The organism is Methylorubrum populi, assembly GCF_002355515.1.
Taxonomy (GTDB): domain Bacteria; phylum Pseudomonadota; class Alphaproteobacteria; order Rhizobiales; family Beijerinckiaceae; genus Methylobacterium; species Methylobacterium populi_A.
The window spans coordinates 230,687-346,029 of record NZ_AP014809.1 but is presented as its reverse complement, the minus strand read 5'-3'; the positions used below and the strand labels follow the sequence as shown (position 1 = coordinate 346,029).

91 protein-coding genes, 9 pseudogenes and 1 riboswitch (1 of these 101 cut by a window edge) are annotated in these 115,343 nt (G+C 67.8%); of the genes and pseudogenes, 39 read left to right on the top strand and 61 right to left on the bottom strand.

Features of this window, described 5'->3' with window-relative positions; all coding sequences use genetic code 11:
- Positions 1-515 precede the first annotated feature (515 nt).
- Both MPPM_RS01550 and MPPM_RS01545 read right to left on the bottom strand, forming a co-directional pair.
- Positions 516-1,739, bottom strand: a complete 1,224-nt coding sequence (locus MPPM_RS01550) for an acyl-CoA dehydrogenase family protein (RefSeq protein ID WP_096483265.1) — start codon at positions 1,737-1,739, stop codon at positions 516-518.
- 238 nt (positions 1,740-1,977) lie between these two features.
- Complete coding sequence (locus MPPM_RS01545) at positions 1,978-4,425, bottom strand: hypothetical protein (RefSeq protein ID WP_096483263.1); 2,448 nt, start codon at positions 4,423-4,425, stop codon at positions 1,978-1,980.
- 146 nt (positions 4,426-4,571) lie between these two features.
- On the opposite strand from MPPM_RS01545, the gene MPPM_RS01540 reads away from it, so the two are divergent.
- Genes MPPM_RS01540 through MPPM_RS01515 form a run of 6 tightly spaced genes read left to right on the top strand, consistent with a single transcriptional unit; the run spans position 4,572 to position 10,809 of the window.
- Complete coding sequence (locus tag MPPM_RS01540; protein WP_096483260.1) at positions 4,572-5,603, top strand: ABC transporter substrate-binding protein; 1,032 nt, start codon at positions 4,572-4,574, stop codon at positions 5,601-5,603.
- Position 5,604: 1 nt separating this feature from the next.
- Complete coding sequence (soxC, locus tag MPPM_RS01535; RefSeq protein WP_173807862.1) at positions 5,605-6,825, top strand: sulfite dehydrogenase; 1,221 nt, start codon at positions 5,605-5,607, stop codon at positions 6,823-6,825.
- On the top strand, positions 6,815-7,387 hold the full coding sequence (locus tag MPPM_RS01530; RefSeq protein WP_096483258.1) for a c-type cytochrome: 573 nt from the start codon (positions 6,815-6,817) through the stop codon (positions 7,385-7,387). The genes soxC (MPPM_RS01535) and MPPM_RS01530 overlap by 11 nt, the downstream gene beginning before the upstream one ends.
- Complete coding sequence (locus MPPM_RS01525) at positions 7,384-8,352, top strand: ABC transporter substrate-binding protein (RefSeq protein WP_096483256.1); 969 nt, start codon at positions 7,384-7,386, stop codon at positions 8,350-8,352. Before MPPM_RS01530 ends, MPPM_RS01525 begins: the two co-directional genes overlap by 4 nt.
- Before the next feature lie 4 nt (positions 8,353-8,356).
- Positions 8,357-9,403, top strand: a complete 1,047-nt coding sequence (locus tag MPPM_RS01520; RefSeq protein ID WP_096483254.1) for an LLM class flavin-dependent oxidoreductase — start codon at positions 8,357-8,359, stop codon at positions 9,401-9,403.
- Entirely contained in the window at positions 9,400-10,809 is a 1,410-nt protein-coding gene (locus tag MPPM_RS01515; RefSeq protein ID WP_096483252.1) for a nucleobase:cation symporter-2 family protein, read from the top strand. The genes MPPM_RS01520 and MPPM_RS01515 overlap by 4 nt, the downstream gene beginning before the upstream one ends.
- Here the strand turns inward: MPPM_RS01515 and MPPM_RS01510 are convergent.
- From MPPM_RS01510 to MPPM_RS01495, 4 genes are all read right to left on the bottom strand, one after another.
- Positions 10,725-11,381, bottom strand: coding sequence for a 2-hydroxychromene-2-carboxylate isomerase (locus MPPM_RS01510; protein WP_096487667.1), 657 nt, complete (start codon positions 11,379-11,381; stop codon positions 10,725-10,727). The genes MPPM_RS01515 and MPPM_RS01510 overlap by 85 nt on opposite strands.
- A 68-nt stretch (positions 11,382-11,449) precedes the next feature.
- Positions 11,450-12,301 carry an ABC transporter ATP-binding protein gene (locus tag MPPM_RS01505; RefSeq protein WP_096483250.1) on the bottom strand — a complete coding sequence of 284 codons (852 nt, stop codon included), beginning with the start codon at positions 12,299-12,301 and terminating at the stop codon, positions 11,450-11,452.
- The gene (locus MPPM_RS01500) at positions 12,298-13,167 is read right to left on the bottom strand and encodes an ABC transporter permease (RefSeq protein ID WP_096483248.1); all 870 of its coding nucleotides are present in this window, start codon (positions 13,165-13,167) and stop codon (positions 12,298-12,300) included. The genes MPPM_RS01505 and MPPM_RS01500 overlap by 4 nt, the downstream gene beginning before the upstream one ends.
- Positions 13,164-14,549, bottom strand: a complete 1,386-nt coding sequence (locus MPPM_RS01495; RefSeq protein ID WP_096487666.1) for an ABC transporter substrate-binding protein — start codon at positions 14,547-14,549, stop codon at positions 13,164-13,166. Before MPPM_RS01495 ends, MPPM_RS01500 begins: the two co-directional genes overlap by 4 nt.
- 367 nt (positions 14,550-14,916) lie before the next feature.
- On the opposite strand from MPPM_RS01495, the gene MPPM_RS01490 reads away from it, so the two are divergent.
- Entirely contained in the window at positions 14,917-15,681 is a 765-nt protein-coding gene (locus tag MPPM_RS01490; RefSeq protein ID WP_096483246.1) for a Crp/Fnr family transcriptional regulator, read from the top strand.
- Positions 15,682-15,802: 121 nt separating this feature from the next.
- Here the strand turns inward: MPPM_RS01490 and MPPM_RS01485 are convergent.
- From MPPM_RS01485 to MPPM_RS01470, 4 genes and pseudogenes are all read right to left on the bottom strand, one after another.
- Positions 15,803-16,030, bottom strand: a pseudogene (locus MPPM_RS01485) (HEAT repeat domain-containing protein); the annotation flags it as partial.
- 873 nt (positions 16,031-16,903) lie between these two features.
- Positions 16,904-17,968, bottom strand: a complete 1,065-nt coding sequence (locus tag MPPM_RS01480) for an adenylate/guanylate cyclase domain-containing protein (protein ID WP_096487665.1) — start codon at positions 17,966-17,968, stop codon at positions 16,904-16,906.
- 52 nt (positions 17,969-18,020) lie between these two features.
- Positions 18,021-18,542 (bottom strand): cytochrome P460 family protein, encoded by a 522-nt coding sequence (locus MPPM_RS01475; RefSeq protein WP_096483244.1) that lies wholly within the window; start codon positions 18,540-18,542, stop codon positions 18,021-18,023.
- Positions 18,526-19,551: an alpha/beta fold hydrolase gene (locus MPPM_RS01470; RefSeq protein ID WP_096483242.1), complete on the bottom strand. Its 1,026-nt coding sequence runs from the start codon at positions 19,549-19,551 to the stop codon at positions 18,526-18,528. The genes MPPM_RS01475 and MPPM_RS01470 overlap by 17 nt, the downstream gene beginning before the upstream one ends.
- Before the next feature lie 376 nt (positions 19,552-19,927).
- Between MPPM_RS01470 and MPPM_RS01465 the strand changes: the two are divergent.
- Positions 19,928-21,529 (top strand): annotated as a pseudogene (locus MPPM_RS01465) (ABC-F family ATP-binding cassette domain-containing protein).
- Positions 21,530-21,558: 29 nt separating this feature from the next.
- On the opposite strand, the gene MPPM_RS01460 reads toward MPPM_RS01465, so the two are convergent.
- The 7 genes and pseudogenes from MPPM_RS01460 to MPPM_RS01430 form a co-directional block, all read right to left on the bottom strand.
- Positions 21,559-22,860, bottom strand: coding sequence for a HAMP domain-containing sensor histidine kinase (locus MPPM_RS01460; protein WP_096483239.1), 1,302 nt, complete (start codon positions 22,858-22,860; stop codon positions 21,559-21,561).
- Positions 22,857-23,600, bottom strand: a complete 744-nt coding sequence (locus tag MPPM_RS01455; protein WP_096483237.1) for a response regulator — start codon at positions 23,598-23,600, stop codon at positions 22,857-22,859. The genes MPPM_RS01460 and MPPM_RS01455 overlap by 4 nt, the downstream gene beginning before the upstream one ends.
- A 330-nt stretch (positions 23,601-23,930) precedes the next feature.
- Positions 23,931-24,560 (bottom strand): annotated as a pseudogene (locus tag MPPM_RS01450) (tyrosine-type recombinase/integrase).
- Positions 24,561-24,774: 214 nt separating this feature from the next.
- Positions 24,775-25,329 carry a cytochrome b gene (locus MPPM_RS01445; RefSeq protein WP_096483235.1) on the bottom strand — a complete coding sequence of 185 codons (555 nt, stop codon included), beginning with the start codon at positions 25,327-25,329 and terminating at the stop codon, positions 24,775-24,777.
- A complete protein-coding gene (locus tag MPPM_RS01440; RefSeq protein ID WP_096483233.1) occupies positions 25,326-26,438 on the bottom strand; it encodes a catalase family peroxidase in 1,113 nt (370 codons plus the stop codon). The genes MPPM_RS01445 and MPPM_RS01440 overlap by 4 nt, the downstream gene beginning before the upstream one ends.
- Before the next feature lie 7 nt (positions 26,439-26,445).
- Complete coding sequence (locus tag MPPM_RS01435; protein ID WP_096487664.1) at positions 26,446-27,213, bottom strand: anti-sigma factor family protein; 768 nt, start codon at positions 27,211-27,213, stop codon at positions 26,446-26,448.
- A gap of 2 nt (positions 27,214-27,215) precedes the next feature.
- Positions 27,216-27,746 carry an RNA polymerase sigma factor gene (locus MPPM_RS01430; protein ID WP_096483231.1) on the bottom strand — a complete coding sequence of 177 codons (531 nt, stop codon included), beginning with the start codon at positions 27,744-27,746 and terminating at the stop codon, positions 27,216-27,218.
- 264 nt (positions 27,747-28,010) lie between these two features.
- Between MPPM_RS01430 and MPPM_RS01425 the strand changes: the two genes are divergently transcribed.
- The gene (locus MPPM_RS01425; protein WP_096487663.1) at positions 28,011-28,295 is read left to right on the top strand and encodes a hypothetical protein; all 285 of its coding nucleotides are present in this window, start codon (positions 28,011-28,013) and stop codon (positions 28,293-28,295) included.
- A 143-nt stretch (positions 28,296-28,438) separates the two neighbouring features.
- A pseudogene (locus MPPM_RS01420) lies at positions 28,439-28,974 on the top strand (IS630 family transposase); the annotation flags it as partial.
- Positions 28,975-29,033: 59 nt separating this feature from the next.
- Here MPPM_RS01420 and MPPM_RS01415 read toward each other — a convergent pair.
- The 3 genes and pseudogenes from MPPM_RS01415 to MPPM_RS01405 form a co-directional block, all read right to left on the bottom strand.
- Positions 29,034-29,840: pseudogene (locus MPPM_RS01415) on the bottom strand (IS3 family transposase); the annotation flags it as partial.
- Positions 29,831-30,181: a transposase gene (locus MPPM_RS01410; RefSeq protein ID WP_096487662.1), complete on the bottom strand. Its 351-nt coding sequence runs from the start codon at positions 30,179-30,181 to the stop codon at positions 29,831-29,833. The pseudogene MPPM_RS01415 and the gene MPPM_RS01410, both read right to left, overlap by 10 nt.
- A gap of 169 nt (positions 30,182-30,350) precedes the next feature.
- Positions 30,351-31,739, bottom strand: coding sequence for an aminotransferase-like domain-containing protein (locus tag MPPM_RS01405; RefSeq protein ID WP_096483226.1), 1,389 nt, complete (start codon positions 31,737-31,739; stop codon positions 30,351-30,353).
- Between the two features lie 197 nt (positions 31,740-31,936).
- Here MPPM_RS01405 and MPPM_RS01400 point away from each other — a divergent pair, with 197 nt between their 5' ends.
- Positions 31,937-32,341, top strand: coding sequence for a DUF983 domain-containing protein (locus tag MPPM_RS01400; protein WP_056499003.1), 405 nt, complete (start codon positions 31,937-31,939; stop codon positions 32,339-32,341).
- Between the two features lie 230 nt (positions 32,342-32,571).
- On the opposite strand, the pseudogene ispF reads toward MPPM_RS01400, so the two are convergent.
- The 7 genes and pseudogenes from ispF to MPPM_RS01365 all read right to left on the bottom strand — a co-directional run.
- Positions 32,572-33,108 (bottom strand): annotated as a pseudogene (ispF, locus tag MPPM_RS01395) (2-C-methyl-D-erythritol 2,4-cyclodiphosphate synthase); the annotation flags it as partial.
- Positions 33,109-33,299: 191 nt separating this feature from the next.
- Positions 33,300-34,067: pseudogene (locus MPPM_RS01390) on the bottom strand (pseudouridine synthase); the annotation flags it as partial.
- A gap of 10 nt (positions 34,068-34,077) precedes the next feature.
- The gene (locus tag MPPM_RS01385; RefSeq protein ID WP_096483220.1) at positions 34,078-35,340 is read right to left on the bottom strand and encodes a Glu/Leu/Phe/Val family dehydrogenase; all 1,263 of its coding nucleotides are present in this window, start codon (positions 35,338-35,340) and stop codon (positions 34,078-34,080) included.
- A gap of 126 nt (positions 35,341-35,466) precedes the next feature.
- Complete coding sequence (locus MPPM_RS01380) at positions 35,467-36,624, bottom strand: phosphoserine transaminase (protein ID WP_096487661.1); 1,158 nt, start codon at positions 36,622-36,624, stop codon at positions 35,467-35,469.
- 83 nt (positions 36,625-36,707) lie between these two features.
- Entirely contained in the window at positions 36,708-37,967 is a 1,260-nt protein-coding gene (hpnE, locus tag MPPM_RS01375) for a hydroxysqualene dehydroxylase HpnE (protein ID WP_096483218.1), read from the bottom strand.
- Between the two features lie 7 nt (positions 37,968-37,974).
- On the bottom strand, positions 37,975-39,411 hold the full coding sequence (locus MPPM_RS01370; protein WP_096487660.1) for a homospermidine synthase: 1,437 nt from the start codon (positions 39,409-39,411) through the stop codon (positions 37,975-37,977).
- A 98-nt stretch (positions 39,412-39,509) separates the two neighbouring features.
- The gene (locus MPPM_RS01365) at positions 39,510-39,959 is read right to left on the bottom strand and encodes a GreA/GreB family elongation factor (protein WP_096483216.1); all 450 of its coding nucleotides are present in this window, start codon (positions 39,957-39,959) and stop codon (positions 39,510-39,512) included.
- Positions 39,960-40,850: 891 nt separating this feature from the next.
- Here MPPM_RS01365 and rnk point away from each other — a divergent pair.
- Positions 40,851-41,264: a nucleoside diphosphate kinase regulator gene (rnk, locus tag MPPM_RS01360; protein WP_096483214.1), complete on the top strand. Its 414-nt coding sequence runs from the start codon at positions 40,851-40,853 to the stop codon at positions 41,262-41,264.
- 901 nt (positions 41,265-42,165) lie between these two features.
- On the opposite strand, the pseudogene fdnG reads toward rnk, so the two are convergent.
- Both fdnG and MPPM_RS01345 read right to left on the bottom strand, forming a co-directional pair.
- Positions 42,166-44,943 (bottom strand): annotated as a pseudogene (gene fdnG / locus MPPM_RS01355) (formate dehydrogenase-N subunit alpha); the annotation flags it as partial.
- A 120-nt stretch (positions 44,944-45,063) separates the two neighbouring features.
- A complete protein-coding gene (locus tag MPPM_RS01345; protein ID WP_096483209.1) occupies positions 45,064-45,405 on the bottom strand; it encodes a hypothetical protein in 342 nt (113 codons plus the stop codon).
- Positions 45,406-45,862: 457 nt separating this feature from the next.
- Between MPPM_RS01345 and MPPM_RS28765 the strand changes: the two are divergent.
- Positions 45,863-46,069, top strand: a pseudogene (locus MPPM_RS28765) (DUF6691 family protein); the annotation flags it as partial.
- A 240-nt stretch (positions 46,070-46,309) separates the two neighbouring features.
- On the top strand, positions 46,310-46,912 hold the full coding sequence (locus MPPM_RS27715; protein ID WP_157914069.1) for a hypothetical protein: 603 nt from the start codon (positions 46,310-46,312) through the stop codon (positions 46,910-46,912).
- 271 nt (positions 46,913-47,183) lie between these two features.
- Here the strand turns inward: MPPM_RS27715 and MPPM_RS01330 are convergent, their stop codons facing one another.
- Positions 47,184-47,888: a DedA family protein gene (locus MPPM_RS01330; protein WP_096483204.1), complete on the bottom strand. Its 705-nt coding sequence runs from the start codon at positions 47,886-47,888 to the stop codon at positions 47,184-47,186.
- A 5-nt stretch (positions 47,889-47,893) separates the two neighbouring features.
- A complete protein-coding gene (locus MPPM_RS01325) occupies positions 47,894-48,538 on the bottom strand; it encodes a class I SAM-dependent methyltransferase (RefSeq protein WP_096483202.1) in 645 nt (214 codons plus the stop codon).
- Between the two features lie 226 nt (positions 48,539-48,764).
- Between MPPM_RS01325 and MPPM_RS01320 the strand changes: the two genes are divergently transcribed.
- Both MPPM_RS01320 and MPPM_RS01315 read left to right on the top strand, forming a co-directional pair.
- Positions 48,765-49,442, top strand: a complete 678-nt coding sequence (locus tag MPPM_RS01320) for a response regulator transcription factor (RefSeq protein WP_096483200.1) — start codon at positions 48,765-48,767, stop codon at positions 49,440-49,442.
- Complete coding sequence (locus tag MPPM_RS01315) at positions 49,439-50,812, top strand: sensor histidine kinase (RefSeq protein WP_244573444.1); 1,374 nt, start codon at positions 49,439-49,441, stop codon at positions 50,810-50,812. The genes MPPM_RS01320 and MPPM_RS01315 overlap by 4 nt, the downstream gene beginning before the upstream one ends.
- A 155-nt stretch (positions 50,813-50,967) precedes the next feature.
- Here the strand turns inward: MPPM_RS01315 and MPPM_RS01310 are convergent, their stop codons facing one another.
- Both MPPM_RS01310 and MPPM_RS01305 read right to left on the bottom strand, forming a co-directional pair.
- Positions 50,968-52,164 (bottom strand): acetate/propionate family kinase, encoded by a 1,197-nt coding sequence (locus MPPM_RS01310; RefSeq protein WP_096483197.1) that lies wholly within the window; start codon positions 52,162-52,164, stop codon positions 50,968-50,970.
- Positions 52,165-52,200: 36 nt separating this feature from the next.
- Complete coding sequence (locus MPPM_RS01305; RefSeq protein WP_096483194.1) at positions 52,201-52,977, bottom strand: IclR family transcriptional regulator; 777 nt, start codon at positions 52,975-52,977, stop codon at positions 52,201-52,203.
- A 221-nt stretch (positions 52,978-53,198) separates the two neighbouring features.
- On the opposite strand from MPPM_RS01305, the gene xsc reads away from it, so the two are divergent.
- Positions 53,199-54,974, top strand: coding sequence for a sulfoacetaldehyde acetyltransferase (gene xsc / locus MPPM_RS01300; protein WP_096483191.1), 1,776 nt, complete (start codon positions 53,199-53,201; stop codon positions 54,972-54,974).
- A gap of 64 nt (positions 54,975-55,038) precedes the next feature.
- Here the strand turns inward: xsc and MPPM_RS01295 are convergent, their stop codons facing one another.
- The 10 genes from MPPM_RS01295 to MPPM_RS01250 all read right to left on the bottom strand — a co-directional run bounded on the left by MPPM_RS01295 (position 55,039) and on the right by MPPM_RS01250 (position 65,361).
- Positions 55,039-55,575 carry a c-type cytochrome gene (locus tag MPPM_RS01295; protein ID WP_096483189.1) on the bottom strand — a complete coding sequence of 179 codons (537 nt, stop codon included), beginning with the start codon at positions 55,573-55,575 and terminating at the stop codon, positions 55,039-55,041.
- Complete coding sequence (gene soxC, locus MPPM_RS01290) at positions 55,562-56,851, bottom strand: sulfite dehydrogenase (RefSeq protein ID WP_096483186.1); 1,290 nt, start codon at positions 56,849-56,851, stop codon at positions 55,562-55,564. The genes MPPM_RS01295 and soxC (MPPM_RS01290) overlap by 14 nt, the downstream gene beginning before the upstream one ends.
- A 99-nt stretch (positions 56,852-56,950) precedes the next feature.
- Positions 56,951-57,250, bottom strand: a complete 300-nt coding sequence (sorB, locus tag MPPM_RS01285; RefSeq protein ID WP_244573443.1) for a SorB family sulfite dehydrogenase c-type cytochrome subunit — start codon at positions 57,248-57,250, stop codon at positions 56,951-56,953.
- A 59-nt stretch (positions 57,251-57,309) separates the two neighbouring features.
- The gene (gene sorA / locus MPPM_RS01280) at positions 57,310-58,515 is read right to left on the bottom strand and encodes a SorA family sulfite dehydrogenase catalytic subunit (RefSeq protein ID WP_096483184.1); all 1,206 of its coding nucleotides are present in this window, start codon (positions 58,513-58,515) and stop codon (positions 57,310-57,312) included.
- A 59-nt stretch (positions 58,516-58,574) separates the two neighbouring features.
- Positions 58,575-59,645 carry a YeiH family protein gene (locus tag MPPM_RS01275; protein WP_162296282.1) on the bottom strand — a complete coding sequence of 357 codons (1,071 nt, stop codon included), beginning with the start codon at positions 59,643-59,645 and terminating at the stop codon, positions 58,575-58,577.
- Positions 59,646-59,740: 95 nt separating this feature from the next.
- Entirely contained in the window at positions 59,741-61,129 is a 1,389-nt protein-coding gene (locus MPPM_RS01270) for an MFS transporter (protein WP_096483180.1), read from the bottom strand.
- A complete protein-coding gene (locus tag MPPM_RS01265) occupies positions 61,126-62,808 on the bottom strand; it encodes a GMC family oxidoreductase (protein WP_096483178.1) in 1,683 nt (560 codons plus the stop codon). Before MPPM_RS01265 ends, MPPM_RS01270 begins: the two co-directional genes overlap by 4 nt.
- Positions 62,809-63,031: 223 nt before the next feature.
- Positions 63,032-63,978 (bottom strand): IS630 family transposase gene (locus MPPM_RS01260; protein WP_096483176.1). Its coding sequence is split into 2 segments (ribosomal slippage): positions 63,032-63,642 and positions 63,642-63,978, totalling 948 coding nucleotides; the frame shifts between segments, so codons are not numbered across the junction.
- A 174-nt stretch (positions 63,979-64,152) separates the two neighbouring features.
- A complete protein-coding gene (locus MPPM_RS01255) occupies positions 64,153-64,368 on the bottom strand; it encodes a hypothetical protein (RefSeq protein ID WP_173807861.1) in 216 nt (71 codons plus the stop codon).
- A gap of 129 nt (positions 64,369-64,497) precedes the next feature.
- Positions 64,498-65,361 (bottom strand): LysR substrate-binding domain-containing protein, encoded by an 864-nt coding sequence (locus tag MPPM_RS01250; RefSeq protein ID WP_096483174.1) that lies wholly within the window; start codon positions 65,359-65,361, stop codon positions 64,498-64,500.
- A 236-nt stretch (positions 65,362-65,597) separates the two neighbouring features.
- On the opposite strand from MPPM_RS01250, the gene MPPM_RS01245 reads away from it, so the two are divergent.
- Genes MPPM_RS01245 through sucD form a run of 4 tightly spaced genes read left to right on the top strand, consistent with a single transcriptional unit; the run spans position 65,598 to position 70,550 of the window.
- Positions 65,598-66,905: an MFS transporter gene (locus MPPM_RS01245; protein ID WP_096483172.1), complete on the top strand. Its 1,308-nt coding sequence runs from the start codon at positions 65,598-65,600 to the stop codon at positions 66,903-66,905.
- Between the two features lie 59 nt (positions 66,906-66,964).
- A complete protein-coding gene (gene sauS / locus MPPM_RS01240; RefSeq protein WP_096483170.1) occupies positions 66,965-68,467 on the top strand; it encodes an acylating sulfoacetaldehyde dehydrogenase in 1,503 nt (500 codons plus the stop codon).
- A complete protein-coding gene (locus MPPM_RS01235; protein WP_096483167.1) occupies positions 68,464-69,642 on the top strand; it encodes a succinate--CoA ligase subunit beta in 1,179 nt (392 codons plus the stop codon). The genes sauS and MPPM_RS01235 overlap by 4 nt, the downstream gene beginning before the upstream one ends.
- Positions 69,639-70,550, top strand: coding sequence for a succinate--CoA ligase subunit alpha (gene sucD / locus MPPM_RS01230; RefSeq protein WP_173807860.1), 912 nt, complete (start codon positions 69,639-69,641; stop codon positions 70,548-70,550). Before MPPM_RS01235 ends, sucD begins: the two co-directional genes overlap by 4 nt.
- A 105-nt stretch (positions 70,551-70,655) precedes the next feature.
- Here the strand turns inward: sucD and MPPM_RS01225 are convergent, their stop codons facing one another.
- Positions 70,656-70,955, bottom strand: coding sequence for a hypothetical protein (locus tag MPPM_RS01225; RefSeq protein ID WP_244573442.1), 300 nt, complete (start codon positions 70,953-70,955; stop codon positions 70,656-70,658).
- Positions 70,956-71,270: 315 nt separating this feature from the next.
- On the opposite strand from MPPM_RS01225, the gene MPPM_RS01220 reads away from it, so the two are divergent.
- Entirely contained in the window at positions 71,271-71,813 is a 543-nt protein-coding gene (locus MPPM_RS01220; RefSeq protein ID WP_096483165.1) for a gamma carbonic anhydrase family protein, read from the top strand.
- Positions 71,814-72,020: 207 nt separating this feature from the next.
- Here the strand turns inward: MPPM_RS01220 and MPPM_RS01215 are convergent, their stop codons facing one another.
- Both MPPM_RS01215 and MPPM_RS01210 read right to left on the bottom strand, forming a co-directional pair.
- Positions 72,021-74,246, bottom strand: a complete 2,226-nt coding sequence (locus MPPM_RS01215) for a xanthine dehydrogenase family protein molybdopterin-binding subunit (RefSeq protein ID WP_096483162.1) — start codon at positions 74,244-74,246, stop codon at positions 72,021-72,023.
- Between the two features lie 14 nt (positions 74,247-74,260).
- Complete coding sequence (locus tag MPPM_RS01210) at positions 74,261-74,731, bottom strand: (2Fe-2S)-binding protein (RefSeq protein WP_096483159.1); 471 nt, start codon at positions 74,729-74,731, stop codon at positions 74,261-74,263.
- 134 nt (positions 74,732-74,865) lie between these two features.
- Between MPPM_RS01210 and MPPM_RS01205 the strand changes: the two genes are divergently transcribed.
- Positions 74,866-75,462 (top strand): hypothetical protein, encoded by a 597-nt coding sequence (locus MPPM_RS01205; RefSeq protein WP_096483157.1) that lies wholly within the window; start codon positions 74,866-74,868, stop codon positions 75,460-75,462.
- Between the two features lie 153 nt (positions 75,463-75,615).
- Positions 75,616-75,810, top strand: a riboswitch (cobalamin riboswitch).
- A gap of 124 nt (positions 75,811-75,934) precedes the next feature.
- Positions 75,935-78,151, top strand: coding sequence for a TonB-dependent receptor (locus MPPM_RS01200; RefSeq protein WP_096483155.1), 2,217 nt, complete (start codon positions 75,935-75,937; stop codon positions 78,149-78,151).
- Positions 78,152-78,248: 97 nt separating this feature from the next.
- Here the strand turns inward: MPPM_RS01200 and MPPM_RS01195 are convergent, their stop codons facing one another.
- Positions 78,249-79,049: a recombinase family protein gene (locus tag MPPM_RS01195; RefSeq protein ID WP_096483153.1), complete on the bottom strand. Its 801-nt coding sequence runs from the start codon at positions 79,047-79,049 to the stop codon at positions 78,249-78,251.
- Between the two features lie 116 nt (positions 79,050-79,165).
- Between MPPM_RS01195 and MPPM_RS01190 the strand changes: the two genes are divergently transcribed.
- Positions 79,166-80,230: a substrate-binding domain-containing protein gene (locus MPPM_RS01190; RefSeq protein ID WP_096483150.1), complete on the top strand. Its 1,065-nt coding sequence runs from the start codon at positions 79,166-79,168 to the stop codon at positions 80,228-80,230.
- 129 nt (positions 80,231-80,359) lie between these two features.
- Here MPPM_RS01190 and MPPM_RS01185 read toward each other — a convergent pair whose 3' ends face one another.
- The 3 genes from MPPM_RS01185 to MPPM_RS01175 form a co-directional block, all read right to left on the bottom strand.
- Positions 80,360-83,893 (bottom strand): PAS domain S-box protein, encoded by a 3,534-nt coding sequence (locus tag MPPM_RS01185; RefSeq protein ID WP_432419867.1) that lies wholly within the window; start codon positions 83,891-83,893, stop codon positions 80,360-80,362.
- Between the two features lie 343 nt (positions 83,894-84,236).
- The gene (locus tag MPPM_RS01180) at positions 84,237-85,130 is read right to left on the bottom strand and encodes a class I SAM-dependent methyltransferase (protein WP_096483144.1); all 894 of its coding nucleotides are present in this window, start codon (positions 85,128-85,130) and stop codon (positions 84,237-84,239) included.
- Positions 85,131-85,330: 200 nt separating this feature from the next.
- Positions 85,331-86,764 (bottom strand): aminotransferase-like domain-containing protein, encoded by a 1,434-nt coding sequence (locus MPPM_RS01175; protein WP_096483142.1) that lies wholly within the window; start codon positions 86,762-86,764, stop codon positions 85,331-85,333.
- A gap of 360 nt (positions 86,765-87,124) precedes the next feature.
- Here MPPM_RS01175 and MPPM_RS01170 point away from each other — a divergent pair, with 360 nt between their 5' ends.
- The 11 genes from MPPM_RS01170 to MPPM_RS01120 all read left to right on the top strand — a co-directional run bounded on the left by MPPM_RS01170 (position 87,125) and on the right by MPPM_RS01120 (position 98,065).
- On the top strand, positions 87,125-87,607 hold the full coding sequence (locus MPPM_RS01170) for an MSMEG_0572/Sll0783 family nitrogen starvation response protein (RefSeq protein WP_012452016.1): 483 nt from the start codon (positions 87,125-87,127) through the stop codon (positions 87,605-87,607).
- Positions 87,608-87,669: 62 nt separating this feature from the next.
- The gene (locus MPPM_RS01165) at positions 87,670-88,743 is read left to right on the top strand and encodes a Nit6803 family nitrilase (protein ID WP_096483140.1); all 1,074 of its coding nucleotides are present in this window, start codon (positions 87,670-87,672) and stop codon (positions 88,741-88,743) included.
- Positions 88,679-89,800 carry an MSMEG_0568 family radical SAM protein gene (locus MPPM_RS01160; RefSeq protein WP_432419866.1) on the top strand — a complete coding sequence of 374 codons (1,122 nt, stop codon included), beginning with the start codon at positions 88,679-88,681 and terminating at the stop codon, positions 89,798-89,800. Before MPPM_RS01165 ends, MPPM_RS01160 begins: the two co-directional genes overlap by 65 nt.
- The gene (locus tag MPPM_RS01155; RefSeq protein WP_096483137.1) at positions 89,797-90,342 is read left to right on the top strand and encodes an MSMEG_0567/Sll0786 family nitrogen starvation N-acetyltransferase; all 546 of its coding nucleotides are present in this window, start codon (positions 89,797-89,799) and stop codon (positions 90,340-90,342) included. The genes MPPM_RS01160 and MPPM_RS01155 overlap by 4 nt, the downstream gene beginning before the upstream one ends.
- Positions 90,342-91,340 (top strand): sll0787 family AIR synthase-like protein, encoded by a 999-nt coding sequence (locus MPPM_RS01150; RefSeq protein ID WP_096483135.1) that lies wholly within the window; start codon positions 90,342-90,344, stop codon positions 91,338-91,340. Before MPPM_RS01155 ends, MPPM_RS01150 begins: the two co-directional genes overlap by 1 nt.
- Entirely contained in the window at positions 91,337-92,512 is a 1,176-nt protein-coding gene (locus tag MPPM_RS01145; RefSeq protein ID WP_096483133.1) for an MSMEG_0565 family glycosyltransferase, read from the top strand. The genes MPPM_RS01150 and MPPM_RS01145 overlap by 4 nt, the downstream gene beginning before the upstream one ends.
- Positions 92,505-92,786 carry an MSMEG_0570 family nitrogen starvation response protein gene (locus tag MPPM_RS01140; RefSeq protein ID WP_096483130.1) on the top strand — a complete coding sequence of 94 codons (282 nt, stop codon included), beginning with the start codon at positions 92,505-92,507 and terminating at the stop codon, positions 92,784-92,786. The genes MPPM_RS01145 and MPPM_RS01140 overlap by 8 nt, the downstream gene beginning before the upstream one ends.
- A 68-nt stretch (positions 92,787-92,854) precedes the next feature.
- Positions 92,855-94,123, top strand: a complete 1,269-nt coding sequence (locus MPPM_RS01135; RefSeq protein ID WP_096483128.1) for an MSMEG_0569 family flavin-dependent oxidoreductase — start codon at positions 92,855-92,857, stop codon at positions 94,121-94,123.
- A gap of 366 nt (positions 94,124-94,489) precedes the next feature.
- Entirely contained in the window at positions 94,490-95,428 is a 939-nt protein-coding gene (locus MPPM_RS01130) for a pirin family protein (protein ID WP_096483126.1), read from the top strand.
- Positions 95,429-95,544: 116 nt separating this feature from the next.
- Complete coding sequence (locus tag MPPM_RS01125; protein ID WP_096483123.1) at positions 95,545-97,311, top strand: monovalent cation:proton antiporter-2 (CPA2) family protein; 1,767 nt, start codon at positions 95,545-95,547, stop codon at positions 97,309-97,311.
- Positions 97,312-97,345: 34 nt separating this feature from the next.
- Positions 97,346-98,065, top strand: coding sequence for a cytochrome c biogenesis CcdA family protein (locus tag MPPM_RS01120; RefSeq protein ID WP_096483120.1), 720 nt, complete (start codon positions 97,346-97,348; stop codon positions 98,063-98,065).
- Positions 98,066-98,108: 43 nt separating this feature from the next.
- Here the strand turns inward: MPPM_RS01120 and MPPM_RS01115 are convergent, their stop codons facing one another.
- The 6 genes from MPPM_RS01115 to MPPM_RS01095 form a co-directional block, all read right to left on the bottom strand.
- Positions 98,109-98,378: a hypothetical protein gene (locus tag MPPM_RS01115; protein ID WP_096483117.1), complete on the bottom strand. Its 270-nt coding sequence runs from the start codon at positions 98,376-98,378 to the stop codon at positions 98,109-98,111.
- Positions 98,362-99,036: a hypothetical protein gene (locus MPPM_RS01110; RefSeq protein WP_096483115.1), complete on the bottom strand. Its 675-nt coding sequence runs from the start codon at positions 99,034-99,036 to the stop codon at positions 98,362-98,364. The genes MPPM_RS01115 and MPPM_RS01110 overlap by 17 nt, the downstream gene beginning before the upstream one ends.
- Before the next feature lie 9 nt (positions 99,037-99,045).
- Positions 99,046-100,446, bottom strand: a complete 1,401-nt coding sequence (locus tag MPPM_RS01105; protein ID WP_173807967.1) for an APC family permease — start codon at positions 100,444-100,446, stop codon at positions 99,046-99,048.
- 53 nt (positions 100,447-100,499) lie between these two features.
- Positions 100,500-100,670, bottom strand: coding sequence for a hypothetical protein (locus MPPM_RS28445; RefSeq protein ID WP_012452169.1), 171 nt, complete (start codon positions 100,668-100,670; stop codon positions 100,500-100,502).
- Between the two features lie 83 nt (positions 100,671-100,753).
- Positions 100,754-101,149 (bottom strand): hypothetical protein, encoded by a 396-nt coding sequence (locus MPPM_RS01100; protein WP_096483110.1) that lies wholly within the window; start codon positions 101,147-101,149, stop codon positions 100,754-100,756.
- Between the two features lies 1 nt (position 101,150).
- Entirely contained in the window at positions 101,151-101,444 is a 294-nt protein-coding gene (locus MPPM_RS01095) for a hypothetical protein (protein WP_096483107.1), read from the bottom strand.
- 234 nt (positions 101,445-101,678) lie between these two features.
- On the opposite strand from MPPM_RS01095, the gene MPPM_RS01090 reads away from it, so the two are divergent.
- Positions 101,679-102,293, top strand: coding sequence for a DNA-3-methyladenine glycosylase family protein (locus MPPM_RS01090; RefSeq protein WP_096483104.1), 615 nt, complete (start codon positions 101,679-101,681; stop codon positions 102,291-102,293).
- 5 nt (positions 102,294-102,298) lie between these two features.
- Here the strand turns inward: MPPM_RS01090 and MPPM_RS01085 are convergent, their stop codons facing one another.
- Positions 102,299-102,556, bottom strand: coding sequence for a hypothetical protein (locus MPPM_RS01085; RefSeq protein ID WP_096483102.1), 258 nt, complete (start codon positions 102,554-102,556; stop codon positions 102,299-102,301).
- A gap of 317 nt (positions 102,557-102,873) precedes the next feature.
- Here MPPM_RS01085 and MPPM_RS01080 point away from each other — a divergent pair, with 317 nt between their 5' ends.
- Entirely contained in the window at positions 102,874-103,092 is a 219-nt protein-coding gene (locus MPPM_RS01080) for a hypothetical protein (protein WP_096483100.1), read from the top strand.
- 76 nt (positions 103,093-103,168) lie between these two features.
- Here MPPM_RS01080 and MPPM_RS01075 read toward each other — a convergent pair whose 3' ends face one another.
- The gene (locus tag MPPM_RS01075; RefSeq protein ID WP_096483098.1) at positions 103,169-104,866 is read right to left on the bottom strand and encodes a methyl-accepting chemotaxis protein; all 1,698 of its coding nucleotides are present in this window, start codon (positions 104,864-104,866) and stop codon (positions 103,169-103,171) included.
- Positions 104,867-105,244: 378 nt separating this feature from the next.
- Here MPPM_RS01075 and MPPM_RS01070 point away from each other — a divergent pair, with 378 nt between their 5' ends.
- A complete protein-coding gene (locus MPPM_RS01070) occupies positions 105,245-106,867 on the top strand; it encodes an ABC-F family ATP-binding cassette domain-containing protein (protein WP_096483096.1) in 1,623 nt (540 codons plus the stop codon).
- 6 nt (positions 106,868-106,873) lie between these two features.
- Here the strand turns inward: MPPM_RS01070 and MPPM_RS01065 are convergent, their stop codons facing one another.
- The 3 genes from MPPM_RS01065 to MPPM_RS01055 form a co-directional block, all read right to left on the bottom strand.
- On the bottom strand, positions 106,874-107,230 hold the full coding sequence (locus tag MPPM_RS01065) for an MmcQ/YjbR family DNA-binding protein (RefSeq protein WP_096483094.1): 357 nt from the start codon (positions 107,228-107,230) through the stop codon (positions 106,874-106,876).
- Positions 107,231-107,239: 9 nt separating this feature from the next.
- A complete protein-coding gene (locus MPPM_RS01060; RefSeq protein ID WP_096483091.1) occupies positions 107,240-107,479 on the bottom strand; it encodes a hypothetical protein in 240 nt (79 codons plus the stop codon).
- Positions 107,480-107,783: 304 nt separating this feature from the next.
- Positions 107,784-115,343: the 3' portion of an ExeM/NucH family extracellular endonuclease gene (locus MPPM_RS01055; RefSeq protein ID WP_096487653.1), read on the bottom strand. 816 nt of this gene lie beyond the right edge of the window; the window shows 7,560 of its 8,376 coding nt (coding positions 817-8,376); its start codon lies off the right edge, out of view; it ends in the stop codon at positions 107,784-107,786.

Below are 115,343 nucleotides of genomic sequence, written 5' to 3'. Positions count from 1 at the left end.
GTCGAGATGATCCCGCGTTGATTTTCGTGCGCTGGAGTCCCTGGCCGTCGGGCTGCATCGCGCCAGCAGCGGACCCTCGCCATCATGACGTGAAATGTCCGCTTCAAGTGACAGAGGAGGCTTGTGCCTCGTTGACATAGATTAGGCGTCACCCGCATCGCACAGCGGGACCAAGTCAAGGGTTCCATGTAGGTGGTCGAGCGGTCGCCGCGCGGCCGATCCGCTCGGCCGCCGCGAGGTTAGGAAAGCAACGCCGGCGGCTCAAACTGACCGATGTAGCGGATCGCGGTGCGGCTCAGGGCGTCGGGGTCGTCGCCGCGGATGCTGACTCCATCCGCCAGGAACAGCAGATTGAAGCCCGCCGCCCCCGCCGTTCGGGCGAGTGCCGGTGATGCGCGGCGTTGAGGCCGGCATCGACCTGCGACGAGGGGCGGAGCCAGGCGGCGACGTGACGGCTGCCCGGACAAAGGAAGGCACCTAGACCCATCCGGTCGCGGCGGGACTTGGCAGGCACCTCAGGCCGTTCCGACGCGGTACTCGCGGGGCGGCCTGGTGCCGTTGATCGCGAAGTCGCCGACGCTGCGCTCGCGGTAGATCCGCGGATTGTGCGAGGTCAGCGTGCGGGCGTTGCGCCAGTGGCGGTCGAGCCCGTGCTCGGCCTTCGTAGCGGAGGCGCCGAGCGCGTCGAACAGCACGGTCGTCGCCTCCAGGACGAGGTTCGTCACCACGGTCACGGCTTGGTTGACCTCGACGTCGGCGAGGGCGCAGGCCGGCTCGGCCGCCGCCCGCCCTTGCCCTTGTGCAGCTTCGGCGGCGCGCTGGACGCCCTCGGCCGCCTTCAGCACGATGGCGCCCGCGGCATAGGCGTTGCCGCGCACCCGGCCAACCACCGCCTGGACCTGCGGGTCGTCGGCAGGGCGCCCGGCATTGCCGTGGCTGTAGACCCGGGCGCGGGCCGCGACGAGCCCAGCCGCGTCCTCCGCTGCCGCCCGGCCGATCCCCGCCAGCGTGGCCAGATGCACGAGCTGGAAGAAGGCCATGGCGTAAGGGAAGCGCACGGTTTCCGGCTTGATCAGCTCCGGCGCGAGCACGACGCCGTCGAAGCGCGCGGTGCCGCTCGCGGTGAGCGCCTGTCCGAAGCCGTCCCAATCGTCCTCGATCGTGACGCCGGGCGCGCGGGTCGGCACCGCGGCGACCACTGGCGCGCCCGCCTCGTCCTGGGCCGAGAGGTGGATCCAGTCGGCGAACAGTGCGCCCGTCGTGTAGAACTTTTGGCCATCCACCACCCGCTCGTCGCCGCGTCGGCGCAGCACCGTGTCGAACTGCCCGACCTTGGCCGGTCCGGTCTCGGACACGCCGCTGCCGACCGTCTCGCCCGCGGCGAGCCGGGCGGTCCAGCGGGCGCGCCACTCGGGCGAGGCAGCGGTTAGCACATCCTCGGTGAAGCCGAAATGGGCGCGCAGGGCGTTGGTGACGTTGGAATCTGCCGCCGACAGCTCGATCAATAGGTTGAAGAGTTCCGGCAGGCTCGCGCCGTGTCCTCCCGCCTGAAGCGGCAGGCGCAGCGCGGTGAATCGCGCTTCCCTCAGCCAGCCGAGTTCGGCATGGGGCAGTCCGCGCTCGGCGTCCCGCCCGACGGCGGTGGCGCGGATCTCGGCGAAGACCGGCCTGAAGCCTGCCGCGAGATCCTCGTAGCGTCCGCTCGGACCGCCACCCCAGCCCGCATCGATCTGCGACATCGTCCGGTCATCCTCCGCTGCCCGCCGCCGAACCGGACCGCGAGTGCGGCCTCGGGCTGCGGCCTGTCCATGGAATCGACAATTCTTGGCCTGAGCTCAACAAGAACGGCTCGATTACTTGCGTTGGGCCGCACTTTTGGAAATCACGGCTCTCCGGTAATTGATCCGGAGGAGTGGATTTCCTGCGCCTCGACATGGGAGGGAACACCGTTCTCCCGGTCTCAGGCACGCGTCGTCCTCACCGAAGCTCCGACGGCCGATCATCAGCCATTGACGGCCATCTGGTCGCACTTTTCCGCGCTCCTTGCCTGTCCGCGAAGGTGATGAACTGCGCCGAGGACCAGACGCGGCTGCCGTCGCGCTGGCGGCCCGAGAAGTAGACCGGCCGGAAGCCGAACGCGGCGTTGTCCGCCTCGACGACGATATGGCCGGCCAGATCCCGCGGCAGCGGCTGCTCCGTCAGGCGCTCCAGTGCCAGGAACAGCCCGGCCCCGCCGAGATCGCGCCGCAGCGCGCCGGCCTCGATCAAGTCGCGGCCGGTGATCTCCCAGGAGAAGTCCGGGGCATGGACGAAGGACGCGGGCCGGCGAGGGTCGCCGACCTTCACGAAGCCGCCGATCGTCCCCTCGACGAGAATGCGGCAGGCGCCAAGGTCGCCGATATCGATCTCGATGGTGTCGCTGTCGCCGTAGGTCTCGGAGCGGAAGGCGATCTCGGTCGGGCCTGCGCGCCACGCAGTCTCCTCGGGATGCTCGAAGCCCTGGGGCGTGACCCGCCGGATCGTGCCGTTGAGAATGCGGATGCGGCCCTCCCAGGCGGCCCAGCGGTAGCGGTCGCGGATGCGCGCGCCGCCGAAGCGCAGGCGCACCAAGCGCTCCGAGAAACCGAGTTCGGCGTGGAGGTCGCGCCGCCAGATCTCGCCGCTGTGGTCGTGGGCGGTCAATGCCTCCCATCCGGCCTCGCCGAGGAAGCGGTAGTCGAGCTGTGCCGGCCCCTCGTGGACGAAGGCGTCGCCCTGGCGATGCGGGCCGCAGCGCACGAGCAGCGCGCTGCGCTCACCCGTGGTCGCGAAGGTGTGGCGCGCTCGGAGCGCCCGGCCGACCGCGCGGCGGTCGAGCGTGTCGGCGAGGATGCCGGTCAGGCCGCCGCGCACCCCGAAAACCTGCACACCCGGCGCGCCGCCCCCGGGCCGTCCGCGATGTTCGTCGCCGTTGGCGCAGACGCCGAGCTGGTAGCCGCGGGCGATCACGTCCCGGTAGAGCCAGTCGAACTGGCCCCAGGCCGAGGCGATCTCGACCAGCCGCTCCAGCTCGGGATGGTGCCAGTCCGGAATGTAGCGGCGTCCGCCGACATGCGGGATGACGAGGTGATGTTCGGGATCGTGCGCGTAGGCCGCCCAGAGATCCTCGACCGGCCAGCGTCCGACCTCGACCCCCGTGCCGCCCATGCTCTCGTTCCAGAGGAAGGTGCGGTTGTGCTCTCCCCGCTCGTTGAAGGGAAAGCCGGGGGGATCGTCGCCGAGGAACAGCACCTGATGGTCGCCGCCCGCGGTCGAGCTGCCGCACCATTCCTGCACCGAATAGGCGACGAAGCGCCCCGGCGCGTCGAAGCCGGCAGTCACCGCCACGCCCTCGCGCCAGCCCTCGTCGGTGATCTGGAAGTCGTTGGCAGTGTAGCCGTAGACGTCGACGCCGGCCACGTCGCGGGCATAGGCCGCGTTGTAGGTTGGGCTGTTGGTGCCGACCGTGTCGTGGGCATGGACGTGGAGGTCGCCGTAGAGCGCGCGCGGAACCGGCGCGTCGGGAAGGCCCGTGACGAAGGCCTCGCCCGGTGCGACGTCGCGGGCGCCGGGACGCGCGACGGCGATGTGCAGTTCGCCCGAAGCCGGCGGCAGATCCTCGACCCGCAGCACCGCCCAGCCCGTATCCGGCACGGCGTGGTCGCGCCGGTACGCCTCACCGCCGTCCTGTGATGCCGCGATCTCGACGGACCCGCCGAGGTCGCGGGCGACGTTGCCCCAGCGGTCGAGCAGCGCCAGCGTCAGGGGCGGCGCGACGCCCTCGGCCACGAAGCGGGGAGCGCCGAGCTGAATCCGCGCCGGCGGTCCCGCGACGATCGCGATGACCGGATCGCCCGGCACCGCAACGTAGCGGGAGGTGCCGAGCGGATCGACGTAGCAGCGGAAGCGGAAGCCGTCCTCGACGAAGGTCTGGACGCGGGTGCCGGGCCCCCCGGCGCGCCGGTCGCCCAGCCGGATGACGATGCGGTCGCCGGCGTTGAGATAGCCGTCGACCACGTCAACGATCACCGCCTTCTGGAACGGGCGCTCGTGGCCCTTCTGGTCGAAGCGCACGCTCAGCGACTGCACGGTGGCGGGCGACTGCCCCGGCACTAGCGGGCCGGCCTCGTACTCCGCGCTGACGTAGTTGGCCGCGCCCGGCTCCGCGGTCTGGAACAGGGCCCAGTCGGAGTAGAACTTAAAGGTCGCCTTGAAGGTGGCCCCGTCGGCGATGCCGCAGGCGCCGACCTCGTAGGTCAGCACGATCTCGTGCCAGCTGCCCGCCACCAGCCGGTCGTGGCTGCAATGGATGCTGCCGAGGAAGGGACGCGCCTTGATCGCCTGGTAGAGCCCGGCCGGCGCGACGTGCTCGCCCAGCCGCGCCCGGCCCTCGGTCTTGTCCTGCATCGCCGATCATTCCTTCGCAACGTACCGTCTTGCCACGGGTCTATAGCCTCCATTTTATGTCATGTCTTGCGCGCTCGATTGAATTGTCCATAATGCAGATAGATCTGAATGGATCTTATCTTTCTGCTCTAAATAAAAGAACGATCATGTTATCTCGATCCATCTGGTGGGCGATTCTTCTCTTCGTGACTCTTGGGACCTGCGCGGCGAAGGCGCAGACGCAGCCGCTGCCCGTGCGGATCGGGGCGATTCCGGTGCTCGGCGCGGCACCTTTGTTCGTGGCGGAGCGGGAAGGCTGGCTTGGCGCCGGCGGCCTGAAGCCCGCGGTGACGCTGTTCGATTCCGGGCCGAATGCCGTGCAAGCGGCGGCGAGCGGGACGCTCGATGTCTACGTCGCCGGGATCACGCCGGTGGCGATCGGCCGGACCCGGAGTGTCGATCTGCGGGTGGTGGCGGCCACCGCGGTCGGCGAGAACGTGCTCGTGGCCGGCACCAAGCTCGCCGGCCCGCTCACCGACGGCACGGCGCCGGCGGCGGCCTTCCGGCGCTTCCGCGAGGAGAACGGACGGCCCGCCAAGATCGCGACCCAGCCGCTCGGCTCGATCCCCTACACCAACCTGTCCTACTGGCTGCGCGAGGTGCACAAGGTCGATCCGGCCGACGTGCAGATCGTGACGCTCGGCATCGACGCGGCCCAGCAGGCGATCCTGGCCGGGGCGGTCGAGGCCGCGACGGTGCGCGAGCCGGGCCTCAGCATCATCCGCGAGCGCAACCCGCAGATCCGCCTAGTCGCGGGCGGCAACGACCTCTTCCCGGGCCAGCCCGGAACGGTGGTGGCGGTGCGCGGCGCCTTCCTTGAGCAGAACCCGGAGGCCGTGCGCACGCTCGTCTCGGCGATCGTACGGGCCGTCGATCTACTCAAGCGCGAGCCGGAACGGGCGCTCCCGGCGGTCGAGGCGGCGCTCGGCAAAGGCATCGTCAGCGCCGCCACCTTGCGCAACGCGCTCACCTCGCCCGCGACCCAGTACGTCGCCGATCCGCGCAGCATCGTGGCGGCGACGGGCGCGATGCTGTCCTTCCAGACCACCCTCGGCATCAGCGAGAAGACCCCGCCCACGGACGGACTGTTCGACCCCCGCTTCTTCGAGGCGGCCCAGGCCGAGGCGAGCGCGAAGTAGCATGGGCAAGCGGATGGAGAACCGGCGCGGCTTCCTGCGCATGGCCGGCTCGCTTGCCGGAGCGGGCGTCGCCACCGGGGCGCTCGCGGAGGCGAGCCCCCTCGACGTGCCGCCTTGGACCCGCGAGCAGGGCGCCACCGCCCCCGGCTACGGCCGGCCCGCCCCGAATGAGACGCTCGCGCGCTATCCGCGGCTGCCGCCGCGCTTCCCCGGGGCCTCGTCCACGGTGACGCCGCTCCAGGGTCTGCACGGCATCCTGACTCCGAACGGCCTGCATTTCGAGCGCCACCACGCCGGCATTCCGGCGATCGACCCGGATCGGCACCGCCTCGCCGTGCACGGCCTCGTCGAGCGCCCGCTGACCCTGACGATGGACGACATCGTCCGTTTCCCCACGGTCTCGCGGCTGCATGTCCTCGAATGCTCGGGCAACACGCCCTGGCTCGGGGCCAAGCCCGACTGGACGGTGCAGGACAGCCACGGCCTGATCTCCTGCGCCGAGTGGACCGGCGTCGAGCTCTCAACCTTGCTGGCCGAGGTCGGCCTGAAGCCGGGGGCGGCCTGGATCCTGGCGGAGGGAGCGGATGCCTGCGCCATGACCCGCTCGGTTCCCCTGGACGCGCTCGACGGGGCGATCCTCGCCTACGCCCAGAACGGCGAGCGGCTGCGCCCGGAGCAGGGCTATCCCTTGCGGCTGTTCCTGCCGGGCCTGGAGGGCAACCTCAGCATCAAGTGGCTGCGCCGCATCAAGGTCGGCGACCGCCCGTTCCAGACCCGCGAGGAGACCTCAAAATACACCGACCTGATGCCGGATGGCAGCGCGCGCCAGTTCACCTTCGTGATGGAGGCCAAATCCGTCATCACTGCGCCGTCGGGCGGCCAGCGGCTTCAGGAGCCCGGCTTCCACGAGATCCGCGGGCTCGCCTGGACCGGGCGCGGACGGATCTCCGGCGTCGAGGTCTCGACCGATGGCGGCGTCTCCTGGCGGGAGGCGCGTCTGGAAGGACCGGTGCTGCCGCGCTGCTTCACCCGCTTCCGTCTGCCCTGGCGCTGGGAGGGCGGGCCGGCGCGGCTCCTGAGCCGGGCGCGGGACGAGACCGGCTACGTGCAGCCATCGCGCGAGGCTCTCGTCGCGGTGCGCGGCACCCGCTCCTTCTATCACAACAACGCGGTGTTCGGCTGGAGCATCGGGCCGGACGGAGCAGTGACCTATGCGGCGTGAGGCGCTCCTTCCGCTCGTCCTGAGCCTCGCTCTCACCGGGGCCGCTGCGGCCGAGCCGCTCGGCATCGGCCGCTCGGCCACTCCGGAAACCATCGCGGCCTGGGACATCGACGTGCGTCCCGATGGCCGGGGTTTGCCGCCCGGCCACGGCAGCGTGCGCGATGGCGCGAGCCTCTACGCGGCGCGCTGCGCCGCCTGCCACGGCGCCCGCGGCGAGGGGGCGGCCGCGGAGGCTCTGGCCGGCGGCCAGGGCAGCCTCGCGAGCGCCAAGCCCCTGCGCACGGTCGGCAGCTTCTGGCCCTACGCCACGACCCTGTTCGACTACGTGCGCCGGGCCATGCCGTTCGACGCGCCGCAATCGCTCACCGCGAACGAGACCTACGCGGTCAGCGCCTACGTGCTGCATCTCAACGGCCTGCTGCCGGAGGAGGCGAGCCTCGACGCCGCGTCCCTGCCACGGGTCGCCATGCCGAACCGCGACGGCTTCACCGCCGACCCGCGGCCCGACGTCCCGCCCCCGAACCCAGCACCCCGCCCCGCCGAGCGCACGGAAGCCCGATGACCCTGACTCGACGCCACGTCACCGGCGCGCTGGCCGCCGGCCTCGCGACCGGCCTCGCCTTGGGCCGATCCGGCCCGGCCCGCGCCGGCCGGACGGTGAAGTTCAGCTACCAGCGCTCCTCGACCCTCCTCACCGTCTTGAAGGCGCGGGGCACTCTGGAGGAACGGCTCGGCCGGCAAGGTTTCGGCGTGAGCTGGCACCTCTTCACCAAGGTTCTCGAACCGATGAACACCGGCGCGGTCGACGTCCACGCGGACGTGGCCGACGCGGTGCCGGTCTTCACTCAGTCGGCGGGCGCAGCCTTGACCTTTTACGCCATGGAGGGCGCCTCGCCGCGGGCCGAGGCGATCATCGTCCCCGACGAGTCGCCGATCCGCACGCTCGCCGATCTCAAGGGCCGCACGGTCGGCGTCTCGAAGGGATCGGGCTGCCACTTCATCCTCGCGGGCGCGCTGAGGCGCGAGGGACTGCGATTCGCCGACATCCGCCCGGCCTATCTGGAGGCGCCCGACGGGCTCGCCGCGTTCGAGCGGGGCGGGATCGAGGCGTGGGCGATCTGGAACCCGTTCCTCGCCATTGTCCAGGCCAAGCGCCCGGTGCGGGTGCTCGCCGACGCCACCGGCCTGTCGAGCTACAATCGCTACTACACGGTCAACGACAGCTTCGCCGCGGAGCAGCCGGAGGTGGTGGCGACCGTCTTCGCCGCGCTGGTCGAGGCGGGGCAATGGGTCAAGGCCAACCCGTCGGCGGCTGTGTCCCTCCTGGCGCCGATCTGGGGCGACCTGCCGCCGGAGGTCGTCGCCACGGTCAACGAGCGGCGCTCCTACGCCGTGCGGGCGGTCGACCGGGCAGCGCTCTCCGAGCAGCAGCCTATCGCCGACACCTTTCTGGAAGCCGGGCTGATCCCGCGCCGGCTCGACGCCACCGCCGTGCGGCTCTGGCAACCGCCGGCCGGACGGGGGTGAGCCGATGAGCCATCCGCTCCGCTTCGGCGTCTGGGCCCCAGTCCACGGCTCCCGCGCCGCCCGCCACGATCCGGACGAGCCGCACGACGCCTCCTGGGCCCGCAACCGCGCCCTCGTGCTCGCGGCTGAACGCCTCGGCTACGATTCTGTCCTCGTCGCCCAGCACACGGTGAACCCCTACGACGAGACCCGCGACCAGCTGGAGGCCTGGACGGCCTCGGCCGCCCTCGCGGCGCTGACGCAGCGGATCGAACTCATCGCGGCGATCAAGCCGGGGCTCTACCACCCGGTCGTGCTCGCCAAGATGGCGCTGCAGATCGAGCACGTGAGCCAGGGACGCTTCAGTCTCAACCTCGTCAACGCCTGGAACCGCGCCGAATTCGAGCGGGCCGGCCTGCCGTTTCCGGCCCATGACGAGCGCTACGCCTACGGCCGCGAATGGATCGACCTCGTCGACCGGCTGCTGCGGGGCGAGCGGGTCTGTTTCGAGGGCCGGCATTTCCGCGTCGAGGATTATCAGCTCAAACCGGCCGGCACCTACCGGGCGCGGCCGACCATCTATGTCGGCGGCGAGTCCGAGCCGGCCCGCGCGCTGGTCGCCGATCACGGCGACGTCTGGTTCATCAACGGACAGCCGATCGCAGCGGTCGCCGACCTCATCGCCGACGTGGCCCACCGCCCGGCGGCGGTGGGCCGGCTGCGTTACGGCCTTTCGGCCTTCGTGATCGCCCGTGAGACCGACGGGGAGGCGGAGGCCGAGTTCGCGCGCCTGCTGAGCCTGAGCCGCCGCGACGAGGCACTTCGGAACGAGACCCGAGCGCGCACGGATGTCGCGAGCGTGATGTTCGCCAAGACCGACGCGGCGGCCTCGCACCATGTCGGCACCAACGGCGGCACGGCGGCCGGGCTCGTCGGCAGCTACGATACCGTAGCGGATCGCATCCGCGCCTTCCACGCAGCCGGGATCGAGCTTTTCATGCTGCAGTTCCAGCCATTTGAGGCGGAGATGGCCCGCTTCGCCGAGCAGGTGTTTCCGCGGGTGCGGGGATGAGGCCGGTCGAGCCGATTCCCGGCGGCGCGGTCGGTGACAGCGTCGATGCGGTGCCGCCCGCGCCGCGCCTGTTCGTGCTGGGGCTCCAGCACGTGCTCGTCATGTACGCCAACGCCATCGCGGTCCCGCTCATCGTCGGCGGGGCGCTGCAGTTGCCCAAGGATCAGATCGCGCTCCTCATCAACGCCGACCTGTTCGCCTGCGGCATCGCCACGCTGATCCAGACCGTGGGCATCGGCCCGTTCGGGATCCGGCTCCCCGTCATCATGGGTGTGACCGCGGTGGCGATCCAGCCGCTTCTCGCCATCGCGGCGATGCCCGGGGTCGGGCTCACCGGCATCTACGGCGCGGTGATCGTCGGCGGCCTCTACGGGCTTCTCGTCACGCCCTTCATCGGTCGGGTGATGCGGTTCTTCCCGCCGGTCGTGACCGGCACGATCCTCCTGATGATCGGCATCGCGCTCACCCGCGTCGCCGTCGGCTGGGCGGGCGGGGGCGCGGGTAGCGCCGGTTTCGGCGCTCCCGGAACGGTCGCGGTGGCGGCCGGCGTCCTCTCCGCGACGCTCCTGATCGCCCGGTTCGGTCCGGGCTTCGTCGGGCGCATCGCCGTGCTTCTCGGGATCGCGCTCGGCTACGGCGTCACCCTGGCGCTCGGCTGGACGAGCTTCGAAGGCCTCGGCGCCGAGCCGTGGCTGCGGGTGGTGCTGCCGCTGCAGTTCGGGGCGCCCACTTTCCACCTCGTGCCCTGCCTGATCCTGTGCCTCGTGATGACCATCGTCTTCATCGAGGCGACCGGCATGTTCCTGGCGCTCGGCGTCATGACCGGGCGAAAGGTCGGGACGGAGGACATCCGGCGGGGCCTGCGCGCCGACGCGCTCGGTACGCTGATCGGCGGCCTGCTCAACACCTTCCCCTACCTGTCCTACTCGCAGAATGTCGGCCTCGTCGGGCTCACCGGCGTGCACAGCCGCTGGGTCTGCGCGGCGGCCGGCGCGATCATGCTGTTGCTCGGCCTCGTGCCGAAGGTCGCCTATCTCGCGGCCTCGATCCTGCAGCCGGTGCTCGGCGGGGCGGCCCTGGTGATGTTCGGCATGGTGGCGGCGACCGGCATCCGCATCCTGGCCCAGGTCGATTACGCCCGGGCGGGCAGCCGCGACGCACTCATCATCGCCGCCTCGCTGGGGATCGGCTTGATCCCGATCGTGCAGCCGCTCTTCTTCCGGGCCGTGCCGGACGCGCTCTCGCCGATCGTCAAGGACCCGATCCTGCTCACTGCGATCGCGGCCATTCTTCTCAACGCCCTGCTCGGGCAGACCCGAGCTCAGCCCAAGGCGGAGAGGTCCGGCGACGGGATCGGTGCCTCCGAGCCCGAGATCGCCGCCTCCATCAGGTCGAGCCGGTCCTGACCCCAGAACGGCTCGTCGCGATAGAAATAGAACGGCGCTCCGAACACCTGCCGCCCGATCGCCTCACGGGTCAGCGCTGCCTCCGTCGCGCGGTGAGCGGGCTCGTCGGCCCGGGCAAGCAGCCGCTCGCCGTCTAGCCCGGCGTCCTCAGCGAGGCCGACGATCGTGCCGGGATCGGCGATGTCGAGTTCGTCCGCCCAGACGGCGCTGAGGCCCGCATGGACGAAGTCGGCGACCGCGCGGCCCTCGTCGAGGGCGGCGAGCAGGACGCGGTGGGCGAGCGAGGGATCGGCCGGATAGAACTTCGGGTGCAACACCAGCGGGATGCCGCGGATGCGGCGCCAGCGCTGCATCTCGACGAGACGGTAGGCCTGCCGCTGCAGGGGTCGCTCCTTGACGGGCTTGCCGCCGCCGGCCGCGAAGACGGCCATTAGATCGACCGGCTTGTAGACGATCTCCGCGCCGGTGCGCTCCGTGAGCGCGCGGAAGGCGCGGCTCCCGACATAGGACCACAGCGAGAGGAAGCTGAAGTAGTACTCGACGGTCGGCGTCGAGGAAGCCTGGATGGTCACGGGCGGCACCAACGGTGTGCGACCGGCTTGAGGCCGGCCGATCCTTCATTGCGTGGGATTGGAGCGGTTCATACCCCGATCGGGCTCAGCCGCGCGAGCGGCACCCCGCCGGGCGCGCCCTGGAGGAGTGTGAGACAGCGCTGCTTGATCGCCGTGAAGTGCGGATCGGTGATCAGGCCGCGATCCCGGGGCCGGCCGAAATCGAGGGGGATGTCGTCGAGGATGCGCCCCGGGCGCGGCGTCATGACGATGAGCCTGTCGGCGAGGAACAGGGCCTCGTCGATGTCGTGCGTGACGAACAGGATCGTGGTGCGATGCCGTGTCCAGATGTCGAGGAGCAACTCCTGCATCGTCAACCGCGTCTGCGCGTCGAGTGCGCCGAAGGGCTCGTCCATCAGCAGGACGCGGGGGCAGTTGATGAGGGCACGGGCGATCTCCACCCGCTGCTGCATGCCCCCGGACAACTCGGCGGGGTAGCGCGCGGCGAAGTCAGACAGGCCGACCTGCGCCAGCAGTGCCCGGGCGCGCGCCCGGCGCTCGCGCCCGCCAACGCCCCTCATCTTCAAGCCGAAGGCGACGTTGTCGAGGACGCTGAGCCAGGGGAAGAGGGTGTGCTGCTGGAAGACGATGCCGCGATCCGGGTGCGGCCCCGCGATCGGCCGCCCGTCGAGGCTGACGCTGCCGCGCGACAGGGCGAGGTGGCCTGCCACCGCGCCGAGCAGGGTCGATTTCCCGCAGCCCGAGGGTCCGAGAATGCAGACGAACTGGCGGCCTGGAATGTCGAGGGCGATGTCCTCCACGACATCGAAGGCGGCATCGCCCCGCCCGAGCCGGATCGCGCCGTCCCGGATCGCTACTTGGCCGTCGGCATGAGGATCATTGCCGGCCTGGAGATCCGCCGGTGCCGTTCCCGCGCTCATCGCTGGCTCCCCGCGCCGACCCACGGCGTCGCCCGGGCGCCGAGCCAGCGCACGACGAGACTCGATCCCATCCCCAGGACGCCGATCAACAGCATGCCGACGACGATGTCGTCGTAGTTCTGCAGCGTGTAGGACTCCCAGGTGAAGTAGCCGATCCCATACTGGCCGGAGATCATCTCGGCGGTCACGAGGCAGAACCACGCGGTGCCCATGCCGATCGCCGCGCCCGTCACGATGCTGGGCGTGGCGCCGGGCAGGATCACCTCGCGCAGGATCGCGGCATCGCCCGCGCCGAGGCTGCGGGCGGCGGCCACGAGGCGCGGATGCACCGATTCCACCCCGTGCACGGTGTTGAGGAGGATCGGGAACAGCGCGCCCGTGAAGGTAATGAAGGCCATCGAGACCTCGGAGGAGGGGAACATCAGGATCGCGAGTGGGATCCAGGCCACTGCCGGGATCGGGCGCAGCACTTCGAGCGGCGGCAGCAGCAGGTCGCGGGCGATGCGAGAGCGGCCGATGGCGAGGCCGAGGGCGACGCCCACCCCCAGCGCGGCGAGGAAGCCCGAGAGCACACGCGCGAGGCTGGCGCCGAGATGGGTCGGGAGTGCAGGCGCGTGGAGCAGCGCCCAGGCCGCCTGCGCCGCCGCTGCCGGAGTCGGCACGTTGCGGAAAGTGACGAGGCCGAGGTCGAGCTGGCTGCTCGCCGCGAGGTGCCACGCGAGCAGGCTCAAGCCCAGGGCGGCCCCACGCAACGCTAGGCGACCGAACGGGCGTTTTCGCGGCAGCGCGCCCAGGACCGTCGCCCGGACCGCCCGTCCGCGCTGGGCGCGGATCGGGGGCGCTGTCTCGATCGCCGACGCGCTCACCGGGCGGCCTCTCGCGCCGGGAGGCGCGCGGCGCCGCTTCGGACAGCGGCGAAGTCGAGCACCTCGCCGCCCTGCGCCGCGGCGTGGGCCTGCGCGTCGCCCTTGAGCAGGAAGGCGCTGAGGCCGCCCTTCGCGTCGCGTACGAACCAGGCCTGGTTGGCGAGCAGCTTGATCCCGCTGTCCCGGTCCTGAGCGTAGAAGGCGCGTGCCTCGCGGCCCTGGCCTTCGAGCGCGCGGAGCGCGGCGAGCGCCGCCTCGGGCGAGGCGTAATGGCGAACATGGTCCTCGCCGCGGATCCAGAGCTGCGCCACGCGGGAGGGATCGGTGATCGGCTGGCCGGAGGCGGCGTCGTTGGCCGTGAGCGGCAGCGGCGCGTAGTCCTTCAGGCGCGCCTCGTAGTCGAGGCCGGCTTGCGTCGTGGCCGCACGGATGAAGCGGTCATCGACGAAGCGGTCGAGGTCGATGTCGGAATCGGCCTTCTTCAGGAGCTTCAGCGTCTCGAACGAGGTCTTCACCGCCTGCCGGTATTCGGGCTTCCAGGTGAGATCCCGGGTTTGAAGGCCCAGCGGACCGTGGAACAGGTAGGCGACCTCCGCCTCGATCCCCGTCACGCGCTCGATCAGTTCGGAGTACTTTTCCGGCTCGGCAGCGATCAACCGGTCCGCTTCGATCGCCGCGCGCAGATAGGCGGTGACGATCTCTGGATACTTCTCGGCGTAGTCGCCGTCGGCCAGAGCGCCGTGGAAGGTCGGGGCGTTGGCCTGGGCGCCGTCGTAGATCTTGCGGGCAAAGCCCCGCCAGGGGAACAGCTCGGCGAAGGGCACGAAGTCGGCATGCGCCTCGATCTTGTTGGCGAGAAGCGCGGCACCCGCCACCTCCGGCGCCTGGGTGATAATGGTGACGTCGCGGCCCGGCTCCCAGCCCTGCGCTTTCACCGCCCGCAGGAGCAGCCCGTGCGAGGTCGAGGCGAACGGCACCGAGATTGTCTTGCCCTTGAGTTCGGCCAGCGACTGCACCGGCGACTCCTTCGGCACGACGATGCCGTTGCCGCTGCCGCGCACGCTGCCAGAGAGCACCGAGATGAACAGCGAGCGGCGCCCGGCCTTGGCGAAGGCGTAGCCGTTCAGCGAACCGGGGAAGTCGGCCATCGCCCCGAGATCGAGCTTGCCGGCCACCATCTCGTTGGTCAGCGGCGCGCCGCTGGTGAAGTTGCGCCACTGGATGTCGTAGGTCGCGTCACGGTACTTGCCGTCCCGCGGCAGGTACTTTTCGAGGAGCTTCAGCTCGCGGATCAGCAGCCCGCCGGTAGCGCAGTTGATCGTGGTGTCCTGCGTGCCGACGGCGACTCGGATGGTCTCGGCCTGGGCCGGGCCGGGCGTCATCGCGCCCAGCGTCGTCGCCGTCAGGAGGAGGGTGGCGAAGCGGCGGATGAGCGGGGAAGGGTGAGGCACCGGACGGCTCCGTGGGGCAGGTGTTTCGACCGCTTACGAGGGCGGCGATCTCACGGATGTGCCGCTCGACGGACACGACGACGAGCAATTAATTTCATCGGAAAGATGAGTTTTGCGCATTCGAACGGCTGTTCTTGATATATCAAAAATATCTTCTCAAACTACACGCGGAGAGAGAAGGATCTGTTCCGCTGACATTCTGATTTGGAATTGCTCTCAAACGGCCAGCACCGATAATCGAAAGCGGAGGACGGATCAGGCTCATGGCCTCGTGCGCGGCCGTTTCCCCGAGGTCCCCATGTCATCGGTATCGCTCGCCTTTCCTGAACCCCGCCGCCCGGCGCCCCTGATCGCCAGCGCGCTCTTCCTCTGCGAGACGGTGGAGGGACTCGACGACGGCGCCGGCTTCCTCGACGGCCTCACCTCGGCCGAAGTCGCCCGAGTGCGCGCGGCCGGGCGCAGCGTCAGCCTCGCTCCCGGCGAGAGCGTATTCACGCAAGGGGCACCGCACGAAGGCATCTTTCTGATCGAAGAGGGACGCGTGCGCGTCTACTACTCGGGGCCTTCGGGTCGACAGGTGACGCTGGCCTACTGGACGCCGGGTCACTTCATCGGCGGCCCGAGCATCTATGGCGGCGGCTGCCACCAATGGTCGGGCGTGGCGATCGAGCCGGTGCGGGTCACCGTTCTGTCGAGCGCGACGCTCCGCGGGTTGATCCGCCAGATGCCGGGCTTCGCGCTCTGCCTCATCGCCGCGCTGGAAGCGAAGGGCCGCTGCTACACCGCGATGGCGCAGATGCTCGGCACACGCTCGGTCATCGAGCGGCTGGCGCAACTGCTGCTCAATCTCGGCGACCTCTACGGCACGCCCGAGAACGGCACGGTCATCATCCGCCGCCGCATCACCCACGACGAACTCGCCGCCCTGGTTGGCTCGACCCGCCAGTGGGTGACGATGATGCTCAAGCGCTTCCAACGCGATGGTATCGTCTCCATCGACCGGGCGCATATCCGCCTGATGCAGCCCGCTCGGCTGCAGGAGATCGTTCTGACGGAGGGGTGAGGCGGCGAAGAACCAGGCCAGCGTCCCGAGAGGTGGCACCCGGCTTTCGGGAAAAGGTCGATGCCGAGACGAGAGGGGAGCGCATCATCCTGGATCCGATATCCAGAATGATGCGGTAGACTGCCAGCTTCGCCAATGCCCAGCGCGCCGTCTTGCGCACGTTCGGATCGGGGTCGTTCACGAGCCCCTCCAGCCCCACCCGCGCCGCTGGGTGGGCGATTTCACCAAGCGCCGCGGCAGCCTCTTTGCGCAGGCCTGCCATCTCCTCGGAGAGGGCAATGACCATGATCGGCACCGCGCGGCGAACTTTCAGGCGGCCGAGGCTGCGCAGGGCCTTCTGCCGGACCTCGGTGAGCCTGATTTCGCGCGGGATCGCCCCCATGTCCGTCCTCCTCGCCAAGGCCGGGACTCTGCAGAGGCCGGCCCGACATCCGGCGTTAGACAGTCGGGCGGGAGGCGAATGAAGAAAATAATTGCCTCGCAGGCAGGGGGTTCGTCTTCGGGAGGCCTCGCGATGTCGAGCTGTGAACGAATCTCGTCCTCATTCGCCGATATCGAAGAAGATTAGGCTCGATGTGGCCGCATGTCTGTATTTTGGATTTATTGATCTCTGGGCTGATGTGCGCTTCGTTGCGCCTGATGGCCAAGTGGGCGCGGTTCTCATCCAGCGAGCGGTGTTTGCAGAGTTGCAGGCTGTAGCTCTGGTGTGGAAAAGTTTGCCGTCACACGGTTCGCCGCGTCCGAATGGACGTCGATTTTGAAGGACTCCGGCTCCGACACCAACAAGTGCCAGTCGGACCAATCGGGCATGTGCTCGCTGGCGGGCACCAAGAGACGTGCGCGGAACCGGAACGACCACGTTCCGTCGGCACGGTCAGACCATTATCCGAGTAGGTCGAAGCGCGGATCAACCGGCTGAATAATCATTGCAGGCGAGAGGGGTGGTAACTCTTCCACGACTCACTGGTCCCGAGCAGCGATCCTGAGCGGTCATCTCAACATCGGCTTACCACCCCATTCGAACCATCGGCTGAAGCGTCTCGAATGGCCGCTTGGGGTCACTTCCAGACCTTCGCCCCAAGCTAGGAAGCGGACTCTGCGCATAGGCTGTGCGAACGGTCGGACCATCATGATGGCGCCATAATCGAAGACCGCGCCCACCGACTGGAGGAGTTATCGTAGGGATTTTTCCGGTCGACCGTTGCGAAATGAGGGGCTTGGGTCAGCCCGTTTCGGCACCGTGCCTCGCGGAGGCCTGCGACGTGGAACTCAGCCCGAAGCCATTGTGAACGGCTGCGATGCGAAGTGGCTCATGGCGTCCACGGACAGTACGCGAGCCCAGATCCTCGACGATGATGCCGCTTGGCAGCGTACCGAGCCGATCAAGCAGGTCGCCCGAGATGAGGATCGAGACGCCGAGTTCCTTCGCGACAGATTCAAGACGGCCCGTGGTGTTCAGCGTGTCACCAAAATAGGCAATCTTGTGTCGTTCAAGTCCGATTTCAGCGGTCACGACCGAGCCGCAGTGAAGTACGGCGCGGAAGCCCGGAACTTGGCCGAACTCTGCCACCCAGCGCTCGGCGTCGTCGGCGATCACCTGTGCGAAATCGAAAACGCACCGCAGACACGCTGCATCTCGCGTTCCTCGTTTCATCGTCCAGCTCACGAGGGCCATGTCACCGACATAATCGTCGATGGAGCCGCGCGCGCGGTGTACCGGCAAGGCGAGCGCGCTGAAGATCGCGCCAAGATACCGCTGAGCCGCCAAGTCGCCGTGCTGCTCAGCGAAGCGAGTCGAGCCTGCAACGTCGAGGAAGAGAAAGATGCGCTCCTCGCTGATCGGTCGATGGTAGCGCCCGATCAGCAGGTTCGCGAAGACGCGGGGCCCGATCAGATCCCGGACGCGGAAGACGAAGGCCGACAAGGCGGAGATTCCGAGGGCGTAAGCGAGCCCAGCATCGGACATCAACATCGCGACGCGCGGGTTCGGCATGTAGCCGAACGCGTGGTGCAGAACCGTACCAGCACCGGCATTCCCGGCCGCGATCATCGCGATGTAGGTGGCGAGCGTCGCCGCCACGAAAATGGGAGTCGCAGCTCGTCGGATCAAGTCGCGCCAAGCCTGGAACAGCAGGCCACGCTCGTACAGGAGGACGGGCGCGCCGATAAAGGCGCCACGAATGCCGGAGACCAGCAGCTCGACATGGAAGATGAGACCGTAGAGCAGGTCCGCCAGCATTCCTATGACGGGTGCCACGATCCAGAAGCCGGCTCGGAACGGAGGCATGGGGCCATGGTATACCAAGCCGCCGGACTGGACACGTCCGGCGGTCGGGGCGTCAGCGGGCATAGCGCGTGAAGACGTAGTCGCGGTCCTTCACGCGGGCCTCGTGACAGGCGAAGCAGGTCTGGTGCTGAGCCTCGTCGACCGGCTTGCCGTCGACGAAGCGTCCGAATCCCCACCCGCCCGTCTTCGCATAGCGTTTGACGTCCTTCACCATCACCTGCACGGTGGTGGCCCGGCCCGGCACGGTGGCCGGCTCGAACTCGGGCAAGGGCACGTGTTGCCAAGCGAGCTTCACCAGGACCGTCCCATCGGAAAACGGCAGGGTACCGCTGGTGTAGGCCTTCACCGCGACGTCGTTGCCGACGACAGCGCGCAACTCGTTGAGCGGCTCCCCCTCCAGAGCAGGGGCGATGAGCTGCCAGGCCCGGTAACCGTCCGGGACGGTGACTCCGAAGATCGGCGAGGCCGGCTTGCCGGCTTCCTGAGCGGTCGCCGTGAGCGCGAGTCCCAGGGCGAGGGCGGCGACTGGGATCAACAGACGCCGGCGCGGGCGGAGATCAGAAACCATCGACATCAATCACCGCCTGAGCGAAGGCCTGCGGTGCCTCTTGCGGGAGATTGTGCCCGATGCCACCGCTGATCAGGCGGTGCTCGTACCGGCCCGTGAACTTCTTGGCATAGGTCGCGGGCTCGGGGTGCGGCGCCCCGTTCGCGTCGCCCTCCATGGTGATCGTCGGGACGGCAATGGTCGGGAAGGCCGCCAGTTTGCGCTCGGTCTCGTCGAAGCGGGCCTCACCCTCCGCAAGCTTCAGACGCCAGCGATAGTTGTGGATCGAGACCGCGACGTGGTCGGGGTTCTCGAAAGCCTGGGCCGAACGGGCGAAGGTGTCGTCGCTGAACTGCCATTTGGGTGAGGCAAGCTGCCAGATCAGCCGGGCGAAGTCCTTCGTGTAGCGCGCGTAACCCTCGCGGCCCCGCTCGGTTGCGAAGTAGAACTGGTACCACCATTGCAGCTCGGCTCTGGGCGGCAACGGCATCGCGTTCGCGGCTTGGCTGCCGATCAGGTAGCCACTGACAGAGACCAAACCCCTGCAGCGATCGGGCCAGAGCGCAGCCAAGATGCAGGCGGTGCGCGCGCCCCAGTCGTAGCCCGCGACGAGCGCCGTCTCGATTTTCAGCGCGTTCAGGAACTCTAGTGCGTCGTTGGCGAGGGCGGCCTGCTGGCCGTTGCGCGGCGTGGTGTCCGAGAGGAAGCGCGTCGCACCATAGCCGCGGAGGTAAGGGATCAGGACGCGATAGCCCGCGGCGGCGAGGACCGGAGCGACGTCGACGTAGCTATGGATGTCGTAGGGCCAGCCGTGGAGAAGCAGGACCGGTTGCCCGGTCGGGGGCCCGGCCTCGACGTAGGCGACGGTCAGGTCGCTGGTGACGATCTGCTTCAAAGGCCCGAAGGACGCCTGCGAGGCCGCCGGACCGGCCGGCTGCGCGGCCACCGCTTCCGCCGCCATGGCCGGTCCCGTCACCAGGAGAGCGCCAGCGGTCTTCATCCAGTGCCGACGCGTCAAGTGACTCTGCTCGGGCATGTCATGATTCTCCTTGATGACGTTCACGCTGTGATGGTGCGGATGTCGCGATGGATGAGGACGCGGCGTGTCTCCTCTGTGTGCCTCGGGGCGGCCCAATGTGAGGATCTGTATGCCGGGCCGAGGCTCGATACAGAGGCTTACAAAGTGCTGGGTCGCGAGATGAGCGTATGCTCATGCGATGTTCCGCGGGCCTCGTCCCGGACTGTGGCGGATCCCGCCCTGTCGTCCCCGGCCGGCTCGGCGCCCGCGCGAAATGATGGACGCCCGGCCCCTGTCGAGGTTATCGAAGGGCCGCCGGATGGAGCCGCGACGCCGATGAGACTGTCCCTGACCGCAATGCCGAACCGCCTTGCCGCCAGGGATCTCTCAACGCATGCCAGCGCATCTCTCCCTTCTGAACATCACGTGGACCGCGCCTGACGGGCGCACCGTCCTCTCCGACATCAGCGCCGGCTTCACGCAGGAGCGAACCGGCATCGTCGGCCGGAACGGCGCCGGGAAGAGCACATTCCTGAACCTCGTGGCCGGTCGCCTGAGGCCGACAAGCGGCAGCATCATCGTCGAGGGTACGGTGGCGTTGTTGCGCCAGTTCGCGAGCATCCCGCCTACCGAGACGGTTGCCGATCTCTTCGGTGCGACCGCCAAGCTGGCACTGCTGCGTCGCGCCGAGATCGGTGCTGCCACGGCCGACGAGCTCGCCGAGGCCGACTGGACTCTGGAGGAGCGCCTCACGGAGGCCCTGGACCGGATGGGTGTACCGGTGAGCCCCGCGACACGTCTGTGTTGCCTCTCCGGCGGGCAGCGCGCTCGCGCGGCACTCGCGGCGGCGATGTTTGCAGGACCGGATTTCCTGCTGCTTGACGAACCGACCAATGACCTAGATCGCGAAGGGCGGTCCGCCGTGTGCGCAGCTCTGCGGAACTGGCGCGGGGGGGCAATCGTGGTCAGCCACGACCGATCCTTGCTCGACGCCATGGACGCCATCGTGGAGCTCGGACCCTCTGGGGTGAGCCGCTATCCGGGGAACTTCGACGCGTATCTGGAGGCCAAGGCGGTTCGGATCGCTGCGGCTGAGCATGACCTCGCTGTGGCCGAGAAGCGAACGGCGGACCTTGCACGAAGGACCCGGGACACCGTCGAACGCCAGCAGCAGCGCGATGCGGCCGGACATCGCCGGGGTGCCCGCGGCGACCTTCCCCGGATCCTCGTCGGCGCCCGCCGAGACAATGCGGAGAAGACGGCCGGCGGCAGTGCACGCGCGGCGGAGCGACTGCGTTCCGAGGCTCACCAGAAGCTCGAGGACGCCCGCAGCCGGATCGAGGCCGTGTAGGCAGTCTCAGTCACGATCCCGTCCTGCGGCCTCCACGCTGCGAAGTCCGTCGTGTCGATCGAGCGGGCGACCGTCGGCCATCGGCCGGGTCAGCCCATTCTGGAGGATGTGTCGCTTTCCGTGACCGGACCGGAGCGCATCGCGATCTCCGGGCGCAACGGGGCGGGGAAGTCGACGCTCCTTGACCTCATCGAGGGCCGCCTCAGCCCCTGGTCGGGGCGGGTGTCGGTCGGCGTGCGCACGGCACGCCTCGACCAGGGTCTCACCGCCCTCGACCATAACCAGACCGTGGTGGAGAACTTCGCCCGCCTCAATCCGGAGGAAGGTGCGAACGGATGCCGGGCGGCCCTGGCGCGCTTCCAGTTCAGGTCTGCCGCCGCGGATCGGCCTGTCTCGGCGTTGAGCGGCGGTCAGCAAGTTCGAGCCGCCCTGGCCTGCGTGCTCGGGAATGCGGTCCCGCCGCAACTCCTGCTTCTCGACGAGCCGACCAATCACCTCGACCTCGAAGCCGTCGAGGCGGTCGAGGCCGGGCTCGCTTCCTATGACGGCGCTCTTCTGGTCGTCAGTCACGACGAGGCTTTTCTCCGCGCGCTGGGCATTACGCGGTGGCTCGCCCTCGACGATCTCGCCGACAAGTCCGGTTGATCGGTCGTGCGAGCCGCGCCGGACCCGCGTCACGAGAGCGTGACGGCCGCCTCCAGGCCGCCGCCCGGGCGGTTGCTGAGCCTGAGCCGTCCGCCGATCGCGGCGGCAAGCTGATCGGCGATGGCGAGGCCGAGTCCGGTGCCGCCGGTCTCACGGCTGCGCGATCCCTCCAGCCGGACGAAGGGAAGCAGCACGGCATCGAGCTTGTCCGCGGGGATGCCGGGTCCACGATCCAGTACCGCGATGGTGATCCTTCCCTGGACGACCTGCAGATCGAGCTCTGCCCGGTTGGCATATCGGATCGCGTTGTCGATCAGGTTCGTCAGGATCCGGCGCAGGGCTTGCGGGCGCGTCACGATCGTCACCTCCGGCAGGACGGAGACAGCGACATCGCACCCTGTGTCCTGGTAGTCGAAGGCGATGCTCTCGAGAAAGGCGCGCAGATCGAGGCGGGTGGGTGGCTCGACGTTTCCGTGCACGCTGCGGGCGTAGGCGATCCCCTCGCGGACGAGCGTCTCGATCGCCTCGAGATCGCCGAGGATCCGGTCCTGTTCGAGGCCCTCGACGCCTGTCTCCACGCGCAACCGCATCCGGGTGATCGGTGTCTGGAGATCGTGGGAGATCGCCGCGAGGATGCGGACGCGTTCGTCGAGGTGGCGGGACACCCGTTCCTGCATCGCGTTGAGGGCTCGCGCGGCGCGCGCGACCTCATCGGGCCCTGCCTCCGCGAAAGGCGTGGCCGGTCGCCCCGGCTCCAGCGCGTCGGCGGCCTGCGCGAAGCGCGTCAGCGGCCGGACGGCGAGCCGCACGGCGAACCAGACGCAGGCGACGAGCACGAGCAGCTGCAGGGCCAGCGCGACGGGCAGCCACGATGCCACGGGCCGCAGGGTCGGCTGGACCGCGATGGTGAGGGCCGAGCCGTCACTCAGGGCGACGTGCCCCTGCAGTCGCACCGGCGACCCGGACACCGCATCGAACCGAACGGGGAAGCGCGGCTCCAACGCGGCGCGTATCTCGTCCGCGATCATTGTCAGACGGGACGAGAGCGCCGCAGTCCCCGGCGAACCGGAGCCGAGCGCGAAGCGATAGGTCGGCCTTTCGAGGAGCGGGAGCCATTCGGACCGCTCGGCGGCCGGCAGGCGATCGAGCAGCGCGACCGCGACGACGACGTCGCGCTGGAGCGTCGTCAGCATGACGGCGCGCGCCGTCTGGTCCCGCTCGGCTCTCGTGACCGCAAACGAGAGCAGCTGAGCGCTCAGGAGACCTGCGAGCAGGATCAGGAACAGGCGGCCCCGCAGGCTGCCCGGCCAAACCAGAAGGGGTGCCATCATCCCTCGCGCGCCTGCGCGATGGTAATGGGCATGGCAAAGACATAGCCTTCGCTACGCACCGTCTTGATGTAGGCGGGCTCGCGGGCATCGTCCTTCAGCCGCTGCCGCAGGCGGCTGACGAGCAGGTCGACGGATCGGTCGAACAGTTCGGCATCACGGCCCTGTGTCAGGTTGAGCAACTGGTCGCGCGACAGGACCCGCTGCGGGTGATCGAGCAGCACACGCAGAAGCCGGTACTCCGCGCCGCTGAGGGGGACGACCGTTCCTGTCGCATCGATCAGGTGACGGGCGGTGGTGTCGAGCTGCCACGCCCCGAAGGCGAGAAGCCGGCCTGCCTCGGTCACCTGGAGGTTGGGAGGCAGCATCCGGGTACGGCGGAGCACGGCCTTGATCCGCGCGAGGAGTTCCCGGGCCGCGAACGGCTTCACCAGGTAGTCGTCCGCACCCATCTCCAGGCCAACGATCCGGTCCGTCTCGTCGCTGCGGGCCGTCAGCATCAGGACCGGGGTGGCCTTGTGCCTGCCCGAGCGCAGCTCTCGGCACAGGACGAGACCGTCATCGCCCGGCATCATGATGTCGAGCACGACGAGGTCGACCCGGTCGGCGTCGAGGAACGCGCGCATCTGCCGCCCGTCCGCGGCCAGCGTCACGCGGAGGCCGTTTTTCCTGAGGTAGTTCGACAGCAAGTCGCGGATTTCTCGGTCGTCGTCGACGATCAGGACATGGTCGATGTGATCCACGGTCAGCCCCCAGCGTGCTTCATCGGATAGCGCGATGGGTGCCCGCGGGCGAGCCAGTCTTCGTAACACAGTGTAGCGGCACGGCGCTGCGTGCCTGGTCCGACGTGACCGTCGTGCTGGGCTTGCGTGGGCAGGGCAGAGTTCCACAGGGATCTGCTCCCTACAGACGTGAGCAAGCGGACAGTCCACTTCCGTCCGACATCAGTCGCCTGGGTAACCCATCAGACTGTCCTGAAGCGAACCTTCTCAGCGCGTGCTTTGGGTCATTCGGCAACCTGGGGGCGACCATCCTACTGGTACACCGCGGCCCTTTCGACCGCGATGTCCGGTTCAGATCTCGGTCTGCTCTGAGAGGATCAGTGCGTCGTCAACCTCAATGCCGAGGTAGCGAACCGTGCTCTCCAGCTTGGTATGGCCAATGAGCAACTGGCAGGCTCGGATATTGCCGGTGCGTTTGTAGACTAGCGCGACCTTCGTGCGGCGCAGGCTGTGCGTGCCGAACGCCGAAGGGTCCAGGCCGATCAGGGCAACTCAGCGGTCTACCAGCCGACTGTAGTGCCGCGTCGTTAGATGCTCTCCATGTCGACTCCGGCTGGGAAACAACCAGTCGCCGGCTTTCAACCTGCGCGTCGTCAGCCAAGCCGCGAGAGCCTCGCGCGTCGGCTCGGTGATCTCGAACGGAACCGGCCTGCCGGACTTGCGCTGGCAGACGGTCGCTCGAAGACGTACGGCGTCGCCCAAGTAGATGTCGCTCACGCGCAGGCCGACGAGATCACACCCGCGCAGCTTGCTGTCGACGGCAAGGTTGAACAGGGCAAGGTCTCGCGTCCAGTTAGCGAGCTGTAGGCGCGTGCGTAGGGCCCAGATGTGCTTCGGCTTCAGCGGCGGTTTTGGGCCGACGATACGGCCGCGGTTCCAGGGAACACGTGTGCTGGTGGGAACAGTGACGACCTCGGGCATGACAGGCTCCTGGGTTGAGGAGCCCGCCATGAGAAACCCAATGCTGCCGCTGAGCCCAATGTCGAATGACGGCTCTCCGCGGCACAAGCCGATGTTGGCGCCGGCGGGCTTGGATCGCTGCTTACGACCCGATCCGGACCTACGGTGGGTGCACCTCGGATGTCAGCTTGTTGCAGGACAGCCGAAGTAAGCGAGACCTGTTAGAGGTCGCTGCTCATAAATTCCCAGCCGAGCGCCGCGAACGCCAAGGCGCCATGCTGCTCAAGACGCCATCCTGGCGGATCAGTCCATGCAGTAGGGCTGCCCCGAGATGCGCCAGGATCAGGCCAAACAGCCCGTAGGCCAGGATAGAGTGGAGTTCGCGCAGCCACGCGTAGAACATTGGGCTCTGCGGCAGGATCGGCGGCACCACCATAGGCCCGACCACCGCGACGGGGAGGCGCCCCGCCGACAGCATCGCCCATCCGACGAGCGGCATGGCCAGCATCAGCCCGTAGAGGGCGACATGCGAGACCTGCGCGGCCCGCCGCTGCCACGGGGGCAGATCCGCGGGCAGCGGCGGTGGGGGGCGACGCCAGCGGTTGACGAGGCGCAGGACGGCCAGAATCAGGATCAGGATGCCGAGCGGGCGATGCAGCGCGACCAGCGTGCCGTAATCGGCGAGCGAGGCTACCATTGCGACGCCGATGAACAGCATGGCTAGGATCAGTACCGCCATGCTCCAGTGCAGCAGGCGGGCCGGTCCATTGAAGCGGGTGGATTGCATCACGGGGCGTTTCCTGGGTCGGCCGTCGCGGCCACGGCGCTGGGGCTCGTCGCCTCGCCCGCCCGGCGGGTGAAGGAGCGGGCATAGGCGGCCGAGCGGGCGCTCAGCAGCGGATCGTCGGACGGGGCGATGCCGTCCGGCAGGACGAGCGGATCGAAGTTGACGTCCCGGCAATTGCCGGCCTCCTCAGGCGTCGCGCCGGTGAGGGTCAGGGTGCCCACGTCCACGTTCTCGCGGTCGGCGGGCCAGGGCAGGGTCGGGTCGGTGGTGGCATCGTCCGCCCGACTGATCGTGACGACGAGGTGCCAGCGCAGGGGCTCCCGCTGAAGCTGCGCGATGAGGTCGTCGAACAGGTAGTTCTTGTCCGTCCGCGCGGCTTGCGCGGCGGTCTCCTGCACCCCCGGCCGCTCGGGCACGAGGGCCCAGCGCACCGGAGTGGCATGGCCGTCGGCGGCCACGAACCGGAAGGCGTTCAGGCTGCGGAAGGTGCTGTCGGCAAAGCCCGCGGTGATCGTGCGGGCCTTGATCAGGGTGGCTGCCTTCGCGCTTTCCGGATGGGCGGCGAAGAACGCCTTCATGCGCTCCGGGTCGGGCTTGCCGGTGGCCGGGTCGGGCTTCCCCGCAAGCAACTGCTCGTAGAACGCCTCGGGCGTGCGCACGGGAAAGACCGGAAGGGCGTTCATGCCCGTGCGCCATTCCTCCCTGTCCGGCAGCCGGAACCGCAGAGCGAGGCTGCGCACGGTCGTCGCGGCGTCGGCCGCGTAGGGTTGCCCACCCGCGAGCGCGAACCGTCCCTCGACCGGCGTCACGCGGCCCGCCGCGAACACCCCCGCCTTCGAGAGGGCGATACCGGCCCCGTTGCCGGCAAATTCACCGACCACACACACGCCCTTGGCATGGTTGCGCCGGAAGCCCGGATGCGGGCCGTTCACCTGCTCGAAGCGATCGACGATGCGGGCCGGGGTCAGCGCGGCCGGCGACAGCCAGCCGCCCGCAACGGCGAAGGCCCCGGTCGTGCCGGCGAGCAGCGCCCCGATGGCGCAGACGCGCAGCATCAGGGCACGCGGGCTCATTCCGGGTGGAGCTCCGGTCAGTCGGTGCAGCAGGGTCATGGAAGCCTCAGGTGTTCGTCGCGGTCGTGCGGCGGATTTCGTTGGCGAGCGGATGCAGGATGGCGGGATCGCTCGCGCCGACGAGGCTGTAGCCGAGCCCGTCCTGGGCCCAGGCGTAGCCGGTGGCCGCCCCCGTCCGATGCTCGCGCATCGGCGCGTCGCCCGGCTGGGCCATGGGCCGCATCAGCATGACGAGCCGCGTGCCGCGCGGGTCGTCGTACATCAGCAGGCCCGCCGGGCCGTGCTGCGTTGCGACGAGGCGCCCGCCCATCAGCCGGTAGCCGGAGGCGCTCAGGTCCGGCACGCCGACGCGGCGGTCGAGCCGGGTGGAGAACCAGCGGGCGAGTTCGTCACCGTCGCTCGCCGCGAGTTCGACCGGGCGGAGGCGGTCAGGGGCATAGACGGCGTAGTTCGCGCTCGCCTCCTGGGCCAGGGCATCGACGCCGGTCATGGGCGCCGACAGCGTGCCGCGCAGGCCCCAACCACCGAGGCCGCCAAGTGCCAGCAGCACGGCCGCGGCGGCCGCCTGCCAAGCCGGCAGACGCGGGCGCCGCCGCGCCGCGACGAGATGGGCGAGATTGAGTTGGGCCGGGACCGGCTCGGCGGTCACCGGCGCGAAGACGTCGCGCAAGGCGTCGCCGAGCCCGCGCATGCGCTCGACGCGACGGCCGAGATCGGGATGGCTGGCGAGGTACACCTCGACCTCGGCCCGGCGCGCCGCCTCCAGGCGGTCATCGATGAAGGCCTGGATGTCGTCCTCGGTGATTGGGCGCACGGTCACTTCACCCTCCTGAGCAGTGGGCGCGCGGCGGGGGCGGATGCGCGCTCCCCGTCCATGAATTGGATCATCCGGTCGCGGGCGCGGGCCAGGCGCGACATCACCGTCCCGATCGGGATGGCGAGCACCTGGGCCGCCTCGGCGTAGGAGAGCCCCTCCACACTCACGAGCAGCAGCACGCCGCGCTGCTCCTCGGGCAGCGCATCGAGCGCAGCCGTCAGGTCGCGCTGGAGCAGTCCCTCGTGCTGGTTCGGGGCAACCGCGAGGACCGCCTCCGGGGCGTCCTCGACGGGTAGGGACGTGCCGCGGCGGGCGCGCTGGCGCATCTGGCTCACGGCGAGATTGTGGAGGATGGCGTAGAGCCACGTGCGCACGTCGCCGTCCGCTCGGCGCTGAGGCCAGCGGCCGATGGCGCGCTCCAGGCAGTCCTGCACGAGATCGTCGGCATCGGTCGGATTGCGCAGAAGCGCGCGGGCATAGCGGCGAAGGGCCGGGATGAGCGGCTCGATGAGGCGGACCATATCGCTCACGGCCAGTCTCCTGACATGCGCGGACTTTCCTAGGCCGAGCCACCCGCAAAGGGCGCCCGGCAGCGGCATGGGAGCAGAGACGCCGTTTCTTGAGGTTTATTCCAAGGTCTCCGGGTTTTTTCTTCGTCGCACCGCATGCCCGGCGCGGAACGATGAGGCCGTAATTTTTTCGAGATGCGCCGGGAATTATCTGCGGAAAGCGGCGTCTGTCAGGTCGTCCCCGGGCCGAGCCCAGTGTTCGGTCAGCAATTCAAGGAGCCTGACATGCACAGCATCAAGCATAAAGCTCTCGCCCTTTTCGTCGCCGTCGGCGCTCTCGCCGTGGCCAGCGGCGGCGCCAGCGCGAAGACTATCGCGCCGGAGCGGGCTTGTTCGGTCCTCTGCACGTCCGCGCTCGCCTCCGCCTGGACGGCCGGCGCAGCGCCGCGCAACGACTTTTTCGAGACCGACACGGACTCGGCCAACGCCAACAACCCCGCCCTGCCGCCTTACGCCCGCGGCCGAGGACAAGAGACGGGCGGTCCCGCCCGGGAGCTGATCCCGAATTGAGAGAAGCACGATCGCCTGCGCCGACCCGTCAAGCTCGCTGTTCACCCCAGCAGTGGAACGACTGCTGGGGCGCGCTAGAGCCGGTCCCGCGCCGCTTGAGACGGGTTTGCGGGTAGCGCGTTGGTGGGTGAAGGAGTTTACTCATGCCTTCACCCCTGTCTGTAGACCTGCGCGAGCGTGTCGTGGCTGCCGTGGCGGCGGGGGCTTCCTGCCATCGCGCCGCAGCCCGCTTTTGGGTCAGCGTGTCGAGTGCCAGCCGCTGGTCGGAGCGCTTCCGCCACGAGGGCCAACTCGCCTCCAAGCCGATGGGCGGCGATCACACCTCGAAGCGAATAGAGGCGCATGCCGGGCTGATCCTGAGGATCTCCAAGCAGGAGCCGCGTCTTTTCCTGCGCGAGTTACGCGATCGGCTGGCTGAGCAGGGCATCCAGACCAGCACGAGCGGGCTGTCGCGCTTCTTTGCCCGCCACGGGATCAGCTGGAAAAAGGGGCAATGTACGCAGCTGAGCAGGAGCGCGCGGACCTAAGAGCTGCTCGCGAGGCGTGGTTCGAGGCACAGCCCGAGCTCGATCCGGATCGGCTGGTGTTCCTGGATGAGACGGCAGCTGCCACCAACATGGCGCGCCCCTATGGCTGGGCTCCGTGCGGTGAGCGCTGCCGGCTCGCAGCCCCGTTGGGCTGTCAAACAGCGTTGAACATCGACCCTGGATTGGAGTGGGCCCCTGACGGTGGGCACGATCAGGCGGCGGTTTTGACCGTCTGCCGGGTGTGCTGCTCCTCGAACTGCACGGGGCTCAGATAACCGAGCGCGGAGTGCAGGCGGCGGGTGTTATAGACCTCTTCGATGAAGTGCGGCAGCTCAGCCGCCACCTCGGCGAAGGTCTCGAACGCCATCGGGTATACCCCCTCGACCTTGAGCGTCTTCATGAAGCTCTCGGCCTTGGCGTTGTCGTAGGGATTGCCGCGCCGGCCCATCGAGCCGACGAGACCATGCTCGGCCAGCACCTTTCGATACGCCTCGGCAGCGTATTGACTGCCGCGGTCCGTGTGGTGGGTCAGTCCTGGCGCCGGCCGACGCCGCTCGATCGCCGCGCGCAGAGCAGCGATGGTCAGGCGGGCGTCGATCGACCGGCCGAGCGCGTAGCCGACCACCCGCCGCGACCAGGCATCCAGGATGATCGCGACGTAGACGAAGCCGCCCGTCACCGCGACGTAGGTCAGATCCGCGACCCAGAGCTGGTCGGGCCCGTCCGGCACGATGTCTCGGGCCAGGTTCGGGAAGATCGGGCTGTCGTGATCGCTGTCGGTGGTCGTGACGTAGCGGCGCCGGATGCGCGGTTGCAGGTCGTGCTCCCGCATGAGGCGGCGGACCTTCTTATAGTTCACCCGCCAGCCCTGCTGGCGCAGGGCCGCCTGGACGCGGCGCCAGCCGTAGGCTTCGAACGCGTCGCAGACCGCGGCCATGGCCTCGACGAGGGCGGTGTCGTCGGCAGCCCGCGTTGGGGCATCGTAGTAGGTAGAGCGCGCCAGACCCATCAGCCGGCATCCCGCGGCGACAGAGAGGCTGCCGGGCCGGTGATCACGGACATAGGCCCGCTTCGCGGCGGCGGTCCGTTGCGCAGAGCCCCCTTTAAAAACTCAAGCTCAAGCGCCTGCCGCCCGACGAGCCGTTCGAGCGCGGCGATGCGAGCCTCATAGGCCTGGATCGTGTCGGCGGCGGCCGCGTCGTCGTCGAACGCGCCCGTCTCGTACTTCTGCACCCAGACGCGCACGAGGTTACGCGAGAGATCGTGGCGCTTGGCCAAGCCGTGCAGGGTCTCGCCCGACAGGTACTCCTGCGCGACCTGACGCTTGAACGCGACGCTGTGGGAACGGTGTCGGGCCATGGTCTTCATCCTTCGAAGACCCAGCCAGCCGGTCAATCAGCCTTGTCCAATCCGTCCACCTCCAGCGGCCCACTCCATCAAGGGGTCAAAGTTGCACGCCGGAACACAATGGCGCCGAGGTCCAGCCGGATGCTCCCGGCTGCTGGATGCGTTCGCCACGTCAGGCACCTCAGACGACCGTGGTGATCGCGCCGGGCGGATGTGCCAGGAGTGTCGCGAGGAGGCTCAGCCCGTACCGCAAGGTCTCGGCGTCCGACGCCGCCCCCAGGGAGATACGGATCGCCTCGGGTGCTGGTCCGACGGAGAAGGCATCACTCACGACGACCGACAGCCCGAGCTGACGCGCATGCGCACCGAACTCTCCGCGACGCCATAGCTCCGGAAGCCGGAGCCAGAGATGATGCCCGTAGGGATGTGCCCGGACGGCGAGACCTTGCAGCGTCTCCCGGACAACCGCCTGCCGGAGGCCGTTCTCCTGCCGGATGGCGGCCACGATCGCATCGAGCTCGCCGTCCGCAATCCATTGCGAAGCGAGCGCGGCGGTGAGCGGCGAGGCCATCATGTTGATGGCCCGCAGTTCCGCAGCGAGCCGGACAGCCTCGTTGGTGCCCGGAACCGCGACGTAGGCGATGCGCAGGCCCGGGCTGACGCACTTGGACAGCGTCGCGACGTGCCAGGTGATATCCCCGGCGAGGGACGCGATGGGAGCAGGAGCATCCGGCGGCAACGCGCCGTACGCGTCGTCCTCAATGATCGCGACGCCGTGCGAGCGCGCGACCTCGGCGATCTGCTCACGACGGGCCATCGGCAGCGTCACGGTTGTCGGATTGTCGAGCGTCGGCACCACATACAGGGCTCTCGGTCGATCGGCTTTGCAGCTTTCGAGGAACGCTTCCGGGTCGAGTCCGTCCTCGTCGCAGGCCACCGGAACGAGGCGAATGCCACGGCGCTCGGCGGCCATGCGCAGACCGGGATAGGTCAGGGCAGGCACGCAGAGTGCATCTCCCGGCTTGAAAATGACGGCAAGCACGGCGGCGAGGACGACCTGGGCACCTCCTCCCACGAGGACGCGGTGCACCGGAAGAGGCCCGAGCCGTCGGCCGAGCCACTGCGCCGCCGCGGCCCGGTCAGCCATGTTCCCGGCGCTATCCTGGTACTGCATCCGGTCGAGAAAGCCCGGCGAACCGGCAAGGCGAGACAGGCCCGTCTCCATACGCTCCGCCAGACGCGCCACGATTGGCTGGGGCGGCATGTTCATGCTGAAGTCGACGCTCCCGGACGGGTCCGGCCTGCGTATTTCCGTGGGGTTGGGCGCGTGTCCACGAACGAAGCTGCCCCTGCCGGTCGTGGCATTGATCAAGCCCGTCCGGCGTGCCTCGTTGAAGGCGCGTGTGACTGTGGTGAGGTCGACATTGAGTTGCTTGGCCAGAGCACGCTGCGGCGGCAGTCGTGCGCCCGGCGGAAGGCGGCCGGAGCGGATGTCCTCGGCCAGCGCTTTGACGATGGCGCGGTATTTCGGCCCCGTGTCGCCAGAGATTGTCGGGCTCCATGTCTCCATCGTTGACCCCTGTGCTCGCAACGATGTATGCATACATGGTTCCTAAGGACCGTACGAGATCTGGTGTCGTAGATCAAACCTCGCATGACTAAATGAGCTGTGCCCGCATTGTATGGCTTTTTGTGCCATACATTTAGATCGTGCAAGGCGCAACTTTTGTGCCGCTCGATATTGCGGGTGGATCAGGAAAGTGGACGATGCAAAGGACGACCGATCAATCGATGCTGTCCGTCGGGCTGCGTTGCCGCTGTCCACGCTGCGGCGAAGGGCGCTTGTTCGATGGTTTTATCACCCTGAAGCCGCGCTGCGAGGCGTGCGGCCTTGACTACAGCTTCGCTGATCCAGCGGATGGGCCGGCCTTCTTCATCATGATGACGATGGCCTTCCCCGTCACAGCCTTCGGCATTTGGCTGGAATTGGCTTACGATCCGCCGCTCTGGATCCATGCGGTCGTGACACTCCCGCTGCTCCTGCTGGCCTGCGTGCCCGTCATCCGGCCGCTCAAGGGGCTCTTCGTCGCCAGCCAGTACATCAACAAGGCCGGAGAAGGCCGCCTCGCGGCTCCGGCAGCACCCAACGCGGGTCCGACGACCAGAAACTGATCTTATCGCTTCTCCGCGCGGGCCCGAATAGGCTCGCGCCAGCGGCGTGACTGTTTGCACCCCGTGCTGTTCTCAGGCCCTTGGTCCGGCACCCGTGCCACCCCATACCGGGATCGACGATCCGAACGACCGGCCGCTCACGCTCTTCGACTTTCGGATCCGACCTTTCCACGGCTCAATGCTGCCGCCGTGCCGTAGCATCCAATGTGGCCGGTCTTGAACAGGTCGATTCAGTCTTCAGTCCGCCCTGCAGTCACGCCAATTCCGGAAGGACCCGGTTCGGGTAGCCGCACCGTGGCAGCGGCCTGGGCGGCGAAGCCCTCAGCCCGCCCGACGAAGCCGAGCTTCTCCGTGGTCGTCGCCTTGATCGACACCGAGGCGATTGGCACGCCGGCCACCTCGGCGATGCGGGCGCGGATCGCTTCGCGGTGCTGGCCGATGCGCGGCGCCTCCGCCAGCACGGTCACGTCGAGATGGTCGATCTTGCCACCGCGCGCCCGCACCAATTCGCAGGCATGGGCTAGGAACTGGTCGGAGGCCGCCCCGCGCCACTTCTCGTCGGAGGGCGGGAAATGCGTGCCGATATCGCCGTCAGCGATGGCGCCGAGCAGCGCATCGGTGAGCGCGTGGAGGGCCACGTCGCCGTCGGAATGGGCGAGCACGCCGCGATCAGCCGGGATCTTCACGCCGCCGAGCCAGACATGGTCGCCCTCCGTGAAGGCGTGAACGTCGAAGCCGGTGCCGAGGCGAGTCACGAATTGTGTCAAATCAAATGCCTTCCAAGCGCGACACCGCCTTCTGTCGGCATTCGCAGATGATCTCGCCCGGTGTCGGAACGGATTGAAGAAGTTGCAACGGATCGCTGGAGCAAGCGCTCTGCCGAGAAGGTTTCCCTTCCATTCTCGGCGCGACCGGCGGTAGGCGACCGGCGAATGCTGTCGGTCCTCCCACCGGCCGCCAAGCAGGCTCTTTCGGCGTTGGTCAGGTGGCGGAACGCGCCCTTCCTCACATCACCGAGACGGAGGCCGCCGACCGCGACGCGCACGAGCCGAAGCACCTCGGCCCCGTTGAGCGCCATCATGCGTCGGATCTGACGGTTCCGGCCTGCGCTCAGGACGACTTCGAGCCAGGCGTTGCGCTCCCCGACACGCAGTGGTGCCACCGATTTAGCGGCAAGCCGCTCCCCATCATGCGCCGCGCCTTCTCGCAACCCGGTCAGCAAGGCCTCGTCCGGCCTGCGGTCGATCTGCACATGGTAGACCTTGTCGACGTTGGAGGCTGGATCGAGAAGACGATGCGCCCACCGCGTATCGTTGGTCATGAGCAGCAAGCCCTCACTCGCGCAGTCCAGTCGTCCGACCGGCGCGAGGAACGGCAAGTCGTGTCCCGCGAGACAGTCGTAGACCGTCTTGCGGCCTTGAGGGTCGCCATAGGTCGTGAGCAAGCCGCGCGGCTTGTTCAGCAGCAGGTAGACCTTTGCCGCGGAGACAAGCCGGCGGCCATCGACGCAGATCGTGGCGCGCTGGGGATCCACGCGCACGCCCGCATTGCGGACCACACGGCCGTCGACGCGGACCCGCCCGCTCTCGATCAGGACCTCCGCCAAGCGTCGTGAGCAAAAGCCGAATTTCGAGAGAACGCGCGGCAGACTGACGGGAGGGGGGCTCGAGTGAGCTGCGAACCTCCCCCGCGCGCGGTTCTGCGAGCCGGGAGTGGAAAGGGACATATCGAGCGCTTCAGCTTGTGAAGAATTGCTGCGTCCCGTGCGCCTCAATCGCGCTCGCGAGCCGGGCCAGCGCGTGAACGTAGGCTGCGCTTCGGAGAGTCAGGTTGCGCTCCTGCGCCAAGCGCCAGATGGCGTCGCCCTCACGCTCCATCGTCGTCCGCAAGCGCGCATGCACGTCGTCGATCGGCCAGTAGTAGCCCTGCCGGTTCTGGACCCACTCGAAGTACGAGGCCGTGACTCCGCCCGCATTCGCCAGGATGTCCGGCAGGACCACGATGCCGCGACGGCCGAGGATCGCATCAGCCTCCGGCGTCATGGGGCCGTTCGCCAGCTCGAGGACGACGCCGGCCTTGACCCGGGAGGCGTTGCCCTCGTGGATCATGTCCTCCAGGGCGGCCGGAACGAGCAGGTCGCAATCCACGGCGATGAGGTCGTCGCTCGCCAGAGCCGAGACGCCCGCGGAGCCGGCGATTGCCGTCACGCTGCCGCCCCGCTTCGCCGTGACGGCAGCGCGCGGATCGATGCCGTCCGAGCGATAGACCGCTCCGTGCGAGTCTGAGATCGCCACGATCTTGTGCCCATCCTCGGCAAAAAGGCGGGCGATGTGCTGTCCGGCGTTGCCGAAGCCTTGCACCGCGACACGCGCCCGAGACGGCAGGCCCAGACGCTCCTTGAGATGCCGGACCAGGTAGTAGCCGCCGCGTGCGGTGGCGTCCTCACGCCCGAGCGAGCCGCCGAGCGCCATCGGCTTGCCGGTGATCACGGCAGGGGCCGGCTGGCCGATGATCGAGGCGTATTCGTCGGCCATCCACCCCATGACCATGGAGTTCGTGTAGACGTCCGGCGCAGGGATGTCGCGGTCGGGCCCGATGACCTTGGCGAAGGCCTGGATGTAGGCTCGGGAAAGCCGCTCCAGCTCGGTTTTCGACAGGGTTCGAGGGTCGACGCGGACCGCACCCTTTCCACCGCCATAGGGCAGATCCATCACGGCGCATTTGAACGTCATCCAGAAGGCGAGCGTCTCCACTTCCTCCGCTGTCGCGTCTGGATGAAAGCGGATGCCCCCCTTCGTCGGACCGCGCGTGTCGTCGTAGCGGCAGCGCCAAGCCATGAACGATTTCCGTGACCCGTCATCCATGCGGATCATCAGTCGGACTTTGGTTGTCTCACGAGGGTACTTGAGCTTCTCCAACACATCCGCATCGAGATCGAGATGCCGCGCGGCATCGTCCAGGCGTACCAACGCCTGATCGAAGATCTTCGCATCCTGCATTTTCGGGATCCCCTTTTACTTTAGCTTCGCAAGCCTTTCAGGCCGCAAAATGTGCTCGATCAGTCTCGGGCGTTGACCCGATGCGCATTCTCTGGCCGGCCCAGCATCTCTTCGCCGGAAGGCGCTCTAGAGCTGTCGCTGTTCCTGGGCGAAGGCCCAGTCGAGCCAGGGGGTGAGCGCCGCGAGGTCGGAAGCCTCGACGATGGCCCCGCACCAGATCCGCAGGCCGGCCGGTGCATCGCGGTAGGCGCCGAAGTCGAAGGCGACGCCCTCTTTCTCCAGGCGGCTGACGATGCCGGCGGCGACGGTCTTGACCACGTCGTCGCCCTTGGCGAGCACGTCCGGGTCGGTGATCACGAGGCAGACGCCCGTGTTCGAGTAGGTCGCCGGATCCACCGCGAGGTGGCCGATCCAAGGGGTGCGCGCCACCCAGTCATGGATCACCCGGGCATTGGCGTCCGCCCGCGCATGGAGCGCGTCGAGGCCGCCGATGCTCTGCGCCCATTTCAGGGTGTCGAGGTAGTCCTCGACCGCCAGCATCGAGGGCGTGTTGATGGTGTCGCCCTTGAAGATGCCCTCGATCAGCTTGCCGCCCTTGGTCAGGCGGAACACCTTCGGGATCGGCCAGGCCGGCGTGTGGCTCTCCAGGCGCGCGACGGCGCGCGGCGAGAGGATCAGCATGCCGTGCGCGGCCTCGCCGCCCATCACCTTCTGCCAGGAATAGGTGACGACATCGAGCTTGTCCCAGGGCAGCGGCATCGCGAAGGCGGCCGAGGTCGCATCGCAGATGGTGACGCCCGCGCGGTCGTCGGCGATCCAGTCGCTGTGCGGGACCTTCACGCCGGCGGTGGTGCCGTTCCAGGTGAAGACGATGTCGTTGTTCTTCGTGTCGATCGCGTCGAGCTTGGGCAGGATGCCGTGCTCGCCGACATGCACGATCGGATCGATCTTGAGTTCCTTGAGCGCGTCGGTGACCCACTCGGCGCCGAAGGAATCCCAGGCCATGACCTCGACGGTCTTGGGGCCGAGCATCGACCACATCGCCATCTCGACGGCGCCGGTATCGGAGCCGGGAACGATGCCGATGCGGTAGTCGGCGGGAATGCGCAGGACCTTGCGGGTGAGTTCGATGGCCTGGGCGAGCTTGGCCTTGCCGGCGACCGAGCGGTGCGAGCGGCCGAGCGCCGCGCCGGAGAGGGCATCGAGGCTCCAGCCGGGACGCTTGGTCGTGGGGCCGGACGAAAAGTAAGGCACGCGCGGGCGCGCGGCGGGGCGATCCGGCATGGCATCCGGCCGGCCGATCCCGGCGAGAACGTTGCCGGCATTGCCGGAGGCTTGGCCCGAAGAGAGGTCACAGCACGAATGCATTAGTTTGCCTCGATTGCGAGACGCGATGCCTCGTTACCTGACCGGATCGCGCCCTCCATGCAGGCTGGCAGGCCTGTGTCGGTCCAGTCACCGGCGATGAAGAGGTTCCGCAACCTCGTTCGACTCTGCGCGCGGCTGCGGGCCCCCGCGGGCGTGGCCGCGAATGTTGCCCGCTTCTCGCGGATGATCCGCCAGGATGGAGGAGTGGCCGCGAAGTCGCTGCGATAGGGACGCGAGACGGCGCCGATTTCGGTCCAGACACGTTGAGCCAGATCGCAGGAGGCTGTGCCAACCAAATCGGTACCGCTGATCGTCACCGAGATGCGATCGGAATAGGTGAAGATCCAATCCGACAATCCGTTCACGACACCCATCATGCGTGGCATTTCGGCCGGACCGCGCGCACGGAAGTGCACATTGACGATTCCTCGATCTTCCGGCGGGACCCTCAATTCGGGCATGACACTGGACGCGGCCTTCGGAGTGACCGCAAGGATCACCCGATCACCTGATTTCAGCCGCGTCGTCTCTTGCTCGAATACAAGACCAGCGACGTCGTTATCGTCGAAGATGAAGCGACGGAGGCGATTGTTGTAGCGGAATACCGCACCTCGCTCCTTCAAGTACTTCAGCGCCGGATCGATGAAGGCCGTCGAAAGCCCCTTGGTGGTGATGAGAGGTTTGCATGCGCGTCCGCCCGCGCCGACAGTTTCCCGCAGCACATTCGCTGCGATGACGGCGTCCGCATCCCGCGGATCGATGTTGAGCGCGGCCAGAAGGACAGGGCGCCATAACCGCTCGTAGAGCAGCCCCTCGCAGGCGAGGACATCCGATACCTTCGTGCCAGGTTCCGCCGAAAGGAGATGGAGGATCGATGCGTAGTCGGCGACGTGGCTTCCCGGAACGCGTCGGCGCGAATCCAGCACCCACCACGGAACACGGCTGCGGTTGAGACGCAGCGTCCACCGTAGTCCGGCTGCGAGATCGACGAACGGAAATTCGGCCTTTTCTTGTTCGACGACGGCATTGCTGCTGCCGATCCGGCTCAGGAAGGCAACCGTCGCGCGGTTACCGGAAAGGCCGAGATGATTGCCGTTGTCGATCGTCATCCCGAGCTGCGGATCGTGATAGGATCTGCAGCGGCCACCGGCATGGCCGGCAGCCTCGTGGATGATCACCGGATATCCGGCATCGACGAGATCGACGGCCGCGCAGAGCCCGGACAGGCCGGCGCCCACGATGTGAACGGCGTTCGACAATGCGTCGCTACCGAACGAGCACGTTGCGGAACTGCCAGGGGTCGCTCGGGTCGATGTCCTCCGGGAACAGGCCGGGACGGTCGGTGAGCGGGGTCCAATCAGTGTACACGCCTACGACCGGGCCGAGATACGGCGTCTGCACTTCCAGGCAGCGGCGGAAGTCGATCTCGTCGGCCTCGACGATGCCGGCCTCCGGGTTCTCCAAGGCCCAGACCATGCCGGCGAGCACGGCGCTCGTCACCTGAAGGCCGGTCGCGTTCTGGTAGGGGGCGATCCGCCGGGTCTCCTCGATGGAGAGCTGCGAGCCGTACCAGTAGGCGTTCTTCTTGTGGCCGTAGAGGAGGACGCCGAGTTCGTCGATGCCGTCGACGATCTCGTTCTCGTCGAGGATGTGCTGGTGCTCCTGCACCTTGCCGGCATTGCCCCACATCTCGTGCAGCGACAGCACGGCGTCGTTGGCGGGGTGGTAGGCGTAGTGGCAGGTCGGGCGATAGACCGCTTCGCCGTTCTCGCGCACCGTGTAGTAGTCCGCGATCGAGATCGCCTCGTTGTGGGTCACGAGGAAGCCGAACTGCGCCTGCGCGGTCGGGGTCCAGGAGCGCACGCGGGTGTCGGCGCCGGGCTGAAGCAGGAAGATCGCGCAGCGCGAGCCCTTGGTCTGCTCCTGGGCATTGGCGGGCTTCCAGGTCTCGTGCGTGCCCCAGCCGAGCTCGGCCGGCTGGTTGCCCTCGGAGACGAAGCCCTCGACCGACCAGGTGTTGACGAACACGCCCTGGGGCTTGGGGTTCTTGGCGCGCTGGGTGTCGCGCTCGGCGATGTGGATGCCCTTGACGCCGAGTTCGCGCATCAGCGCGGCCCATTCCTCGCGGGTCTTCGGCTCAGGGGTCGAGGAGCCGGTGTCCTTGGCGACGTTGAGCAGCGCCTGCTTGACGAACCACGAGACCATGCCAGGGTTTGCACCGCAGCAGGAGACGGCGGTCGTGCCGCCGGGCGCGGCGCGGCGGGCGGCGAGGATGTTCTCGCGCAGCGCGTAGTTGGTGCGGTCGGCCTGGCTCAGGTCCTTGTCGAAGTAGAAGCCGGTCCAGGGCTCGGCGACCGTGTCGATGTAGAGCGCACCGAGTTCGCGGCAGAGTTCGAGAATGTCGCGCGAGGAGGTGTCGACGGAGAGATTCACGCAGAAGCCCTGGCCGCCGCCCTCGGTGAGGAGCGGGGTGAGGACATCGCGGTAGTTCTCCTTCGTCAGCGCGACCTTCTCGAAGCGCAGGCCGTGCTTGTCGGCCAGATCCTTATGGGTGTCGACGGGGTCGATGACCGTGAAGCGGCTCTTGTCGTACTCGAAATGCCGCTCGATCAGGGGCAGGGTGCCCCGGCCGATCGAGCCGAAACCGATCATCACGATCGGGCCGGTGATGCGACCGTGGACGGGCCAACGGTTCTCAGTCATCATTCAAGGTCCTGTGGGGGTGAGGTTTTTGCAAAGCTGCGGCCGCGATTGTGCGGCCGGCGTTAGAGCTAATCGGCGGCCGGCACGGGCTGGGAAGATCAGCGGAGAAAACGATCGAATGGCCTGGGCGGCAAGGCGTCATCCGTGCACCGTGTCGGTCCGACATCTGCGATTTCGACGAAGTGCTCGCGTCCCGTGGCATTGTCGCGAAACGGCATGCGGTCCCCTCTCCTGAGACCGAGCATCGCAACTCCGAGCGGACTCGCCGCAGAGATTTCCTCTTCCGAGGCGATCACGCGGCTTGGATACACAAGACGACGCGCATGGACCGTCGGCTCATCGTCGAGCCGATAGCTCACTCGACAAGTGACGGTAATGACATCTCCGAGCGGCGGGGAAGCGCCAAAAGATACCGCAAGTTCGAGTTTTGAAAGAAGAAAGTCAGCATCAGGATCGCCGCGCTGATACGCAGCAAGACCAAATGCGACGAGACGATCGAAGTCGTAGGTTGGAAGCGTAATCGGAGCAAGTTTCCGAACAGCGCCCATTCTGACACCTCACAGCATGACCGCTCCGCACGGCCAAGCCGCGCAGAGTGGCTGACGGCGCAGCCCGTTCGGGACCTGCGCGTCGGAAAGGACGAAGTGCTGGAGATCTATCCCTGGAGCGGGCCGCGCCTTGTCAGGCCGGCCAAGCGCCAGGGCTTAAGAGCCTGCTTGCAGGCTGCCCGCACGCCCTAGAAGGCGAATGCTTTGGAGACGGTTCGGCATAATCTAACGGAGCATAGGCTAAGCCATGCGGCTGTCAAGTAGGCCAAGAGAGATGTTTCTGCGGTGCCGGATCACCCCAATTGTCTTGTGCCAGCGAATTGACAAGATCATCAACTTCGCTGATGCTTCGAAAATCATGTGCAACCCTATCACCCTCAACCGTGTCCTGCTTCGGGCAGGTAGCCTGATCGCAGGCGAGTAGCCCCGGGCCGGCGGCGCATCGGCGCGCGCAGAGCTCGGGGATTGCGCGAGGGTTTCGCCGAGCCACTGTCGGCGGCTGCGGCAAGAGCGCGTGGCGACCACCACACCAAATTTTTCGTTCGACATGTGAAGCGAACGCGTCCTTCGCGTCGACAAACATGCGCTGGCTGCCGGATAGGCAGCTCTGATGCAGTAGCGGAGCGGGATCTATGGATGCCCCTGAGCGCGATCCGGAGCTTCGTCCTACGGGCGACGCAGGTGAGACGGCGACGAAACGAGAACAGTCCACCCCCTTGCACGACGTAGCACCGCGTTCACGCACCGTGCTTCCGTTTTCGCGCAGAAATTACCCGTATTCGCCGAGCTCAGCAAAAAGCGAAAATGATCTCCTGCTTCCTCCAGAAGTCGAGGACGATCCAGGCCCGAGTGCAGCGTAGTACGACAACGACCTAAATAGGATCAAAGAAGTTGACAAAATTTTCCCTCGCTGCGGCGAAGCCGCGCATCAAGATGACGGCCGACGACCACGAACGTTTGTCGCGACTGGCGGCAAGCGCCATGGATCGCGCGCCGGAAGTCGTTTCATATCTTTCGGACGAACTTGACCGGGTTCAGATCGTCCGGGGCGGGGCCGCTCAAGGCGATTTCGCACGCATGGGCAGCCGGGTGGACTTCCGCGACAATTCGACGGGCAGGATGCAATCCGTGACGCTAGTCTACCCTGGAGAGGCTGACATCGAGCAGGGCAAGGTTTCCATCCTGACCCCGATTGGCGCAGCCCTGATCGGCTTGAGCAAGGGTCAGTCCATCGATTGGGCCACTCGGACGGGCGAGACCCGACGCCTGACCGTGCTCGCGGTCCGCGAGGCCGCCTTCGCCTGAAACGGCGTGTGGATCGGCTTTATCGACGAACGATCCTGCGTGTCCTGTTCCAGCCCGACGCGGTAGCCCTCGGTGGCGAGTGCGTCCGCGTCCGCGATCGGCATGCGAACGCATAGCCCCGCGTGATGGGCTCGGCGGTACGTCTAGACGCGACAGGACTGCGTGAAGTTCTGGCCATCCGCTTCGACCGAGCGGCGGCGCCTGGATCTCCAGGCATTTCACTGACCGGGACACCGATGCTCAGCTTCGAGCAGTGTTCGACTCGGCTACACTTGGGCCCGCTTCGATGGAGCGAGCGGACCTTGCACTCATGTGCGTGCGAAGGTCCCCTAATGGCGCATCCCAGACATTCTGTCAGGTGTCAGTCGAAGTCTGCTTTAGGAATACCGCCGACGTAATCGTATTCGGCACGAAGCCGAGTGTACGTTTTGACGCTGTGCTCAGGTAGGCAAGTCTCATCAGCACGTTTCAAGCCATCATTTTCGCACCATCGGATTGCGGCTGACGCTTCAGTTCCGGTTGAGCCGCTCAGAGGCGAGCCATTTCCGGTTTGACGAGTGCCACGATAAGTTGCTACGAAAGTTCGGGCAAGTGCGAGCAAAAGCCATTTATCTGCAATGGGCTAAGGCGCCCGGCGGCGAATCCCCCCTCTCCGCCAAGCACCCCCTCAAGTGCCTGATCTTCCAGAAGTCGTTGCACGATAAGGCTTTCTATATCCGCCTGTTGTACACACAGGTGGTACACAGTGCCTCTCCCGATGCCCCGATCCTTCAAGCATCAGTCCGGCGTCTACTACCTCCGCAGGCGCGTGCCGGCCGACCTGGTGAAGCTCGTCGGCAAGACCGAGGAGAAGGTCTCGCTCGGGGCCAAGGACCCAGCATTGGCCTGCTGCCGGTTTCACGGACACCCGGTTTAGGTGTGATGGTTGGAGGATCGCGTTGATCCGCGCGTGCTTGGTCCAGCCGTGGAAGTGCTCGGTGAGCCGGTAGCTCGTCGCCGCGTAGGGGAACTCCTCCGAGGTGCCGAGATCGGCCAGATCGTCCTTGAAGATGCGGGCGGCGGGCGCCCCCTTGACCTTCGGGAAGACGACGTTGGCGACCGGTGACTCGAACGGCTCGTAATGCGTCGGGAACGGCCCGTCGCGCATGAGCCCGCGGGTCCACAGGCGGGCGACGCCCTCCTGGTTCAGGATGAACGGGCCCATGCCCTTGTCGGGGGCGACGGTGGCGCCGTAGTCCGGCACGTCGAAGCCGACCCACTGCTTGCCGTTCCACTCGATGAGCTTCTTCTTCTCCGACCACGGCTTTCCGTCCGGATCGCACGAGGCGCGGTTGTAGAGGACGCGCCGGTTGGCCGGCCACGCGAAGGCCCAGTTCGGGGCGATGCCGCGGTTGCCGGGATCGGTGTTGTCCCGGCGGGCCATCATGTTGCCCTTCTCGGTGTAGCAGCCGGAATAGATCCAGCAGCCGCACGCGGTCGAGCCGTCGTCCTTGAGCTGCGCGAAGCCGTCGACCTGCCGGCCGGCCGGAATCGTCGCGCCGGTCGCGTCTTGGATCGGGGCCAGCGTGTAGCCGTTCAGCTCACGCGCCAGTTCGACCGCCGTCGGCGACTCGTCGATGGCGTAGTTCCAGGTCAGGTTGACGATCGGATCGGGGAAGGCGCCCCCGCCCTTCTGGTACATCGCCTTCATGCGCAGGAAGAGGCCGGACATGATCTCGATGTCCGAGCGGCACTCGCCCGGCGGCTCCTGCGCCTGCCAGTGCCATTGCAGCCAGCGCGACGAGTTCGAGAGCGAGCCCTCCTCCTCGGCGAACAACGTCGTCGGCAGCTCGAAGACCTCGGTCTGAATCTTCGAGGGATCGACGTCGTTGTACTCGCCGTGGTTCTCCCAGAAGCGCGCCGTCTCGGTCTGAAGCGGATCCATGACCACGAGGAACTTCATCTTGGCGAAGGCCTCGGTCATCTTGGCCCTGTTGGGGAACGACAGCAGGGGGTTGAAGCCCTGGATAACGTAGCCCGTCATCTTGCCCTGCTTGGCCAGCTCGAAGCCGCGCAGAACGTCGTAGGTCGGCACGTCGAGCTTGGGCAGGTAATCGTAGGCCCAGTCGTTCTCCTTGGTGGCGTGATCGCCCCACATCGACTTCTGGAACGATACGAAGAACTTGTTGTAGTTCTGCCAGTAGCTCATCTGCCCGGGGCGAAGCGGCTTGAACTGCCGCTTGGCGATGTAGCTCGCGTAGTCCGGCTCCTTCTCGATGGGGATGTTGAGATAGCCGGGGATGAGGTTGCTCATCAGTCCGATATCGGTCAGCCCCTGGATGTTGGAATGGCCGCGCAGGGCGTTCATGCCGCCGCCCAGCATTCCGATATTGCCCAGCAGCGTCTGCACGATGCACATCGAGCGGATGTTCTGCGAGCCCTTGGAGTGGTGCGTCCAGCCGAGCGCGTAGAGCGAGGTCATCGTCTTCTCGGGCGACGACGTCTCCGCGATCATCTGGCAGACCTTGAGGAAGGTCTCCTTGGGCGAGCCGCAGACCCGCTCCACCATCTCGGGCGTGTAGACGGCGATGTGCTTCTTCAGAAGCTGCATCACGCAGCGGGGATGCTGCAGGGTCTCGTCGACCACCGCGTAGCCGTCCGGCCCGATCTCGTAGTCCCAGGTGCTCTTGTCGTAGTCGCGCTTGTCCTCCGAGTAACCTGAGAACAGGCCCTCGTTGAAGTCGAAGCCCTCCTTCACGACGAAAGCCGCGTTGGTATAGGCCGCTAAGTAGCGGTGCTGGAGCTTGTCGTTGTCAATCAGATACTTGGCGACGCCGGATAGGAACGCGATGTCGCTCCCCTGCCGGATCGGGCAGTAGAGGTCCGCCACCGAGGCGGTGCGGGTGAAGCGAGGATCGATGACGATGAGCTTGGCATTGTTATGCGCCTTGGCTTCCACCACCCACTTGAATCCGCAGGGGTGAGCCTCGGCGGCATTGCCGCCCATCACGGTGATGAGGTCCGCGTGCTTGATGTCCATCCAGAGGTTGGTCATCGCACCGCGGCCGAAGGAGGGCGCCAAACTGGCGACCGAAGGACCGTGTCAAACCCTGGCCTGATTATCGAAGACCAGGGCCCCCATGCTTCGGACCGTCTTGTAGGTCAGCCACGCCGTCTCGTTGGTGGTGGCCGAGGCGCCGAGGAAGCCGGTGGTGGTCCAGCGGTTGACCGTCAGGTCGCCGTTCTTGGCCACGAAGTTTTGGTCGCGGTCCTCCTTCAGGAGCGTCGCGATCCGGTCGAGTGCGAAGTCCCAGGAGACGCGCTTGAACTCGGACGAGCCGGGCGCGCGGTGCATCGGGTACTTGGTGCGGGTCTCGGAACGGACGAAGTCGAGCAGCGACGAGCCCTTGGGGCAGAGCGTGCCGCGGTTGACCGGATGATCCGGATCGCCCTCGACATGCATCACCGCCGAGCGGGCATTCTTCGAGTGGTCGCCGAGGCTGTAGAGAATGACGCCGCAGGCCACCGAGCAATAGGGGCAGGTATTCCGGGTCTCGCGCATCTGCGCGAGCTTGAAGGGCCGCACGGCGGCGGCAGCGGCGGGCTGGAGGTCACCGAAGCCGAGGGCGCCGAGCGTCCCCCCGGCCAAGCCGACGCCGATGCCTTTCAGCAATCCGCGCCGGGATACCTGCACCGTCATCTCTCGCGTCCTCGTTGGAGATATTCTTAGTCTAAGATGCTCGCAGGAACCTGCTCCTGAGGCAAGTGCCGATGCGAGGCTCCGTACCGGCATCTTTCGCCGCAGAGCAGCGCGGGCGTCCTACTTCGTCGGCGAAGCGGGGTTCTGTCCGGACGGGTTCGGCGTGCGGTGCTCCAGAGGCTGCTGCGGGTCGGTGCCGTTGCCGCCGCTCTCGCCGGCCTTCGATACCGGACGGTCGCCGTTCATCTTCGTCGATTGGCCGCCGGGATCGGATGCGTCCTTGCCCGCGGATTGCTCCCGCGGGACCGGGGCTTGGCTCCAGCCGTCATTGGCGGAGCGGCTTTTGTCGCCCATCACGTCCTGACCCTTGATCGCGCCGGGCTCCGCTCGGGCGGGGGCGGACGCGATGGCGAGCAGGGCGAGGGCGGACAGGATCGCGAGGGAACGGGAGAGCGAGGGCATCGGACAGTTCCGGCTCTGGACGAGACAATGGCCGAGTAACGTCAGGTGCCAACCGTAGTTCCGGAAATAATCTTCCGAAGCGGCCGGTCGCTTAATGGGCATGTGGCAGGCCCGTGCCCTCACCGTCGCGATCAGATCTTCGAGAGCCGAAGCAGCCGGAGACCGGCATCGACCGGTCCGCGAGCAATGATGGGAAGCGAACGCGTGATGCGTGAACTCCTCGACTGTGTAACAGTGGATCGCGTTGGCGGGCAGACCGACCTCGACCAATATACGGTCGTATCAAAGACTTTGTGTGAGAGTATTTACCTGTGCAGGTCGATGACCCAGTTAAACTTGAATCGATGCATGTATCAATAGTATCGTGAATGAGGCTGATTATTTTATTTTTGATATATTTCTAACTGCGTGATTATTCTATGATACACAAATCTCTGTCGATAAGTGTTAGTAATCGCTCGCGCCCCGGCTCGAAATTCCGACACGGTGTGACCTCGGCGCACGGCTGATCGCCCGCGCTGCGATCTTTGGCGTTTACTGGGGTCTGGTCGGCCTATGTCCCCGACCGGCGTAGACCCGTCTCGCGATCGCCCCGGCCAAAGCCATCATCTTCGCCGCCGCCATGCGTCTCCGCATGTTGCTGTTCCGCCTCGTGCACGCGGCGGAGTCACACAGCCGGTTTCGGCGGGACATCGGCCCGATCCTCGACCTGTTCGGTGCGCGTGCGCCTCACCGATCGATCGGGATGCCTCCACGGCCTGAACGGCAGATCCCAAGCCACGTTCTCCGCTGAGCGATCGAGCCCAACCCGGCTTGTTTCCACTCAGATCGCCCCGGTGGATGGCGAAGATCGGCCCGGCGCGGCCTCGTCCCATTCGCGGTCTCGCTCACGCAAAAGCTCGGCATGCGCCGTTTCCGCCCGCGCATCGCCCGCAGCATTTGCCTCGTGCGCCGTCGTCGACGACGGAGTGTGCTGCGGCGCCGGCCGGAGCGCGCGAACGAAAGCCGCAACGATTCCGTCGAGATCTGCGTCCGACACTCGGAGCACTCGGGCGGCTTCCGCGCGTCGCATCAAGGCAAGATCAGCCCAATTCGGCCCGTCGGAGCCGTATCGCTCCATCAGAGGCGGGATGAGACGAAGCGCATCCGCCGGCACGGTGCGAAGGCGGGTCAAGCGCCGCCGATCCGTCGAATGCTGGTCGTGCATCGTTCTCGCACCCGGGAGGAGCCGGGCCAGTTCGTCGAGGATGTGGGCTCGGATCGCAGCGAGACGCACCGGTCCGATCTTGCGCACCGCCGCGAGGTCCGCCGGGGCGGCGCGCGCCAGGGCCGCCATATCTGCGAGGCCGGCCTTGCGGAGGCGAGCCCGCAGCGCGGCCGTCAGGAGGCCGCGTCCGAAGCCGCCGAGAGCGAGGCGTTCGATAACCGCGTCGGACAGGTCGTCGAACAGCGGCAGCTGCGCCGATGCCGCGTCGAAGAGGGTCTGAGGAGGCGGCATGGCGGCTAGCGTTCGGCGCGGCGCTTGCCCGTCGCATCGTGCTCCGGGTCGGAGCCATGAAAAGGGCAAAGGCCGCCGGCTGTCGATGGCCAGCGCCGGCAAATCCGCCGGTCGCGCACCGGGAGCGACGGTCCTCACGTCTTGCCGGCAGACCGCAACAGAGCGCCTCGACGTCGCACGCTCTCGCGCGACCGTCATCCGCCCCGAAGCCCGCCGGCCGCCCTCGACGACTATCGCGGAGAGCCGGTCCAAGCAGCGCTGGAACCGGATTGGTGTCCGGTCATGAGCCGGGGAGGCAGGGAGCAAGGTCGCAACGGCTCCCGATTGCCGCCGGCCTCCGGGGCACGTTGCCCGGTCCGAGATCGGCGGCGCCAACCGGCGGCCGCCGTTTCCGGATCCGGAAGAGAAGCCGGATTCCGGCGACCACGCCGACTTCCGTCGCGACGAGCGCGACCGAGACCCAGAAGCCGACCTCGACCGGATCATACGCGCTCTCGCGAAGGAGATGGCCGAGCGTCAGGAACGGCGTGTTCCACAGCAGGATGCCGATCGCCGCCGCGGGGACGAACGCGGCGGGCCGCAGCTTGAGCACACCGGCCGGCAGAGCAAGATAGATCCGTGCGACGGGAACGGTCTGCCCGATCAGCGTCACCCGAAAGCGGTTCTCGCGGTACGCGGCGGCGAGACGCTCGTAGGTGCGGGGCCGGAGAAACACGTACTTGCCGAACCGGGCGACTGCGGCCCGAACCCTTCGCTCGCCCAGCCAGCGTCCGACCCCGTACCATCCGAGCGAGGCGGCGAGAGAGCCCGTCGCGGTCGCGAGGAGGGCCGGAAGCAGCATCGCGGCATCCGTCACGGTCATGCCGAGCAGCATCAGCATCACGTAGGACGGGATGATCGGCACGAACTTCTCAGCGAAGGCGATGCCGAACATTCCCGGAAGGCCGAGACCGAGGAAGAACGCGATGAGATCGGAGGATGCCATTGCGCTCACGCGTCCATCGTCCGACGCCGCGAGAGCCGATAGACGGAGGCCGGCGGGATGTTTCGAACCGTCCGGCCGATGAGGATCGCCTCCAGATCGAGCTCCTCAAGGAGCGTGTCGGGGACCGAGCAGCGCCCGCCATAGGTATAGAGGAAGAAGGCGCCGTCCGGCCGCAGGAAGCGGAACGCACCCCGAAGGATCTCGGCGACCTTGCGCTGCTCCATGTTCAGAATGCCCAGGCCGCACACCATGGCACCGATCGAGGCTTCCTGGAAGAGCACGTGGCGGTTGAGCGCCGCCGCATCCATCCAAAGGACCCGGGCCTGCGGGAAGCGCATCTGGAGCAGACGCGCGAAATCGGATCCGTACTCGACGAGCGTCAGATCCTGCTCCGGGACACCCCGCTCGATGAGGGCATGGGTGATGACGCCGGTCCCGGGCCCGAGTTCGATTACCGGACCGGTCGCGGACGAAATCTCCTGCGTGATCAGCGAGGCGAGCGCACGGCCCGAGGGCGCGACCGAGGCGACGCTCCGGGGATTGCGGATCCACTCGCGGAGGAACGGCACCATGTCGGCGATGGAAGGGCCGAACCCGCGTGCCCGGTTCGCTGCAGGCGCATTGAGGGCAGTATAATTATCGATGTGCATTCTCAACCCCAGATGAACAGTGCCGTAACTAGCCTCTACGCTTGGCACTGCCGTGATTGACTGGGTCTCACATCTGCCTGTAGGCAATCTGTCGCCGGAAGATCTGCAGAAGATTTTAGAAAAAGACGTCATCGCGCCGTTTCTGCAAGGCTGCCGACAGGCAACTGCGATAGACTCGCGCTCGCAGGGTCTCGCTCTCGCATGCGGGGCCCCACGAGGATCGTCCATGCGTGTTTTGTTGGTGGAAGACGAGCCGGAGATGGCCTCCGCCCTGCGGACGGTGCTCGCGCGCCACGACATGATCGTCGATCATGCGGCCGACCTGCGTGAAGCCGAGGAGATGGCGGCGGCCTGCAGTCACGACGTTCTCGTCATCGACCGCCAGTTGCCGGACGGCGACGGGCTCTCTCTCATCCCGACGCTGCGTGCCGGCGGCAACCGCGTGCCCGTGCTCGTGCTCACGGTGCGGAGCGAGATCGCCGACCGCGTGATGGGGCTCGACCACGGAGCGGACGATTATCTCGCCAAGCCATTTGCCTTCGAGGAGTTGCTGGCGCGGCTGCGGGCGCTCCTGCGCCGTCCGGCAAACGTGCAGGCGGAAGTCGTTCGGGCGGGCCGGCTGTCCTTCGACGTCCCCAACCGCGAGGCCAGCATCGAGGGCAGGGTGCTCGAACTGACGCGGCGCGAGACCCTCGTTCTGGAGGCGCTGCTGAGACGGGTCGGGCGCATGGTCCCCCGCGCCGTGCTGATGGAGGCCGTGTTCGCGCTGGACGATGAGGTTCAGCCCAACGCGTTCGACACACAGGTCTCGCGTCTGCGCCGCAAGCTCGCGGATGCGGAAAGCGGCGTGATCGTCAACGGCGTGCGCGGCGTCGGCTATCTCCTGCGAGAGGAGGTTCCGTGAGCATCCGGCACCCGCGCTCGCTCAAATGGCGTCTCGTCACCTGGGTCGCCGCGGCCCAGGGGGCGATGTTCGCGTTGTTGATCCTGGCCATGACCGGCGTGATCGGCGCGCTGTGGATGCGAGGTTCGATCAGCAGCGGCATCTACGAGCGCAGCACGATCGAAGCCCTCACTGAGGCGGTCGGCCGCGGCTCACACGGTGAATTGATCCTGCGGCCGACGCCGGAGCTCGAACGGCTGCGGCGCGAGATCCAGGGATTCTGGTTCATCGTCCGGGACAGCCAGGGTCGGGAAGTCACCGAAGGGCAGGTTCCCGCCGAATTGACGCCACTGATGAAAGGTCTCGATACGGTGGAGAGCGCGGTTCTGCGAGGGAATCGTGGCGACGACGGGCCGTCCCTCGCCATCGTGCAATGGATCGATACGGCGGCAGGCCGTGTCCAGATGCTGACGGGCGGTCAGGGCCGCCTCCTGCTGCACCAGGTCGTGGCCGCCTTCCTGCCCATGCTGTACCTGACCCTGCTCATCATCGGACTGATGACGGCGGCAACCTTTCTCGTCACACCGTTCGTCGTCCAACGTGCGCTGGCGGGGCTGGGACGGGTGGCCGACGAGGCGCAACGGATCGACATCACCCGCAGCGGCACGCGCCTGCCGGCCGTCGGCGTGCCCGTCGAGATCGTTCCGCTGGTCAACGCCGTCAACGGTGCCCTGGCCCGGCTCGACAGGGGCTACGAGGGTCACAAGCGGTTCCTGGCCGACGCCGCTCACGAGCTCCGCACCCCGATCGCGATCCTGACGACGCGCATTTCCGCGCTACAGCCGGGCCCGGAAAAGATCCGCCTGCTCGAAGACACGACCCGGCTGACGGTGCTGACCGGCCAGCTCCTCGATCTACAGCGTCTCGACCGGGAGCAGGCATCCTTCGCCCCCGTCGACCTCGTCGCGCTGGCCGAGCGATCCGTCCTCGATCTCGCACCGCTCGCCTTCACGGCCGGATACGAGATGTCGTTCGAGGCCGAGACCGGCGAAATCAGGGTCGATGGCGATGAGACTGCGCTCGACCGCGCGCTGATGAACCTGATCCAGAACGCGATCGACCACGGTGGCCGGCGCGGCACCATCGCTGTCCGCGTCGCCAAGGCGGGCTGGATCGAGGTCTGCGACGATGGCGACGGAATCCCACCGGATCAGAGGGAGCAAATCTTCGAGCCGTTCCATCGCCTTCGGCAAGGAGGTCGGGGCGCCGGTCTCGGGCTCGATCTCGTTCAGCGGATCATGCGCCTGCACGGGGGGCGGGTGGAGGTCGTGACCGGCCCTTCGGACGGAGCCTGCGTCCGGTTGGTCTTCCCGCGGGATCGGCAGAGCTGAACACGGCGAGCGAAATCGCGAACGGGCTCGGTGCCGGTTCCGTCGACATCTCCATGAACTGAGTGGGTCAGCTGCCCGGCTTCGATCTGGCGCACATTCCTTCGCCTTGCCGGCACTCGTCCGCGGTCACGAACACCCTGCCGCCGGATCAAGGATCAAGCCGACGGAAACTGGACGGCGACGGCACGGGCGATCGGTCGCTCTTCGTCGGCGGGGATGACGTAGACGGGGATCTGCGCATCATCGGCACTGATGCGCGTCTCGTGCGCCGCGTTCCGATCCTCGTCGAGCTTGAGGCCCGTCCATGCCAAGCCTTCTCCGATCGCCGCGCGGATCTGGGCCGATCGCTCGCCGATACCGGCGGTGAAGACGAAGGCGTCGAGGCCCCCCAGTGCTGCGATCATGGATCCGCTCTCGCGCACGACGCGGTAGGCGAAGAGATCGAGCGCCTCGGCGGCCCGCGGCTCCTCGCTGGCCAGCAGAGTGCGGGCGTCGTTGCTGATGCCGGAGACGCCGAGCAGGCCGGAGCGCCGGTTCAGGATCTCGGAGACGTCCGCCGGCGCCATCCCGCGCTGCTCGATCAGGTAGAGGACCAGGCCGGCGTCGATGGCGCCGCAGCGCATCCCCATCATCAGGCCGTCGAGCGCGGTGAAGCCCATGGTGGTGGCGACGCTGCGTCCCTCGCGCATGGCGCAGAGGCTGGCCCCGTGGCCGAGATGCGCGACGATGACCCGGCCCTTCGCTAGCTCCCCGGCAATGCCCGGCAGCACGTCGGCGATATGCTGGTACGACAGGCCGTGGAAACCGTAGCGGACGAGGCCCTGATCGGTAAGCGCGTGCGGGATCGCGAAGAGCTGGGCGAGCCGAGGCATGGTGCGGTGGAAGGCCGTGTCGAAACAGGCCAGTTGCGGCAAGGTCGGCCAAGCGTCCGCCACCGCCCGGATCGCCGCGAGGTTGTGGGGCTGGTGCGCCGGCGCGAGCGGGATCAGATCTTCGAGGACCGTCATCACGCCATCGTCGATCACAACCGGCTTCGACAGGTCTGGGCCGCCATGGACAACGCGGTGTCCAGCGGCGTGCAGATCGATATCGTTCGCCCGTCGGATATGGTGCAGCAGCCACTGCGTGGCCGCTTCGTGGCCGCTCGCCTCCGGCAACTCGGCGCCCTCGAACAGATCCGCCCTCGCGCCGGTGGCTCCTCCGAACCGCGCCCGGCTGCCGATGCCCTCGATGCCGCCGCGGCAGAGTGGTTGAAGTCCCTCTGCGGCGAAGAGCGCGAACTTCACGCTCGACGAGCCGGCATTGAGCACCAGAATCGCGGCGTCCGCGGGACGCTTCTCCGTCCGCATCATGGGCGTGTCTCCTCTCCCGACGCGCCCCTCGGGCGCTTATCGCAGCGTGACGGCCAGGGCTTCGGCCGCTTCTTTCAGGGTGGACAGACGTTCGACCGCGTTTGCGCGCGAGACCCGCACGACCGGCGCCTGGAGGGCGAGGGCGGCGATGCAGTCGCGCCCGTTGTGGTCGAAGATCGGTACCGCCACGCAGAACAGACCGGACAAGTACTCCTCGTCGTCGAAGGCGTAGCCGTCGCGCTTGATCCGGCCGAGCTCGCTCTGCAGCGCATCGGCATCGGCGAGGGTGTTGGCGGTGTAGCGTTCCAGCGTCAGCGTCCGGATCAAGCGATCGCGCTTGGCCGGCGGCATCATCGCCAGGAACAGCTTGCCGCTCGCCGAGGCGTGGGCCGGTACCCGCGATCCCTTCTGGAAGGCGACCCGCAGCGGCGCGGCGGCCTCGACACGGTCGAGGTACATTACCTCGCTGCCCTCGAGAACCGTGAGGTTGCAGGACTCGCCCAGTGTCCGGACCACCCGCTCGAGGATCTGGTGCCGCTGCGTCGAACCGGCGTTGTTCGACAGGATCGCGAAGGCGAGGGCGGTGGCACGTGCTGCGAGCTCGTAGCGCCGCCCGTCCGGCATCCGCCTCAGGAGATCGGCGCTCTCAAGCATGCTCAGCCAGCGATGCAGGGTAGGCTTCGGCAGATTGGCAGCCTCGGTCAGTTCCGCGAGCGTCGGCGGGTGATCCATCTCGGCGATGATCTCCAGCAGACTGAACGCCTTCAGCGCTGGCGAGGATTCCGCGGCGTCATCCATGACTGCAGCTCTCATATTCCGATTTCCTGAACGTTTAAAGCAAAAAAACGAGATTTATGTTGCGCTCGTCGACGCGCAGGCGCTAGGTTCCAGGAGGCGAGGATGGGATCGCCGCTGGGGTGAACTCGGTACCCCTTCGCATCGGAGCGGCCTGACCGCCACGGTCCGGAGCCGCGATCCGAACCGACGAACGAGCTTCGCGACGAACGAAAAAAGTCAGGGTGGGAGAGCGCGCCATGAAGATGACGACGGAAGAGGCCTTCATCAAAGTCCTTCAGATGCACGGGATCGAGCATGCCTTCGGCATCATCGGTTCGGCGATGATGCCGGTCTCCGACCTGTTTCCGAAAGCCGGCATCACCTTCTGGGACTGCGCGCACGAGAGCAACGCGGCGCTGATTGCCGACGGCTATTCGCGCGTGACCGGCAAGATGGCGATGGCGGTGGCGCAGAACGGCCCGGGCGTGACCGGCTTCGTAACCGCGATCAAGACGGCCTACTGGAATCACACCCCGATGCTGCTCGTGACGCCGCAGGCGGCCAACAAGACCATCGGACAGGGCGGCTTCCAGGAAGTCGAGCAGATGGCGCTGTTCGAGGACATGGTCTGTTACCAGGAGGAAGTGCGCGATCCGAGCCGCGTCGCCGAGGTGCTCAACCGAGTGATCGAGAAGGCGTGGCGCGGCTGCGCGCCGGCGCAAATCAACGTCCCGCGCGATTTCTGGACGCATCAGGTCGATATACCGCTGCCGCAGATCGTCCGGCTGGAGCGGCCGACCGGCGGGCGACAGGCGATTGCCGAAGCCGCGGCGCTCCTGTCGAAGGCGAAGTTCCCGGTCATCCTGAACGGAGCGGGTGTCGTCATCGGCGACGCGATCGGTGAATCCGTTGCGCTCGCCGAGCGGCTCGATGCGCCGGTGGCCTGCGGTTACCAGCACAACGATTCCTTTCCCGGCTCGCACCCTCTCGCCGTCGGGCCGCTCGGCTACAACGGCTCGAAGGCGGCGATGGAGCTCATCGCCAAGGCCGACGTGGTGCTGGCGCTCGGCACCCGCCTCAATCCCTTCTCCACCCTGCCGGGCTACGGAATCGATTACTGGCCCAAGGACGCCAAGATCATCCAGGTCGACATCAACCCCGACCGGATCGGTCTGACCAAGCCTATTACCGTGGGCATTTGCGGCGATGCCAAGCACGTCGCGCACGAGCTCCTGCAACAGCTTGCCCCGGCGGCGGGCAATGCCGGCCGCGAGGAGCGGCAGGCGCTCATCCACCGCACCAAATCCGCCTGGGCCCAGGCTCTGTCCTCGCTCGACCACGAGGACGACGACGAGGGCACGAACTGGAATGTCGAGGCGCGCGAGCGGGAGAGCGAGAAGATGTCGCCGCGCCAGGCGTGGCGCGCGATCCAGGCCGGCCTGCCGGCGAACGCGATCATCTCGACCGACATCGGCAACAACTGCGCCATCGGCAATGCCTACCCGACCTTCGACCGGGGCCGGCGCTACCTGGCGCCTGGCATGTTCGGCCCGTGCGGCTACGGCTTCCCGGCGATCATCGGCGCCAAGATCGGATGCCCGGACCTGCCGGTCTTCGGCTTCGCGGGCGACGGCGCCTTCGGTATCTCGATGAACGAGATGACCTCGATCGGCCGCGACGAGTGGCCGGCGATCACCATGGTGATCTTCCGCAATTTCCAGTGGGGCGCCGAGAAGCGCAACTCCATCCTCTGGTACGACAACAACTTCGTCGGCACCGAACTCGACACCAAGCTCAGCTACGCCAAGATCGCGGAAGGATGCGGCTTCCGGGGCGTGCGCGTCGAGACGCAGCGGGCGCTCACCGAAGCGATCCAGCAGGCGGGCGAGGCACAGGCCGACGGCGTGACGACCTTCATCGAAGTGATGCTCAACCAGGAGCTCGGCGAACCCTTCCGCCGCGACGCGATGAAGAAGCCGGTCGTCGTCGCCGGCATCGATCGCGGCGACATGCGTCCCCAGCGCTCGGCCTGATCCATCGCAACGGGCCCGGGACCTCGATGCTTGGAGATCCTGGGCCGCTTCGTCGCGATGTCCTTCAGCGCATGTCGGGCCGCGGGTCGGGCACGAAGCCGTCCCGGTTCGGCATCCTCACCGCCCGGAGCGTCTCGGCATCCATCACCGCGTCGTCGGAAACGAGGCCGTTGAGGTTGAGCACATAGCCGACGACCGCGTAGACCTCGTCGGGGCTCAGCGATTGTGGCGCGTTCATCGGCATGGCGCGGTGAATGTAGTCGAACAAAGTCGGCGCGTAGGGCCAGAAACTGCCGACCGTCTTGACCGGCTGAGCCGTGGCCAGGGAGCCCTGGCCGCCGGCGAGCCTGTCGCCGATCCCGCCTTCGCCCTTCATGCCGTGGCAGCTGGCGCACTGGGCCTCGAACAGGGCCCGGCCCTGCACGACGCTGCCGTGGCCCGCCGGCAGTTTCCGACCGTCGCGGTCGATGTCGATGTTCCAGCCCGCGATCTCCTCGGCGGTCGGCGCGCGGCCGAAACCGAAACGGCCCTCGGCCTGAGCCGAGGACGCGAGCACCGCCACGGACAGCGCGAGGAACCGGGCGCGTCTAGACGTAGCCATTGGACACCTCGCCGTCGGCGGCGATCCGCCAGGGAACGATCGCGTTGTTGTGGTAGAAGGATTTCATGCCGCGGATCGCAGTCAGATCGGCGAAGCTCGGCTGCACGTAGCCGGTCTCGTCCGTGGCGCGGCTCAGGATGACGGTCGGCCGGCCATCCCAGGCCCATGGATAGCGGAAGCGGGTGAAGGCCCGGCTCAGGACCGGCTGCTGCAAGACAGCGGGCTGCCACGTAGTGCCGCCATCGACCGACACCTCGACGCGGTTGATGCGTCCGCGCCCGCTCCAGGCCAGTCCCGTGATTTCGTTGAAGCCGGCGGCGATCCGCTGCGTACCGGACGGCCGCGTGATGATCGACTTGGCCTCCATGGTGAAGGTGAACTGGCGCGCCGTGCCGTCGGGCATCGAATCCGTGTACTTAGCCGTCTCCTCCCGCGAGTAGGCGGGCTCGGCGACGACGTTGAGGCGCCGGAGCCATTTCACGCTCATGTTGCCTTCGAAGCCCGGGAGCAGGAGGCGGACGGGGTAGCCCTGCTGCGGGCGCAGCCGCTCGCCGTTCTGGCTGAAGACGAGCAGCGCATCGTCGAGGCATTTCTCCAGCGGGACACTGCGGGTGAGGGCGGCGGCATCGGCCCCCTCGGCGACGACCCATTGCGCTCCAGGCCTCGGGCCGACCTCGTCGAGGATGGTCTTGAGCCGCACGCCCGTCCATTCGCAGCAGCTCGCCAAGCCGACGAGGTCGGAGGCCGTTCTGCCCTGCTTGATCGCTTCGAAGCCCGGATTGCCGGAGCATTCCAGGAAGTAGATGTGCGACTCGGTCGGAAACCGGCGCAGCTCATCCATCGTCAGGAGCAGCGGCCGTTCGACCAGGCCGTGGATCATCAGCCGGTGCTGGGCGGGATCGATGGTGGGGATGCCGCCGTGATGGCGCTCGTAGAACAGCCCGTTCGGGGTGATGATGCCGTCGAGATCCTGCAGCGGTGTGCGGCTCGCCGCGGAGGTGTACTGCTTGCCGTTCTTCGGCACGTTGCGGATGACGCCCTTCTCGAACTCCGAGGGCTGGCCGTAGAGTTGGCTCCCGACATCCGCGCCGGGCTCCTTCATCCAGCGCGGCACGTGCGGCGGCGCATTCTCGGCGCCCGCCGCCGTTTCGGCGCTGGCCGGGCGGGCGACCATGCCGGCAACTCCCCCGCCGACGAGGGCGGACCCCGCCGCCAGGATCTGCCGACGCGAACGCGGCTCCCGCCGGATCACCTCCGGTCCTGCTTCGTCGCTCATCGTTCCCTCCTCCGATTCCTGCGGGTCACGGCGCGGCAGCGGCCGGATCGCGCGGCCCCTCAGAGGACGTCGGGGACCCGGACCCGTCCGCGCCGACGATCAGTAGGACGCCGCCAGGTAATCCGCGATCGCCTTGGCGTCGGCCTCTCCGATCGGTGCGCCGTAGACCTTGATCATCTTCGTGACCTCGGCGGTCCAGAAGGCGTGGCCCTTCTTCGGCGGCTGCATGGCGATGTAGTCCGGCGAGTGGCAAGTCAGGCAGTGAGCCTCGGTGACCTCGACACCGGGGCCGGGGCGGAGCTTCGCCGTATCCTCCGGCAGGTCGTAGGTGACCGGTCCGGCCCCGGCAGCCTGGAAGTAGGCCGAGGCTGAAAGGAGGGTGAGGGCGGCAAGGCCCAAGCGTGCAGTCCGCCCGGCCGATCGTATCGCTCGTGTGTCAGATATCACGGACCCCTCCCTCAGACTGCAGTGACACGCGTCGTCTCGACGACGTTGCGCAGGTAGCCAGCCGGATTCCACAGCGGTTCGAGCGGCTGCGACTGGCCGATCCGGTTCAGCGCGCGGACCCGCAGCCTGTGCTCGCCGGCCGGAAGCCGGACGCTCGTCTCCCATCCCCGGAAGGCGTAGCGGCCCTCGTCCCGCCCGAGGCGGGCCGCGCTCCAGCTGCGTCCGTCATCGCCTGAGACGAGAACCTCGGTCAGGCCGTAGCCGCCGTCGAAGGCGATGCCGCGCAGCGTGGTCTCGGCTCCCGCCGTCACCGTGGCGCCGTCGGTCAGGTTGGTGATGAAGGAGCGGATGGTGAAGCGGTTGATCGGGACGGTCGCCGTCGGCGCCTTGCCGGGCTCGGTGCAGCCGCAGGCATTGTCCGGGATGCGGTAGGCCGGCTTCATCCAGAAGTTCTCGAACGTGGTGTCGAGAACGGTGATAGCGTTGAGGTGTTTCAGCCAGTAGGTGCCGTAATAGCCCGGCACGACGAGGCGGAGCGGGAAGCCGTTGAGGAAGGGCAAATCCTCGCCGTTCATGGCGTAGGCCAGCATCACCTCACCGTCGCGGGCATGATCGAGGTCGAGCGCCTTGGCGAAGTCGGGCGTCTTCTCCAGCACGGGCCCATCGAGGCCCTCGAACATCACCTGCCGTGCCCCCGCCTTCACGCCTGCGCGGTCGAGCACGGCCTTGAGCGGCACGCCCTTCCAGCGGGCACAGCCCATGGCGCCGTTGGCGAGTTGCCCGCCGGCGACCCGCGGCTCGAAGAAGCCCCGCGAATTGCCGGAGCACTGGTTGACCGCCACGACTTCGACGGGGCCGAACGCCTTGATCTCCGCAAGCGAGAGACTGAGCGGCTTGTCGACCTCGCCCTTGATCTCCAGACGGAATGCGTCGGGGTCGACTTCGCCCGGCAGGCCGGCGAGATGGTAGCGCACGAAGAAGGCGTCGTTGGCCGTGATCGTGCCCTCGTCGAAGACCGAGAACGGCGTCTCGAGTTGCGGCGGCCGGCTCGTCATCTGGATCAGCGGGCGCTTGCCCGGATAGGCCACGAGCGGGCGCTCGCCATTGCCGAAGGGGAGCGCGATCCGATCCGATGGTGCGGCGTGGGCCCGGCCGACCGCGGCGCCCGCGAGCAGAGCGGAGCCGGCGCCGCGCAACAGGGCGCGTCGATGCAACATGGTTTCCTCCTTTTGCGGGCGGATCTCGTTCTCGGATCCGCCGTTCTCCGCGGCGTCGCTCAGCCGAGCCGAAGCAGATGGATCAGCCCCAGGCTGATCAGCAGCAGCAGCACGAGCGACAGCGTCACCGCCGCCGTGACTCGACCGCCGACGCGTCCGATCACCCGAACATCGACGCCGAGTCCGAGGGCGGCCATCGAAACCACGGTCAGCGTGCCGGCGACCCGCGTGATCGGACCGACCGCGACGTCGGGCACCAGCCCGAGCGAGCGGAACGCGGCCAGCACGAGGAAGCCGACGATGAACCAGGGCACCAGCTTGAACGGATCGAAGCGCCGTGCGCGCCCGGACTCCGCCGCGGCCGCGCTGAAGCGGGGCGCTAGAAGCGAAAGGCCGACGACCACGGGGCCGAGCATGAGCACGCGCACGAGCTTGACCAACGTTCCGATCTGCGTCGCGACGAGCCCGGCGGGGACGGTGGCGGCGAGAACCTGCGGCACCGCATAGACGGTAAGGCCGGCGAGGATGCCGTACTGGGCGGCGCCGAGGCCGAGCAGCGGGATCAGCAGCGGCAGGCCGAGCACCATCAGAACGCCGAGGATGGCGGTGAAGGAGATCGAGGACGCGACGTCGTCGCTGTCGGCGCCGATGACCGGGGCGACGGCCGCGATGGCCGAATTTCCGCAGATCGAGTTGCCGCAGGCGATGAGGATCGAGATCCGCACGGCGAGTCCGAGAAGGCGGCTGATCGCGTAGCTCGCGGCGATGGTGACCGCGACGGTGGCGACGATCGCCGCGAGGAGAACGGGACCCGACGCGACGATCGCCGCGAAGCTGATCGAGGCGCCGAGCAGCATCACCGCGACTTCGAGAAGCTGCTTGGCGCTGAACGCAATGCCGGAGCGCCAGAGCGGGCTCGGAACCCAGAAGGTCCGGATCGCCATGCCGAGCAGGATCGCGATCACCAGTGCCTCGATGTAGGGATGCTCGAACGCGGCCTCTTCAAGGTGCTGCAATCCGATCGAGACGAGCGTCACCGCGAGGCACAGCGCGATCCCGGGCGCCAGCTCTCGGAGACGCAAAAGCGAAAAGCGGGACTCCGGCGGCTTCGACAAGCGGTTCGTCTGCAACATCGTCGTCCCTCGACACCGGATACCGGCATCGCCTTCCCACCGCCTTCATAGCAAGACCTAACTGCCTTGCACGACATTGTTGGAACAATCTTCTATATGCGCTCCGTATTGTGGAACGTTCTTCGGGCCAGTGGGATCGAAGACGCGGACTCGATCGGTGCCTTTATCGGCTCGACATCTGGCTGCCGGCGCGCCGCGCGGCCGATCCAGATCGCTGAGGCGGCGCTGACGAGTCCCGCAAGCGCGCAATAGGCGCAGACCAGCCACGGCTTGTCTCCGCCCGAGTATTGCAGCAGAGCGGTCGCGATGATCGGCGTGAGGCCGCTCGCGAAGATGCCGGAGAATTGGTAGACGAAGGAGATCCCGGTGTAGCGCACCCGCGCCGGAAACAGTTCGGAGAACAGGGCCGCCTCCGGCCCGTAGACCGAAGCGTAGAGAATCCCGAACGGCACGATCAGTGCGAGCCAGATCGCCCCGATGCTGCCGTCGCTGTTCAGAAAGATCCAGAAGGCGGGAAAGGCCGAGAAGCCGGTCAGCAGCGAGCCCCAGGCGTAGACGCGGGTGCGGCCGAGGTAATCGGAAAGCCAGCCGGCGAGAGGGATGGTGAGGCAGAGCAGGAGCGCGGCGGCCGTGACGCCGAGCAGCGCCTGCGTGCGCGGCACGCCCACCGTGCCGGTGAGATAGCCGATCGAGAACACGGCGAAGATGTTGAAGAACACGCCGTCGATGGTGCGCGCGCCCATGCCGGCGATGACGTTGCCGGGAAACTCGCGCATCATCGAGACGAAGGGGATCGCCGCCTCGCGGTTCGTCTCCTTCACCCGAGCGAATTCCGGCGTCTCCATCACGTTGAGACGGATGTAGGCGCCGACGGCGACGAGCACGGCGCTGAGCAGGAAGGCGAGTCGCCAGCCCCAGGCGAGGAACTGCGCGTCGTCGAGCCCGTAGGAGAGGCCCGCGACGACGCCCGAGGCGAGGCAAAGCCCGAGCGCGAGTCCGATCTGCGGGATACTGGCATAGAGCCCGCGCTTTTCCGGCGGCGCATACTCGAACGCCATCAGCACGGCCCCGCCCCATTCGCCGCCGAGCCCGATGCCCTGGACGATGCGCAGCAGCAGCAGCAGGACCGGGGCGGCGATCCCGATCTGCGCGTAGGTCGGCACCAGTCCGATCAGGAAGGTCGCCACGCCCATCAGCATCAGGGTGATCACCAGCATGCTCTTGCGGCCGATGCGGTCGCCGAAATGCCCGAAGATGACGCCGCCGAGCGGCCGGGTGACGAAGCCGACCGCGAAGGTCGAATAGGCGAGCAGCGTCGAGACGAGGGGGTCGCTGGCGGGAAAGTACAGCTTGTTCAGGACGATGCCTGCGACCACTCCGTAGAGGAAGAAGTCGTACCACTCGATCGTCGCGCCGATCAGTGCAGCCGTGACGACGCGGCCGAGACCGCCTCGATCGGGCGACGTCTGCCGCGTCGTCATGCCGGACTCCCTTCTCGCGCCGTCTGAGGACGCGGGCTGGACTGTGTCGCGACCGGATCGACGGCGATGGCCGATCCGGCCCGTGCATCGGCCAGGATCATGTCGGCGGCCTTCTCTGCGATCATGACCACGGGCGCGCTGGTATTGCCGGAGACGAGTGTCGGCATGATCGAGCAATCGACGACCCGCAGGCCGCCGAGACCGTGGACGCGAAGGCGGGCATCGGTCACGGCCAGCGGGTCCGAGCCCATCCTGCAGGTCCCCGAGGGATGGAAGATCGTGGCGCCCGAGGCGCGGGCGAAGTCGAGCAAAGCGTCGTCGCCCTCGGTCCCGGGACCCGGCTTCACCTCCTCGGTGAGCAGCGTTCGCAGCGGCGACGTCGCGGCGAGGCGGCGGGCGAACTTCATGCCTTCGACCGTGCAGCGTCGGTCGGTCTCGGTGGCGAGATAATTGGCCCGCATCACCGGCGCCGCGAAGGGATCGGTGCTGCGCAGGGTGACGGTACCGCGGGATTCCGGGCGCAGCTGGCAGACAGAGAAGGTGCAGCCGGACCAGGGATGCGGCGCACCTCCAGCCATGTCGGCCGAGAGCGTGGCGAAGTGAAACTGCACGTCCGGCGTGCCGGGACCCGGCATCACGCGGGTGAATAGGCCGCCCTGGTTGATCCCCACCGCCAGGGGACCGCTGCGGGTCAGGAGCCATTGCAGGCCGATGCGCGCCTTGCCGGCCAGCGTGCGCAGATCGTCGTTGGTCGTGATCGGCTTGGCGACCCGGTACATCAGCCGGATCTGGAGATGGTCCTGCAGGTTTGCGCCGACACCGGGCAGCGGGTGCGCGACCGCGATTCCATGGCGTGAGAGCTCCTCTCCCGGCCCGATGCCGGACAGCAGCAGGAGCTGGGGGCTCTGGAGGGCGCCGGCGGCCAGGATCACCTCGGTGCCGGCGCGCGCTTCCAGCATCCGGCCGTTCCGGCGATAGCGGACGCCGACGACGCGGCGGCCTTCGAGAATCAGGCCGGCGGCCTGCGCATCGGTCTCGACCCGAAGGTTTTTCCGTCCCCGTACCGGGCGAAGATAGGCGACGGCGGTGCTGCAGCGCCGACCGTTCCGGGTGAAGAGCTGGTAATAGCCGACGCCCGCTTGATCACCGGTGTTGAAGTCGCTCGTGCGTGGCACGCCGAGTTCGTTCGCCCCTGCGATGATCGCCTCGATCAATTCATGCCGGTGCTCGATGTCGGAGCACCAGAGCGGTCCATCGGCGCCATGAAAGGGGCCGGCGCCCTTCGTGTTGTGCTCGGAGCGGATGAAGTAGGGCAGCACGTCCTTCCACGCCCAGCCGGCATTGCCGAGTGCGGCCCAATGATCGTAATCCTCGCGCTGCCCGCGAACGAAGATCAGACCGTTGATCGAAGAGGAGCCGCCGAGTGTCCGGCCGCGCGGCCAGTAGATGCGCCGATCCTTCATGGTCGGCTCCGGCTCGGTGTAGAAGCCCCAGTTCAGGGACTTGTGAAACATCGTCTTCCCGTAGCCGATGGGAAGATGGATCCAGGGCGAGCGATCGCGCGGACCCGCCTCCAGCATCAGCACCTGATTCCGGCCATCGGCCGAGAGGCGGTTGGCGAGGACGCATCCCGCGGTCCCACCGCCGACAACGATGAAGTCGTAGGGGGCGACAGCCATCGCCTGCACCTCGCCGACTGCGTTTCCTCGTATTTCGCCTCGCTCCGAGTACAAAGTCTCGAAAAGCGGAACGTTATGTTCGATTGAATGAGAATTAGGGCCGAGTGTCAATGCATGCCGACGACCTTGGCCGCGTTCTCGCGCGGCCACTCGGCACGTTCAGGGCGCGAGCGGGAGGGGCGACCGAGCGCTGCGGTCGTTGCGCGTCTAGAGCGGCATCCGATCAGGTTGCATCGTAGCCAGCTGCGGCGAAGTAGGCTCGGCACTCGGCTGGCGCGAAGCGGGACAGGCTGCGTCGGATGGCGTCCCAGAGGTCCGGGATGGTCCGCGCCGCTGCGCTGCGCAGCAGCGCCTTCAGCTTGGCGAAGGCCATCTCGATCGGGTTGAAGTCGGGGCTGTAGGCGGGGAGGTAGAGCAGCCGGGCTCCCACGGCCTCGATACGCTCGCGGACGCCGCTGACCTTGTGGGCCGGCAGGTTGTCGAGCACGACGGTGTCGCCGGCCTTGAGGGTTGGGGCAAGCACGTCGGCCACATAGGTGCGGAAGGCCTGCCCGTTCATCGCACCGTCGAGCAGCCACGGTGCGGTGATGCCGTTGCTGCGCAAGGCCGCCGTGACGGTGGTGGTCTTCCAGTGGCCCTGAGGCACGCTCATCCGACAGCGCTCGCCGCGGGGCGCACGTCCGTAGCGGCGGGCCATGGCGGTGTTGGCGGCCGTCTCGTCGATGAACACGAGGCCATCCGGATCGAGGTCGAGCTGGCCCTCGAACCACGCCTCGCGCGCAGCCCTCACGTCCGGCCGGTCTTGCTCGGCCGCGTGGCCCGTGCTTTTTTTCGCGAGATCCCATGGCGCTTGAAGAAGCGCGAAAGGCTGCTCTGAGCCACGCTGACGCCGCGCTCGGCCAGGGCCGCACGGAGTTCATGCAGGTAGATGCCGGGCTGCGCCTCGTAGAGCGACAGGATCAGGTCGGCCTGCGTCTCGATCCGGTGCGAGCGTTGATCTCCGCCCATCGGCTTGGGCGCGACGTGGCCCTCCCGGGCGCATTGCCCACACCAGCGGCTGGCGCTCGCCAGACTGACCCCGAAGCGTTCAGCCGCCTGATGCCGGGACGCCCCAGCCTCGACGGCATGGACCACGCGCTCTCGCAGATCGACGGACAAGGCTGAGGACATCGGCGCTCTCCTTCACCGACCAACCTCATCACCCCGCCAGCCGTTTCAGCGCGCTCGGATGCCGCTCTAGGCAATCACGACCCGCGACGAGGCAGGTGGCGGGGCGGATAGAGCACCGAGCGGCGTCGAATACCGGCTCTTGGGTCGGCCTGCCCGAGCGGGCATGCCGGCGACTCAGTTGCCGGGATATCCGAAGGCCATTTCAGCCTGCTCGTTCTTGGCGATTTCGAGCATGTGCCACTTGAGGCCGGAGAGCACCGACGCGACCGAGACACCGTTATGCGAGCCGGCGAACGCCGGTTGGACCGCCTGCAGCTGGGCCACGCTGAAAGCGAGATAGACCGCCGCGGCGAAAGGCAGGATCTGGCGGAGACGCTCGACGGGCGGCATGATCAAACGGAAATTGATGCGATGCACGCAATCTAATTCGCAAAATTGTGCAACGCAACGTGCGGCGCCGTGCCGTCGGCACATGTGAGACCTGTCTCACATGCGCAGCGCGTGTGCGTCGCAGCTCCCTCAGCGTCCGACATTGCCGATACCCGCTACCATGTACTCGGCCAGATGCTCGGCGGCAGCGGCGATTCCGCTGGGCTTGCGCTGCAGGACGATTTCGAGGTTCGGGAGTTCGGGCAGCCCCTCGGCGCGGCCGAGGCGGCGTACATTCGGGCCAAGGGCGCAGAGTGGAAAAGCCGATACGGCAAGCCCCGCGTAGACAGCGGCCTGAAGACCGGCGATGCTGTCGCTGACCGCCGCGACGCTCCAAGACCGGCCGATTTGGCCAAGGGCATCAAGGGCATATTGCCGGTAGACGCTTCCGGCCGGCAGCAGGGCGAGGGGCAGGGCGCCCTCCGGTGCGACGGCATATTCCCGCGCCGCCACCCAGACGAGTGGTTCTTCGCGCACGACCGGGCCTTTGCCGAGTTCGGGCTGGCGCGTCATCAGGGCGATGTCGATGTCCTCATGCTGGAGTGCCGCGTGCAGGTTCACGCTTCGCGAGCACCGCAGCTCGATCTCGACCTGCGGGTAAGCCCGCGAGAATCCGCTCAGCACCGACGGCAGCAGGAACGCGGCGTAGAGATCGGGCACGCCGAGCCGGACGCGACCGGTGATGTCGGGCGCCTCGAAACGCCCCCGGATCTCGTCGTTGAGACCGAGAAGCGTCCGGGCGTAGCCGAGTAGCATCTCCCCTTCGCGCGTCAGAGTGAGATTGCGCCGATCGCTCTGAAAGAGGGGTTTGGCGAGCGCCCGCTCCAGACGCTGGATCTGGTGCGTGACCGCCGGCTGGGTGCGGCCGACCTGCTTGCCAGCCAGCGTTATACTGCCGGTTTCGACCACGGCGACGAAGGTTCGAAGCAGTGGGATCTCGAGATCCGGAATCATAATGATAAATATCCTGCATGATCCCGATGCAGAGAATAAATTTCTCCGATGCGGAGGCAATCGGTAGGGTAAAAACGTGGGGCCGGACAAGCCATGATTCAGGACGATCAAAGATCCTGAACGATCCGCAGCCCTGAAGACGAGGAACGCTCAACAGATGTCGGGGACTTCCCCGTCCATCGCGCGATACTGCGCGCAGGCCGGAGAAGTCTGACGCAATTCGGCAGGAGGGCAGAATGCTGAGGCTTGTACGCTTCAAAGCCACAGACCGCGTGCTGCTGATTATCTGTCTGATGTATCTGGTCACGTATATCGATCGGGTGAACATCGGCACAGCGGCGCCGGCGATGCAGAAGGAGCTCGGACTCACCAATTTCGAGCTCGGACTTGCGTTTTCTGCCTTCGCCTACCCTTACGCATTCTTTCAAATCGCCGGCGGTTGGCTGGGTGACCGTCTCGGACCGCGGATGACGCTGCTGATCTGCGGCGCGATCTGGTCGGCCGCGACTGTGGCTATCGGCTTCGTCGAGGGGGCCGTCTCGCTCGTCATCGCCCGCTTCATCCTCGGGATCGGCGAAGGATCGGCATTCCCGACCGCGACGCGAGCGCTGGCGAACTGGATGGCGGCGGACCGGCGCGGCTTCGCACAAGGCATCACCCACGCCTTCGCGCGGCTCGGAAACGCGCTGACGCCGCCGCTTATCGCCTTTCTCATCGTCGCGCTGTCCTGGCGCGACTCATTCGTCATCGTCGGCCTGATCAGCTTCGCCTGGGTCGCCCTCTGGTTCTGGTACTTCCGTGACGATCCGCGCGACCACAAGCACGTCACGCCGGAGGAAATCGCGGCCCTTCCGACCGTGAAGATCGCCGGCGAGCGCAAGGCCGTGCCGTGGCGGCGTCTTTTCAAGCGCATGATGCCCGTGACGATGACGGACTTCTGCTACGGCTGGACGCTGTGGTTGTTCCTCAACTGGATCCCATCCTACTTCCTTCATCAATACCAGCTCGACATCAAGAAGTCGGCGATCTTCGCCTCAGGAGTGTTCTTCGCCGGAGTGGTCGGAGACACCGTCGGCGGCATCGTCAGCGACCGGATCCTGAGGCGGACCGGCAGTGTCTCGAAAGCACGGGTGAGCGTGATCGTGGTGGGCTTCCTCGGCGCCTTTCTGTTCATGCTGCCGGTGTTGTTCGTCACGGATCTCCTCACGATCACGCTGTGCCTGTCGGGCGCCTTCTTCTTCGCCGAACTGATCGTCGCGCCGATCTGGGCCGTGCCGATGGACATCGCGCCCCAGCATTCCGGGACCGCCTCCGGCTTCATGAATTTCGGTTTCGGCCTCGCCGGAATGATCTCGCCGGTGGTGTTCGGCGCCATCATCGACGCGACCGGCCGCTGGGACCTTCCGTTCGTCGCCTCCCTCGGCCTGCTCCTCCTCGGTGCGGTGCTCGCCCTGCGCATGCGTCCCGACGACCCGTTCCTGGACGAGGTCGAGCCGCCGCAGCCCGTCGTCACAGCTCCGGCGGCGGTCAGGCCGAGTGCCTGACCGCAAGCTCTTCTCTCCCTTCGCCTTCCCTCCCGACAGCCGCATGAGGAATCCGCGCGATGTCCGTCGCTCGTCTCAAGGTCCCGGAGCGCTCCAGCGAACGGCAGGAGCCGGCTCCCATCCCGTCGAACCCCGGTGAACAAGACTCCGTCGATGCCGTGATGGCGCGGGCCAGAGCCGCGCAGAGGACCTTCGCGCACGTCGATCAGGAGACCGCGGACGCCGCCGTGCGCGCTCTGGCCTGGTCCCTGTACAACCCGAAACATGCCCGCGAACTCGCCGAGCTCGCGGTGGAGGATACCGGGCTCGGAAACGTCGCCGACAAGATCATCAAGAAGCAGCGCAAGACCTTCGGCACGCTGCGCGATCTGCTGCGTGCCCCGTCGGTCGGCGTGATCGAGCGCGACGAGGCGCGGGGGCTCGTGAAATATGCCAAACCGATGGGCGTCATCGGCGCGGTGACGCCATCGACCAATCCAGGCGCGACTCCGGTCAACAAGGCGATGATGGCCTTGAAGGGCCGCAACGCCATCGTCATCGCCCCGTCGCCCCTCGGCTACCGCACCACCGCCCGCATCGTCGATCTGATGCGGCAGGAGCTCGCCGCGATCGGCTTGGCCGAGGATCTGGTCCAGATCCTCCCCGCGCCGGTGACGAAAGAAGCGACGGAAGCGCTGATGAAGTCCTGCGACCTCATCGTCGTGACCGGCTCGCAGGACAATGTCCGCCGCGCCTATTCGAGCGGGACGCCGGCCATCGGCGTCGGTGCCGGCAACGTGCCGGTGATCATCGACGAGACCGCCGATCTCGACGCGGCGGCCGCGCGGATCCGCGACTCGAAGATCTTCGACAACTCGACTTCCTGCTCGTCGGAGAACGCCGTCGTCATCGTCGATGCGGTCTACGACGCGGCCATCGCCGCCCTGGAGCGGGCCGGCGCCTATCGCTGCACGCCGGAGGAGCGCCAGCGCGTGATCGAGCGGCTCTGGGTCAAGGGCAAGCTCAACCGCGACCTCATCGCCCGCGACGCCGACGTCCTGGCCAGCGCCTTCGATCTGCCCGCTCAGGCGCAAGGCAAGCGCTTCTTTCTCGTCGAGGAGACCGGCATCGGCAGGGACTATCCGCTCTCGGGCGAGAAGCTCGCCCTCGTGCTCACCGTCTACCGCGCCAGTGATTTCGCGGACGCCAAGGAGCGCGTGCGCGCGATCCTCGAGCATCAGGGCAAGGGGCATTCCTGCGGACTGCACACCACGGACATGGACCGCGCCCGCACGCTCGCGGAGGATCTCGATGTGGTGCGGGTCCTCGTGAACTTCGCTCACACCTTCGGCAACGGCGGCGGCTTCAATTCCGGCCTCGGCTTCACCCTCAGCATGGGGTGCGGCTCCTGGCAGAAGAATTCGATCTCCGAGAACCTGAGCTACCGGCACATGATCAACATCACCCACCTCGTCACGCCGATCCCGGAGGACAAGCCGACCGAGCAGGAGCTGTTCGGACCGCATTGGAAGCGGATCGGGTACGAGGCTGAATCTGCCGGGCAGACGGAGTCCGCGCGATGAATTTTCTTGAGCACGTCGCCAAGGCGCGGGTCCTGGCGCCCGCCGGCATCCCGATCCCGCGCGCCGTTCATTGCCGCACGCCGGAGGAGGCGCAGGCCGCCTTCGCCGAACTCGGCCCCTGCATGGTCAAGGCGCAAGTGCCGACCGGCAAGCGCGGCAAGGCCGGCGGCATCAAGCCGGCGAGCACGGACGAGGAAGCGCGCGACCGCGCCGCGCAGATCCTCGACATGCAGATCGACGGGCACGTTGTCGGCTCCGTTCTGCTGGAGGAGCAGGCCCGGATCGCCCGCGAATTCTACGCAGCGATCCTGATCGACACCGCGAGCCGGTGTCCCATGGTCCTGTTCTCCACCGAGGGTGGGATGGACATCGAGGAGGTGGCCGCAACGCGTCCGGACGCTCTGCGCCGCCACCGAGTCGATCGCGACAGCGGCTTCGACGCGGCGACAGCCCGCGCGATGCTGTCGGGCCTCGACCTTTCGGGGGCCGAGGAACAGGTCGTCGGCATCCTTGTCGCGCTTTACGCGACGAGCGGCAGGATCGATGCCGAGCTGATCGAAATCAACCCGCTCGCGCTCCTCGCCGATGGCCGCGTCGTCGCGCTCGACTGCAAGCTCACGCTCGACGATTCGGCCGCCTTCCGGCAGACCGATCTCGCAGGGTCGGCGGCGGAAGAGCCGATGACCGACCTCGAGCGTGAGGGAGCCGCCAACGGGCTCAAGTTCATCCAGCTCGACGGCGATGTCGGCGTGCTCGCCAACGGCGCCGGGCTGACCATGACGACGATGGACGTGATCAGCCATTGCGGCGGCCGTCCGGCGAACTTCCTGGAGATCGGCGGCGAGGCCTACACCAAGTCGGAAGCCGCGCTAAAGCTGGTGCTCTCCAATCCCGGGGTCAAAAGCCTCGTCGTCAATTTCTGCGGTGCCTTCGCCCGGACCGATGTGATGGCCGAGGGCGTCGTCACGGCCTGGAAGCGGCTCGCTCCGGACATCCCCGTCTTCTTCTCGATCCACGGCACCGGCGAGGACGAGGCGGTCCGTCTCGTCCGAGAGGGGCTCGGCCAGGAGCCCTTCGACCTCATGGAGGATGCGGTCCAGGCGGCCGTCGATGCCGCCCACGCGGCGGAACGCTCGGTCACACATGCGCAAGCGAGCGGGGGAGCCGCCCGATGATCATCTATCGTCAAACCGCCCGCGTGCTCGTTCAGGGCATCACCGGTAAGCAGGGCACCTTCTGGACCCAGAAGATGATGGAGTGCGGCACGCAGGTCGTCGCCGGCGTCAATCCGAAGCGAGCGGGCGAGCAGCATCTCGGGGTGCCGGTCTACGCCACGGCGCAGGCCGCCAGGGCCGAGAGCCCGTTCGACGTGGCGGTGATGTTCATTCCGCCGGCCATGGCCCGCGAGGCCGCCCTTGATGCGATCGAGGCCGGGGCCCGGACGGTGGTGATCCTGACGGAACATATTCCCTCACTCGACGTCATCGCGATTCACCACGCAGCGGCGCGGCACCGGACCCGCATCATCGGACCGAACACCGCCGGGATCGTCACGCCGGGGGAGGGGTTCGTCGGCATCATGCCGGGGCATAACCCGAACATCTTCCAGCCGGGCCAGATCGGCGTGATCTCGCGATCCGGCAGCCTCGGCACACTGATCTGCCTCAACCTCACCCGCGCGGGTCTCGGTCAGTCGGCCTTCCTCGGCATCGGTGGCGATCCGATGATCGGTACGACGACACGCGACGCTCTTCAGGCCCTCGACGAGGACCCGCGCACCCGCGCCATCGTGCTCGTCGGAGAGATCGGCGGCGCGATGGAGGAAGCGGCGGCGGAATACGCGGCCGGCATGGCGAAGCCCGTCGTGTCCTTCATCGCCGGACGCGCCTCGCCGCCCGGCAAGAAGATGGGGCACGCTGGCGCGATCGTTTCCGGCACTCTGGGCAGCTACGAGGGCAAGCGCCGTGCGCTTGAGTCGGCGGGCGTCGCCGTCGCCGACACCCCGGCCGAGATCTCGGGCCTGCTCGGCGCCGGCCCGGGCAACGGACTGCCCCGGTCTACGGCTCACGCCCTCCCGGCTTGACGCCGCTCTCGGGGGCTCCCGCGGCGGGAAAATCCCATACGAAAAGGCGCCGCGAATCCACCGCGGCGCCTTAGTGCCAGATGACGGATACTTGTCGCGGCGGGCTCAGACACCGACGACGGTTCTGAGATGCCCGAACAGCGCGGCGACGCTGCTGAATTTCTCCGCCACGGCCGGATCGAAATAGATCGCCCGCGCGGCGACGATCGCGACCACCGCCGCCCAGAACAAGCCGACTCCGGATCGCAGGGCGATGCGCGATGCGGTGGTGGGCTCTTCGTCGATCGCTTGAGCGACGGGCTCGCCGAAGGAGTCGAACTGAACGGGACGCATGGCAACCGGTGGGATGGCAGCCGACTGGGCTGCGGAGAGGCCGAAAGACAGCTTTACAGATCGGTCGAGCATAACCCTGAAACAATGGCGGCGTTTTTCGTATTTCCTGCGCGTTCGAGAGACTTCTTCTCCCGTGCGCCCCCCTGAGAGAAGTTTTCTCCTTCTGTCGTCAGCAGCCCGGTTTCCTGCGGAAATCGCCCATGCAAGGACGGGCTGCCCCGGCTCGGCTTCAAGGTCGGGGCGCGTGGAAATCTCGGCATATTTCGCGGCCTATTGCCGTGTCTCGACATCACCCGCAGGGTGGATCGCGGTATCGGTCACCGCGCCCGACCGGTCGGCTCCTCGCGCCGGACGGGAAGAGGCGGACACGATCAGGAGGGACGGACCATGGCGCTCTATCGCTTGGGCGAGCACGCCCCGCATATCGCGGATGCGAACCGGATCTGGATCGCCCCGGGCGCCCACGTCATCGGCCGGGTGCGGATCGGCCTCGATGTCGGCATCTGGTTCGGCGCGGTGATCCGCGGCGACAACGATCCGATCGAGATTGGCGACCGCACCAACATCCAGGACGGGGCAGTGCTGCACGCCGATCCGGGCTTCCCGCTCACGATCGAAGCGGGCGTGACCGTCGGGCACGGTGCCATCGTTCACGGCTGTACGATCGGCGCCGACACCCTGATCGGCATGGGCGCCACGGTGCTCAACGGAGCCCGCATCGGCCGAAACTGCCTCGTCGGTGCGAATGCTCTGGTCCGCGAGGGCGCGGAGTTTCCCGACGGCAGCCTCATCGTCGGCGTTCCCGCCAAGGCCGTGCCGACCCGCGATATGGATATCGCCGCGATGACGCGGATGGTGGCCGAGCAGTACGTCCGCAACGGCCAGCGCTTTCTGAAAGACTTGGTGCCCGTCGAGCCGGACCTCCCTTGAGGCGCTCCGCCCCCGAAGGGGTGGATCGAGGCGTGGCGGATCGGCGTGCGGACTCGCTCGACCCTGTGGCGCTGCGAGCGGTCCAGGCGGAACGGACGCTTCCGCTCGGTCACCCCCTCCGAGCCGACAGCGTCGCACGGAGACGCGCGCCCGCTGCGCGATGCGCGGAGCGGGCGCTCGGAGCCGGAGACCGCTGCGGCCGTCCTGTCAGGTCGCCTGGAGGGCGGCCTTCACTTTGGTCGGCGTGAACGGCACCGAACGCACGCGCGCGCCCGTCGCGTCGAAGATCGCGTTCGAGATCGCCGCCGGCACGATGGCGGCCGAGGGCTCGCCCGCGCCCCACGGCTTCTCGGTCGGCCGATCGATCAGGTCGATCACGACTTCGGGCACGTCGGGGAAGGTCAGGATCGGGTAGCTCGCCCAGTCGAGGCTCGTCACCGCGCCCCGGTCGAACGTCACCTCCTCCATCAGCACGCGGCTCACGGTCTGGATGACGTTGCCGTCGACTTGGTTGCGCACGCCGTCCGGGTTGATGATCTGCCCGCAGTCCTGAGCCACGAAGAAGCGCGGCACGCGGACCCGTCCGGTCCGGCGATCGACCTCCACCTCGGCCACGCCGGCCACGTAGGTCCGATTCAGCTCGTACTTCACGTAGGACAGGCCGCGCCCGCGCAGGACGTCGCCGGAGGCCTCCTTCGCCGGCGAGGGCCGGGCCTGCCACTTGGCGATCCCTGCCACCCGCTTCAGCACCTCGATGCCGCGCGGATCCTTGAGGGCGCGCAGGCGGTATTCCAGCGGATCGGCGCCCGCGGCCGCGGCGCACTCGTCGAGGAAGGCCTCGTTGGCGTAGGTGTTCTGCATCCGGCCCGGCGTCCGGATCCACGAGGGCCGGAACGGTGTCGTGGCCAGGCGGTGGCAGACCGTACGCACGTTCGGGAAGGCGTAGGGCAGCGCCGAGTTCTGGATGATGTTGCCCGGCGACATCGTGGTCTCATGCGGCAGACCGGCGAGATCGGCCGCCACCAGCGGCACGTTGCCGGCCGCGCCCTCCGGCACGTGGAATTGCGAGGACCAGGCGGCGACGTTGCCCTGGCCGTCGAGCCCCGCCTTCAGGTCGATCAGCGTCGGCGGTCCCTTCGGGTCCCAGCCGTGCTCGTCGGCCCGGGACCACTGCACGCGCACAGGCCGGCCGACCGCTCGGGCGAGGAGCGCCGCGTCACCCGCCGCGTCCTCGTGGCCGTTGCGGCCGTAGCAGCCCGAGCCCTCGACGTAGATGCAGCGCACCGCCTCCGGCGCCAGGCCGGTCATCGCCGCGAGTTGCTTGCGCAGGGCGTGCGTCATCTGCGAGGCGGTCCAGCAGGTGAGCAGCCCGTCCTTGAACTCCGCGATGGCGCAAGAGGGCCCGATCGAGCCGTGGGTGTGGATGGCAAAGTCGTAGCTCGCCTCCAGGACGCGCGCGGCCTGGCCGAGCGCCGCCTCGGCATCGCCCGTGCTGCTGGTGACGTCGTCCTTCGTCACCTTGGTGGCGCGGACATGCTGCCAGAGCTTGTCCTGCTCGGGCAGGCCTTCCCACCGCGACCACGTCGCCTTGAGCTGCCCGGCCGCCTTCACGGCCGCCCACTCCTTCTCGGCGACGACCGCCAGGAAATTGCCCTGGCGCACCACACGGATCAGACCCGGGATGCCCGCGACCGAGGCCTCGTCCACGCTCTGCAGTTCCGCGCCGATGGCCGGCGGGCGGACGACGCGGGCATGCACCATGCCGGGCACCCGGTAATCCTGCATGTAGGTGAAGCGGCCGGTGATCTTCTCCGGGATGTCGACCCGCGCCACCGACTTGCCGACGAGCGCGAAGGCCGCCGGATCCTTGGTGGCGACGGCGGGATCGATCTTCAGGTCGAAGCGCCCGTCCTTGACGAGTTCGGCATAGGTGAGGCCCGGTCCGCCGGCCTTCGGCCGCACGGTGCCGTTCTCGCTCACCAGCGCCTCGGCGGGCAGGCCGAGGCGTTCGCCCGCGAGCCGAACGAGGCGGGCCCGCGCGGTCGCGGCCGCCTGCCGGATCTCGACGCCGCCCTTCTGGATCGAGAGGCTGCCGTAGGTCGGGCCCTGGTCGGGGGTCAGGGCGGTGTCGCCCTGTACGACGCTGACGCGATCGAGGGGCAGGTCGAGTTCCTCGGCGGCCATCTGCGCCAGCGCGGTCTTGATGCCGGTGCCGAGATCGACCTTGCCGGAGAAGATGGTGGCGCGCCCGTCGGCGCCCAGCGCCAGGAAGCTGTCCACCTGATCCGGCGCAACCGGCTTCGAGAAGCCGTTGGTGGCAACCGGCGCGAAGACCTGCTGCGCGAGGGCGTCGCGGCCGCTGAGCGAGAAGCCGACGACCAGGGCGCCGCCCTGGAGGAGCAGGCTTCGGCGGGAAAGTGTGGGCGCGTTCATCGCTGCAACCTCCCTCAGAGCGTGCCGGCGGCGCGCTGGACGGCGCGCACGATCCGCAGGTGGGTGCCGCAGCGGCAGAGGTTTTGTGCCAGCGCCTGCCGGATCGCCGCCTCGTCGGGCTTCGGCGTTTCGTTGAGCAGGGCCGCCGACTGCATGATCATGCCGTTGATGCAGTAGCCGCACTGCGCCGCCTGCTCCTCGATGAAGGCTGCCTGCACCGGGTGGAGCTTGTCCGGGCCGCCGAGGCCTTCGAGGGTCACGATCTTCGCCCCCGCTTTCAGGCCGGAAACCGGGGTGATGCAGGAGCGCACCGCCTGCCCGTCGATATGCACCGTGCAGGAGCCGCACTGGCCGAGGCCGCAGCCGAAGCGCGGGCCGTGCAGGCCGAGATCGTCGCGCAGCACGTAGAGAAGCGGTGTTTCGGGGTCATCCACGGTCACGCGCGTCGCGTTCCCGTTCACGTCCAGCGACATCTGCTGCGCCATCGGGCGTCTCCCTGGAACTATTCTCGAATGCTGGGCCTATACCCGGCGCGGGGCCGGGGCAACGCGACCGGATCGCAGCCAGCGTCTCATTTTCGCAGCGGCCCGATCCGGCTCGGCGCCGCCAGGGAGGTTCCATGTTCTCGTCCGGCTCCCGCCGTTTGGCCCTCGCCGTCGCGCTTGTTCTGGGAGCCGGCCGCGCCGGCGCCGCCGAACCGATCGCGCAGGATTGGCCGGAGCCCGCACGCAAGGCCGCGGCGGCGTTGGTGGAGAAGTACGGCCCTCCGCAGGAGCAGACGGCGACTCTGCTGATCTGGCACCGTAATGGACCCTGGATCCGAACCGTGGTGCACAAGGTGGGGGCCGAGCACGATTTTCCGGCCAAGCACAGCGACGTCGTGGAGCAGATCCTTCCCTACAAAGTGCCGCTCAACCTCTACAGCGCAGTGGCGACCTTCAACGGCAGCGTGATCCCGGATCGGACCCGAGGCACGCTCACGGCCTTCGGTGAAAGTGAAGCCGGGAACGTGCTCAGCCTGAACCTCGCCCGGTCGGTGGTTCGGGGCGAACTCACACCGGAACAGGCGCGCGAGAAGCAGGTCGCTGCGACTCGGGAAATGGGGGAAGGGAAGACGCCCGAATTGGCCACGAAGCTGACGCTCGAACAGCAGCAGGAGGGTGACGTGTCAGACCCGGACACGGCGATGATCCTGCCGCCGGGCCGCACGCCGTAGCTGCTGTGCCCGCGATTTGGGCCAGTGCCTCAGAAGTAAAGCGCGGCCGGCACGACGTCGGATTCGGCGCACCCATTCCCTCGCGCCGCATCGTTAGCCCCATCGACATGGCATCCGCTGGCCGAGATGGAATTGACAGCACCTTCCGGCGGCGAATAGCTAGGCTTCGACGGTTCCCTTCGGGGATCAAAAGGGAACGCGGTGAGGGGTAACCCGATGCCGCGGCTGCCCCCGCAACTGTGAGCGGCGAGCCTTCCGCCACCATGTCACTGGGCAGCCTCGCCCGGGAAGACGGTGAGAGGGCAGCGACCCGCGAGCCAGGAGACCTGCCGTCAGTCGTGGTCACACGCGAAACGCGTCGGGCGGGGTGTCCTGGCGGGTGTCGAAGCCCCGCCATTCCCGAGAGGAGGCGGTGCGCCGAGGCCTCGTTCGCGGTGACGTGCCACTGCCGTTGCCCGAGGCGTCTCGTACCATGTTGCCTGCTTTTCGCACCCGCTCGCCCGCCGAGCGTCTGCCCGCTGCGCTTTTGCTATCGACCGGCGCTCTCGCTCTGAGCTCGACCCTTCTCGCGGCACAGGAGCGCGCGGCGATCACCACGGAGCCGCATGCCGTCGCGCTGGAGGAGCTGGCCGTACAAGGGACCGGGTCCGGCACACGGCTTCTGGCGCGCACGCCCTACACGGCGGCGCCGACCGGGCTGAATCTCACCGCACCGAGCCGCAGCGGCAGCCGCCTCGACCTCTCGCCGCTGGAGACGCCCGCGAGCGTCGAGATCATACCGGGCCAGAAGATCCGCGAGCGCGGGCAGGAGACGGTGCAGGAGGCGATCACCCAGAACGCCGCCGGCATCACGACGATCGGCGCGCCCGGCAACGGTCTCGGCGCCTACACTTCCCGCGGCTTTGCCGGCGTCAATTCGGTCATGCAGCTCTATGACGGAACCCGGCTCTATGTCGGCGCCGGTACGATCACCTACCCGTTCGACACCTGGAACGTCGATCGCATCGAGGTGCTGCGCGGGCCGGCTTCCGTGCTGTACGGCGACGGCGCCATCGGCGGCGTCATCAACGTCGTGCCCAAGAAGCCGGTCGCCGTCCCGATCAACGCCGCACGCGCCGCTCTCGGATCGGACGGCGTGAAGCGCCTTGCCATCGATAGCGGTGGACCCATCGGCGAGAACGTCTTCTACCGCCTCAACGTCAGCGCCAATCAGGCCGACGGCTGGCTGCGCCAGAACGGCGACTTCGCCAATCTCGCGGTCTCGGGCGCTGTGCTCTACCAAGCCACGCCCGACCTCGCCTTCACTCTGTCGCACGATTACGGCTACCAAGAACCGTTGCGCTACTTCGGCACCCCGCTGATCGGCGGCCGGATCGATCCGCGAACCCGGTTCAACAACTACAACGTCAACGACAGCCGCATCGTCTTCGAGGACAACTGGACCCAGTTCAAGACCGAGTGGACGCCCACCGCCGACATCACGATCCGAAATACGGCGTACCGTCTCGTGTCGGATCGGCACTGGCGCAATGTCGAGAGCTACGCCTTCGTGCCGAGCACAGGCCTGATCCGCCGGACCAGCCCGATCGAGATCTTCCATAATCAGGAACAGATCGGCAATCGCTTCGATGCCGCCTTCAAGGGCGAGCTGTTCGGCCTGCGCAACGAGTTCGTCGCCGGCTTCGACGTCAACCACATCAAGTTCTCGCACACCAACAACTCGCCCTATCGCGGCGAAACCAGCGTCGACCCGTTCGTTTTCAGTCCGGGCATCTTTTCCAGCCTCGACCCGACCACGCTTGGCTATCTCACCAGTTCGAATCAGTACTCGCTCTTTGCGGAGAACCGTCTTGTGCTGTCCGATCAGCTCTCGCTGATCGCCGGCGTGCGCTATGACGCGCCCACGGTCCGCCGGGAGGATCCACGCAGCCCGTCGGCCGGATTCACCAAGGATTTCAGCGCGCTCAGCTATCGCTTCGGTGCGGTCTACAACCCAACGCCGGACAGTTCGCTCTACGCAAGCTACGCCACCGCCGTCGACCCGGTGAATTCCCTGATCACCCTGACGCTGGCGCAGAAGGATTTCAAACTCTCGACCGGCGAGCAAATCGAGATCGGCTACAAGCAGTCGTTCTGGGAAGGCCGCGGCGAGTTCACCTTGGCCGGTTACCGGATCAAGAAGGACAACTTGCTGACGGTGGATCCGCTGCGGCCGTCCGTCTCGGTTCAGGTCGGCAGCCAATCCTCGCACGGTGTCGAGGCGTTCGCCTCGCTCGGCCTGTGGGAGAATTGGCGCGTAGAGGGCAACATCGCGCTGCTTCACGCGCAGTACGACGATTTCCAGCAGGCTGTCGGCAGCACGGCCGTCAACTTCGCCGGAAACCAGCCGATCAACGTTCCCGAGCGCGTGGCGAATCTCTGGCTGAGCTGGTCCTTTGCGCCGCGCTGGGAAGCGCGGGCCGGTGTGCAGTTCGTCGGTGAGACTTTCAGCGACTTCGCCAACACGGCCCGGCGGCCGGCCTACGAAGTCGTCAACGCGAGCATCGACTATCGCGTCAGCGAGACTTCGCATTTCAGCGTGCGGGCCTACAACCTGCTCGACAAGGTCTATCCTGTGACCGGGAGTTCGGCGGCGTGGCTGCTGGGGCGCCCGCGCTCGGTCGAAGTCGCATACGCCGTCACGTTCTGAGAACGCCGGCCCCTCCCGTTCGAGCCGGGCGCGTCGGTCCGGCTCGGCGGACGAGCCCTTGCCCTGTGTCGGGGACCAGCCGCCTGTCGATCCCGTTTCAGGTCCGTTGCCCGTCGAATGTCCGTTCCGAAGCGGATCGGTGACGGGCGGGGTGCGAGCCTCCTGGGCATGCGCCCTCCCGAGCCGCCGCAGCGGCAAGGCGCTTCTCGATGCGCGTGACCTGCATCGGATACCAGCGGCTCCCCCTCGCGGAAGGGATGCCGAGGGCGTTGAGGGCGTTGGCGACCTGTTCCCGGGTGAGCGCGCCGGCCGCGCGGATCTCGCTGAGGATTGGCGCCACCTCCGCTGCCCGCTCTCGGCTTCTCGACGTGGCCTCGCCGCGATTCAGACTTTCCGCCAGGGGGCGCGGCGAACCCGCGATCGAAACGCCGGTTTCGACGGTCACGGGCGTCACCTGCCGGTCCGCCGTGAAGCGCGCGTAGAACTCGCGGCGCCGTGCCATCGTCTCCGGCGTACGCCTGACGCCGAGACGCGTCTCGGCTTCTGCCACTGCGGCCATGATGCCGAGCGTGTGCTCGCTGACCTCCGGACGGTCGGCGGCCGAAAACCGCAGGTCGCGCGCGCGCAGGTCGCGGCTGAGACGTCGAAGAAAATCGGCATCCTCGCTGAGCGGATCGAGTTCGGCCATGAGGAGCGTCGCCCCGTGACGGAGGCACAGGGAGAGCGCCGCCTGCAGGCCGGGTTGCTGCGGATCGGCCGCGCTTTCGATGACCTCGTCGACCAGCCGACCGCGGCGGCCGAGATGGCGCGAGACCGCCTCGCGCTGAGAGGCTAGGCTGGAGGTCGCCGGTCCGGTACCGGCGGATCGAAGATAGGAAACGTAGGGACCTGGGGACATTGGCGCTGGGCCGCTCTTGCGTCCGTGAGGGAACGTCGTGCCGGCGCGTGAAACCGGGACGGTCCGCCTCGGTCGAACCATTGCCCCGCGACCAGCCCCGATGCGGAGATGTGGTTGTGAACGACAGTTGCGACGCCAGCAATATGAAACTGAATTCCGTTGCCGTTGCGCTCGGCCTCGGCGGCACGGTCCGGGTCGGAGCGAACACCGTCGCGGTGTCCGACCTGATGGTGGTGTTCGAGGCGATCGCACGAACGGGCTCGGTGCAGGGCTTCGCCGATGCACTCGGTCTGTCGTACCGTGCCGCCTGGGCCCGTCTGCAGACCTACGAGGTGGCTCTCGGCCGGCCCTTGGTGCACAAGACCCGCGGTCATGGCACGGCCCTGACCGGGTTCGGTGCGTCGCTGGCGGAAGCGCTCGCCGCCGCGGCCGGCGGGCTCGAGGCCGGCCTGCTCCGTGAGACCCGCGCTGTCGAACATCGCCTGCGCGAACTCCTCACCGGCCGAGCCGGCGTGTTCACCCTCGCCGCGAGCCACGACCCGCTGCTGGTCGAGGTGCTGGGCGAGCTCGGCGGCTTCGAAATGTCGGTCATGGGCAGCCGCGCTGCGGTCGAACGCCTCCTCGGCGGAGGCGTCGATGTCGCAGGCTTCCACTGCGGTGCGCGCGGCCCCGGCGCGGCCGGCCCGCCCTTCTCGTCGATCGACGCGGCCGGTCTTGCCCTTCATCCCCTTTTTGAACGCGAACAGGGCCTTCTGCTCGCGCCCGGCAACCCGCATGGCATCCGCAGCCTGACCGATCTGACCGCCGAGGGCGTGCGCTACGTCAACCGTCAGAAGGGATCGGGCACGCGCGACTGGTTCGACCGCATGCTGGCCGAGGCCGGCCTGCCCGCCAGCGCGATTCATGGCTACGCGGTCGAGGAGTTCACGCATCAGGCGGTCGCCGCCGTCATCGCCTGCGGGGCGGCGGATGCCGGGCTCGGCGTTCGTGCATCGGCCGAGAGACTTGGTCTCGATTTCCTCTCGATCGGATGGGAGACCTACTATCTCGCCGCGAGCCGGTCTCTGGCCGCCTCGGCACTCGACGATCTGATCGCGGCGGTCAGGGCAGGGGCCGGCCGCATGTCCGGCTATCGACCGGGTGCTGCGTCGGCGGAACAGGCAGCTGGCGACCGCCTTTGAGACCTTGCAACCGGAACCGCCCCGTCGACGATGCGGAGGGCGCCGTGCGGGGCGGTCGCTGGCTCAATGAACCCTGCTTTAATCGAGCGGTCACCGTTCCCGGTTCCTTCCGGCCGTACCGCAGGATACCTATGAGCGCCCGGCTTCGGCACGCTGCACCGTGACGCGTTGCAGGATGCGGGAAAGCTGCTCGGCCGAGTAGGGCTTCTGAAGGAGCTCGAAACCGTGGCGGCCTTCCTGGGCCAGCACGTGGCTGTAGCCGGAGGCCAGCACGACGGGCAGGTTCGGGAAGCGCCGCTGAATTTCATGCGCCAGCTCGACGCCGTTCATGCCGGGCATCACCACATCGGAGAACACGGCGTCGAATGTGGCGCCTCTCTCCGCGAGATATTCGAGCGCGGAGGCGGCATTCGCCGCCCAGGTCGTCACGTAGCCGAGATCCTCCAGAATCTGGGTCGCGAAGCGTCCGACCTCGACGTTGTCCTCGACCACCAGCACCTGCTGGCCGTAGCCGCCGGGCTCGACCGGATCGGCCTTGCCGCCCCGCTCGACGGTTGAGGCCTCGGGCTCGACCTCGGGCAGGTAGAGCGTGAACGTCGTGCCGCGGCCGGGGGCGCTGTCGACGGCCACATCCCCGCCGGACTGCTTGGCGAAGCCGAAGACCTGTGAGAGGCCGAGGCCCGTTCCCTTGCCGACCTCCTTCGTGGTGAAGAACGGCTCGAAGACATGGGCGAGCACGGTGGGTTCGATGCCGGAGCCGGTGTCGTGGAGGGAAACCGCGGCGAACGGTCCGGCCGCGGCGGCATGGCCCCGGATGGCGGGCAGCGACACGCCGCATTCGAGGCGCAGCGTCAGTGTGCCTTCGCCCTCCATCGCGTCACGGGCGTTGACCGCCATGTTGACGAGGGCGGTTTCGAACTGGCTGAGGTCCACCTTGACGAAGCAGGACCTGTCCGGGACCTCGGTCACGACTCGGATGCGGGCGCCGGTCACCGTGTCGAGAAGGTCGGCCACGCCGCGCAGGCGGGCGCCGACATCGAGCGTCTCGGGCTTGAGCGCCTGCCGCCGCGCGAATGCGAGGAGCTGTCCGGTCAGCTTGGCCGCCCGGTCCACCGTTTCGGAGACGGCGGTGAGATAACGGCTCTTGCGTTCCTCGGGCAGGTCGGGGCGGCGCAGGAAATCGACCGAGGAGCGGATGATGGTCAGCAGATTGTTGAAGTCATGGGCCACGCCGCCGGTCAATTGCCCGACGGCCTCCAGCTTCTGCGACTGGCGCAACGCTTCCTCGGCCTGCCGGAGTGCCTCGCCCTGCGTCCGCTCGGCGGTGACGTCGCGCCCATACGCATAGACCAGATCGCCCTCGATGGCGGTGCGCCAGGAGATCCAGCGCGGCGTCCCTTCCTTGTGCCGATAGCGATTCTCGAAATCGGTGAGCGGACCGGTGCTGACGGCCCGCTCGAGGGCGGCCTGGGTCAGTTCGATATCGTCCGGCCAGATGAAGGTGCCGAAATGGCGCCCCACCACCTCCGTCGGGCCGTAGCCGAGGATCGCCTCCCAGGCCGGATTCGCCGCCCGGAAGACGCCGTCGGCGCCGACCACCACCAGCAGGTCGCGCGAGTTGCGCCAGACCCGGTCATGCTCCGCCGTGCGCTCGGCGACGCGCCGCTCCAGGGCCTCGTTGAAGCGCACGAGTTCGGCCATCACCTGCTTCTGATCGTCGATATCGGTGCTGGTGCCGACCCAGCGCAGCACCGCGCCGTCGCCGGCCACGACCGGCTGACCGCGGCCCAGGAACCAACGATAGGTGCCGTCCGCCCGCCTCAGCCTGTATTCGCACTGGTAGCTGTCGACGCTCGTCACCGCGGCGAGCCATTCGCGCGCCACACGCTCGCGATCATCGGGATGGACGATGGCCCACCACCCCTCCGCGTCGAGCTGGCCCTGGATCAGGCCGGCATAGGCGTAGACGCGCTCATTGAACCAAGTGGCACGTCCGTCCGCGTCGGTGGCCCACACGAAGTTCGGCAGCACCTGCGAGAGGACACGGAACTGCGCCTCGCTCTCCCGGAGAGCCAGCTCGGCGCGGACCCTGTCGGTGATGTCCACGCTGACAGCCAGCATGGCCACGACCCGACCGTCGTCCGAGCGCACGGCCGAGACGCTGTTGCGAACCCAGACGATCTCGCCGTCGGGACGGACATACCGCTTCTCGATGTCGAACGCGGTCCCGCCGCGCGCCGCCGCCTCGAACGAAGGGATATTGCCGGAGCGATCGTCCGGATGCGTGATCTCGATCATGCGAGAGCCGAGCACCTCGTCACGCGAGCGGCCGACGATGGTGCAGTAGGTCCCGTTCACCTCCGTGAAGCGGCCCTCCATGTCCGTCAGCGCGAGGCCCGCTCCGGCCTGAGCGAAGACGGCTTTGAGGCGTGCCTCGCGATCGAGCAGCGCCGCCTCGGCCTGCTTGCGTGCGGTGATGTCGATGGCCGTGCCGAGCACGCGCAGGCAGCGCCCGCCCTCGAACACGCCCCTTCCCTTGGCGGCGACCCAGCGCACGATCCCGTCCTCCCGACCGACCGTGCGGTACTCCACATCGTAGACGGCGCGCCGGTCCGGATCGGCGGCGGCGGCGTAGGCGGCGCTCGTGGCCTCGCGATCGTCCGGGTGCAGGCCGGCATAGTAGTCGGCCATCGTGACCGGCACGTCGGGCGAGATCCCGAACATCGCCTTCACTCGCGCCGGCCAGAACAGGGTCCCTTTGACCTCGTCGACGTCCCAGAGCCCGATCTCCGCCGCCTCGGTCGCCAACCGCAAGCGCCGCTCGCTCTCGCGCAGTTGCTCCTCGGCTCGCCTCCGGGCCGTGTCGTCGAGGTGCAGTCCGTCCCAGACCAGATAATCGCCGACGGCGCGCGGTGCCGAGACGATCCGGGTCCAGGCGATGCTGCCGTCGGGGCGGCGCATCGGCGCCTCGACATCGAACGGTGCGAGTTCGCGGATGGCCGCCGCCTCAGCCTCGGCGAGACGCTCGCGATGGTCCGGCAGGAAGAGGTCGTAGGCGGCGGCCGGATCGGCGAGCACCGCCTCCGCCGGCAGGCCGGTCATGCGCTCGAAGCCCTGAGACACGTAGAGGAATCGGCGATCCGATCCGTCGCGGGGCGTGGCGAGCTGGTAGACATAGCCGCTCGGCAGGTGGTCGGCGAGCGCCCTCTGGCGCGCCTCCGCCTCGCGCAGGCCGATCTCGGCGCGCACACGTCCCGTCGTCTCGGTGCAGGCGCAGAACATGCCGGCAACCCGGCCCTGCTCATCACGCACCGGCGAGTAGGAGAAGGTGAACCAGGTCTGTTCGTCGTGGCCGCGCCGGTTCATGGTCAACGGCATGTCTTCGGACCACGTCGGCTCGCCGGACAGCGCCCGGTCGATCAGCGGTGCGATGTCGGGCCAGATCTCCGGCCAGATGTCGTGGAAGGGTCGGCCGAGCGCTTCGGGATGCTTGTCACCGAGGATTTCGGCGTAAGCATCGTTGTAGAGGAAGCCGAGTTCGGGACCGAACGCCACGAACATCGGGAAGCGCGAGCCCAGCATCAGGCTGACCGTCGAGCGCAGACAGGACGGCCACGTGCCGGGATGCCCGAGCGGCGAGCGCGACCACGCGTGAGAGCGCATCATCGCACCCATTCGCCCGCCTCCTTCGAGGAAGGGGAAGGCCGTGGCAGTGGCGCTCTCGAACATCAGACCGGGGCAGTTTCCACCATCGCCGAAAAGCTCCCCGCCGCTCGATCCGACTCAGGCCCAGCGTACCGGCACGATACCTGAGGGCAGAATCTGGAGCATAGCAAGTCTGCGCAAACGGCCGTGATCGGCATATTCTTCCCGATGCGCTTGATTTGCGCGCGGTTCGGTCCGTCGCGATCGTAGGAATGGTCGGATCGAACCGGCACATTCTGCGATTCGGTCCCTTGAAGACCCTCGATCTCCCGGTGCCGACCCTCGTCTGCGCTCGAACTCTTCAAGCGGTCGCGAGCATCCGTGCCGTCCGTTGCTGCCGCACCAGAATTCCGCGCAGATGGGCGATGGCGCCCTCCTGCATGCCGCGCAGCGCCTGGGGATCGGTCTCGCCGTCGCGTCGCATCGACGCGTAGAACTCGAAGCCGTCCGGCTCAGTCCCGGCGATCCGGTTCAGCACGAACGGGAACAGACCGAGCCGCGACGCCGCCTCGACGAGGTCGAGGAAGGACAGCGGCGTGAACACCCAGCAATGGCAACTCTCATAGCGGCCCGAGGCGAGGGCGTCGCTCGCCTGCTTGTGGGCCAGTGCCAGGGCGGCCTCGCCGCAGAGTCGCGGTGCCCTCGCCGGATCTTCCCCCGCCCAGATCTCGCCGGGACCGATGGCCAGCGCGCCGTAGGTATGGGCGAAGATCTGGCGCGGACTCGGCCGGGCATAGTCCAACAGATCGGCCTCGACCATTTCCGCGATGGTGGAGTCGGCCCGGCCGGCATCGAACATGAACCGGCGGTCGGGGAGTGAGAGGTTGAGCACGCCGCCCGGCCGCAGCACGGCGTGGATGCCGCGAAACCAGCCGAGCAGGTTCGGCACATATTGCGCGACTTGCGCGGCGATGGCGAAGTCGAGCCCGTCCTGCCCGATCGACTCCATCAGCGAGCCCGAACCGGTCCAGGCATGATCGACCGAAACCGCTCCCTCCAGGCCGGCCTGCGCATCGAGGGCATGATCGACATAGGCCACGCGGATGCCCACGGGCAGGACCGTGGGGTTGTTCGCCGGCCCGAATTCCAGGCCTTTCGCCTCGGGTAGCGGTACGTCGTGCGTGAGACGGGCAAGGCGCCGGTCGGTCGCCCGCCGATCCAGGAACGCATCCAGCGACAGAGTACCGGAATGCATGCCGCGGACGCCTCGTCTCTCACTCCACAGAAGGCGCAAGATTAATCGTCCCGCTTGCCCGCGTGCAATCGGTGGCGAGGGGTGAAGCGGGGACGGATCAAGGCTTTTCTCCCAAGATCGCCGCTTGAGCGATGGCATCCCGGCCGAGGAGGTCGCCGTCAGCGCCGGGCCGACCTGAGAGTTTTCGTCGAACGCGCGGCTCAGATGTAGGTCGAGGCGAGGGCCGGCGAGCCTTCGAGCGCGTGAGCGAGGACTTCAAGTCCGTGCGTGATCTGCTGCCGGGTCGAGGGGCCGCCGAGGCAGAGGCGCACCGCCTCCGGCGGCGTCCCGGCCACGCAGAACGGATCACTGCCGACGACGCCCAGCCCCGCCGCACGGCCCTGGCTCGCGAAGGCCGAGCGCGTCCACCCCTCCGGCAGCGTGATCCAGACATGGAAGCCGTGCGGATCGGCGGTGTAGCTTGCGGCGGGCAGAAGCGAGCCCGCGATGCGCTGGCGCGCGCTCGATTCCTCCCGGACGAAGTCCACGATGGCCTCCGCGGTGCCGTCCAGGATCCAGCGTGTGGCCAGCGCCGTCGAGATCGGTGACGCCATGACGGTGGCCGCTCGCAACGCGCCCCCGAGGGGGAGGGCCGACCGCGCGCTCGGCGCCACCAGGAAGGCGAGGCGAAGCCCCGCGCCGAGGCACTTGGCGAGACCCGCCACGTAATAGGTGATCTCGGGCGCGAGCTCGGCGAAGCTCGGCGGCGGGGCCGGGCAGATATGCGCGTAGGCGTCGTCCTCAAGGATCGTGACGGCATATCGGCGCGCCACGGCGATGATCGCCTCGCGCCGCGCCCGGGGCAGCGTCGCGGTGGTCGGGTTCTGCAACAGGGGATTCAGATAGATCGCCTTCGGTGCCACCTTCGTGCAGGCGGCCGCGAATGCGTCCGGATCGACCCCGTGACGGTCCATGGGAAGGTCCACGAGACGGAGGCCGAGATGCGCCGCGAGCGCACGGATGCCCGGATAGGTGATCCGCTCGGCGCAGATCGTGTCACCCGGACGAGCGATCTGGCCCAGCACGCCGAAGAGCGCGCTGTGCGTGCCGGGGCAGATCAGCAGGCGCTCCTGGGCCGCGACGATGCCCCGGGCCTTCAACCATCGCAGCGCGGCCTGCTTGTCCTCGTCCGTGCCGCCGAAACCCTGATACCGCAGCAGATTGCCGAGGTCGCCGGAGAGCTCTGCGAAGGAGGCCTGCATGCGCGCCCGCAGCGCCGGTGCATCGGGCTCGGGCGGGAGGTTCATGGTGAAATCGACGGGCCCGATCCTCGGCGCGGCGCTGCTCGGACGGGCCGCTTGGGCCGGATCGACCACGTAGGTGCCCTGGCCGACACGGCCCTCGATCAGGCCACGCTTATGGGCCTCGACATAGCCGCGGGATACGGTCGTGAAGTTCAGGCCGAGCGTTTCGGCGAGGGCGCGCTGGGTCGGCAGACGTGTCCCCGGCGTCAAACGCCCGGTTCGGATGTCGTCCTCCAAGGCGTCCGCGATGGCGAGGTAGTGCGGCTTCCCCCATCGCTTCAGATCGGGCGTCCAGCCGCCCAGGCCACCGGCCTGAAACACGGCCCGTCCTTCTCGGTGTGACGCCTTCATCCGTTCCGTACCCACGTCATCGCAATGCGATCAATATGAGATTGTATGTCTTGCAATCACCGTACCGTGTGATTGGATGCAACATGTTCGTAGCATTATCCATACAATAAGATCAATTCTTGATTACACATTGCGCAGGCCGTGAGCGCCCTTTGTGCAGCGATTGCCGCTGTCGAGGGCCTGCAAGTGAGAGGATCGGAACCGATACGTGCCGACTTGATCGCTTTATTGTATGTTTTCATAAGCGGCACATTGATCGTCTCTTTGACTGACCGGGACTGGCACGGCGTTTGCCAAGATGGATAGGCGACCGTTCGCAGCTCCGCCTGCCGCGGTCCCATCCTTCAAGGAGCGAGAGCTATGCCTGCCGTGAACCGCGAACCCCATAAGAAGGGCGACTTCCTGGTCGATTACGAGGAGAAGGTCTTCGAGGACGTGAAGGCGGAGCCGGGCCAGAAGGCGCTCGTCACTTTCCACACTGTGGCGTTCGAGGGCTCGATCGGCCTCGTCAACCTGCTCCAGGCGACCCGCCTGCAGCGCAAGGGCTTCGATACCTCGATCCTGCTCTACGGCCCCGGCATCACGCTCGGCGTCCAGCGCGGCTTCCCGCGTCTCGGCGACGAAGCCTTCCCCGGCCACCTGAACTTCAACAACCAACTCGAAAAGTTCATGGCCGAAGGCGGCAAGGTCTACGCCTGCCGCTTCTCGACCCAGGCTCTCTACGGCCACGGCGAGGCCGCCTTCATCGAGGGCATCCGCATGATCAACCCTCTCGACGTGCTCGACTGCATCCTTCTGCACAAGCGCGACAACGCGGTGATCATCGACACCTGGACCGTCTGACGCCCGCCTATCGCATCCGGCGGCCGCCCGACGCGGCCGCCGTCTCAGCCGGAGGGAGTGCCATGACAGAAAGCCGGATCGTGCGCGCCGCCGCCGTCCAGATCGCACCGGACCTCGACCGACCGGACGGAACCCTTGAGCGCGTGCTCAACGCCGTCGACGAGGCCGCCGCCAAGGGCGCGCGCTTCATCGTCTTTCCCGAGACCTTCGTCCCCTACTATCCCTACTTCTCCTTCGTGCTCCCCCCGGCCCTGCAGGGCGCGGAACACCTCAAGCTCTACGAACGCGCCGTCGCGGTGCCGGGGCCGGTCACGCAGGCCGTCGCGGCGGCCGCGCGCCGCCATCACGCCGTCATCGTCCTCGGCGTGAACGAGCGGGACCACGGTTCGCTCTACAACACGCAGCTGATCTTCGATGCGGACGGCAGCCTCAAGCTCAAGCGCCGCAAGATCACTCCGACCTACCACGAGCGCATGATTTGGGGGCAGGGCGACGGCGCCGGCCTCGACGTGGTCGAGACCGCCGTGGGCCGCGTCGGCGCGCTGGCGTGCTGGGAGCACTACAACCCGCTCGCCCGCTACGCCCTGATGGCGCGCCACGAGGAGATCCACGCCGCCCAATTCCCCGGATCGCTGGTGGGCCAGATCTTCGCCGACCAGATGGAGGTGACGATCCGTCACCACGCCCTGGAAGCGGCCTGCTTCGTGGTCAACGCCACCGGCTGGCTCACGGACGCGCAGGTGGCGCAGGTCTGCCCCGAGGAGCGCCTGCGCGGCGCCTGCCGAGGCGGCAATTGCACCGCCATCGTCTCGCCCGAGGGCAAGCACCTCGCAGAGCCGCTCGGGGACGGCGAGGGGATCCTGATCGCCGATATGGACCTCGCGCTCGTGACCAAACGCAAGCGGATGATGGACTCGGTCGGCCACTACGCGCGCCCCGAACTCCTCAGCCTTCTCCACGACGATCGTCCGGCCTCGTTCGTGCACCAGCCGATTCGTTCCAAGACCGCAATCCGGAGCCTCGACCATGAGCAGCACGCCGCTTCCGACGAGCCTTCCCTTTCCGGCGGCCATGGCGGGCTTGGTCGGGATGCCGACGGAACGACTGATCAACGCGTTGCAGTCCTACGGCGTTAGACTCGCCGACAGCCGCGCCGGGGCCCCGAGCCGCCGCGGCGGGGCCGGGCCGTCCGACCACAAGGCCATGACCATTGCGGGCCGGACGGTGATGGTGCCGGTCCATACCGAGAGCGCCTTCGACTCGCCCTTCCTCGTGCGCCGTCCGGACGCCGACGGGGTCTCGGTCATCGAGCACGAGGGCGTCGTGATCGGGCGCGCCACCTTCCCCGGCAAGCCCCGCTTCTACGCCCTCTCGACCTTCGACGGCGTACCCTATTCGAAGATCGCAGTGCTGCACGGTCGGGACGTGCTCGCCACCACCGTGCTTCAGACCTGCATCCGCTACGCGAGCCGCACCAAGACCTGCCAATTCTGCTCCATCGGCCAGTCGCTGGCTGCCGGCCGCACCGTCGCCCACAAGACGCCGGAGCAGCTCGCCGAGGTCGCCCGCGCCGCCGTGCTCCTCGACGGCGTCAAGCACATGGTGATGACGACCGGCACGCCGAACGCCACAGACCGGGGCGCCGCCGTGCTCTGCGAGAGCGCCTTCGCCGTGAAGGCCGCGGTCGATCTGCCGATCCAGGCCCAGTGCGAGCCGCCGGACGACGACCGCTGGTTCGAGCGGATGAGGCATTCGGGCATCGACGCCCTTGGCATGCACCTGGAGGCGGTCACGCCCGAGGTCCGTGCCCGCATCATGCCCGGCAAGGCGAGCGTCCCGCTGGAGCGCTACTACGCGGCCTTCGAGGCCGCCGTCCCGGTCTTCGGACGGGGACAGGTCTCGACCTACATCCTCGCCGGCCTCGGTGACGCGCCCGCCGCCATCCTGGCGATGGCCGAGCGCCTGATCGGAATGGGCGTCTACCCGTTCGTGGTGCCCTTCGTGCCGATCTCGGGCACGCCGCTGGAGAGCCACCCGGCGCCCGATCCCGACTTCATGCACGCGATCCTGAGGCCACTCGCCCAGATGCTGGCCAGGGCCGCTCTGCGCTCGGCCGACATCAAGGCCGGCTGCGGACGCTGCGGCGCCTGCTCGGCCCTCTCCGCCTACGAGAGCGTGGGGATAGCGGCATGATGTTCGATCCCTTCACACCGTACCGGCCGAGCCACTTCCGGGTGAAGTTCGCGGTCGCACCCTGGGAAAGGCAGGCCTGCGCGGCCCTGCGCCGGGAGGTCTTCTGCACGGAGCAGGGCCTGTTCGCGGATGACGACCGGGACGCCATCGACGCGCACGCCATCCCGATCTGCGCCCTCTCGACCCTGGGGGGTGACGCGGATGCCGTCGTCGGCACCGTGCGGATCCACGCGGTCGCCGAGCGTCCCGGCGAGTGGTGGGGCTCGCGCCTCGCGGTCGCCCGCACGCACCGCGGAACCGCCGCGCTCGGCGCCGGGCTCATACAGGTTGCAGTTTCCTCGGCCCACGCCCGCGGCTGCACGCGCTTCCTGGCCCATGTGCAGGAGCAGAACGTCCCGCTGTTCCAGACCCTGCACTGGGCGAGCCTCGACACGGTCGACCTGCACGGACGCCCGCATCACCTGATGCAGGCCGACCTCGCCGCCTATCCGCCGATGCACGACCCCGAGCACGGGCTCGTCACCTTCCGCAGGGCCGCGTGATGGGGGCGGGATTCGATCTCCAGGCCCTGGCCCGCCAGATCCGGGATGCGCGCGGCGTGGCCCACAAGCGGGACATCGAAGCCGTGGTGACGCGGCTCGGACTCAACGGGCGGAACGCGCGGGTTCCGGTCGGCGACGACTGTGCCGCGATCCCCGATGGAGACGGCCATCTGCTCCTCGCCATCGAGGGCTTCCTCGACAGTTTCGTCGCCGCCGACCCGTACTTCGCCGGCTATTGCGGCATCATGGTCAACCTCAGCGACGTGGCCGCGATGGGCGGACGGGCGCTCGCCGTGGTCGATGCCCTTTGGAGCCGCGACGACGCGGCGGCGGACCCGCTCCTGGCCGGCCTGTCCGATGCCGCCGCCCTCTACGGCGTGCCGATCGTCGGCGGCCACACCAACACCCGCGCCGGCGCCGGCAACCTCGCGGTCGCGATGCTCGGTCGAGCGGGACCGCACCTCCTGACGAGCTTCGACGCGGCGCCGGGCGACGACCTCGTCGCTGCCATCGACCTGCGCGGTCGCTTCCGCGAGCCGCACCCGTACTGGGACGCCTCGACCGGCCGCCCCGGTGAGCGGCTGCGCGGAGACCTCGCCCTGCTGCCGGAGCTTGCCGAAGCGGGGCTCGCCCGTGCCGCCAAGGACATCAGCATGGCCGGCACCGTCGGAACGGCGCTGATGTTGCTCGAATGCTCGCAGGTCGGCGCCGTCATCGATCTCGACGCGATCCCGCGCCCCGAGGATGTTCCCCTGACGCGCTGGCTGACAGCCTTCCCGAGCTTCGGCTTCCTTCTGAGCGTGCGCCCGGACCGGACGCCGGCCGTGCTCACCCGCTTCGCGGAGCGGGGCATCGCCGCCGCCACGATCGGCACGCTCGACATGAGCCGCGTCGCGCGGGTGCGGGACACCGCGGGCGAACAGGCCGTCGTCTGGGACTTTCGGGCGAGCCCGCTGATCGGCTGCGGCCGGGACGACCCGGCGGGGGACGCGCCGTGAGCGGCCTGCGGATCGCGATCCTGACCCACTCCACCAACCCGCGCGGCGGCGTCGCCCACAGCCTCGCCCTGGCCGAGGCGCTGTGCCGGCTCGGGCACGAAGCGGTGGTTCACGCGCCCGATCCCGACGGCCGCGGCTTCTTCCGGGACGCGGGCTGCCCCACCGTTCCGGTGGCCGCCAAGGCGGTGAGCGGTGACACGGTCGCGCTCGTGCGATCCCGCATCAACGATTACCTGCGCCACTTCGCGACGCCGGCGGCCTGCGACTTCGACGTCTTCCACGCCCATGACGGGATCGGCGGCAACGCGCTCGCGACCCTGAAGCACCGTCGGCTGATCCCGGTCTTCGCGCGAACGGTCCACCATGTCGACAGCTTCACCGATCCGGTTCTCGCGCAGTGGCAGGACCGCTCGATCCGCGAGGCGGCCCGCCTGCTCTGCGTCAGCCGGACATGGGCCGAGTGGATCCGGAACGATCTCGGCGTCGAGGCGGGCGTCGTGGGAAACGGCGTCGACCTGTCGGCCTACTCGTGCGCGCCCTCCGAAACGGACGCGGCCGTTCGGGACCGCTGGGGTCTCGGTCCCGGGCCGGTGATCCTCAGCGTCGGCGGCTTCGAGGAGCGCAAGAACAGCGCCGGCATTGTCGCGGCCTTCGTGCGCCTGAGGGAGCACCACCCGCACGCGCAGCTCGTCGTCGCCGGCGGCGCCTCGCTGCTCGATCACGCCTCCTACCAAGCTCGCTGTCGCGCGGCGCTGGCCGCGGCCGGACTTGCGGTCGGCCCCGGGCTGGCGGTCATCGAGACCGGTCCGGTTCCGCAATCCGACATGCCGGCGCTCTACCGGCTCGCGGACGTTTTGGCATTCCCCTCTTGGACGGAGGGCTTCGGTCTCTGCGTACTTGAGGCGATGGCCTGCGGCACGCCTGCCATCGTGTCGCGCCGGCCGCCCTTCACCGAGTACCTGGACGCGACGGATGTGCTGTTCGTCGATCCCGCCGACCCGGACGATCTGGTCCGCGCCGTGGAGACGGCCCTCGTGCCGGAGACCCGCGCCCGCCTGAGGGCAGCCGGCCTGAAACGGGCCGCGATCCATTCCTGGCGCGCCTGCGCCGAGCGTCACCTCGATGCCTACGCGGCCTGTGCCCGCGCCCGACAGGAGCCGATTTATGCCTGAGATGCGCTTCCATGTCCGCTGGCCGGATGGCCGGCGCGAGGCCTGCTACTCGCCCTCCCTCGTCGTGAAGGACTACCTGACGCCGGGCGAGAGCTACGCCGTGGACGACTTCGTCGCGAAGACCCGCACAGCCCTCACCATCGCCAGCGAGCGGGTGCGCGAGAAGTACGGGTTTGCCTGTTCCTCCGCCATCGACCAGCTCGCGCGAATCGAGGCGGCTGCGCGCCGCCAGCCAGCCGGCGGCCGCGTGACGGTCGAGACCTTCGAGCCCTGAGCCGGCACGTCCCGCCGGGTCGTCACGGACCGAGACAGCCCGCACCACCCCATCAAGGAGCTTGCGCCATGACCGCCACGCCCTGTCACGTCCCGGTCGTCGTCGTCGGAGGCGGCCAAGCCGGTCTCTCGGTGAGCTACCACCTCAAACAGCGCGGTATCGAGCACCTCGTCTTCGAGCGGGAGACTGCCGCGCATACCTGGTCGACGCAGCGCTGGGACACGTTCTGCCTCGTCACGCCGAACTGGCAATGCGACCTTCCCGGGCACCCCTACGACGGACCGGAGCCGGACGGGTTCATGAAGAAGGACGAGATCGTCGCCTATCTCAAAGCGTTCGTCGCCAAGGTGAAGCCTCCGATCCGCGAGGGCGTCGCGGTCACGCGCGTGGAGCGGCGCGCGGATGGACTCTTCGCTGTGCAGACTTCGGACGGCGCCTACACCGCGAACGAGGTGGTGGTCGCGTCCGGCGGCTATCAGGTCCCGATCATCCCGCGCATGGCCGAGAAGCTGCCGGGCTCGGTGACCCAGATCCATTCGAACCAGTACCGCAACCCGGCGCAACTCCCCGCGGGCGAGGTGCTGGTCGTCGGCTCCGGACAGTCCGGCGCCCAGATCGCCGAGGATCTGCACTTGGCCGGCCGCAAGGTGCATCTGGCGGTCGGCGACGCGCCGCGCTGCGCCCGGTTCTACCGCGGCCGCGACGTGGTCACCTGGCTCGCCGACATGGGTTATTACGAGATGACCGTCGACAATCATCCGCTGCGGGATGGCGTGCGCGACAACACCAACCACTACGTGACCGGCCGCGACGGCGGGCGCGACATCGACCTGCGCCGCTTCGCCACCGAGGGCATGAGGCTCTACGGCCTGATGGAGGATTACACGGACGGCAAGCTGCGCTTCCGCGACGACCTCAAGCGCTCGCTCGATCAGGCCGACCGGACCTACAACAGCATCAACGCGGCCATCGACCGGTACATCGCCGAGAACGGCATCGAGGCTCCCGCGCAGGAGCCTTACACGCCCGTCTGGGAACCGACCGAACCGGTCACCAGCCTCGCCCTCGAAAGCTCCGGCATCACCAGCATCGTCTGGTGCATCGGCTTCTCGCCGGATTTCCGCTGGCTCGACGCCTCCGTGTTCAACGGTGCGGGCAGCCCCAAGCACAAGCGCGGCATGACCAGCGAGGCCGGCATCTCCTTCATCGGTCTGCCCTGGCTCAACACCTGGGGGTCGGGCCGCTTCGGCGCGGTCGGCCGCGACGCCGAATACGTCGTGCAGGTGATTCAAAAACGCCTCGTCGCCGAGCGGGTCCCGCTGAAGTTCGCGGTCTGAAGCTTTCCTCATCCGGACGGAGGACAGACCGCCCCCATCTCGGACGTCCGTCGCGAGGCTCGGTCACAGGCTTTGCTGTTCCCGAGAGCGATGCTCTCCCTCATCCGGCAGCCGAGCGGTGCGAGCCGCCCGGCGGATGAAGAGGCATGCCCGAGGTCACCGAAAGCGTCGGGGTCGACGGCTCTCGGCCGCCGTCATGGATGCTTTTCGAAACGATGCATTTCGTTCGTTTCTGTTTTCGACTCGTTGCATCGAGACCATAAGACTCTCCGGCGACGCGCGGTATGATGCCGCCGTCCCACACCGCGGCGGCGAGGCTTCCTGAGCGCACCGCCGCCGGTCCCCGATAACGGAGGGAGGAGAGCGATGAGCTGGCACAGTGCGGATGACCCGATCCCCGGCGACCATTTCAGCTGCGATGCGATCCAAACTCTGATCGTGCCCCGCTCGCGCGATCTCGGATCCTTCGCCGTACGTCGCGCACTCCCCTCGGCCGAGTGCCGGATGGTGGGGCCGTTCATTTTCTTCGATCAAATGGGGCCTTCCGAGTTCCTGCTCGGCCAGGGCATGGATGTCCGCCCCCACCCCCATATCGGCCTGTCGACGGTCACCTACCTGTTCGACGGCGAGATCATGCACCGCGACAGCCTCGGCACGGAACTGCCGATCCGGCCGGGCGAGCTCAACTGGATGACCGCCGGACGCGGCATCACACACTCGGAGCGCACTGCCCCGACGCTTCGGCAGACCGGTTCACGGCTGTTCGGCATCCAGAGCTGGGTTGCCCTCTCGGCCGAGGACGAGGAGAACGCGCCGGCCTTCGAGCACTACGAGGCCGACCAGCTTCCGGTCCTGACGGGCGAAGGCAAGACCGTCCGGCTGATCGCGGGGGAAGCGTTCGGCGCGCGCTCGCCGGTTCGGACATCGAGCCCGATGGTCTACGCCGACGTGATGCTGGAGGCGGGCGCCGTCCTGCCGCTCGATCCGACCTACGACGAGCGCGCGATCTACACCGTTTCGGGCGCGATCGAGATCGCCGGCGACGGCTTCGGTCCCGGTCAGCTCCTCGTGTTCCGGCCGGGCGATCGCATCAGCATCCGCGCGACGGAAGCGGCCCGGTTCATGGTTCTGGGCGGCGAACCGATGGACGGTCCGCGTCACCTGTGGTGGAACTTCGTGTCCTCGCGGCCCGAGCGGATCGCGCAGGCCAAGGAGGACTGGCGCCAGGGACGCTTCGATACGGTGCCGGACGACGCCGAGTTCATCCCGCTGCCGGAAGAACCTCAGCCGGTCCGCTATCCCTGAGCGAAGGCGCGCGGGTCGTCATCGACCCGTGCGCTCGCTGACTGCCGACACTGAGCGCCCGATCGACGGCGCCGCGCCGCCCATCCGAAGGTCCGACCAAGAGGCTCGTTCACATCATGGCTGTCGAAGCGTCCGGGGCCGCGAGCGAGCTCGTCCAAGTCGTCGCCCTCCTCGCCGCCGGGGTCGTCGCCGTCCCCTTGTTCAAGCGGCTCGGACTCGGCTCGGTCCTCGGCTACCTCGTCGCCGGCCTCGCCATCGGGCCGTTCGGTCTCGGTCTGTTCACCGACGCCCACGCGATCCTCCACGTAGCCGAACTCGGCGTCGTGATGTTCCTCTTCATCATCGGATTGGAGATGGAGCCGTCGCGGCTCTGGGGCATGCGGCGCGAGATCTTCGGACTCGGCCTCGCGCAGGTCGGTGCCTGCATCGCTGCCCTGACGCTCGTCGGCGTCGCCATGGGATTTCCGGTCGTCGTCGCCTTCGTGGCCGGCACCGGCTTCGTGCTCACCTCGACCGCCATCGTCATGCAGCTCCTCGAGGAGCGCGGCGCACTCTCGACCCCGAAGGGCCAGAGAATCGTCGCCATCCTGCTGCTCGAGGATCTCGCCATCGTGCCGCTGCTGGCCGCGGTCGCCCTGCTGGCGCCAGGCGGCGGCGAGACGAGCGGGACGGAGCGCGCCGTGGCGATCCTGATCGCCCTCGTCTCCGTCGCCGCGCTGGTAGCGGCGGGCCGCTGGCTGCTCAACCCGCTGTTCCGCCTGCTCGCCGCGGCCAAGGCGCGGGAGGTGATGACCGCAGCGGCGCTGCTGGTCGTGCTCGGCTCGGCGCTGGCGATGCAGCTCGGCGGCCTCTCGATGGCGATGGGCGCCTTCCTGGCCGGCGTGCTGCTCTCGGAATCGAGTTTCCGCCACCAGCTGGAAGCCGATGTCGAACCGTTCCGCGGCATCCTGCTCGGCCTGTTCTTCCTCGGCGTCGGGATGTCCCTCGATCTCGCGGTCATCGCCGCGAACTGGAGCCTGATCCTCATGAGCGTGGCCGCCTACATGGCGGTCAAGAGCCTCGTCATCTACGCGATCGCCCGCCTGCTGCGGGCGGCCCATGCGGAGGCGCTGGAGCGCACGGCCCTCATGGCGCAGGGCGGAGAATTCGCCTTCGTTCTCTATGCGGCGGCGGCCTCCGCCGGCATCATCGACGGCACGACCAACGCGGTCCTGACGGCAACCGTCATTCTGTCGATGGCGATTACGCCGCTCTGCGTCATCGCCTTCGACCGCCTCGGGCCGAAGGCCTCCGCCTCCACGGACGGTCTCGACGCGCCGGAGAACCTCGTCGGCAGCGCTCTGATCATCGGCTTCGGACGCTTCGGGCAGATCGTCAGCCAGCCCCTGATCTCGCGCGGCTGCTCGGTCTCGATCATCGACACGAACGCCGACAACATCCGCCTCGCGGAAGGGTTCGGCTTCAAGGTCTATTACGGCGACGGTGCCCGCCTCGACATCCTGCGTGCGGCCGGCGCCGGCACGGCCCGGGCAATCCTGATCTGCATCGACGACCGCGCGATGGCCAACCGTATCGCCGAGCTGGCGAAGGCGGAGTTCCCGCTGGTGCCGGTCCTGGCCCGCGCCCGCGACCGCGAGCACGCGGTCGAGCTGATCGAGGCGGGCGTCGCCTACCAGCTGCGCGAGACCCTCGAATCCGCCTTCGCCTTCGGCGAGCAGGCGCTGGTGACGATCGGTGCGGAGCCGGAGGCGGCAGAGGAGATCATGGCCGAGGTTCGCCGGCGCGACGCGGAACGTCTGGACCTTCAGGTCGTCGGCGGCATCTATGCCGGTCGAGAGCTGATCCGGGGCAATGCCGGCCAGCCGGCCCACGGGCACGGTTGAGTGCGCTCGGGGGAGGGGGCAAACTCAGCGGATTATGGCCATCCATCTCGGCCTTGCACTTCTCGCCGGCCTCCTCTCCGTGCTGTCGCCCTGCGTCCTGCCGCTGCTGCCGCTGGTGCTCGGCGCGGCCGCGACGGAGCACCGTCTCGGACCATTGGCCCTGGCGGGCGGCCTTGCGCTTTCCTTCGTCGCGGTCGGTCTGTTCGTCGCGACGATCGGCTTTGCCATCGGTCTCGACGGCGACCTGTTCCGCAAGATCGCCGCGGCGCTGCTCCTGGCGCTCGGCCTCGTCCTGGTGGTACCGGCGGCGCAGACGCGGCTCGCTGCAGCGGGCGGGCCGGTGAGCGACTGGGCGGAGCGGAGATTCGGCAACTTCTCGACCGCCGGTCTGACGGGCCAGTTCGCCGTCGGCCTGCTGCTGGGCGCCGTCTGGAGCCCCTGTGTCGGTCCGACGCTCGGGGCCGCCTCGCTCCTGGCGGCTCAGGGACGCGATCTCGGCAGCGTCGCGATCACCATGCTGATGTTCGGCATTGGGGCCGCCGTGCCGCTCGCGGCGCTCGGGATGCTGTCGCGCGAGATCCTGACGCGCTGGCGCGAGCGCATGCTCGGTGTCGGCCGGGGGCTCAAGGCGGCTCTGGGCGTCGTCCTCATCGTCACGAGCGGACTGATCCTCTCGGGCACTGACCGGATAGTGGAGACCTCACTGGTGAATGCCTCGCCGGACTGGCTCACGGCGCTGACGACCCGCTTCTGAGCCGTTACGAGAAACGACCCTCGATCGGCCGTCCGAGCCGAGCTCAGTGTGAGACCCGATCCGCCCAGGCACGGTCGAGACGGGCGGCACGATAGGCGTCGGGGATGGAGAGTGCCCAGACGAAGAAGCCGCCCGCATGGCGCCCGACGAAGCTCGCATCGGGCGCGGCGAACCGGGCGGTGAGCCACCCGCCGAGGAGAGCGAATAGCGCGAAGCCGAGCCCCCGTGCGGCGCGGCCCGTCCAGACATGTCCCATGCCAGGCAGGAGGATCGCCACGAGCAGCACATGAAAGGGTTCAGGCAGCGCGCGCATGCCGCGTCTCCGAGGACGGTTCGGACAGGATTTCGGCAAGCTCCAGGCCGGCGCGCAGTGCGCCCCCGAGCTGTTCCGGCGCGAGGCGCGACAGCGCAAAGCGGCTTCCCCGCAGAAGGAGGTAAGTGCCCCTTTCGCCCTGGCTCGCCTGCACCGTGAGGCGCAGGCCGTCGGGCGTCACCAGGACCTCCTTCACCCTCGGTTCGGCGAGGATGCGGCCCAGCGCGGGCACCACGCGGCCGAGAAGGGCTTCCGCTCCGGCCGTTCCGCGCACCAGAGTGTCGGCCGGCCATGCCGCGGGCACGGGAAGGCGGAGCGGAAGCCGATCGGGTGCGTAGAATTCGGCGCCGACCGGCCGGCGGAGGACATCGAGGGTCGCCTCGGTCGCGAGCGGCATCCGGAGGGTGACACGGAGCCAGAGCTGCGGCAGCCTTCGGTGGACGAGGGTGTCCGGTACGAGGCGGACATCGACCGCGGCCTGTCCAAGACGGCCGCGCAGCGTCGCGAAGCCGGCCCGGTCGCGGCCGAGGCGCGGCGCGGCGAGCTGCCCGGCGCAGGCGTCGAGGAGCTCGCCGCGCCATGCGGCCTCCCTCCGGTGCTGGCGCAGGCAGAACGCGGCGCTGCACAGCAGGATCAGCAGGCTCAGGCCGATGAGCATCGCCGTGCCTCAGTAGCCGCGGGGCTTCGGCCAGGGCATCGTGAACTGGTCGCCGCGGCGGACATACTTGTAGCGGTGCAGGACGAACCAGGCCGAGGCGGCGATGTAGAAGGCCATCATCGCCAGGAGCTGCGTGCCGTAGCCGAGGAAGACCGCGAGATAGGTGACCACGCACAGGACGAGCAGCAGCACGGCCGGCAGTGGATGGAGCGGATGCACGTAGCCGCGCTGGATCGAACCGAGCGGCCATTTCCGGCGGAACAGCACGATCGACAGCGCCATCAGCGTGTAGCCGAGCAGCCCCGACAGGATCGAGAAGGTGATGGTCTGGTCGAGCGGCGTGGAGACGGCGAACAGGATCGCGATCGGCACGAAGAAGACGATGGCGCGGTAGGGCGTGCGATAGGTCGGGTGAACGGCGCCGAACCAGACCGGCATGTAGCGGTCGCGGCCCATGGCGAACCATGCCCGCGAGGCATCGTTGATGCAGCCGTTGGCCGAGGCCACCGTGGCGAACAGGGTACCGAGGAACAGGAACAGCTCCAGCCAGCGGCTGCCCGTGAGTCGGGCGGCGTCGTAGAGCGGCGTCACCGCCTGACCGAGATACTCCCACGGCATCAGGCCGGAGCACACGTACCACGTGAGCGTAGCCGCGATCAGCAGGGTCATCATGCCGGTCATGGTCCCGAGCGGCAGGGCGCGGGCGGGCGAGCGGACTTCCTCGGCGGCCTGGGTCGTGCCCTCGATGCCGAGATAGAACCACAACCCGAAATGCATCGCCGCGAGAATGCCGAGCGAGCCGTAGGGTAGGGCGCCGAGCAGCGCCTCGTGCTGCAGCACCGCGCCGGGCGCCCAGGGCTGGGTCGCGACGAACAGCACGACGATCGCGGCGAAGGCGGCGGCGGTGATGACGAGATTGAGCGTCAGCGTGGCGAGTACGCCGCGGTAATTGAGGAAGGCCAGCGCCACGACGGTGAGCACCATGAAGGCCCGCTTGTCGACGGCACCCTCGAGCCCCAGGCTCTGGGCGAAGGCCTCGATCAGGTCGCCCGCGACGATGGCGTTCGACACCTCCAGCATGGTGTAGGCCATCACGAGGTAGAGGCCGACATTGAAGGCCGCCAGCGGCCCGATGATGTGCTTGGCCTGGGCGTACTGGCCGCCGGCCGCGGCGACCGTCGAGGTGATCTCGGAATCGATCATCGCGACGCAGGTATAGAGGATGCCGGCGAGCCAGCACGCGGCCAGCGCCGCGACCGCGCCGCCCTTTCCGACCGCGAAGTTCCAGCCCATGAATTCGCCCACGAGGACGATGCCGACCCCGAGCGCCCAGACATGGCCGGGCCCCAACACGCGCAGCAGCGCGACCTTCCGGTGCGCGGCCGTGGCCGGCACCGTGGCGGCGACCATTTCGGTGGAGGGTTGAGCGGATACGCGCTCCGCAATCGGTTGCACCGTTGTCATCACGACCTCGCTGCCGTCTCGCCGACCTCGGAATCGACGATCTCGCCCTCCTCGGAGGAGAGGAGGTAGCTCTCGTCGTAGGTTCGGTTGGTGCGCAGGAGATCGAACCCCATCCAGAGCGCGAGGGCGGTCGCGGCCGCCCATGCGCCCCAATTCATCACGGACACCATGATGTGCTCCCCCGATCTGCAGGAAGGTTCGGCAGATGACCTCGGCAGCAGGGAAGGCGGTTCGAGCGGCGGACCGTTCGAGTTCAGGCCTTCGGCGCGCCGTCGAAATGCTCGGCGATGACCTCGCGGTACTCTCGGTCCGAGTAGCGGAACATGAAGACGAAATAGCCGACGATGATCGCGGCGGTGAGCGCCACGAGGGTCCAGTTGAAGGCGTAATCGAACCGGGTACCGATGATCCCGGCCGCCTTTTCCGGCGTGAAGCCGAGCTTCTCCCACTGCCCGGCCATGGTCGGGTTCTGGCCGAGGGAGTCCCATGTTGGGTTCGAAACGGTCGTTGTGCTGGTGCCGCCGCCGGCGAGCTTGAGCCACAGCGGCAGGTATAGGGTGATGAAGACGAGAACCAGCATCAGAACGGCGTCGACGATCTGTCCGACGACGGACTGAACCGGCGGTTCGTAGGGCGTGCGACCGGCCATGTCAGGCCTCCCCCGTCCGGCGCATCTCCCGCAGGCGATCGAGGTAGTACAGGTCCGTCCCGTAGATCGCGTCGCGATCCTCGCGGTAGTGCCGGATCATGGCCGCGATCGCCGCCGTGTTGAGCAGCACGACGCAGGCGCCGACGCCCAGAACGAGCAGCGTGACGCCGCACGTGTCGCAGGCCTGTCGCATGGTCCAGAAGGTGAAGGCGTAAACGAGCCAGACCATGCCGACGGCGAAGATGGCAGCGGCTCGATCCCGGCCGAACATGGCTGCGACGCGCGCATCCTGCATGGCACATTTCCTCCCGGAGGACCGTTCTTGAAAGGAATTCTGGCTTCCTTTCGAGAAATATCCTGCCGTTTCAAACGTGCGTCAAGTCATAATCTGCACTGCACTGCACCATATTGCCGAAGGCGTGCGCAGTTTGTTTCGCGCTTAGGCAGGGCGTGATCCGTCGCCTGAGCGACGGAGCGGCGGACGACGCGCGACGTTTTTCTACACCCTCTCATCATGACCGGAGGACCCATGTTCGACGCAGCGATCTACGACCGCCTCCTCGGTACGGCCGCCTCGATCTCGGAGCCCCTGCGGGCTGCCATCGCGGCGGTCGGCCTGATCGAGATCGCGCCGCCCTCTCACGCCAGCGTCGCCGAGCGGCTGTTCGTCGAGGTCGTCAATCAGCAACTCTCGACGAAGGCGGCCCTCTCAATCTGGACACGCGTCGAGGCGGCAGCCGCCGCGCAGGTGGTCGCGCCGCGCGATCTCTTCGTTCCGGGATACGAGGACCTGCTGCGCGGTTGCGGGGTCTCGGCGAACAAGGTGCGCGCGCTGCAGGCCATTCGCGAAGCGGAGGAGGCCGGCCTGCTCGGCGCGGACTTGGCCGCGCTCCCGCATGCCGAGCGCGCGGCCGTTCTCTGCCGCATCCGCGGCGTCGGCCCCTGGACCGCCGACATGGCCGGCATCTTCCACTTTCTCGACCCCGACATCTGGCCCGTCGGCGACGTGGCTGCCGTCGGTGTCCTGCGGCGCCTCACGGGAATCGACGACACGGCTGCGGTGGCCGCCCGCTTTGCGCCCTACCGCTCGATCCTGGCCCGCTACATGTGGCGCAGCCGGGACACGGCGTCCGTCGCCGCCTGACGCCGTCAGCGTCCGGCTTCGAAGAAGGGTCGGAAGTTCTCCAGCCATTCGCGCAGCCATACCTCGGCCGCCCGCTTGGCGCCCTCCGCATCCTTGGCATGGCCCCAGATGTCTTCCGCGAGCGGGCTCCACCAGGTCCAGAGACGGTTCGACCCGTCGTACTCCACCGTGGCGACCTCGATCGCGCCGATTCGGCCGGTGAAGCGCTGCAGGGGCACCTCGGAGATACCGCCCTGGGTCCAGATGATCGTGTCGTTCGACATAGCTTCCCAACGCCGCGACCGCGCACGCGTTCGGCGACGGATTGCGGGTGAACTCGGAATGTGACGGCCGCGATGATTCACACCGCGACCCGGCGATGGCACTTGACCAAATCGAACCGATCCGGCAAGCGCGCGTTGTCTGCCCATCGTCGCCGCGCGCGTGATGTGCGGCTCCACAGGAACTTTCGACCCCCATGCCCGACGACAGTAGTCGATCGACCACGCCGCCTTCGGCCAATCGCGTGATCTGCGCCTGATCGTCTGATCCGGCTCACCCGCGACCGGCCTTTGGCGGCTGGTCCGACAAGAGGTGAGCCATGACTGACTCCAACGTCATTTCCCGGCGTGCCCGCTCCCGCGCGGCGAAGTCGGGCCGCAACAGCAGCGTCGTTCTCGTCGTGGCGCTGATGATGGCCCTTGTCTTCGTACCCGTGCTGGCTCTTCACGCGGCCGCCGTTTCCGGTGCCGTCGCCGGCGACGAGGTGCGGCCCGACGAGATCGCGACCGCCGTCAGCCACAAGAAGGTGCCGGGCTGAACGACAACGCGCGTCGGCGAACGAAAAAAAGGGGGCGCGCGAGCGCCCCCTTTTTCTTGGCCGAACTCCGGATGGCTCAGGCCGCACGCACCGTCGAGAGGAAGCGCGCGACTTCCGCCCGCAGATGCTCGGATTGCCGCGACAGCTCGGAGGCGGAGGCCAGAACCTGGGTGGCGGCCGCGCCCGTCTCCTCCGAGGCTTGTGCCACGCCTGCAATGTTGCTGGTGACTTCCCCCGCGCCGACCGCCGCCTGGGACACGTTGCGCACGATCTCCTGGGTCGCGGCACCCTGTTCCTCGACGGCGGCCGCGATCGTCGCGGTCACGGCATTGATCTCGCGGATGCGCCCGGTGATGCCGCCGATCGCCGACACCGCCTCGCCGGTCGCGCCCTGGATCTGCGCGATCTGACCGGAGATCTCCTCCGTCGCCCGCGACGTCTGGGCAGCCAGTTCCTTCACCTCGCTCGCCACCACGGCGAACCCCCGGCCGGCCTCGCCGGCGCGGGCCGCCTCGATCGTCGCGTTGAGAGCCAGCAGGTTGGTCTGGCTCGCGATGTTGGCGATGAGGTTCACGACGTCGCCGATGCGGGCCGCAGCCTGGCTCAGTTCGTGAACGAGGACTGCGCTCTGATCGGCCTCGCCGACCGCGAGCTGCGCCATACCGGAGGAGGTGCCGACCTGGCGGCCGATCTCCTGCACCGACGTTCCGAGTTCCTCCGCCGCAGCGGCGACGGTGGCGACATTCGAGGCAGCCTGTTCGGCCGCCGCCGCGACGGTGGTCGATTGGCTCGCGGTCTCCGTGGCGGTCGCGGTCATCTGCTGAGCGGTGGCCTGCAATTCGGTCGCCGAGGACGAGACCATTCCGACGACGCCGCCCACGGCACGCTCGAAACCGTCGGCGAGCTCGATCATGGTGCGACGGCGCTCGACCGCGGCGGACTCGTCCGCCACGCGTTTGAGCTCGGCCTGCTCGGCGGCCTTGCGCGCAACGAGGGCCTTAATTCCTTCCACCGCGCGGGCGACGGCGCCGATCTCGTCGCCGCGGCGCGCTTCGACGATGTCGGTCTCGATCTCGCCCTCGGCCATCCGCTCGAGCACGCGGACCAGCCGTCCGATCGGGCGCACGATCCCGGCGATGGCGATCAGCCCGAGCAGGCCGAATGCCGTCAGAAGGCCGGCGGCCGCGATCGTGGTCAGCGCCATCGCGGCGGACTTACCAACTTCCTCGGCTTGTTGTTTCGCCGCCTCGAGATCGCTCATATTGGCCGTGATGCGCTTCTCGATCGCTTCGATCGCCTTGGTCCGGACCGGACGAACCACGTCGAAGGACACCTGCGCCGCCTCCACGTTCTGGTTCTTCATTCCGAGTTCGATCGAACGCTCCACGGTCGTGAAGAAGCCGGCAACCGTGGCTCTGACCTCGCCGAGCATCGTGCGGCGCGCGTCCGTATCGGCCATAGCGATCAACCGATCCGCGCCGCTGAGAGCCCGTCCCCGGGCCGCTTCGAAGCGCTTGTAATGCGCGGCGAGCGCGGGTCCGTTGGTCTCGAGAATGATATTCTTCTCGCTGATGACCGCCTCGTCGATGGCAAGAGCAGTCTGCAGTGCGGTGATGACTCGGGCTGCACGGACGTCCACGACGTCCTGAGTCGTTCGCTGCAATCGATCGAGCGTGTCGCGCGCCAGAATGACGATGCCGGCCGCGACGAGCGCGACCAGTGCGGCCGGAATGACAAGCTTTCCGAGAAGTCTGAGATTGGTAAACCAGCGCATCTGTCTGCGTCGCGGGACCGTATTCGAGCGTCCGCGGGCCGCCCCGGCCACATCGGATCACGATTATGTGAGCATGCGAAGGTTAATAAGAAACAAATCCTTACATTAGTGCGAGCAATATTAAATAATAACTTATGTTATTAGATATGATGCTCGATATCGACGCTCTCCGTCGCCGTCATCTGTTTGGAAAAGTGTTTTCATTGCCGCGGATGAAGCCCGCAGTTGCCACCTCAAATTCGTCCGCCTCGATTGCAGGTGCGCCCGCTACCCTGCATTGCGGCGGCGCTGCCTTCCGCTCGGATCGAGCATGCCTTATGGCGCTCCCGAACGCTCCCGGCACCCTCCTCTCCATCCTCATCCAGGCCTCGCGGACGCATGATTCGTCTCGACAAGATCGGCAAGCAGAACGGTCGGCAGATCGTCTTCATCGAGGCGTCGGCCGCCCTGCAGAAGGGCGAGAAGGCTGGGCTGGTCGGCCCGAACGGCGCTGGCAAGACCACGCTGTTCCGCATGATGACGGGCCAGGAACAGCCCGACGAGGGCCAAGTCTCGTCGGAGCGCGGCATCACCATCGGCTATTTCAGCCAGGATGTCGGTGAGATGGCGGGGCGCTCCGTCGTCGCCGAGGTGATGGACGGCGCAGGACCGGTCAGTTCCGTCGCCGCCGAGCTGAAGGAGCTGGAGGCGGCACTCGCCGACCCCGACCGAGCCGACGAGATGGACGCCCTGGTCGAGCGCTACGGCGAGGTGCAGGCCCGCTTCGAGGAGCTCGACGGCTACGCGCTCGAGGGCCGCGCCTACGAGGTGCTGGCCGGTCTCGGCTTCTCGCAGGAGATGATGGACGGCGATGTCGGTCGGCTCTCGGGCGGCTGGAAGATGCGCGTGGCGCTGGCCCGCATCCTCCTGATGCGGCCCGACGTGATGCTCCTCGACGAGCCGAGCAACCACCTCGACCTGGAGAGCCTGATCTGGCTCGAATCCTTCCTCAAGGGCTATGACGGCGCGCTCTTGATGACCTCGCACGACCGCGAGTTCATGAACCGCATCGTCTCCAAGGTAATCGAGATCGATGGCGGGACGCTCACGACCTATTCCGGCGACTACGCGTTCTACGAGCAGCAGCGGGCGCTGAACGAGCAGCACCAGCAGGCGCAGTTCGAGCGTCAGCAGGCGATGCTCGCCAAGGAGATCAAGTTCATCGAGCGCTTCAAGGCCCGCGCCAGCCACGCCGCGCAGGTCCAGAGCCGGGTGAAGAAGCTCGACAAGATCGAGCGGGTGGAGCCGCCGCGCCGCCGGCAGACCGTCGCCTTCGAGTTCCAGCCGGCGCCCCGCTCGGGCGACGACGTCGCGATGCTCAAGGGCGTGCACAAGAGCTACGGCAGCCGCATCATCTACGAGGGGCTCGATTTCTCGATCCGGCGCAAGGAGCGCTGGTGCGTGATGGGCATCAACGGCGCCGGCAAGTCGACGCTGCTGAAGCTCGTCACCGGAACCGCGCAGCCCGATGCCGGCACGGTCGCCGTCGGGGGCAGCGTCAAGCTCGGCTACTTCGCCCAGCACGCCATGGACCTGCTCGACGGCGACCTGACCGTGTTCGAGGATCTGGAGAGCAGCTTCCCGCAGGCCGGCCAGGGCTCGCTGCGGGCGCTCGCCGGCTGCTTCGGCTTCTCCGGCGACGATGTCGAGAAGCCGTGCCGGGTGCTGTCGGGCGGTGAGAAGGCTCGGCTGGTCATGGCCAAGATGCTCTACGATCCGCCGAACTTCCTCGTCCTCGACGAGCCGACCAACCACCTCGACATCGCCACCAAGGAGATGCTGATCAACGCGCTCTCGGGCTTCGAGGGAACGATGCTGTTCGTCAGCCACGACCGGCACTTCCTGGCGGCTCTGTCGAACCGCGTGCTCGAGGTGACGGGGGAGGGCATCCGGCAGTACGGCGGCGGCTACTCAGAATATGTCGCGAGCACGGGTCAGGAAGCGCCGGGCCTGAGAAGCTGACCGCCGTCAGGGATCGAGAGCGAGACCTTCGTAGCGCGCCACGAGGCCGGGCGGCGCGACGATCCGCCAAGCAATCAGCAGCGCGGCGCGCAGAGTCTCCTCCTCGGCCATGTCGAGGTCGAGGCTCGTCCAGCCCCGCGTGCCCCAGGCGCCCGGGACGGGTTCGAATGCATCCGGCTCCGCGTCGAGCAGCTGCGCCTGCGCCTCCGGCGTCAGCCTGACGACCACCCGCGCCTCATCGGTCCAGAGCGTCGCGAAGATCCGTCCGCCGACCCGGAAATCGGGATGGCCCTGATGGGCGCCCTCGACCACCTCGGGCAGCAGGCCTGCGAGGGCGCGCACATCCTCGGGCAGGCAGGCCATGGCGGCTTGCTACGCCCGGCTCGTCGGCGCCTGCCAAGTGGTGCCCGGATGCTCGCGCACGTCGCCGCTCCGGGTCCCGGTGTCGCTGTCGCTCACCCATTCGCCCGGTTCGGCGATCACGACGACTTCGTCCTCCGGATAGGCCGCCTCCACGAACAGGCGGGCCTCACCCTCGGCGGCGGCCCGCACGGTCACAAGCGGGCGCTCGCCGCCCGCGCTGCGAACCCGCGCGATGAAGAGTTTCGACATGGATCCTGTCCTCCGGCCGCTATCCCAAGACCCGATCAACGCCCAGGCAACGGAAGGGATCATCCGCATCGTATCGCCGATCATGCCCGAAATGCGGTCGCTCGGCCCTCCGTCCGGAGGAGCCTCGAACGCAATCAGACCGCGCCCGGAGGCGCGGTCTGATCAGGCGTGAGGGGTGAGGCGGGCCGGGACGATGCCGTGCTAGAGCCGTATCCGACCTGATTGCATCAGGCCGGCGTCTCTCGCTCATTGTTTTGGCGCGCCTTCTCTCGACGAACCGGTGACCACTTCGTCGGAATGCGCTCTAGACCAGGGCGCCGAACCGGAAGCCGCCGTCGGCGAAGTCCGAGCGGCCCTCGAAGAGGCCGTATTGCAGGAAGTGCTGCATCGGATCGACCTGAGCGGCGGCCACATCCTTGTAGGTCGACAGGTAGGTCGAGGTGTCGAAGGAGGCGGACGGGTCGCGGCCTTCCTTCCAGCCGTACTGATCGTAGTGGCTGAGCGGATTGATGCCCGCGGCCTTCACGTCCGCGTAGGCCGCGAGATAGCCCTTGGTGTCGAACACGGAGTTCGGGTTGCGACCCTCTTTCCAACCGTACTGCTCGAAATGCTGGGCGGCAAAGGCGAAGGTGTTGCTGCTTCCGGCGGCCTGGGCGACGTCGGCATTGGTGAGAAGATAGTACTCCGCGTCGAAGCCGCCGCGGATGTCGCCCGCCCGACCGACCGCGTCATGGATCGCCCGGCCCTCGCTCTGCCCGTATTGCAGGTAGTGCGCGAGCGGGTTCAGGCCGGCGGCCTTCACGTCGGGATTGGCCGCCAGATAGAACTCGTTGTCGAAGCGGGCGCCCGGATCGCGGCCCTCCTTCCAGCCGAACTGCTCGTATTGGTCGAGCGGGTTGATCCCGGAGGCCCTTACGTCGGGATTGGCCGCCAGATAGCCCTTGGTCGAGAAGAAGGCGTTCGGGTCGCGGCCCTCGCGGGCGCCGTACTGGGCGAAATGCGCGTCGGCGTCCTGGCCGGCCTGGAACACGTCCTTGTTGCGGGCCAGGTAGTAGAGGTCGTCGACGAGCGGCTTGCCGTCGTTCACCACGATCGTGGCGTCAGAGAACAGGTAGCGCTCGAAGCCGTCGACGAGATCGCGGCCCTCCGGCCCGGTGATGACGGTGAACCGGCCGGCTTCCGTGACGGTGATGGAGGCGAACGAGGAATTGAAGACGAGCGTGTCGTTACCGCGTCCGCCGGACAGGATGTCGTCGCCGGCGCTGTTGGTGATGACGTCGTCGCCAGCGCCGCCGGCGAGCCGATCAGCGAAGGGCGTTCCCTGCAGCACGTCGTTGCCGCCGGTACCCGGCTGGCTGACGCCGCGGGCCAGCACGCTGTCGCCGCGGAAGGCGAGGTTCTGGATCCGTGTGTCGGCGGCGGGGCCGGTATCGGCCTGGCCGAAGGGCGTCACGCTGTAGAAGGCCTTGAGATACTCGGCCATGGCATCCTGCTCGGTGCCCTGCGCCGCGAAGGTCTCGGTGTTCGGCAGGGAGCTCGGCGTGGCGCTGCTCAGCGCGACGCGGTTCTCGCCGTAGGCCGGGAAGGGATAATTGTCGCCCCCGAGCCCCGGCGCCGCGCTGGTCCCCGTGGTAAGGAAGTCCAGAGTGACGGCGCGGATGCCCCGGTTGGGGTCACCGACAAGCTGGCCGTTCTGCACCAGGGTGTCGAGGAGGAAGCCGTCGGCATCGACGATCGCGGCCGAGATGATCCGCTGTCCCTCGCGGGTGACGTTGCCGTTGGCGTCGAGCGTCTGAGCCTGCCGGCTCGCGTCGAACGAGAAGCTGATGCCGCCGATCTGAGGGAAGGCACCGGGCGTCGCCCCAGGCGCAACCGAGGAGACGGCGTGTTCGAGCACCCGCTCCAGTTCGGAGGCCGTGACCGTGACCATCGCGAGCGCGTTGTTGAAGCGCAGCGAGTTGGTGACGTCGAGCTGCGAGATGTCGCCTGCCGCCTTGCCCGCCGACGCATTGGCGGCGGGAGGCAGCTCCGCGGTGCCGCCGCCGGCCGTCGAGAACGAGCCGATCGAGTCGCGGATGCCACCGCCGTTCTTGATCGAGACGGTGACCGTGCCGTCGTACTGCTTGGCGTACCAGAGATTGGCGTCGGCGCTGAGATTGCCGAGGTTGGTCTCCTCGGTGCGGACCTCGCCGCGGCGGCCCTCGAGATACACGCTGGTGCGTCCGAGGATGTTGCCGTCCTGCTGGCGGATGATGTCGGCGATGCCCGCCGTCTCCTGGATGCCGTCGTTGTTCGCGTCCAGGCCCTCGATCACCTCACGCACGAGGTAGCCCTTCGAGCCGGGGGTGAAGGCCGCGGCCTTGGAACCCCACAGCTGCGCGACCGTGGCGTCATCGACCGCGACGGCACCGGAATTCTCCGAGGTGATCGAGTTGCGGATGACGTTGCCCAGATCGTCGAAGGTGACGTTGAGCCGGCCGACATAGGAATACTCGGAGGCGGTGTTCACCAGAGCCAGGGTCTGGCCGGACGCGTTGGTGAAGAATTGCGGGTAGGCGCCGCCCGCCTTGTCGCCGGGCAGGAGCCGGTCGTTGCTATCAGCCAGCAGGGTGTGCGAGCCGCCGCCGATCAGCACGTCGACGTTGCGCAGGAGCGGGGCGAGCGCCTGCTCGTTGGCGAGCTGCTGCAGGTGCGTGCCGACGATCACCTTGTTGAGGCCCGGATTGGCCGCGAGCACCCGATCGACTTCGGCATTGATCTGGTTGGCCAGGAGCGCGATCTCGTCGCGGCCGGTAAAGCCGTCCAGCGTGACGTTGCCGAGCGTCGTCAGCAGCGGCTCGAGCTGCGTCGTCGCGCCGATGAAGGCGATCTGCTCGCCGTTCTCGACGATGACCGTCGACTTGGCGATCTTGTCGGCGCCGGTGCCGGTCTGGGTCGAGGTCGGTCCGGTCTGCGCAAAGGTCGCGAGATCGCCGTCGCGATGCACGAGGCCGGACAGCGCGGACTCGCGGGAGAAGTTCAGGTTGACCGAGAGGTAGGGGAACTGCGCGCCGACCCAGGTGTCATCGGCCGCACCCGCGGCGGTGCCGAGATTGGCGCCGATGAGGTTGGCGACCTCCGTCGGACCGGAATCGAACTCGTGGTTGCCGAACACCGCGGCCTGGACGCCGATGATGTTCTGGATCGTCACGTCGGCCCGGCCGGGGGAGGCGGCGAGGCGGCCATACGCGTTGGCGCCGGAGAGCCCGTAGAGCTGATTGTAGACGCCGTTATAGGTCGCCGCCATCTGCGGGTCGGCACCCGCGATGAAGAACGGGCTCGGGATCCAGCCGTCGCCGGTCGAGAGCGTGATCGAGTTCGGCGTCGCGTCCTCGAGCTTGTCGACGATGGCCGCGAAGTTCGCCGCCCGCTCGGTCGCCAGCAGGCCGGCTTCCCAATCCGAGGCGTGAAGGATCTGAAGGGTGTAGGTCATCGGAGTGGCCTGCTCGGTGGTGAAATCGAGGTTGTCGCGGGCGATGCCGGCAAAGGTGTTGCCGGCGCTGTCGGTGAAGGCGCCGGCCGGCACGATCACGTCGTAGGTCGTGCCGGGGCGCAGGTCGGCGCTCGGGTTGATCGTCACCGTGTCGCCGCTGATGCGGACCTGTGCGGTGTCGGAGACCGCGATCGTGCGGGTGTCGCCGGCGGCGTCGGTGAGGGTGATGCTGCCGGTGCCGGGCCGAACCGACTCGCTGAAGCGCAGGACGATGTCGGCGCCGGGGGCCACCTTGGTGGCATTGTCGGCGGGCGTCGCGGCGAGGAGCGTCGGCGCGGTCTGGTCGAGGCGCAGGCCGACGAGGACCGGATCGTGGTCGGATTCGCGTGCGGGCGAGCGTCCGTCGAAGTAGCTGGCGGGGCGGCCGAAATCGAGATTGTAGTCGATGGCGTCCGCCTCGTCGGCGTTGACGTGCCACTCGGTGACGCCGGTGACTTGCCGATTCAGGCTGCCGTTGCCGAAGGCGTGGTCGAGGGCGCCGTAGGCACCGTCGAAGACGTAGGAGTAGGGGTTGGCGAGCCGATCCTCGGCGAGATTGGTGAAGCCGGCCGCCTTGAGGATGTCGAGGGCATCCTCCTTGATGTAGGCATTGAAGTCGCCGAGCAGGATCTTGTCGCTGTCCCGGCTCCCCGTCGGGTTCAGGGCGAGCCACTGGGCAAGCGCCGTCGCCGCAAGCTCCCGCTGCTGCTGCCACGCACCCTGGCCGTCACCCTGGTCGGCATCCGCGCCTGTCCCGGCGCCGCTCTTCGACTTGAAGTGGTTGATGACGGCGGTGAAGTTCTCGTTGGTGGCGATTTCGTTGAAGGTCACCGCGAGCGAGGCGCGGCTGGTATTGGCACCGTTGAAGATGTGCCCGATCGTGCTCTGCTGCAGCAGGGCCGGATTGAAGGCCGCAACATCCGTGTCGTCAAGCCGCTCGATCGTGGTGTTCATCGCCACCGAGACCTTGCTCGGCTTGTAGATGAAACCGACCGCGATCGCGTCGCCGCCGAGGAACTGGCCCTGGTCGAGCTGGGCGCCGGGATTGACGTAGGCGTAGGTGCCGGCACCCGCGCGCAGGTTGAGTTGACCGACGAGGTATTCGAGCGCGTTGCCGGGGTCGCCCGGACGGAACTGGTTCTCCAGTTCGGTGAGGCCGAGCACGTCGGCGCCGGTGCCGATCAGGGTCGTGACGAGCTTCTCGGTCTGGCGGGCAAGTTCTTGGGCGCTGTTGGCGCCCCGCGGCTCGAGGCCGATCGCGGTGCGCACCGAGGAGCCGGTGTTGAGGGTGGTGAAGTAGTTGAGAACGTTGAGGCTGCCGACCTTGAGCGTGCCGCCGATCGGGTCCGGCTCGGCGGGCCGCGGGTTGGCGACCACGAAGCGGTTGTCGCCGTCGTCGATGGCCCGCACCCGGTAGGCATTGGTCGGTCCGAAGCCGAGCGTGCCCGTCAGCCCCGTGACCGTGTCGCCCATCCGCGGCGCGCCTGCCGTGCCGTAGCTCGGGCCGAAGCCGTCGAGATTTTCCACCGGTAGGTTCTGGGTATTCTGCCCGTCGTCGTAGGTGATCGAGCGCGCCGCCGTCTGCGCGAGATAGGCGGCGTAGGCGGCCGCGTTCGGCTCGAACTCGTTGGTGAAGGTCTCGGGCCGCGCGCCGGCGGCGAGGCGGATCTCGTTGAAGCGGTCGAGGTTGAACTGCTCGGTGATCGTCAGCGTCTGGGGGAAGCGGACCAGCATGCCTTCGTAGCGTTCGAGGTCGGGCTGCGCGGTCGTGCCGGTGCCGATCGTGGCCGCGGCCGGAAGGTCGACTGCGACCGCCGAGGCCTTAACCTGCTCGGGCGTCAGCGCCCGCGGCGTCACCACCTGGATTGCGGCGGCATCCCGGACGGTGATCTGCGTCTCGCCGTTGAACTCGGTGACGGTGCCGGTGACGCGCACACGGTCGCCCTCGGCGACATCGACGAGGCGGTTGCCGGTCCCTTCGAAGACGAACAGGCCCTCCGAGGTCAGCGGATTGCCGTCCTGATCGGTCGCCTCCTCCTGCAGGTAGAAGCCGCCGAGATTGCGCTTGGCGTCGGCGTCTCCGTTCTGGAAGTCGCCGACAACGATCGCCTCGATCGTGACGGTCCGGCCGACGAGCGGGCTCGCCGCCCCCTCGCCCTGCACCGCGGAGATCAGGCTCACGTCGTCGTTGACGATCGTGCCGGTCGCGGTCGCGGAGGCCGAGCGTACGGACGCGGCGATACCGGTCTGGTTCGAGGCGGCCGTGCGCAGGGTGAGGGCGAAGGTCTCGTCGGCCTCCGGCGGGGCGTCACCCCGCACGCTGAGGCTGACCTGCGCGGAGGCGGCGCCGGCGGGGATCGTACCCGCGACCGTCAGCGGCAGACCCGGCGCGCCGGCGAAGTCGGCACTCTCAGCTGCATTGGCGCCGGTGCCCGTCAGTTCGGCAGTGAAGGCGACTGCACCCAGCGTCCCGTTGCTGCGCTCCACCGTGAAGGTGAACACGGTCTCGCCCGCATTGCCCTCCGACTTGCTGACGGAGAGCGAGTTCGCGGCGAAGCCGATCTCCTGGGTGAAGCCCTGGGGCAAGGCTGCGTAGAGCACGGCGCCGCCATTGGCGACCTCGTTGGCGCTGACGAGCAGCGGGGTGCCGGTCGGGTTGCGGTCGGCGGCGATGAAGGTCAGCACCTCCGGACCGAGATCGGTCGTCGCGCCGGGGAGCGGCGGGACGTAGGAGACGTAAGCCGCGTTGGCCGGATCGGTCACGTCGTAGACGATGACGCCGCTCTGCCGCTCCAGGCCGACGAAGGCGTAGATGCGGCCATTGACGGTGCCGATGGTGATACCCTCGGGCTCGGGCCCCTTGTTGTCCGAGCGGTCGTCGGGCGTGTTGGCGAGCACCTGATCGTTGTTGAAGCGCTCCGGCGCGATCTGGGCGAAGATCTTCTCGAACTCGCCGCCGGTCTCCCGCACCTTGGTGATCGTCCCGTCGGCATTCTGACGGAAGATCGAGATGCCGCGCCCGCCGAGCGTATGGAGTTGGTCGATCACGCCGTCGTTGTCGGTGTCGCCGGTGCGCAGCAGGACATTGAGCCGGGCGTAGGCCGGGTCCGCCTTCAACAGCTGGAGTTCGGGCGTGAGCCGGCTGTTGGCGATGGTGCTCAGCCGGGCGACGTCACCGGTATCATCGGCGCCGCCGATCACCCGCTGGTCGCCCTCGTTGGCGGTGACGAAGTAGGTCGCGCCGCCGGTGGAGAACGAGGCCACGGCGTCGGGCTGGAGCAGTCCGTAGATCGGCGTGTTCGCCGGCGTCGCCGCGATACGGATCGAGGCCGTGCCGTTCGGGCCGTCGCGGTCGGAGGCGTCGAACTCGTTGCCGGCCAGCGAGTGATTGACCGCCCCCAGCGGCTGGATCGCGATCGGCGCCGTGCCGGGATTGGTGAGATCGATGATCGCGACGCCGTTCACCTCCTGAAGGGTGACGTAGGCGAAGCGGTTGTCGGGCGAGATCGCGATGTATTCCGGCTCGATGTCGGCCGCCGCGCTCTTGCCCGGCGTGACGGCGAGCCCGCGGGCCCGCAGGGCCGCCTCGCTGCCGTTCAGCTCTTCGAATCCGACGGTCGCCGTGACCGCGGCGTTGGCCGCACCACCCGAGACATCGATGATCGACACGCTGCCGACCGGGTTGCTGCCCGCGCTAGCCTGCTCTCCCTCGTTGGCGACGAGCAGGCGGCTGCCGTCCCGGGTGAAGACGATCTGGTCGGGTCCGACGCCGACCGTGAGCGAGCGCAGCAGCGTGCCGTCGGCGTTGAACAGCGCGACCCTGCCCGGCGCGTCACCGGTTGCGTTGGCGTAGGCGACGGCCACGAGGCCGTTGAAGACCGCGACCGAGTTGACCGAGCCGTACTGATCCAAGCCCGCGAGCCCGATTTCGCCCGTCTTGCTCAGGGCGCCGGTCGCGTCGAGCCCGACGATCTCGATGCGGTTCTCGTTGGTGTTCTGGATGTAGAGGCGGCTCGTCGAGGAATCGTAGGCCACCACCTCGGCGTTGGGGGCGACTGCCGTCGCCGGGTCGTTCGTGGCGGCATAGGCGCCGAGCCGCACGAGCTGGAGTGCGTTCGTCGGGGCCGGCGCCGCCGTCGCCGTTGCGCCGGAGAGACCTTGGAGCGAGGGCGCCGCGTCGAAGACCGTGATGCCGTTGATGCGGGTACCGACGTCGTCGGTCAGGATCGTGCCGATGCCCTGTCCATCCGCCACGGTGGCGCCCCGCACGTTGGACACCGCGACCGTGAAGGTTTCGCTCGGCTCGATCGCCGTGTCACCGAGGATGTCCACCGCGAAGGTCGCGCTGGTCTG

Coding starts and splice junctions, on each gene's coding strand:
- MPPM_RS01095 (WP_096483107.1), bottom strand. CDS start 101,444: ATGCAGGATGCGCGCGTCGCAGCCATGTTCGGCCGGGATCGAGCCGCT.
- MPPM_RS01185 (WP_432419867.1), bottom strand. CDS start 83,893: ATGCGCTCTCACGCGTGGTCGCGCTCGCCGCTCGGGCATCCCGGCACG.
- MPPM_RS01170 (WP_012452016.1), top strand. CDS start 87,125: ATGCCTGCCGTGAACCGCGAACCCCATAAGAAGGGCGACTTCCTGGTC.
- MPPM_RS01380 (WP_096487661.1), bottom strand. CDS start 36,624: ATGCCGGATCGCCCCGCCGCGCGCCCGCGCGTGCCTTACTTTTCGTCC.
- MPPM_RS01165 (WP_096483140.1), top strand. CDS start 87,670: ATGACAGAAAGCCGGATCGTGCGCGCCGCCGCCGTCCAGATCGCACCG.
- MPPM_RS01495 (WP_096487666.1), bottom strand. CDS start 14,549: ATGACGCCCGGCCCGGCCCAGGCCGAGACCATCCGAGTCGCCGTCGGC.
- MPPM_RS01400 (WP_056499003.1), top strand. CDS start 31,937: ATGCAAAGGACGACCGATCAATCGATGCTGTCCGTCGGGCTGCGTTGC.
- soxC (WP_096483186.1), bottom strand. CDS start 56,851: ATGAGCGACGAAGCAGGACCGGAGGTGATCCGGCGGGAGCCGCGTTCG.
- MPPM_RS01440 (WP_096483233.1), bottom strand. CDS start 26,438: ATGACCCTGCTGCACCGACTGACCGGAGCTCCACCCGGAATGAGCCCG.
- MPPM_RS28445 (WP_012452169.1), bottom strand. CDS start 100,670: ATGGTGTCCGTGATGAATTGGGGCGCATGGGCGGCCGCGACCGCCCTC.
- MPPM_RS01220 (WP_096483165.1), top strand. CDS start 71,271: ATGGCGCTCTATCGCTTGGGCGAGCACGCCCCGCATATCGCGGATGCG.
- MPPM_RS01505 (WP_096483250.1), bottom strand. CDS start 12,301: ATGAGCGCGGGAACGGCACCGGCGGATCTCCAGGCCGGCAATGATCCT.
- MPPM_RS01490 (WP_096483246.1), top strand. CDS start 14,917: ATGTCATCGGTATCGCTCGCCTTTCCTGAACCCCGCCGCCCGGCGCCC.
- MPPM_RS01080 (WP_096483100.1), top strand. CDS start 102,874: ATGACTGACTCCAACGTCATTTCCCGGCGTGCCCGCTCCCGCGCGGCG.
- MPPM_RS01140 (WP_096483130.1), top strand. CDS start 92,505: ATGCCTGAGATGCGCTTCCATGTCCGCTGGCCGGATGGCCGGCGCGAG.
- MPPM_RS01265 (WP_096483178.1), bottom strand. CDS start 62,808: ATGGCTGTCGCCCCCTACGACTTCATCGTTGTCGGCGGTGGGACCGCG.
- MPPM_RS01550 (WP_096483265.1), bottom strand. CDS start 1,739: ATGTCGCAGATCGATGCGGGCTGGGGTGGCGGTCCGAGCGGACGCTAC.
- MPPM_RS01125 (WP_096483123.1), top strand. CDS start 95,545: ATGGCTGTCGAAGCGTCCGGGGCCGCGAGCGAGCTCGTCCAAGTCGTC.
- MPPM_RS01320 (WP_096483200.1), top strand. CDS start 48,765: ATGCGTGTTTTGTTGGTGGAAGACGAGCCGGAGATGGCCTCCGCCCTG.
- MPPM_RS01060 (WP_096483091.1), bottom strand. CDS start 107,479: ATGTCGAAACTCTTCATCGCGCGGGTTCGCAGCGCGGGCGGCGAGCGC.
- MPPM_RS01090 (WP_096483104.1), top strand. CDS start 101,679: ATGTTCGACGCAGCGATCTACGACCGCCTCCTCGGTACGGCCGCCTCG.
- MPPM_RS01215 (WP_096483162.1), bottom strand. CDS start 74,246: ATGAACGCGCCCACACTTTCCCGCCGAAGCCTGCTCCTCCAGGGCGGC.
- MPPM_RS01180 (WP_096483144.1), bottom strand. CDS start 85,130: ATGCATTCCGGTACTCTGTCGCTGGATGCGTTCCTGGATCGGCGGGCG.
- MPPM_RS01150 (WP_096483135.1), top strand. CDS start 90,342: ATGGGGGCGGGATTCGATCTCCAGGCCCTGGCCCGCCAGATCCGGGAT.
- MPPM_RS01075 (WP_096483098.1), bottom strand. CDS start 104,866: ATGCGCTGGTTTACCAATCTCAGACTTCTCGGAAAGCTTGTCATTCCG.
- MPPM_RS01160 (WP_432419866.1), top strand. CDS start 88,679: ATGGCGGGCTTGGTCGGGATGCCGACGGAACGACTGATCAACGCGTTG.
- MPPM_RS01175 (WP_096483142.1), bottom strand. CDS start 86,764: ATGAAGGCGTCACACCGAGAAGGACGGGCCGTGTTTCAGGCCGGTGGC.
- MPPM_RS01425 (WP_096487663.1), top strand. CDS start 28,011: ATGCACAGCATCAAGCATAAAGCTCTCGCCCTTTTCGTCGCCGTCGGC.
- MPPM_RS01115 (WP_096483117.1), bottom strand. CDS start 98,378: ATGCGCGCGCTGCCTGAACCCTTTCATGTGCTGCTCGTGGCGATCCTC.
- MPPM_RS01110 (WP_096483115.1), bottom strand. CDS start 99,036: ATGCTCATCGGCCTGAGCCTGCTGATCCTGCTGTGCAGCGCCGCGTTC.
- MPPM_RS01370 (WP_096487660.1), bottom strand. CDS start 39,411: ATGACTGAGAACCGTTGGCCCGTCCACGGTCGCATCACCGGCCCGATC.
- MPPM_RS01480 (WP_096487665.1), bottom strand. CDS start 17,968: ATGCCTCCGTTCCGAGCCGGCTTCTGGATCGTGGCACCCGTCATAGGA.
- MPPM_RS01305 (WP_096483194.1), bottom strand. CDS start 52,977: ATGAGAGCTGCAGTCATGGATGACGCCGCGGAATCCTCGCCAGCGCTG.
- MPPM_RS01405 (WP_096483226.1), bottom strand. CDS start 31,739: ATGGAGACATGGAGCCCGACAATCTCTGGCGACACGGGGCCGAAATAC.
- MPPM_RS01525 (WP_096483256.1), top strand. CDS start 7,384: ATGACCCTGACTCGACGCCACGTCACCGGCGCGCTGGCCGCCGGCCTC.
- MPPM_RS01385 (WP_096483220.1), bottom strand. CDS start 35,340: ATGCAGGATGCGAAGATCTTCGATCAGGCGTTGGTACGCCTGGACGAT.
- MPPM_RS01515 (WP_096483252.1), top strand. CDS start 9,400: ATGAGGCCGGTCGAGCCGATTCCCGGCGGCGCGGTCGGTGACAGCGTC.
- MPPM_RS01085 (WP_096483102.1), bottom strand. CDS start 102,556: ATGTCGAACGACACGATCATCTGGACCCAGGGCGGTATCTCCGAGGTG.
- MPPM_RS01470 (WP_096483242.1), bottom strand. CDS start 19,551: ATGCCCGAGCAGAGTCACTTGACGCGTCGGCACTGGATGAAGACCGCT.
- MPPM_RS01135 (WP_096483128.1), top strand. CDS start 92,855: ATGACCGCCACGCCCTGTCACGTCCCGGTCGTCGTCGTCGGAGGCGGC.
- MPPM_RS01545 (WP_096483263.1), bottom strand. CDS start 4,425: ATGCAGGACAAGACCGAGGGCCGGGCGCGGCTGGGCGAGCACGTCGCG.
- MPPM_RS01200 (WP_096483155.1), top strand. CDS start 75,935: ATGTTGCCTGCTTTTCGCACCCGCTCGCCCGCCGAGCGTCTGCCCGCT.
- MPPM_RS01105 (WP_173807967.1), bottom strand. CDS start 100,446: ATGGTCGCCGCCACGGTGCCGGCCACGGCCGCGCACCGGAAGGTCGCG.
- MPPM_RS01345 (WP_096483209.1), bottom strand. CDS start 45,405: ATGCCCTCGCTCTCCCGTTCCCTCGCGATCCTGTCCGCCCTCGCCCTG.
- MPPM_RS01270 (WP_096483180.1), bottom strand. CDS start 61,129: ATGACGACGCGGCAGACGTCGCCCGATCGAGGCGGTCTCGGCCGCGTC.
- MPPM_RS01310 (WP_096483197.1), bottom strand. CDS start 52,164: ATGATGCGGACGGAGAAGCGTCCCGCGGACGCCGCGATTCTGGTGCTC.
- MPPM_RS01130 (WP_096483126.1), top strand. CDS start 94,490: ATGAGCTGGCACAGTGCGGATGACCCGATCCCCGGCGACCATTTCAGC.
- MPPM_RS01530 (WP_096483258.1), top strand. CDS start 6,815: ATGCGGCGTGAGGCGCTCCTTCCGCTCGTCCTGAGCCTCGCTCTCACC.
- sucD (WP_173807860.1), top strand. CDS start 69,639: ATGATCATCTATCGTCAAACCGCCCGCGTGCTCGTTCAGGGCATCACC.
- MPPM_RS01205 (WP_096483157.1), top strand. CDS start 74,866: ATGTTCTCGTCCGGCTCCCGCCGTTTGGCCCTCGCCGTCGCGCTTGTT.
- MPPM_RS01100 (WP_096483110.1), bottom strand. CDS start 101,149: ATGGCCGGTCGCACGCCCTACGAACCGCCGGTTCAGTCCGTCGTCGGA.
- sorA (WP_096483184.1), bottom strand. CDS start 58,515: ATGTTGCATCGACGCGCCCTGTTGCGCGGCGCCGGCTCCGCTCTGCTC.
- MPPM_RS01410 (WP_096487662.1), bottom strand. CDS start 30,181: ATGGCCCGACACCGTTCCCACAGCGTCGCGTTCAAGCGTCAGGTCGCG.
- MPPM_RS01365 (WP_096483216.1), bottom strand. CDS start 39,959: ATGGGCGCTGTTCGGAAACTTGCTCCGATTACGCTTCCAACCTACGAC.
- MPPM_RS01540 (WP_096483260.1), top strand. CDS start 4,572: ATGTTATCTCGATCCATCTGGTGGGCGATTCTTCTCTTCGTGACTCTT.
- xsc (WP_096483191.1), top strand. CDS start 53,199: ATGAAGATGACGACGGAAGAGGCCTTCATCAAAGTCCTTCAGATGCAC.
- MPPM_RS01475 (WP_096483244.1), bottom strand. CDS start 18,542: ATGTCGATGGTTTCTGATCTCCGCCCGCGCCGGCGTCTGTTGATCCCA.
- MPPM_RS27715 (WP_157914069.1), top strand. CDS start 46,310: ATGCGCCGTTTCCGCCCGCGCATCGCCCGCAGCATTTGCCTCGTGCGC.
- sauS (WP_096483170.1), top strand. CDS start 66,965: ATGTCCGTCGCTCGTCTCAAGGTCCCGGAGCGCTCCAGCGAACGGCAG.
- MPPM_RS01255 (WP_173807861.1), bottom strand. CDS start 64,368: ATGCCGCCCGTCGAGCGTCTCCGCCAGATCCTGCCTTTCGCCGCGGCG.
- MPPM_RS01295 (WP_096483189.1), bottom strand. CDS start 55,575: ATGGCTACGTCTAGACGCGCCCGGTTCCTCGCGCTGTCCGTGGCGGTG.
- MPPM_RS01065 (WP_096483094.1), bottom strand. CDS start 107,230: ATGGCCTGCCTGCCCGAGGATGTGCGCGCCCTCGCAGGCCTGCTGCCC.
- MPPM_RS01520 (WP_096483254.1), top strand. CDS start 8,357: ATGAGCCATCCGCTCCGCTTCGGCGTCTGGGCCCCAGTCCACGGCTCC.
- MPPM_RS01460 (WP_096483239.1), bottom strand. CDS start 22,860: ATGATGGCACCCCTTCTGGTTTGGCCGGGCAGCCTGCGGGGCCGCCTG.
- MPPM_RS01195 (WP_096483153.1), bottom strand. CDS start 79,049: ATGTCCCCAGGTCCCTACGTTTCCTATCTTCGATCCGCCGGTACCGGA.
- MPPM_RS01070 (WP_096483096.1), top strand. CDS start 105,245: ATGATTCGTCTCGACAAGATCGGCAAGCAGAACGGTCGGCAGATCGTC.
- MPPM_RS01245 (WP_096483172.1), top strand. CDS start 65,598: ATGCTGAGGCTTGTACGCTTCAAAGCCACAGACCGCGTGCTGCTGATT.
- MPPM_RS01325 (WP_096483202.1), bottom strand. CDS start 48,538: ATGCACATCGATAATTATACTGCCCTCAATGCGCCTGCAGCGAACCGG.
- MPPM_RS01210 (WP_096483159.1), bottom strand. CDS start 74,731: ATGGCGCAGCAGATGTCGCTGGACGTGAACGGGAACGCGACGCGCGTG.
- MPPM_RS01120 (WP_096483120.1), top strand. CDS start 97,346: ATGGCCATCCATCTCGGCCTTGCACTTCTCGCCGGCCTCCTCTCCGTG.
- MPPM_RS01235 (WP_096483167.1), top strand. CDS start 68,464: ATGAATTTTCTTGAGCACGTCGCCAAGGCGCGGGTCCTGGCGCCCGCC.
- MPPM_RS01225 (WP_244573442.1), bottom strand. CDS start 70,955: ATGCTCGACCGATCTGTAAAGCTGTCTTTCGGCCTCTCCGCAGCCCAG.
- MPPM_RS01155 (WP_096483137.1), top strand. CDS start 89,797: ATGATGTTCGATCCCTTCACACCGTACCGGCCGAGCCACTTCCGGGTG.
- soxC (WP_173807862.1), top strand. CDS start 5,605: ATGGGCAAGCGGATGGAGAACCGGCGCGGCTTCCTGCGCATGGCCGGC.
- MPPM_RS01250 (WP_096483174.1), bottom strand. CDS start 65,361: ATGATTCCGGATCTCGAGATCCCACTGCTTCGAACCTTCGTCGCCGTG.
- MPPM_RS01330 (WP_096483204.1), bottom strand. CDS start 47,888: ATGGCATCCTCCGATCTCATCGCGTTCTTCCTCGGTCTCGGCCTTCCG.